Raw genomic sequence first — 89,621 nt, forward strand, 5'->3', positions numbered from 1 at the left:
CGCCCGGTTACATTCCGAACCCGGAAGCTAAGCCTTACAGCGCCGATGGTACTGCAGGGGGGACCCTGTGGGAGAGTAGGACGCCGCCGAACAATTATTGGAGAAAACCCCCGCACCTTCCGGTGCGGGGGTTTTCTGCGTTGTTCGGCAGATGTGATTGAAGGGGCCCTCGTGGCCCCTTTTTCGTTATGGCTAGAGACGCCCTGCGGATTTGAGGGCGAGGTAGGCGTCGGCGAGGGCCGGTGCGAGTTCTTCAGGGGTGGCGTCGACGATCGTGACGCCGTGGCGGCGGAGCTGGTCCGCGGTGCGATGGCGTTCGGCCTGGGACTGGGCGGCGGCTGCGGCCTCATAAACGGAATCCGTGGTGCCACGTGACGTGGCCATTCGGGCTACGTGCGGGTCTGCCACCGAGGCGAGCAGGACCGTATGGCGCTGGGTGAGCTGTGGGAGTACGGGGAGGAGGCCCTCCTCGATGGGGGCCGCGTCCAGGGTGGTGAGCAGGACGACCAGGGACCGGCGGGGAGCCGTGCGGAGGACGGTGGCGGCGAGGCCGCGGGCATCGGTCTCGACCAGTTCGGATTCCAGCGTCGCCATGGCGCTGACCAGCGACGGCAGGACGTCGCCCGCGGTGCGGCCCTGAACCAGGGCGCGTACACGGCGGTCGTAGGCGAGGAGATCCACGCGGTCCCCGGCGCGGGTGGCCAGGGCGGCCAGGAGCAGCGCCGCGTCCATGGAGGAGTCCAGGCGCGGAGCGTCGTCCACACGGCCGGCGGAGGTTCGGCCGGTGTCGAGGACGATGAGTACGTGGCGATCGCGTTCGGGGCGCCAGGTACGTACGGCGACCGTGGTCTGGCGGGCTGTGGCACGCCAGTCGATGGACCGGGTGTCGTCACCGGGGACGTACTCGCGCAGGCTGTCGAACTCCGTGCCCTCGCCTCGGGTGAGGACGCTGGTGCGGCCGTCGAGTCCGCGCAGACGCGCCAGCTTGGAGGGAAGGTGCCTGCGGCTGGTGAACGGCGGGAGGACCCGTACCGTCCAGGGGACCTTGTGGGTGGCCTGGCGGGTGAAGAGACCCAGGGGACCGTAGGAACGGATCGTCACGCGGTCGGCCTGGTGGTCGCCGCGACGGGTCGGCCGGAGGCGCGTGGTGGTGCGCCGGCGTTCGCCCGGTGGGACGGTCAGCTCCTGGCGGGAGGCGGTGGATTCGGTGCCCGGTCGCCGGCAGCTGGGGGGCCAGGCGTCACGAAGGCGGGCGCGGAGCGGCCGGTTGGAAGGGTTGGTGACCGTGAGGCTGATGTCGGCGCTCTCCCCCAGGCGCACGGAGGTGTCGCCGGAGCGGGAGAGGCGCAGACGGCGCACGGGGGCGGCCAGGGCGTAGTCGCAGGCGCAGGCCAGGGCTAGAGGGCCGTTGACCGCGAGGATGCCCGTCCAGCCGGGTTCCCAGATGCCGACGGGGAGGGAGCACAGAGCCGCGAGGAGCGCGGCGCGACCGGTGGGTGCCATCAGCGGGGAACGGGGACGTTGGCGAGGATCGCGTGGATGACGGAGTCGGCGGTCACGCCCTCCATCTCGGCCTCCGGGCGGAGCCGTACGCGGTGACGGAGTGTGGGCGGGGCCAGGGCCTTCACGTCGTCCGGGGTGACGTAGTCGCGGCCGGTCAGCCAGGCCCAGGCGCGGGCGGTGGCGAGGAGGGCCGTGGCACCGCGCGGGGAGACGCCGAGGGAGAGGGACGGGGACTCGCGGGTCGCGCGGCAGATGTCGACGACGTAGGCCGTGATCTCGGAGGAGACGGTGGTCTTGGCGACCTCGGCGCGGGCGGATTCCAGGTCGGCGGCGCTCGCCACGGGGCGTACTCCGGCGGCGCGCAGGTCGTGCGGGTTGAAGCCCGAGGCGTGGCGGGTGAGGACGTCGATCTCGTTCTGGCGGGAGGGGAGGGGGATCGTGAGTTTGAGGAGGAAGCGGTCCAGCTGGGCTTCGGGGAGGGGGTAGGTGCCCTCGTACTCGACCGGGTTCTGGGTGGCCGCGACCAGGAACGGGTCGGGGAGGGGGCGGGGGGTGCCGTCGACGGTGACCTGGCGTTCCTCCATCGCTTCGAGGAGGGAGGACTGGGTCTTCGGCGGGGTGCGGTTGATCTCGTCGGCGAGGAACAGGTTGGTGAAGACCGGGCCGGGCTGGAAGGAGAACTCGGCCGTGCGGGCGTCGTAGACGAGTGAGCCGGTGACGTCGCTCGGCATCAGGTCCGGGGTGAACTGCACGCGCTTCGTCTCCAGGCGGAGGGAGGCGGCGAGGGCGCGGACCAGGAGGGTCTTGGCGACGCCGGGGACGCCTTCGAGGAGGACGTGGCCGCGGCAGAGCAGTGCCACGACGAGGCCGGTCACGGCGGCGTCCTGGCCGACCACGGCCTTGGCGATCTCCGCGCGCAGGGCCTCGAGGGACGCGCGGGGGTCGCCCGGGTTCCCGGCCGGCCCGGCGTTGTCAGTGGTCGGGTCCATCATGGACGGCGTACCTGCCTTTCGAGTTCGTCGAGCTGTCCGGCGAGGGAGACGAGGGCCGCGTCGTCGCCGGGCGGCGGGCCGAAGAGGAGGGTGTGCGGGGACGGCCCGGTCTCCTGGGCGCCGTGGAGGTGGGCGGACAGGGCCGGGAGCAGGACCTCGGGCGTGTGCGCCTGGGGCACGGGGATGCCTACCAGGGGGGCGAGGCGTGTGCGGGTGGTGGAGCGAAGAGCGGCGGCGGCGCGGTCGCGGGCGTTCACCTTGCGGTAGAGGCGGGCGCGGCCTTCGACGGTTTCGGAGGCGCGGACGGCCACGGGGAGTTTTTCGGGGACGAGGGGGCCGAGGCGGCGTGCCCGCCACAGGGCGGCGACGGCCGCGGCGACGAAGAGTTGCAGGGTGCCCCAGAGCCAGCCGGAGGGGAGCAGGTCGAAGAGGCCGCGTTCCCCGTCGTCCGCGGCGGTGGTGTCGGAGAGGGAGGGGAGGTACCAGACCAGATGCGGGCGGGAACCCAGGAGTTGGAGGGCGAGCGAGGCGTTGCCGTGCTCGGCGAGGCGGTCGTTGAGGAGGATGTCGGGGGCGCCGAGGACGATCGTGTCGCCCGCGGAGGTGTCCGCGGACTCGTTTCCGGGGGCTTCTCCGGAAGAGTCCTGGGACGGCTGCTCGGCGGCCGGTTCCGGGAGGCGCAGGAGGGTGGCCAGACGCTGGCTGCGGTAGCACGTGTCGGCGTCGGGGCGGGTGGTGGTGTAGCGGTGACCGCCGGTGTCGGCGGTGCCCGCGCGCCGGGCGGCGGGGAGGTCGCAGCCGGTGCCCGGGGACAGCGTCGGGTCGAGGCTGAGCGCGGGGTCGGCGGTGACGCCGGGGGCGAGGCGCTCGACGGACGCGCTGCCGGGGGCCACCAGGACGGTGCGTCCGCCGGAGCCGGCGGCGGCCGAGCGCAGCCGGGTCTGCTGGGATTGGGTCAGGAGGTCGGGGGCGGCGACCAGGAGGGTGGTGTCCGGGCCGGTGGTGGCGCGCGCCTCGGCCAGGGTGGTGACCACGCGGGTGGTCACGCCCCGGTCGGCGAGGAGTTCGGCGACGGCCCGGCTGCCGTAGGGGTCGGCCGAGCGCGGGTCGAGTTCGCCGTGCCGGGCGTCGGAGCGGACGACGGCGATCGCGACGGCCCCCGCGAGGAGCAGGACGAGGGCGAGTGCGATGCCGCGCGTGCGGGTCCACAGGTGGCGGGCGGTGGGCGAGGCCGAGGTGGACGGGAGCGTGGCCTCGGTGGTCATCCGGCGGCTCCCCGGCGGGTGTGGTGGTCCGTGCCGCGGGCGGTGGTGCTGCTCGCCGTCTGGGGCCGGGTGCGTTCCAGGTCGTGGTCGAGTACGGCGACGCGCCGGTACGCCTGCTCGGTCGCCGTCCGGCCGCCGTACGTGACGTCGTCGAAGGAGCGGGCCGCGGCGCGGAGCCGGTCGCCGTGGACGGGCAGGGCCCGGCCGGCCTCGGCGGCCGCCTCGTCGGCGGTGCGGCCGGGACGCGGGTCGAGGAGGGCGCGTTCCTCCAGGGACCGGACGATGGCCCGCATGCGTTCCTGGACGGCCTGGTTCCAGTGGCCCTGGGCGGCGTGTGCCTCGGCCGCGGAGCGGTGTTCGGCGGCGCTGCGGGGGCGGTCGTCGAAGAGGGAGGCGCTGGTGCCGGGCTCCCGGCGGGGGGTGCCCAGCCGCCACCAGAGGGCGGCGGCGACCAGTGCGACGGCGGCGATGACGACGACCAGCCCGAGTGTTCCTCCGGGAGTCGCGGCGGAGACGGCGCTGAACAGGTCGTCGAGCCATTCCCAGAAGGCGTTGAGGGCGCGGTGGAACCAGCTGGGGTCGTTCTCGTGGTACACGCGCTTGGCCAGCTCGCGCCGGGCCGCCTCCCGGGCGGGGTCGCGTGGTGTCGTCAGCGGTGGTCCGTCGTCGGAGCGCGACAGCGCCGGCGCCAGACCGCGGCCGGAGTTCAGCAGGGCCCGTACGGCGGTGTGCGGCAGCACCTCGGTGAGGACTCCCCCCGTCCTGCTCACCGCATCAGCTCCCCGGGGTCGTGCCGGGAGCGCCGTATCCCTGGACGCCGGCGGCGCGGGCCAGTTCGAGGTCGAGGGCCTCGCGGCGGATGCGCTGGTCGATGTAGAGGAGCACGGTGACCCCTGCCGTGATCGGGAAAGTGATCATGGAGCCGATCACCGAGCCGATCCCGCTGATCACGAGGAAGGTCCAGCCGAGGCCGCCGCTGCCGTTGACCAGACCGCCGATCCCGTCGCCGCTGAAGGCCGCGGCGAGGAAGGTGAAGGGGATGACGACGATCGACGCGACGACGTTGGCGATGATCGTGGCCAGCAGCTGGATGCCGAAGGTCCGCCACCAGGAGCCCTGTACGAGCTTGGTGGAGCGGCTCATCGCCTTCACGATGCCCTGCTTCTCCAGCATCAGCGCGGGCGAGGCCAGGGAGAAACGGATCATGAGCCATCCGGCGACGACCATGGCGGCGAGGACGCCGAGGACGCCGAGTGCGATGGCGGCTCCCCCGCCCGCTGTGACGCCGACGACGATTCCGGGCAGGGCGCCGACCGCGACGATCCCGGCGGTGATGACCAGCAGCAGGAGGACCAGGCCGAACAGCCTCAGTACCTGAGGACGGGCGTCGCGCCAGGCTTCGCCGGTGGTCACCGACCTGCCGAGGACGGCGCGGCTGGTGACGGTCGTCAGCAAGGCGGTCGCCACGACCGTGCCGACCAGGGAGACCACGAAGAGGACGACCGAGCTGATCATGGTGCCGGCCATCGCGTCGCCCAGTTCGCTGAGGGTCGCGTCGGGGTCGTTCAGGGCGTCGGTGCTCGCGCTGTCCAGGAACAGGCCCTGGAGCAGGACGACGATGACCTGCGTGACGACCGCGACGGTCAGCGAGATGCCGAGGACCGTGCGCCAGTAGGCGCGCATGGTGGAGACCGCGCCGTCGAGGATCTCACCGACGCCGAGCGGGCGCAGCGGGATGACCCCGGGCTTGGCCGCGGGCGGCGGGCCGCCCCAGCCCGCCCCCCAGCCGCCGTACCCGCCGCCCCAGCCGCCGCCGGGGCCCGCGGGACCGCCGGGGCCGTACGGGCTCTGGGGACCCTGGGGGCCGTGGCCCGGGGGCGGGGTGCCCCAGCCGGGGCCGGGAGGCGGCGGAGGCGGTGGGGTCTGGCCGGTGCCCGTGGAACCCGCGGGCGCGGACCACTGGCCGGGTGGCGGCTGCTCCGAGGACCACTTCGTGCCGGGGCCCGCCGGGTCCGCGCCGGGCTGGCCCGCCGGCTGGTCGGGGCGGCCGGCGGGGCCGGACGCGCCGGGCTGCCGCCCGTCGGACGGGGCGGATCCGGGCGAGGTCCAGCCCGGAGTGTCGTTCATCGTCGCTCCTTCACGGTGCCCGTCCGCGGTCGCGGCGGCAGGTTGGCAGCCATCGTGCCATGGGGTGGCCGGACGGTGACCGGCCGCGGTAGGTGCTGCGCACCTTCAATTGTCCGCCGGATAGGGGGAAGACTGACCGCATGGCTGATCAGTGCGCGCAGACCGGCGAGGACAAGCGGCCGACCGACATACCGGCCCTCCGCTGGGAGGAACCACCCGAGGGACCGGTCCTGGTCCTGCTGGACCAGACCAGGCTGCCGGCCGAGGAGGTCGAACTGGTCTGTACGGACGCGCCCGCGCTGGTGGAGGCGATCCGTTCGCTCGCCGTGCGCGGGGCGCCGCTGCTCGGTATCGCCGGTGCGTACGGTGTCGCGCTCGCCGCCGCGCGGGGCTACGACGTGGACGACGCCGCGCACGCGCTGGCGGGGGCCCGTCCCACCGCGGTGAATCTGGCCGTCGGCGTGCGCCGGGCGCACGCCGCCCACCGGGCCGTGCTCGCCCGGGGCGGCGGTGCCCCGCAGGCCGCCGAGGCGGCGCTGGCCGCGGCGCGGGCGCTGCACCGGGAGGACGCCGAGGCCAGCGCCCGCATGGCCGCGCACGGGCTGGCGCTGCTGGACGAGCTGCTGCCCGGGGGCGGGCACCGCGTCCTCACCCACTGCAACACCGGGTCGCTGGTGTCCGGCGGCGAGGGCACGGCGTTCGCGGTGGCGCTCGCGGCGCACCGGGCGGGACGCCTGCGGCGGCTGTGGGTGGACGAGACGCGGCCGTTGCTGCAGGGCGCCCGGCTCACGGCGTACGAGGCGGCCCGCAACGGCATGGCGTACACGTTGCTCACCGACAACGCGGCGGGTTCGCTGTTCGCGGCCGGTGAGGTGGACGCGGTGCTGATCGGGGCGGACCGGATCGCGGCGGACGGGTCGGTGGCGAACAAGGTGGGGAGTTATCCGCTGGCGGTGCTGGCCCGGTACCACCACGTGCCGTTCATCGTGGTGGCGCCGTTGACGACGGTGGACCCGGACACGGCGGACGGGGCGGCCATCGAGGTGGAGCAGCGGCCCGCGTACGAGGTGACGGAGGTGTCGGTGCCTCAGGTGCCGGTGCCCGGGGCGGGCAGCGGCGTTCCGGTCGCCCCCTTGGGGACGCAGGCGTACAACCCGGCGTTCGACGTGACCCCGCCCGAGCTGGTGACGGCGGTCGTCACGGAGGAGGGCGTGGTCTCGCCGGTGACGGCGGAGGCCCTGGCCGGGCTGTGCGCCGCGCGGGCGCGTCGGGTGACGGAGGCCTGACGGGGCCGACGGGGTGACATCAAGCGGCTTCGGAAGCCGTGTGGGCAGCCTCCAGTTCGCGCAGTCGGGCCGGCTGCCGAAGGAGCCGGTCGAGCTGTCCCACGGCCTGGATCACGTCGGGGTCGAGGGATTCGGCGTAGATGTCCATCGTCGTTGAGATCCTGCTGTGCCGAAGGATCGTCTTGACGATGCGCGGGTGCACCCGGAGGTGCACCAGGAGCGTGCCGCAGGACTTGCGAAGCCCCTTCGGGTTCATGTGTCCGAGCCGCTCCTTCTCGATGACGCGTTGCATGACGATGTACAGGTGCGCCGCCTGGAGGGGCCGGCCGGTGCGGGTGACGAAGACGTGCGCTTCCGGGTCCTCGAACCAGGGGAGCCCGCGGGCGGCTGCTCGTTCCCGGAGCCAGGCCGCGCGCATCCGGGACCAGCGCAGCGGAGCGATGCACTGAGCGGGCAGCGGCAACGGGGCCTTGGACGTGTCCGTCTTCAGGTCCGCGTCGATGGTGCCGGCGCTGCTCCGCTGCCGTTGCTGCTCCACCCAGATCACCCGGTTGTCGAGGTCGATGTTCTCCCACCGCAGGCCGCACACCTCAGCCCGGCGCAGACCGAGGAGGCAGAGCAGCAAGAACGCCGGGTAGTACGGCGTGAGCCGGCGAGCGGCGGCGAGGAAGCGGAGGACCGTCACGGCGTCCCAGCTCTTGCCGCTGTTCGTCGTCGCGCGTACGTGGACGAGCTTGGCCACGTTGCGGGTGAGCCCGATGTCCTCGACCATCGCGGCCGTGAGCGCCGCTGAGAGGACCCGCAGCGCCCGCTTAGCAGTCTTGGCCCCTTCGTCCTCTGCGAGTTGCTGTACGGCCCCGCGTAGCTCCTTGACGCCCAACTTCAGCATGACCTTTGAGCCCAGGCGGGGGCGCAGGTGATGCCGCACGGCTGTCTCGTACGTCCGGTAGCTGTTGTGCGCCAAGTTGGGCTTGACCACGATCTCTAGCCAGTAGTCGAACCACTGCCCCAAGGTCATGTCGCGCGTCGGGGTCGGGATGCCACCGCTTGCCCGGTCGATCAGCTCGCGACGCTTCCTGTCACACTCGTCGAAGCTGCGGCCATAGGCGTACTTCCGCTTCACCGTGCCGTCCGGCTGGAGGACGTACACAGCGGCCTGGTAGCGACCGTCAGCACGTTTCGTGACCGTCCCGGAGCCGTTGGGGTTCCGCTTGCGACGCGGCATCAGTCGGTCTCCTCCAGCCGCGTACGGATGTACTCCGCAACTGCGCTCTCAGGTATGCGTCGGCAACGGCCTTCAGTGAAGGAGTGGAGCCGCTTCGTGCGGATGAGGTCGTAGACCTTGGAACGGCCGTACTTGAGCCGCGCCATGACCTCAGGGACAGTCAGCAGCGCGGGCGGCGGTGCGGTGGTCATGCGGCGGCTCCTTCCAGGGCGAGCAAGGCGGGTAGTTCCTCGCGCGAGATCTCCCGGTTGTGCTGGATCTCCCGGCGGATGTTGGCGGCGAGCCAGGATTCGCCGGGGGTGTGTCCGTGGCCGGCGTAGGTCCAGTGGGCGAGGGTCAGGGTGGTTGCCTCCGTGTCGTCGGGGTCGGGCAGGCCGAGCGCCTGGCGCTGCTGGGCGGCGCGGTAGTCGGCACGGACTTGGCGCAGGGCGCCGAGGGTGGTCGAGTAGCGGCGGGACTTCGTGGAGAAGTGGCCGCGGAAGCCGAGCATGTGGGCCCAGTCGCGGAGCTTGCGGTCCGGGTAGAGCGGGTGGAGGTCGAGGCAGGCGGCGATGAGCCGGGCCGGGTGGTCGGGCACGCCGAGCAGGGCGAGGGCCTCTTTGTTGCCGATGCGGCGGTCCACGGTGCCGGTGGTCTCGGCGGCCTTGGTGGCGTACTTGGCGACGTAGGAGGCCACGGCCTGTTCGCTGATCTCCTCGCCGTCCCCGAAGGCCCGGATGGGGCGTACGTCGAGCTGCTCGCCCCAGCGCAGGGTGCGGGCAGGTTCCGTGCGGGCGGGCTGGTCGGGGTCCGGCTGGTAGGAAGCCGGGGGCACGTCGACCTCGACGCGGGCGGCGGCGGCGCGGATGGCGTCGGTGAGCAGGTCGAGGGTGGCCCAGGCCGGCGGCGGGGAGTCGGGGCCGTCCGGGCCGTCGAGGCGGATCACGGCATGGAAGTGCACGGCGCCGCGCTTCTGGTACTCCGCGACCTTGCCGAAGGCGACGCAGGACTGTGCGTGTGCTTCCTTCTGGGTGAGTCCGGCCCGTCGGGCGATCTCTCGGCGGAGGTAGATCGTGAAGTAGCGCCACAGGTCGGATGCGTGGTTGTTCCACAGCACCGCGCCCGCGTAGTCGTACCGGTCGGGGTCGAGCGGGGTGCCGAGTTCGGGGGCGTCCTCCTGGTGGTGGGTGCCGCAGCGGCAGGGCCGGGTGCCGGGGCGGTTGTGGACGGGGCCGAAGGAGGGGGCGGTGAGGGTGGCGAAGACGCGGGGGTGATCGCGGATCGTGTCGGGGGTGCCCTTGGCCGGGTCGCCGACGAGGCCGGCCCGGATGAGGTGGTAGGTGTCGCCGGCGTAGGTCCAGGCGCAGGACGGGCAGCGCGAGGCGCGCCGGTTGCCGCAGGCGACGCGGAGGCGTCCGCCGGGTTCGGTGTCGGTGGAGTAGGCGTGCAGCACCGTGCCGGTGGTGGCGTCGCGGGTGACGGTGGAGCCGTGCAGGTGGATCGGGTCGGAGCAGCCGCCGGTACGGCGGATCTGGTCTTGGATACGGTCGAAGCCGGTGGACCCGGCCAGCCTCAGCACGTCGGCGAGGGTGGCCGGGTCCAGGCCCGCCATGGTGGCGGTGTCGTTCACGCGGTCACCCCTTGTTGTGGGCGGAGCCGTGGTGGGTGTTCCAGCCGTCGACCATGGCCTTCACCTGGTCGTCGCCGGTGGCGGTGGCGCGGGCGCCGCAGTGGCACACGGCGAAGCCGGTGGCGGGGGCGTTGGGGGACGGCTTGGCGACGTGGAGGCCGGGCCGGTCCTGGGTCGGGGTCAGGTCGGTCATGGCGGTCACCTCGCGGCCGGCGCGCGGAACAGGCGACGCGGCATGCGGGGGTAGACGCCCCAGCCCCAGCAGGCGGGGCAGTCGATGCGGACCGTGTTGCGCTGCCCGTCGCGGTCGCGGGTCCCGCGGTCGATGGCCACGGTGGCGAAGCCGTCGCAGTGCGGGCAGATACGGGCGGCGAACGGGTCGTGGTGATGCATGATGAGGACAGCCCTTTCGGATCGGAAGATCGGGAAGCGGTGGACCGTCCGGGGCGGCGGATGTTTGGCGACGGATGCCGCCCCGGACGGGCGTTACTTGGGCTTGTGCTTGGTGGCGCGGTTGATCGTGTAGGTGAGTCCGCCGGTGGCCGACAGGACCGCGACGGCAGCGCCGGCGACGACCTGGACGACGAAGGCGATGACCAGCAGCAGCGCGACCGATCCGGCGACGACGACGAGCGTCATGCAGATGGGTCCCTTGTAGGAGCGCGGGGCCTGCTGGACGATCACGACGCGGCGCAGGTCGGTGCCGGGCGGGATCTGCCGGTAGAGGTCGGCGGGGATGTGTCCGGCGCGGATCTGGTCTTCGGGCAACTGCACGGCTGTCGCCTCCTTTCAGGTGCAGCGGTGGGTGCGGGCGGCGAGTTCGGCGGCGGAGCGGTCGCGGTGTTCGGTGGAGAAGCCGCAGTTCGGTGCGGTGCACGCGGCGGTGTGCCGGGTCTGGCCACGGCCGTTGTTGTAGGTGCCGACCTGGACGGGACCGACACGGATCACGTCGTAGAAGCGGTTCGGGCGCACGGGATCACCTCCTGTTAGGTGAGTTGGGCGACGATCGCGCCGGCGAGTTCTTCCGGGACGCCTAGGCGGGCGCGCAGAGTGGCGGTGTCGATGTCCGTGCCGGTGCGGGCGCGGTGGTCGGTCGCGACCTTGCGGGCGTGGTCGACCAGGGCCGGGGGCACCGGCGGGCGGGCAGTTTTCGGCAGTGCCGGGACCGGTTCCGGGGCCGGGTCCGGGAACGGCTCGGGATCCGGGGCGGGCGGCTCGGGGCGGTCGACGACCGACACCGGCCGGGGCGCGGGCGCCGGGGCGGGATCGGTCGGGGCGTGGGCGAGCAGGGTGCCGCCGAGGAAGGCGAGCGCGGGCCAGCCGGCGACGAGGATGCGCAGCCAGGCCGGGACCTGCTTCAGGTCGAGGAGTCCGGCGGTCGCGATGTTCGCACCGAGGGAGGCCACCAGGGCGACCAGGAACCAGAACCAGGCCAGCTTCGAGCGCTCGGTACGCAGGCGTCGCCACACGGCGACCAGCAGCAGGTCGACGCTGACCGGGTAGGCCCATGCTTTCCAGCCGGTCTGTCCGGCGGCCTCAGCCAGGTCGTGCAGGTGGGCGAAGGACAGCGCACCGGCGATCACGGCCTGGATCAGTACGGCGTCGACGCGGGGACGCAGCGAACGGAACACTGGGTGTTCACCTCCTTTCCGGGAGTCAGTTCTCGGCGGGGAGTTCGCCGGCGCCGAGGCAGCTCAGGCAGATGCCGGTCTGGCGGCCGACCGTGCGGCGCTTGCGGCCGACCTGGACCGGTCGGGAGACCTCACCGATGCCCTTGCAGGCCGGGCACGGCACGGTCGGGGGCGTCCGAGGGGCGGTCGGCTTACGTCCGGCCATGTCGTTCACCAGGCCCAAGGCGAGTCGGTGGCGTCCTCGGGCGGTTCGTCCTGGTAGTCGTCCATGACGTCCGGCGAGTTGTTCAGCGCGGACAGCAGGGCCGATTCCAGCGGGTCCACCGGACGCGGGTCAGGCTCCGGGAACGGGATCACACTCATCACGATCTCCCTTCACGTCAGGGCTGTGGCGGCACCAGCGGCGGGACGGTCGGCTTCGGGGGCACGGGCCGCGCGGGCGGCACGACCGGGGTGGCCGGCCGGAACGGGGCGAGGAACGGCAGGTCCGGGGTGAGGTGGGCGAAGTCGCGGCAGATGGCCGCCGCCTGAGCCGGGGAGGTCTCCGGGGTGCGGATACGCGACCAGCCACCGGAGGTGTCACCGGCCACCGCGACGCCGGGCCGGTCCGCCCGGATCGAGGTAGCGGCCATTACCGCATCCGGGGCGATGTCGCCCAGGCCCATTTCCGCCGTCTGCTTGTCGTTCACGCGGTGGACCACCCGGCCGGTGAGCTGCGCCCGCAACGCGGTGGCGCCCCTGCCGAGGTCGGAGCCGAAGCGCTGCCCGCACACCTCCAGATAGATGCCGACCGCGCGGGCCATCTGCGCCAGGCGCACGAGCTGCATCACCGTGTGGTCGCGGGCCGCTTCCTCCTTCTTGGAGGTGACGAGGAACAGTTCTGCCACCTCGTCGATCAGGACGACCAGCGGCACCGGCCGCAGATGCTCAGGCAGGTCCCACATGTCCGAGACGCCGTACAGGGCGAGGAGATCGAACCGCTCGCCCATCTCCAGCACCAGGGCGTCTACCAGGCGCCCGGCCATGTCCGGATCCGTGGCCAGCGCCGACAGACGAGGCGCGTACCGGCTGTGCTCCACACCCCGCTTGCAGTCGATCCCGACCAGACCCACCGGGAGTTTGGCCAAGCCCATGACCAGGTTGCGCTGGTAGACGGACTTGCCCGACAGCGTGGCGCCCACGGTCAGCGCCATCGGCACCTTGCGGTAATCCCGCTCAAAGACCGTGCCGTCCTCGCGCAGCGCCACCGGCACCACCAGGTCACGAGGCTGAGCCCGACGCGGCAGACGGACCCGGCGCAGCACGTCGTAGCCGGTCATCCGCAGTTCCACGAAGCCGGGCTTGGTCTCCGCGACGGTGACCGACTGGACACCGAAGGCGTGCCGCAGCCGCTCACACGAAGCGGCCACGTCGGCGGGCTCCAGACCGGCCGGCAGCCGCAGGGTGACCCGCAGCCCGGTCGACACCGGACGGAAACGGCGAACCTTCGGCGGCACCGGCCGCACCTCACGGCGAGCCAGGTTCCGGGTCATGAAAGCGCGGAAGCCGGACGGCTGCACCGTCAGCCCGCACACCTCCATCGTGGAGCGGTAGGACCAGGTGAACCGGCCCCACGTCACCGGCAGACCCACCAGCGACCAGTACACGCGCGGCGCACGGTGCTTGGCGTAGCCGACACCGCCGGCGCCCGCCAACGCTCCCGTGGCTTCCAGCCACAGCGACAGGTCGGTCATGGTCAGGCCCCCAGCGGGGTGACCGCGACCGCGCGGAACGCGATGCCGTGGCGCTTCTGGCCGTTGAACTCGTTCTCCCAGTCCCGCGCCTTCAGCCCGGTCACCGCCACCGGCGTACCCGGCACGAGGTCCTGCGGGACACCCGTCTCGGGCACGGTCACCTGGTAGAGGTTGCCCTCCCCCTCGTCCGAGATCAGCAGACCCACGGTCGACAGGCCGGCGCCGGTGTCCCGGTCCACGGCCCGCTCACCGGTCTTCTTGTTGGCCATCTTCGGTTCCGGCGCGGTCGCCACGAACACGATGGCGGTCGAAAGGTCGATCTTGAACGACGGCATAACTGTCCTCTCATCCCTGAGGCGCCCCTTGTGAGCAACCTCTCTAGAGATGCCTCCATGGAACGCCGGATCTCTAGAGATGTCAACACGTCTCTAGAGATGTCTCCGTGTGGTGGTAGAGGGCCAGCCGCAGGTATGTCGAGCGACGCAACTCCGCCTAAGGTGTCTAGAGAGGAAAGGAGGGATCACATGGCCACCCAGGGCAGCGGGCGCCAGCCGAAGTACCAGCGCATTGCCGACGAGCTGAGGGAAGCGATCCAGGCCGGCGAGTACGGCCCAGGCGAGCGGCTACCAGGGGAGAACGACCTCATGGCCACCTACGAGGTGGCTCGCATGACCGCACGGCAGGCTCTTGGAGTGCTTCAGAACGAGGGTCTGGTCGAGTCCCGGAAGGGCGCCGGCGTGTTCGTGCGCGATTTCAAACCGCTGAGGCGCCGGGGCATACAACGACTGTCCCGTGAGCAGTGGGGTTCCGGGCGTTCGATCTGGTCGGCAGACATCGAGAACCGCAACCTGGTCGTGGACCAGCTTCAGGTGTCCGAGTCTCCCGCGCCGGAACGCATCAGCCAGGTATTCGACATGCCCACCGAGGCGGCGGTGTGCGTGCGAAGCCGCCGCTTCGTACTGGACGACAAGCCCGTCCTTCTGGCCACGTCCTACCTTCCTGCGGATCTGGTGGCAGGTTCAGCGATCACACAGGAGGACACCGGCCCCGGTGGCACGTACGCGCGGCTGGCTGAGCTCGGTTACAAGCCAGTGCACTTCCGCGAGGAGATCCGTTGCCGGATGCCGTCGCAGCAAGAGGCACAGCGCCTACAACTCGCTATGGGCACACCGGTAATCATGATTTGTCGTACCGCCTTCGCGGAGGAAGGACGCCCCGTCGAGGTGAACGAGATGATCCTCGACTCTGCTGCGTACGTCCTTGAGTACGACTTCGACGCCTGATCAACCAACCCAGGTGTCAGGTTTCCGCGCCACACCGTAGATCCGGGCAACCTGATCGGCGGACAGCGTTGGCGACAGCCCGGACAAGACCCGCACGAGATCATCAACGGCCAGCACCAGGACGGGCGGGTTCGCGCGCTTGACGGTGACTTTCGCCGCATGCACGACAGAAATCACGGGACGGACGGGTACGTCGACACCGCAGCGTCGGGACAAGGTACGAGATATGCGGCGTGCCTCCGATTGGCTGATGGCGATGTGGCGAGTGGGAGCACCGTTCACGGTCATGGCCGCGTCGCCGTACCAGATGGACTTGCCGCGATGCCGTTTGGAGTTGATCGCGAAGACGCCGGCGGGACCAATGGCAAGGTGATCGATGTCGGCGCCGCTCGCCCACTGGATGGCGTGAAGGGTGGACCAACCCCGGCTGCGGAGCCGGCGCAGTCGCCGGGCCGTCAGCAACTCGCCGGTGAGGCCATCCGACCAACTACGGATCTCCGAGCCGGGCCGCCAACGGTCGATCAGCCGCAGCACTGGATTCGGTTGCAGTTCGAGGATCTTTCGACGCACCGCGTCGCCTGGTCTGTTCAGTGCCAGATCACCAGCTAACGGCTGCACCGCACCTCCTTGGCCATGGCCCACTCCCCAAGACCATCACGGAGGCATGACCAGTTCCAAGACCCGTCTTGGCCAGGATCTGTTACAGATTTCTCTACCTCATCAAGCCCCGGCTGCGCTCCGCTCCGCCGGGCGCGCTCCCGGCTCCGCTCCGGGCGCCGCTCCTGCCTTCGGCCCGCTCCGCCCGCGCTGCGCCGACGCGCGCCCACTGCTGCAAGCGCCGGTGTACATGAGTCGATCACCGTAGAGCGCCTACAGGTCAAGGCGATGCCTCCGGCGGGGGATCGGCCGGCACCGGGATGGAGGGGGCGCCGTTCCCGGCCGCAGGTCCGTAGGTGGCGTGCGCGGGGAGCTTCCATCCCGTCCACCGTCGACCCAGGCAGAGCCGAGCAGACGCGGCCCAGGGCGTCCAGGTCGTTCGTACAGTGGCGCGCTCCACCTGGACGCCCTGAACCACGCCCGCTCCACGGTGTGTGGGTCGACGGCGGACGGGATGGAAGCTGGGGTGAGTGGTGGGTGAGGCCGGTAGGGCGGGTGTGAGCTGCTAAAAAGGCCAATTCGCGCCCTACCGACATCATGGTGCATTCGCTCACTATCGGGCGCATGGCGGTCGCAAGCGGTCGAAGCCCATGTCAGCTCTGTTTGAGGCGCGAACCCACAGTCACCAGTCGCGGCCACATCGATCTCATGGCCGAGATGTGCGAAGAGTGCTGGAACCGACTGGCAAACGACCTTGCGGCGGTCGAAGGGGCGACAGCGCCACCGTGCCCGACGCCGGATGACGACGACCTGGAACTGAGCGGACCGTCGACGTGCCGCAGGTGTCACGCGGTGGTTCGCAGGTACCCGACCTGCTATGACCGCTGGGTCGACCTGGCGACCGTCGAGCTGCCGGCCAAGCGAGTCCCCGAGCGCTACCGGTGGCGCCTCATGAAGGCCCCCACCTCGTACGCGCCGATCGTGATCGCTGTCCGAGTCCGAGCCATCGATCCGTTGCCCAGTGATCCCATCGTCCCGGCTCACGCGTTCCTCTGCCCTGCTGAGCATGCAGAAACGCCTGACATCCTTCCCTGACATCAACGTCGGCGGACCGGGGCAGACAGTGACGGTCCCCTACGACTATCGTCACAGGCCAGTGACCTGCCTCACCTGCGCGTCTGTGTCCGTTATGAGAATGGGATGATGTCGTTTATGAAGGGACGAGTCCTTGTCGTCGACGACGACACCGCACTGGCCGAGATGCTCGGCATCGTGCTGCGTGGTGAGGGTTTTGAGCCGTCTTTCGTAGCCGACGGCGACAAGGCGCTGGCCGCCTTCCGGGAGAGCAAGCCCGATCTGGTGCTGCTGGATCTGATGCTGCCGGGCCGGGACGGGATCGAGGTGTGCCGTCTGATCAGGGCGGAGTCCGGGGTGCCGATCGTGATGCTGACGGCCAAGAGCGACACCGTCGATGTGGTCGTGGGCCTGGAGTCGGGCGCGGACGACTACATCGTGAAGCCGTTCAAGCCGAAGGAGCTGGTGGCCCGGATCAGGGCCAGGCTGCGGAGGTCGGAGGAACCGGCGCCGGAGCAGCTCGCCATAGGCGACCTGGTCATCGACGTGGCCGGGCACTCCGTGAAGCGGGACGGGCAGTCGATCGCGCTGACGCCGCTGGAGTTCGATCTGCTGGTGGCGCTGGCCCGTAAGCCGTGGCAGGTCTTCACGCGTGAGGTGCTCCTGGAGCAGGTGTGGGGTTACCGGCACGCGGCGGACACGCGGCTGGTCAACGTGCATGTGCAGCGGCTGCGCAGCAAGGTCGAGAAGGACCCCGAGAAGCCGGAGATCGTGGTGACCGTCCGGGGCGTCGGTTACAAGGCGGGGCCGAGCTGACGTGTCCGGGGACAGTGCCGCTTCGGCGCCCGGAACGTCCGGGGCCCGCGCCGGGCGGCCTGTCGGCCGCAAGCCGGCCGGCTCCCGCTGGGGACGCCTGCTGGAGGGCGGGCTGTTGAACGGCGGCGTGCAGGGCAGCCCCGTGCTCCGCCTCGTCATGCGCTGGGTGCGGCGGCCGTTGCTGCCCGTGATGCGGTTGTGGCGGCGCAACATCCAGCTCAAGGTCGTCGTCACCACCCTGCTGATGTCGCTGGGTGTCGTCCTGCTGCTCGGTTTCGTGGTCATCGGGCAGGTCCGCAACGGGCTGCTGGACGCCAAGGTGAAGGCCTCGCAGTCGCAGGCCACCGGCGGGTTCGCGGTGGCCAAGCAGAAGGCCGAGGAGTCGGCGGCCGTGACGGGCGACGACGCCACCTCGGTGGACGGCCGTCCCGCGCAGAACGTCATCCAGTGGATGAGTGACCTGGTGAAGTCGCTCTCCAGTGGTGGCCAGGGCGCCTTCGACGTGGTCACGCTGCCCGTCGGCGGCGAGAGCGGCGGCGGGCGCGGGCCGCGTGCCTCCGGTCTGGTCGACCCGTCGTCCAGCGTGCCGGAGGAACTGCGGGAGCGGGTCGACAGCAGCACGGTCGCGGCGCAGAGCTACACCCGCATCGTCTACAACTCCGCCCAGGACTCCCAGCCGGCACTGGTGATCGGCAAGCGGGTCAACGACCCGAACGGCCAGCCGTACCAGCTGTACTACCTCTTCCCGCTCACCCAGGAGGAGAAGTCGCTGAGTCTGGTGAAGGGCACCTTGGCGACGGCGGGGCTGTTCGTCGTCGTGCTGCTCGGGGCGATCGCCTGGCTGGTCGTGCGGCAGGTCGTGACGCCCGTACGGATGGCGGCGAGCATCGCCGAGCGGCTGTCCACCGGGAAGCTGCAGGAACGGATGAAGGTCACCGGCGAGGACGACATCGCACGGCTCGGCGAGGCCTTCAACAAGATGGCGCAGAACCTCCAGTTGAAGATCAACCAGCTGGAGGACCTGTCGCGGATGCAGCGGCGGTTCGTGTCGGACGTGTCGCACGAACTGCGGACGCCGCTGACGACCGTGCGGATGGCGGCCGATGTCATCCATGACGCGCGCGCGGACTTCGATCCGGTGACCGCGCGGTCGGCGGAGCTGCTCGCCGACCAGCTGGACCGGTTCGAGACGCTGCTCGCGGACCTGTTGGAGATCAGCCGGTTCGACGCGGGCGCGGCGGCGCTGGAGGCGGAGCCGATCGACCTCAGGGAGGTCGTGCGGCGGGTGGTCAGCGGAGCCGAGCCGCTCGCGGAGCGCAAGGGGACGCGCCTGCGGGTGGTCGGTGACCAGCAGCCCGTCGTCGCCGAGGCCGACAGCCGGCGGGTGGAGCGGGTGCTGCGCAACCTCGTGGTCAACGCTGTCGAACACGGTGACGGCAAGGACGTCGTCGTCAAGCTCGCCGCGGCGGGCGGGGCCGTGGCGGTGGCGGTGCGCGACTACGGCGTGGGGCTCAAGCCCGGTGAGGCGACCCGGGTCTTCAGCCGCTTCTGGCGGGCCGACCCGGCACGCGCGCGTACCACCGGCGGTACGGGACTGGGGCTGTCCATCGCCCTGGAGGACGCGCGGCTGCACGGCGGCTGGCTCCAGGCGTGGGGCGAGCCGGGCGGCGGGTCGCAGTTCCGGCTGACCCTGCCCAGGACCGCCGACGAGCCGCTGCGGGGCTCGCCGATCCCGCTGGAGCCCAGCGACTCCCGGCGCAACCGGGGACCCGACGACGCGGGACCGCCGTCCGCCGCGGACCGGGTGGTCACCGGGCCGGTCCAGGCGGTGGCCCCGTGCCGGGACGCGATCCCGCCCCGGCCGGGCGCGGCGGTTCCCACGGCCGATCCGACGGCGCTGCCCGGCAGCGGCGCGCGGGTGGTGCCCCGGCACGTGCCGGAGGCCCGGAACCAGGAGGGCCGCGCCGGTCTGCCGGAGGTGAGCCGTACGGTCACCGGGTCCGAGGACTCGAACAGGCAAGGGGAGGGGACTCGTGGGCGCTGACCGTGAGGCGGCCCGGCGGACGGCGCCGGCCCGCGCGGCGGTGTACGCCGCCTGTGGCGCCGTACTGCTGGCGGGGTGCGCGTCGATGCCCGACAGCGGAGACCTGCGGGACGTGGCGTCGACGCCGCGGCAGGACACCCAGGTGCGGGTCTTCGCGATGCCGCCGGCGAAGGACGCCTCGGCCACGGACATCGTGCAGGGTTTCCTGGAGGCGCTGACCAGTGACGACCCGGACTACGAGACGGCGCGGAAGTACCTGACCGGCAAGGCCGCCAAGAGCTGGCGGCCGAAGCGGTCCACGACGGTGCTCGCGGACGGGCCGGGCACCGTGGTCGACCCCGCGGGGAGCCGCGAGGAGGGCAACGACTACTCGGTCACCCTCACCGGCACCAGGGTCGCCACCGTGGACGCGCAGCAGTCGTACGCTCCCGCCGAGGGCGACTACCGGCAGCCGGTGCACCTCACGCGGGACACCGGGACGGGGCAGTGGCGCATCGACGCGCCGCCTTCCGGTGTCGTCATGGGCAAGTCGGACTTCCAGCGCAACTACATGTCCGTCAACAAGTACTACTTCGCCTCGGACGGCGGGGCGGAGGACGCCGCCGCAGGCGCGGCGCGGGCCACGGCCGTCGCCGATCCCGTCTACGTGCGGCGGCGCGTGGAACCCCTGGCGCAGGCCGTGCGTTCTCTCCTCGACGGGCCGACGAGTTCGCTCGGATCCGCCGTCCGGTCGAGCTTCCCCGACGATTCGGACCTGGCGAAGGACGTCACCGCGCTGACCCCCGACGAACACAGCAAGCTGACGGTGCCGCTGAACGGCAAGGCCGCCCGGGCCGGTGCCGAGGAGTGCGCCGAGATGGCCACGCAGCTGCTGTTCACGCTGCAGGGCCTGACACCGGCGGTGGACGAGGTCGAACTGCGCTCCGGCGAGAAGAAGTTGTGCTCGCTCACCGATGACCGGGCCGAAGCGGTCGCGGCCCGCGGTTCGGCCGAGCACCCGGACTACCTGTACTTCGTCGACGACGAGCAGCGTCTGGTACGGCTGCCGTCCGGGGGCAACGCCACGGTGGCCGAGCCCGTCCCGGGGGCGCTGGGCGAGGGCGGTACGGCCCTGCGGTCGGTGGCGGTGTCGCGCGACGAGCACACGGCGGCCGGGGTCGGGGCCGACGCCAGGTCGCTGTATGTCGGATCGCTGGTGCCGGGCGGTTCGCTCGGGGAGCCCGTGCTGGTCAGCCAGGGGGCGGCGGAGGACGAGCGGCTGGCGCCGCCGAGCTGGGACGCGCGGGGCGACCTGTGGGTCGCCGACCGGAACCCGGACGATCCGCGGCTCCTGGTGCTGGAGAAGGGCTCGGAGGAGCCGGCGGAGGTACGCGTCTCGGGACTGGACGGGCGGGTCCAGGCGGTGCGGGTGGCCGCCGACGGGGTGCGGATCGCGCTGGTCGTGGAGAAGGACGGCGACCGGTCGCTGTTCATCGGGCGGATCGAGCGGGGGGCGGAGGCCGGCGACCCGCCGACGGTACGGGAACTGCGGTCGGCGACCCCCGAGTTGGAGGAGGTCACGGCCATGTCCTGGGCCGGCGACAGCCGCCTCGTGGTGGTCGGGCGTGAACGTGGGGGCGTCCAGCAGATCGGGTACGTCCAGGTCGACGGCTCCGCGCCGGAGACATCGGCGCCGGCCGCGCTCACCGGGGTGGAGGACATCGCCGCGTCCGAGGACGACCGGGTTCCGCTGGTCGCGTACTCGGAGGACGGGATCGTCCGGCTGCCGTCCGGGATGCAGTGGCAGAAGGTCACGAAGGGGACGGCGCCGGTCTATCCGGGGTGAGTCCGGGGAGTCCGGAGGGTTTGGAGGGTCCGGGGAGTCCGGGGTGAGCCCGGGTGAAGGCGGTCGGCGGTCGGTGGGCGGTCGGTCGGCGGTCGGTGGGCGGTTGTTCGGGGGCGGGGGAGCCGGCCTGCGGTGTTGTCGCTGGTGGCTGGAGTCGTCCACAGGCCGGCAGACGCGGCGGCCGCGGTTTTCCACAGGGCTGGCAGGGCTGTGCGGCGGGCGGCACAGTGGGGGACATGCGGGGCTGGTGGCAGGACCTCACCGACCTGGTACTGCCGACCGAGTGCGCAGGGTGCGGCAGGCCGCGCACGGTGCTGTGCGGCGAGTGCCGTGCCGTGCTCGGCGGGGGCGCGCCGCGCCGGGTGCGGCCGGTGCCGGAGCCGCCCGGACTGCCGGTGGTGCACGCGGTGGCGGCGTACGCCGACGAGGTGCGGGCGGTGCTGCTGGCTCACAAGGAGAGAGGAGCGCTGGCCCTGGCGGGGCCGCTCGGCGCGGCCCTGGCGGGCGCGGTGCGGGCGGGACTGTGCCGGGCGCGGGAGGACGGCCCCGCCCCGCGGGGCGGGGCCGACCGGGCGGCCCGGCCGGCCCCGCCGGGCTGCTCGGACCGGTTGTCCCGGCCGGCCCCGCGGGTGCGGGCTGACGCGAGCGTGAGCGCGCAGTGGCCGAGGACGGAGGCGTCGCGGACGTGGGACGCCCGGGGCGGGACACGGCCGGTGCTGCTGGTCCCCGTGCCGTCCGCGCGCCGGGCGGTGCGGGCGCGGGGGCACGATCCGACGCGGCGCATCGCGCTGGCGGCGGCGGGTGAGCTGCGCCGGACGGGAACACCGGCCCGGGTGGCGGCCGTACTGCGGCAGCGGCGTGCCGTGGCCGACCAGTCGGGGCTCGGCTCCCGGCAGCGGGCGGACAACCTCGCCGGGGCGCTGGCCGTGGTTCCCGGTGCCGCCCGGCTGCTGTGCGACGGCGGGCCGGTCGTGCTCGTCGACGACCTGGTGACCACGGGGGCGTCCCTCGCCGAGGCGGCACGTGCCGTGCGGTCGGCGGCAGGGGTGGCTGAGCGGGAAGCGGGGACCCGTCCGTACAGAACGGTGACGCCGTCCGTGTATCCCGGAGCGGTGCGGGAAGGCAGAGGGGAACGGAGAAGCGGAGTGACGGAAGTGAGGGCGGACGCGGTGCCCGCGGGGCCGGGAACGACGGGCGGAAAGCGAGACGGTGACACCGTCCGTGGCGTGATCCAAGCGGCTGTGATCGCGGCTCCGCCGGAGTCCTTTGAAATAAACCGGAACTGACTGAGGACGTTCGTCGTTGCAGGTGATAAGGGAATGAATTCGCTTGAACGGAGGTAGGGAGCTGTAGAGGGTGACGGCATCCGTCCGGGCGAGATATGTTCGGTCGTGAGGGAAAGCCGCAGGCCACACCTCTCTTGCCCGAATACCGAGTCGCGGGCCCATTCGGAAATCACCCGCATCGGTGGAGTGGAGATCTCGCCCTTGGGGGAGGAGGTGGGCGTCACCGAAGTCCGAGGTTCCGGGCCCACCGGAATCTGGTGCGAAAAGGAGAGCTCCGCGAGCTGAGCGGAGTGATCCGGGAACGGAGTTCTGCGTGGACATCGTCGTCAAGGGCCGCAAGACCGAGGTGCCCGAGCGGTTCCGGAAGCACGTGGCCGACAAGCTGAACCTGGAGAAGATCCAGAAGCTCGATGGCAAGGTGATCAGCCTCGACGTCGAGGTGTCCAAGGAGCCCAACCCCCGACAGGCCGACCGCTGCGACCGAGTGGAGATCACGCTCCGCTCCCGCGGTCCGGTGATCCGGGCGGAGGCAGCGGCGAGCGATCCGTACGCGGCGCTCGACCTGGCGGCGGAGAAGCTCGGGGCCCGGCTGCGCAAGCAGCACGACAAGCGTTTCTCGCGGCGCGGCCCGCGCCGTATCTCGGCCGCCGAGGTCCCCGACCACATCCCGGGCGTGGCGACGCTCAACGGAAACGGCGGCGTCGACGAACAGGACCAGGACGGCGTACCCACCAAGAAGATCGGTTCGCTGGAGGTCCAGGGCGACGGGCCGCTCGTCGTGCGCGAGAAGACCCACGTGGCCGCCCCGATGAGCCTTGACCAGGCGCTCTACGAGATGGAGCTGGTCGGGCACGACTTCTATCTCTTCGTCGACTCCGAGACCAAGGAGCCCAGTGTCGTCTACCGGCGGCACGCGTACGACTACGGCGTGATCCACCTGAGGACCGACACGATGGTCACCCAGACGCCCTCGCCCGAGGCGGGCGGGGCGCTCGGCGGCTGACCTCATCGGCGCGCGGCACGGCCGGTGCCCCCGGAGCGCGTGTGCGCCCCCAGGGGCACCGGTGTGCGACCCCGTTCGCGCCCTGCGCCGTCGTCTCGAAGTCGGCCGGGCATGAAATCATGGCCGCAACGGCCCAACCGGTGGGCCGTTGCCTTGGGTTGGCGCTGGCCCGGGTTTCATGGCCACAGCCTTCAGGGGGAGGAACGATGGCGGACAGCTTCGGACCGATGCGGGACGGGGATGCCGGCGACGGCGTCGTCGGCATGGGCCCGGAGGCGGGCACTCCACGCAAGGAGCCGATCAGGGTCCTGGTCGTGGACGATCACGCCCTGTTCCGCCGCGGTCTGGAGATCGTGCTCGCCGCCGAGGAGGACATCCAGGTCGTCGGGGAGGCGGGTGACGGCGCCGAGGCCGTCGAGAAGGCCGCCGACCTGCTTCCGGACATCGTGCTGATGGACGTGCGGATGCCCAGGCGGGGCGGTATCGAGGCGTGTACCTCCATCAAGGAGGTGGCCCCCAGTGCGAAGATCATCATGCTGACGATCAGCGACGAGGAGGCCGACCTCTACGACGCGATCAAGGCGGGCGCCACCGGTTACCTCCTCAAGGAGATCTCGACCGACGAGGTGGCCACCGCCATCCGCGCGGTCGCCGACGGGCAGTCGCAGATCAGCCCCTCCATGGCGTCGAAACTGCTCACCGAGTTCAAATCGATGATCCAGCGCACCGACGAACGCCGGCTGGTGCCCGCGCCGCGGCTCACCGACCGGGAACTGGAAGTCCTCAAGCTCGTCGCCACCGGGATGAACAACCGTGACATCGCCAAGGAGCTGTTCATCTCCGAGAACACCGTGAAGAACCATGTGCGCAACATCCTGGAGAAGCTGCAACTGCACTCCCGGATGGAAGCGGTGGTCTACGCGATGCGGGAGAAGATCCTCGAGATCCGCTGACCGGCGGTCCTTTTTTGACGGGGTCCGACGGACCCGACGGGGCCCGGCGGAGCCCGACGGGTGTCCGGCGGGCGCTTCCGGTGGGGCCGGCGGCCTCGGTTCAGGCCAGGAGACGGGCCAGTTCCCCGGTGAGCGGCTCGCGCAGTTCCGGCGCGGCCACCCTTTCCACCCGCACGTCCGTGCAGTCCACCCAGCCCGCCGCCTCCACCAGGGCCTGAGCCACCGCCGGGACCGCCTTGCGGCCGTCCAGCGTGACCTGCTTGGCCACCAGCGTGCGGCCCTCGCGGGCCGGGTCCACCCGGCCGACCAGCCGGCCGCCGGCCAGGACGGGCATCGCGTAGTAGCCGTGCACCCGCTTCTGCCGGGGGACGTACGCCTCCAGGCGGTGGGTGAAGCCGAAGATCCGCTCGGTGCGGGCCCGCTCCCAGACCAGGGAGTCGAAGGGGGACAGCAGTGTCGTGCGGTGACGGCCGCGCGGCGGTGTCCGAAGGGCCTCGGGGTCGGCCCAGGCCGGCCTGGACCAGCCCGCCACCGTGACCGGCACCAGACCCGAGTCGGCGATCACCGCGTCGACCTGCTCGGCCTTGAGACGGTGGTAGTCCGCGAGGTCCGCGCGGGTGCCGACGCCCAGGGACCGCCCGGCCAGGCGGACCAGGCGGCGCAGGCACTCGGTGTCGTCCAGCCGGTCGTGCAGCAGTTCCTCCGGGACGGCGCGCTCGGCCAGGTCGTAGACCCGCTTCCAGCCGCGGCGCTCGACGCAGACCACTTCGCCGTACATCAGCGCGCGTTCGACGGCGACCTTCTCGCCCGACCAGTCCCACCACTCGCTGGTCCGCTTGGCGCCGCCCAGCTCCGTGGCGGTCAGCGGGCCCTCGGCGCGGAGCTGCTTGATCACCTGGTCGTAGGCGCCGGCGGGCAGGTCGTGGTTCCAGTGCGGGCGGGCCCGGTAGGCGCGGCGGCGGAACGCGAAGTGCGGCCACTCCTCGATGGGCAGCACACAGGCGGCGTGCGACCAGTACTCGAAGGCGTGGGCGCCCGTCCAGTAGGCGTCCTCGACCGCCTGGCGGCCCACCGCGCCCAGGCGGGCGTACGGCACGAGCTCGTGGGAGCGGGCGAGGACCGAGATGGTGTCGAGCTGGATCGCGCCCAGATGACGGAGGACACCGCGGACACCGGCACGGCGGTCGGGGGCGCCGAGGAAGCCCTGGGCCCGCAGGGCGATGCGGCGGGCCTCGTCCGCCGACAGGTCCGTGACAGCGCGCGGGAAGGTCGTCATACGTCCGCACGATAAGGGGTGGCACTGACAGCGGGGGCGGCCCCGCGCGACAGGTCCTACGGCCGGGCGGGTATGTAGGGGGCCGTCGACGGCAGGCCCAGGTCGGACGGGAGCAGGGAGCCGATCCAGCAGTCACGGCGCACGCCCTTGTTGTCGATCGCCGAGCGCAGCGTGCCCTCCATGGTGAACCCGGCGCGCGCGGCCACCGCGCGGGAGCCCGCGTTGCCCACCTCGGCCCGCCACTCCACGCGGTCGACCGAGCGCCGGGTGAAGGCCCAGCGGGAGACGGCGCGGACGGCCTCGGTGACGTAGCCGTTGCCCCGGTGTTCCTCGGCGCCCCAGAAACCGATCTCGGCCGCGCCCGGGGAGAGCGCGGTGAGGCCGACCACGGCGGCCAGGTCCCCGGCGGGCAGGAAGGCGCCGAAGGTGAACATCGTGGCGTTCGCCCAGCCGGCCGGGACCAGCCGCTCGGTGAAGACACGCGCGTGTTCCCGCAGATAAGGGGAGGGGACCGCGGTCCAGCGCTGGATGTCGGGGTCCTGACAGGCGGCGAGGACGGCGTCGGTGTCCCGGGGGCCGACCGTGCGCAGCAGGAGCCGTTCGGTGGTGAGCGTATGGGGTTCCATCGGCCGATTCTGCGCGCGGTGCGCGCGGGGCGCCATCACTTCGCCGTGCGTGCGCGGACGGTCACGTTTCGCGCAAATCGTCGGCGTCGCGCGGCACCATCGGCCGGGCCCGCACGTTGTCATGGGTGAGAGCGGATCGGAGCGGGACCGGAGCGGGGCCGAGGCGGTGCGCGGCGGCGGGCGGTAGTCGTCGTGGCAGGCCTCCCGGCGTGACGGTGTCCTCGCTTACGATGGCCGTTGCTCACTCACGCCCAATGGAAAACGACCGTCCCAGGCCCGACCGGCAAGGAGACCAACCCCCGTGTCCGTCCTCTCGAAGATCATGCGTGCAGGCGAAGGCAAGATCCTGCGCAAGCTGCACCGCATCGCGGACCAGGTCAACTCCATCGAAGAGGACTTCGTCGACCTCTCCGACGCCGAGCTGCGGGCCCTCACCGATGAGTACAAGCAGCGCTACGCCGACGGTGAGAGCCTGGACGACCTGCTGCCCGAGGCCTTCGCCACCGTCCGCGAGGCCGCCAAGCGCGTCCTCGGCCAGCGCCACTACGACGTGCAGCTGATGGGCGGCGCCGCCCTGCACATGGGCTACGTCGCCGAGATGAAGACCGGTGAGGGCAAGACCCTCGTCGGCACCCTGCCCGCGTACCTGAACGCGCTGTCCGGCGACGGCGTCCACATCGTCACGGTCAACGACTACCTGGCCGAGCGCGACTCCGAGATGATGGGCCGCGTCCACAAGTTCCTCGGCCTCGAGGTCGGCTGCATCCTCGCCAACATGACGCCGGCCCAGCGCCGCGAGATGTACGGCTGCGACATCACGTACGGCACGAACAACGAGTTCGGCTTCGACTACCTGCGCGACAACATGGCGTGGTCCAAGGACGAGCTCGTCCAGCGCGGCCACAACTTCGCCATCGTCGACGAGGTCGACTCCATCCTCGTCGACGAGGCCCGCACGCCGCTGATCATCTCCGGCCCGGCCGACCAGGCCACCAAGTGGTACGGAGACTTCGCCAAGCTGGTCACCCGCCTCAAGCGCGGTGAGGCCGGCAACCCGCTCAAGGGCATCGAGGAGACCGGCGACTACGAGGTCGACGAGAAGAAGCGCACGGTCGCCATCCACGAGTCCGGCGTCTCCAAGGTCGAGGACTGGCTGGGCATCGACAACCTCTACGAGTCGGTCAACACCCCGCTCGTCGGCTATCTGAACAACGCCATCAAGGCGAAGGAACTGTTCAAGAAGGACAAGGACTACGTCGTCATCGACGGCGAGGTCATGATCGTCGACGAGCACACCGGCCGTATCCTCGCCGGCCGCCGCTACAACGAGGGCATGCACCAGGCGATCGAGGCGAAGGAGGGGGTGGACATCAAGGACGAGAACCAGACCCTCGCCACGATCACCCTGCAGAACTTCTTCCGCCTCTACGACAAGCTCTCCGGCATGACCGGTACGGCGATGACCGAGGCCGCCGAGTTCCACCAGATCTACAAGCTCGGCGTGGTCCCGATCCCGACCAACAAGCCGATGATCCGCAAGGACCAGTCCGACCTGATCTACCGCACCGAGGTCGCCAAGTTCGAGGCGGTCGTCGACGACATCGCCGAGAAGCACGAGAAGGGCCAGCCGATCCTGGTCGGCACCACCTCGGTCGAGAAGTCCGAGTACCTCTCGCAGCAGCTCTCCAAGCGCGGCATCCAGCACGAGGTGCTCAACGCCAAGCAGCACGACCGGGAGGCGACGATCGTCGCCCAGGCCGGCCGCAAGGGTGCCGTGACGGTCGCCACCAACATGGCCGGCCGCGGTACGGACATCAAGCTCGGCGGCAACCCCGAGGACCTCGCCGAGGCGGAGCTGCGCCAGCGCGGCCTCGACCCCGAGGAGCACATCGAGGAGTGGGCCGCGGCCCTGCCCGCCGCCCTGGAGCGCGCCGAGCAGGCCGTCAAGGCCGAGAAGGAAGAGGTCGAGCGGCTCGGCGGACTGTACGTGCTCGGTACCGAGCGGCACGAGTCGCGGCGTATCGACAACCAGCTGCGCGGTCGCTCCGGCCGCCAGGGCGACCCCGGCGAGTCCCGGTTCTACCTCTCCCTCGGCGACGACCTGATGCGCCTGTTCAAGGCCCAGATGGTCGAGCGCGTGATGTCCATGGCGAACGTGCCGGACGACGTGCCGATCGAGAACAAGATGGTCACGCGCGCGATCGCGTCCGCCCAGTCGCAGGTCGAGCAGCAGAACTTCGAGACCCGCAAGAACGTCCTGAAGTACGACGAGGTCCTCAACCGGCAGCGCGAGGTCATCTACGGCGAGCGGCGCCGCGTCCTGGAGGGCGAGGACCTCCGGGAGCAGATCCAGCACTTCATGCACGACACGATCGAGGCCTACGTGCGGGCCGAGACCGCCGAGGGCTTCCCGGAGGACTGGGACCTGGACCGGCTGTGGGGCGCCTTCAAGCAGCTCTACCCGGTGAAGGTCACCATCGAGGAGCTGGAGGAGGCGGCCGGCGACCGGGCCGGGCTGACCGCCGAGTACATCGAGGAGTCCATCAAGGACGACATCAGCGAGCAGTACGAGGCGCGGGAGAAGCAGCTCGGCTCCGAGATCATGCGGGAGCTGGAGCGCCGGGTCGTGCTGTCGGTCCTGGACCGCAAGTGGCGTGAGCACCTCTACGAGATGGACTACCTCCAGGAGGGCATCGGCCTGCGCGCCATGGCGCAGAAGGACCCGCTGGTCGAGTACCAGCGCGAGGGCTTCGACATGTTCACCGCGATGATGGACGGCATCAAGGAGGAGTCCGTCGGCTACCTGTTCAACCTGGAGGTCCAGGTCGAGCAGCAGGTCGAGGAGGTCCCCGTCGAGGACGAGAAGCCGTCCCTGGAGAAGGGTCCGCAGGACACGGTGCCGGCCCAGGCGGGTGCCTCGCGGCCCGAGATCCGCGCCAAGGGGCTCGACGCCCCGCAGCGGCGCAACCTCCACCTGTCCGCGCCGACCGTGGACGGCGAGGGCGGTGTCGTCGAGCGGGAGGAGCGCGCCGACGAGGAGCCGGCCCGCTCCGAGAGCGACGGCCTCACCCGCGCGGAGCGCCGCAAGCAGGCGAAGGGCGGGCGGCGCCGCAAGAAGTGACGGCGGTGTCCGCGGCGGTCCGGCCGCCGCGGGCCGCCGCGGGGCGGAGGGCCGGGTCACCCGAGGGCGCCCGGCCCTCCGGGCGTTCACCCCGGTCAGCCTGTTCGCCTCGGTCAGCCCGGTCAGTCCGGTCAGTCCGGTCAGTCCGGTCACCCCGGTCAGCGGAGGGCCTCGCGGGGCGGGCGGGGGCCGCCCAGTTCCACGGCGGTGCAGCGCCAGCGCAGGTCCGGTCCGCGCTCCAGGCGGAAGGCCATCGCCCGGAGCTGGTCGCCCGCGCCGATGCGGGCGAAGACCTCCACGGCCCCGGGACGCGGTTCGAACCAGCCGATGTCCCGTACGACGGGCCGGGTGCCACGGGTGCGCAGGGGGCCGCGCTCGGCGAGCCGGGCCAGCTCGTCGTAGGCCTGGCCGACGGTGTGCCGGAGCATGGAGTGGACCGGGCTGCGCCCGCTGAGCACCGCGAGGAGCCGCTCCGCGAAGAGATCGGCGGGGCGGGGCTGCGGGACGCCCGCCACGGCCCTCGTCCCCGCCCGGCCTGCCGGGGCGGCTGCCGGGGCGGGGAGGCTCTCCTGACGGCCGCCGGCGGCCCGCCGGTCCAAGGTGGCCGGGCGTACGGGCCGTTTCCGGACCGGGGCGGTCACGCGGCCGGTGGCCGGGGAGTCGCCGGGGGAGCCCGGCGGACGGGTGTCCTGGGGGCGGGTGCGGTGCTGGACGGGCCTCGGGGAGGAGCCCGGTGGCCACTCCTCGGGCACGGCGGTCCGGGCGGCGGCCGTTCCGGGGCCGCGGGGCGGAGCGCCGGCGGGGCGGCGGGAGTCGCGGCGGCCGGGCGGGCGGGAGCCGGGACGGCCGGGCGGGCGGGAGCCGGGGTGGTGGTGCTGCGCCCTGTTCGTGGCCCTGCTCATGACCTTGTTCATGGGATCCCCGTTCGGCGGCCCGTGACATACCGGGCGGTAACTTGCTGTCGCGGATCTTGTACGGGGTGCGGCGGCCCGCTGGCAAGGGGGTGCGGACGCGGCGGAGAGGGGCGTGGAGTTCACCTATCAGGGTGACCGAGCCGGCGTCGGTCCCGGAACGGCAAGGGCGTACCGGGTGAATCCCCGGCCCCAAGTGGACGCCTCCGGCGACTCGGCGGGGAACTCGATGGGGGACCCCCGGCGCGTATCCTGATGACTCCTCCGCCCCGGACCGATCCCCGAACCGACCCCACACCGCCCCTCGCACCACCCCCGCACCCGCCCCCCCCGCACCGACTCGAACCGGTCCCCGATCCGGACCGTCCCCGACCCGACCCGATCCGACCCACACGAAAGCGGCCAGCCATGCGCGTCTACGTCCCCCTGACCCTCCCCGGTCTCGCCGAGGCGCACCGGTCGGGGCACCTGGGGAGCGGGCCGTTCACCGCCTACGCCGTCACGCCCGCGCTGCGCGAGTGGTACCTCTCGGACGACATCGAGGAACTGGAGTACGCCGCCCTCAACCGGGCCGCCCTGGCCTCCCTGCGGCTGCTGGCCGGGGACGCCGCGGCCCCCCGGCGCCGGGTCGTGGTCGCCGTCGACGTGCCCGACGGCACCGCGGCGGCCGACCCCGGCCGGGGACCGGACCCGGCCGCGCTCGGCGAGGTCCGGGTCGCCGGGAGCGTGCCGCTCGGCAAGGCGGCGGCGGTGCACGTCGACTCCGCCGACGCGGAGGCGGACGTGAGCGCCGCGGCCGACGCGCTCGCGGCGGCGGACGGCGGGGACGACGACGCCCAGTTCGTGGTGGACGGGGCCGAGGACCACGAACTGCTGTGGTACGCGACGCAGGAGATCCCGAACCTCGTGGGGCTCGCCGGCTGACCGCCCGCGGCTCCACCGCCGGGGCGACCGGGGTGGTCACGCACGGTGACCCCTGATTGTCAGTGGCGGCGGGTACGTTTGCGGGCATGGGGATGCGAACGCGGACAGGGGCGCACATCGTCTGGGACTGGAACGGCACGCTGTTCCACGACAACGACGCGATCATCGGGGCGACGAACGCGGCCTTCGCCGAGCTGGGCCTGGAGCCCATCACGCTGGAGCGGTACCGGGCGTTGTACTGCGTACCGGTGCCCAAGTTCTACGAGCGGCTGATGGGGAGGCTGCCCACCGACGCCGAGTGGCGGGTCATGGACGAGGCCTTCCACCGCCACTACACCGCGCACCGGGTGCGGTGCGGGCTCGCCGACGGGGCGACGGAGCTGCTCGCGCAGTGGCGGTCGGCGGGGCACAGCCAGTCGATCCTCAGCCTGTACGGCCATGAGGAACTGGTCCCGATGGTGCGCGGATTCGGGATCGAGACGCACTTCATACGGGTCGACGGACGGACCGGCCCCTCCGGCGGCGGCAAGGCCGAGCACATGGTGCGGCACCTGGCGGCGCTGGCCGGGGTGGAGCCCGCCCGGACGGTCGTCATCGGGGACGCCGTCGACGACGCGACCGCCGCGCGCCACGCGGGGGCGCGGGCGGTGCTGTACACCGGCGGCTCGCACAGCCGGGCGAGCCTGGAGCAGGCCGGTGTGCCCGTGGTGGACACGCTGGCGGAGGCGGTCGAGGAGGCCGGGCGGCTGGCGGCGTGAGCGGCGCGGGGGACCCGCACAGCCCCCGCGCGCCCGCCACTGTGCGGACCGGTGAAGTTCCGCCCCCGTTTTTGTACACCTGCGGCTCATGACGGGTTCCAGGGAAGGAGCGATAGCCTTATGGCGTGATCAGCGCGATAGCTCGCGGGGGCCTCTGTGTCCCTGCCCTGCGCCCGGAGAGCACGGACCACATCCGTGACCGGGTGGCGGTCGCTGGTCCTCGCGGGCGGGACGGGGCGTCGAGGAGCCCCGAGGCGCCGTGTGTTCCCCGGACGGTGCCACCGGCGAGAGCGGTGTCACACCCGGCGGACGCGTCGGACATGGCTGATATGCCCCCGCTCCTCTCACCTTGCGGCATAGCGTCGGAACAGAACGGACACCCCGCGTCTGGGCGTTGCGTCGGGAGGCGGGAGACCGTACTTCCTTCTACGTCACGCAACGGCGCGCGACAGGAGCCAGAGGACAATGCAGACCAAGCTGGACGAAGCAAAGACCGAGTTGCTCGACAGGGCCGCACGGGTAGCTGAGAACAGCCCGGTCGGGGGATACCTACCGACCGGGCCGACGGACAAGGGCTCCCCGGACACCCTGGACCGTGAATCCGTGTTCGCGTTCCTCCAGCGCTACTACCGGCACACCGCCCCGGAGGACCTGGGCGACCGGGAACCGGTCGACGTCTTCGGAGCGGCCGTCTCGCACCACCGGCTGGCCGAGAACCGTCCGCAGGGCACGGCCAACGTCCGGGTGCACACCCCGACGGTCGAGGAGAACCGCTGGACGTGCAGTCACACCGTGGTCGAGGTGGTCACGGACGACATGCCCTTCCTGGTGGACTCCGTCACCAACGAACTGACGCGGCAGGGACGCGGCATCCACGTCGTCGTCCACCCGCAGTTCGTGGTGCGGCGCGACGTCACCGGCAAGCTCGTCGAGGTGCTCACCACCCCGCCCGGCAAGGACCTGCCGCACGACGCGCACGTCGAGTCCTGGATCCACGTCGAGATCGACCGCGAGACCGACCGCGCCGACCTGAAGCAGATCACCGCCGATCTGCTGCGGGTCCTGTCCGACGTCCGCGAGGCCGTCGAGGACTGGGGCAAGATGCGCGAGGCGGCCGTCCGCCTCGCCGAGGACCTGCCCGCCGAGCCCGCCCCCGACGACCTCGACCCGCAGGAGCTGGAGGAGGCCCGCGAGCTGCTGCGCTGGCTGGCCGACGACCACTTCACCTTCCTCGGCTACCGCGAGTACCAGCTGCGCGGCGACGACTCCCTCGCCGCCGTCCCCGGCTCCGGCCTCGGCATCCTGCGCGCCGACCCGCACCACGAGTCGGGCGAGGACCACCCGGTCAGCCCGTCCTTCGAGCGGCTGCCCGCCGACGCCCGGGCCAAGGCCCGCGAGCACAGGCTGCTGGTGCTGACCAAGGCCAACAGCCGGGCCACCGTGCACCGGCCCTCCTACCTGGACTACGTCGGGGTCAAGAAGTTCGACGCCGAGGGCAATGTCGTCGGGGAGCGCCGCTTCCTCGGCCTGTTCTCCTCCGCCGCCTACACCGAGTCCGTCCGCCGGGTGCCGGTCATCCGGCGCAAGGTGCGGGAGGTGCTGGAGCGGGCCGGGTTCTCGTCCAACAGCCACGACGGCCGCGACCTGCTCCAGATCCTGGAGACGTACCCGCGCGACGAGCTGTTCCAGACGCCGGTGGGCGAACTGCAGGCCATCGCGACCTCCGTGCTCTACCTCCAGGAGCGCCGCCGGCTGCGGCTCTACCTCCGCCAGGACGAGTACGGGCGCTACTACTCCGCCCTCGTCTACCTCCCCCGCGACCGCTACACCACCGGCGTCCGGCTGCGGATCATCGACATCCTCAAGGAGGAACTCGGCGGCACCAGCGTCGACTTCACCGCCTGGAACACCGAGTCGATCCTCTCCCGGCTGCACTTCGTCGTCCGCGTCCCGCAGGGCACCGAGCTGCCCCAGCTGTCCGACGCCGACAAGGACCGCATCGAGGCCCGCCTGGTGGAGGCCGCCCGCTCCTGGGCGGACGGGTTCGCCGAGGCGCTCACCGCGGAGTTCGGCGAGGAGCGCTCCGCCGAGCTGCTGCGCCGCTACGGCAGCGCCTTCCCCGAGGGCTACAAGGCCGACCACGGCCCGCGCTCGGCCGTCGCCGACCTCGCCCACCTCGAAGCGCTGGACGAGGAGCGCACCTTCGCGCTGAGCCTGTACGAGCCGGTCGGCGCCGCGCCCGAGGAACGCCGGTTCAAGATCTACCAGAAGGGCGGCTCGGTCTCCCTCTCCGCCGTCCTGCCGGTGCTCAGCCGGCTCGGCGTCGAGGTCACCGACGAACGCCCCTACGAGCTGCGCTGCGCCGACCGCACCACCACCGCCTGGATCTACGACTTCGGGCTGCGCATGCCGAAGGCGGTGGCCGGCGGCGCCGACTACCTCGGCGACGACGCCCGTGAGCGCTTCCAGGACGCGTTCGCCGCGGCCTGGAACGGCAAGGCGGAGAACGACGGCTTCAACGCCCTGGTACTCAGTGCCGGGCTGACCTGGCGGCAGGCGATGGTGCTGCGCGCGTACGCCAAGTACCTGCGCCAGGCCGGTTCGACGTTCAGCCAGGACTACATGGAGGACACCCTCCGCAACAACGTCCACACCACCCGGCTGCTCGTCTCGCTGTTCGAGGCGCGGATGTCGCCCGACCGGCAGCGCGCCGGGCACGAGATCGTCGACGCCCTCCTCGAAGAGCTGGAGGCCGCCCTCGACCAGGTGGCCAGCCTCGACGAGGACCGCATCCTGCGGGCCTTCCTCACCGTCATCAAGGCGACGCTGCGCACCAACTTCTTCCAGCGCACGCAAGCGGGCCTGCCGCACGACTACGTCTCCATGAAGTTCGACCCGCAGGCCATCCCCGACCTCCCCGCGCCCCGGCCGGCGTTCGAGATCTGGGTGTACTCGCCGCGCGTCGAGGGCGTGCACCTGCGGTTCGGCAAGGTCGCCCGCGGCGGCCTGCGCTGGTCGGACCGCAGGGAGGACTTCCGCACCGAGATCCTCGGCCTGGTCAAGGCGCAGATGGTGAAGAACACCGTCATCGTGCCGGTCGGCGCCAAGGGCGGCTTCGTCGCCAAGCAGCTGCCCGACCCCGGCGTGGACCGGGACGCGTGGATGGCGGAAGGCATCGCCAGCTACAAGTGCTTCATCTCCGCCCTGCTGGACATCACCGACAACATGGTGGCCGGCGAGGTCGTCCCGCCCGCCGACGTGGTCCGGCACGACGGGGACGACACCTACCTGGTCGTCGCCGCCGACAAGGGCACCGCCACCTTCTCCGACATCGCCAACGAGGTCGCCGAGTCCTACGACTTCTGGCTCGGCGACGCCTTCGCCTCCGGCGGCTCGGCCGGCTACGACCACAAGGGCATGGGCATCACCGCCCGGGGTGCCTGGGAGTCCGTGAAGCGGCACTTCCGGGAGCTGGGCACCGACACCCAGAGCGAGGACTTCACGGTCGTCGGCATCGGCGACATGTCCGGCGACGTGTTCGGCAACGGCATGCTGCTCAGCGAGCACATCCGCCTGGTCGCCGCCTTCGACCACCGGCACATCTTCATCGACCCCGAGCCCGACGCGGCCGTCTCCTACGCCGAGCGCCGCCGCCTCTTCGAGCTGCCGCGCTCCTCCTGGGCGGACTACGACAAGGAGCTGCTGTCGGCGGGCGGTGGGATCTTCCCGCGTACGGCCAAGTCGATCCCGGTCAACGCGCACATCCGGCAGGCCCTGGGCATCGAGGGCAAGGTCTCCAAGATGACCCCGGCCGACCTGATGAAGGCGATCCTCCAGGCACCGGTCGACCTGCTGTGGAACGGCGGCATCGGTACGTACGTCAAGGCGTCCACCGAGTCCAACGCCGACGTCGGCGACAAGGCCAACGACGCCATCCGCGTCGACGGCAGGGACCTGCGCGTCCAGGTCGTCGGCGAGGGCGGCAACCTGGGCCTGACCCAGCTGGGCCGGATCGAGTTCGCCGCCAAGGGCGGCCGGGTCAACACCGACGCCATCGACAACAGCGCGGGCGTGGACACCTCCGACCACGAGGTGAACATCAAGATCCTGCTCAACGGTCTGGTCGCGGACGGCGACATGACGGTGAAGCAGCGCAACAAGGTGCTCGCCGGGATGACCGACGAGGTCGGCCGGCTGGTGCTGCGCAACAACTACGCCCAGAACACGGCGATCGCCAACGCGCTGGCCCAGTCCAAGGACATGCTCCACGCGCAGCAGCGGTTCATGAAGCACCTGGTGCGCGCGGGCCACCTGGACCGGGCGCTGGAGTTCCTGCCCACCGACCGCCAGATCCGCGAGCGGCTCAGCAACGGGCGCGGGCTGACCGGCCCGGAGACGGCCGTGCTGCTGGCGTACACGAAGATCACGGTCGCCGAGGAGCTGCTGCACACCTCGCTGCCCGACGACCCGTACCTGAGGACGCTGCTGCACGCGTACTTCCCGACCGCGCTGCGCGAGCAGTTCGCCGACCGGATCGACCGCCACCCGCTGCGCCGCGAGATCACCACGACCGTGCTGGTCAACGACACGGTCAACACGGGCGGTACGACGTATCTGCACCGGCTGCGCGAGGAGACGGGCGCCTCGCTGGAGGAGATCGTGCGGGCGCAGACCGCGGCCCGCGCCATCTTCCGCTCGTACTCGGTGTGGGACGCGGTGGAGGGCCTGGACAACACGGTCGACGCCGGCGTCCTGACCCGGATGCGGCTGCACTCGCGCCGCCTGGTCGAGCGCGGCACGCGCTGGCTGCTGAACAACCGGCCGCAGCCGCTCCAGCTCGCCGAGACGGTCGACTTCTTCGCCGAGCGGGTCGAGCAGGTCTGGGCGCAGCTGCCGAAGCTGCTGCGCGGCGCGGACGCCGAGTGGTATCAGCGCATCCACGACGAGCTGACCGGCGCGGGCGTCCCGGAGGAGGTGGCGACCCGGGTGGCCGGGTTCTCCTCGGCCTTCCCGACGCTGGACATCGTCTCGGTGGCCGACCGCACCGGCAAGGAACCGCTGGACGTCGCCGAGGTGTACTACGACCTCGCCGACCGGCTGGGCATCGCCCAGCTGATGGACCGCATCAGCGAGCTGCCGCGCGCGGACCGCTGGCAGTCCATGGCCCGTGCGTCGATCCGCGAGGACCTGTACGCGGCGCACGCCGCGCTCACCGCCGACGTGCTGGCGGCGGGCAACGGCACGTCGACGCCGGAGCAGCGGTTCGAGGTGTGGGAGCGGAAGAACGCGGCGATCCTCGGGCGGGCGCGGGCCACGCTGGAGGAGATCCGGAGTTCGGACGCGTTCGATCTGGCCAATCTGTCGGTGGCGATGCGGACGATGCGGACGCTGCTGCGCACGCATTCGTGACCGGCGACCCTCAGCTGACCGGACATTCGGAACATCCCGGATAAAGTGGCCGGATGGCTGGGCGGTCCGGGTCCGCGTCGGGTTCCAGGCCGAGCACGGTGGCCGTCCCCTGGGCGGTCGCCGTGCTCGTGCTTTTTCTGCTGCTGCTGGTCGTGGTCCGGCTGCCGTGGGCCGGTGACCTCGGGCTGCACGCCGCCACCGTCGAACGGCTGCGGCACAGCCTGACCGACCCCGGCAATCCGCTGGTCGACGCGGACACGCCGAGCCCGTACTACTCGCCGTGGACGGTCGTCCTCGGGGCCGTCGCCAAGGTCAGCGGGGCCTCGGTCTTCGTGGTGCTGCGGCTGGGCGCGCTGGCCGGGCTGGGGCTGCTGGTGACGGGCGTGTGGCGGTACGTGCGGACGCTCAGCGGGAACCGGGCGGCGCCGGCGCTGGCATGGCTGTGTCTGCTGCTGCTGTGGGGGACCGAGGTGTTCGCCTGGAGCGGGTTCCTCGGGCTGAACTCGCTCGCGCTGACCGTGGCGTACCCGAGTGTGCTCGCCCTGGGGCTCGCCTTCCACCTGTGGGCCGGGCTGGCGTCGGCGGTCGGCGGCGGGGGCGGGTGGGGGCAGTGGCTGGGGCTCGGGGTGCTGTGGGCGGTGGTGCTGCTGTGCCATCAGTTCACGGGGGTGGTGGCCTCATTGGGGGCCGTCGCCGTGCTGGTCGCGGGGCGGCGGGCGTGGCCCGCGGCCGGGGCGCGGATCGTGGGCGGGGTGGTGCTCGGGGCGGGGGTGCTGTGGGCGTGGCCGTACTACGACTTCTTCGCGCTGTTCGGGGCGGGGGGCGGGCTGGAGGCGGTGCACCGGCCGTTGTACGAGGACGTGGCCGGGCGGTACTGGCTGGTGCTGGTGGGAGTCGTCGCGCTGGGGGTGCGGTGGGGACGGGACCGGTGGGACGTGCTGGTGCTGTTCTTCGTGCTGGGGGCGGTCGTGGTCGGGGCGGGGGCGGCCGGCGGGCACTGGTCGTGGGGGCGGGCGCTGCCGGCGGTGGTCATCCCGGCGCAGATCGCGGCGGCGGTGGAGGGTGCGGGGGCGGTGGCGGCGGGCCGGCGGGGCGTGCGGGCCGGGGCCGCGTGCGTACTGGCCGGGGCGCTGGCGGTGGGGGCCTGGGCGCAGGCGGGGACGGTCGGATACGTGACCGGGCGCGGGGGGCTGCCGGGGGTGCTGGCGGCCAAGTACCGGGAGCCCTGGCAGGGGTACCACTGGATCACGCCGTGGGTGCGGTACGGGGACGTGGTCATGGCGCGGACCGGGGCGGCGCGGCGGATTCCGGCGTACGGGGCGTACACGGTGGCGCCCGGGTATCCCGACTTCTTCCTGCCGGACGAGGCGCGGCGGGGGAGGGCGGTGCGCAGGTACTTCGGGGAGGGGGTGCCGGCGGGGGAGCGGTGGCGGATCCTGCGGGCCTACCGGGTGCGGTGGGTGGTGGACCGGGAGGGGGGCGCGGACGAGGGGCTGCGGGCGGTGGCCCGGGGGCCGGGTGGGCAGGTGCTGTACGAGGTCGTGGGCCGGGGTCGCGGCCGGGGCGTGCCCGCCCCTGCCGCCCCTGCCGCCCGGCCTGACGGGGCGGCGTCCTGATTTCCCCCGGACCGCTCTCCGCACGCGCCCGCGCCCGCGGCGGCGTTGGCGTCCGCCGCCGGGCGGGGAGGAACGAGGCAGGGCTGTGGCGGGCGGCGGCTCGGACGGGAGATGACTCGGACGGAGGGGCGCCGGCTCGGGCGGCTCAGGCGGGCGGCGGCTCGGACGGGCGGTGACTCAGGCGGCGGCTCGGACGGGCGGGCGGCTCAGGCGGACGGCGGCTCGATCTCGCCCGCGAAGACGATGACCTGGTCGATGAGGTTGCGCCGCAGGTGGACGACGTCCGTGCCCGTCAGGCGGGGGCCCGCGTCCGGTGTGGTGAAGACCCATCGGTAGCGGGCCCACTCGTCCGGCATGTCCACCGCCGAGCAGCGCACCATCGTGCCGGCCCCCGCCGGGTGGCGCCGGATGTCCAGCACGAACCGTTCGACCGCCTCGATCCCCTCGCTGCGTCCCAGCGGTCCCCAGAAGACCACGTCCGGGGTCAGGGCCTGGGAGAGCAGTCCCGTCACATAGCTGTCGTCGGAGGCGTTGAACGCGGAGATGAACGTGTCGATCGCGGACTGCGCGGCCTCTTCATGCATGCACCAGTAATACCAGCCCCTTCGCGCAGGCGGCCGTCGCGCGAGCGCCTCCCGGACGCGGCACGCCCGCCCGGTCAGCGCAGGCGGCGGACGAGTGGGCGCAGCACCGTCGCCGTCGCGCCCACCGGCTGCCAGCGGAACTGGAGGCGGCCCGGCGCGTGGCCCTCCGGCTCGACGGTGAGCCGGTGGGGCGTGGCGCCGGAGCGGTAGGGGACGCGGGCCGTGAAAGAGGGGAAGGCGGGCGGGGCCAGGAGGAGGCCCGTGTGGGTACGGCCCTCGTGGCGCAGGCGGAGCACCGGGTGCCGTACGCCGTCGAAGCCCCACAGGGGCAGGCGGGCCGCCGCCAGGTCCAGGCGGACGCGGCCCTCGAAGACGCCGGGGCGGACGGGGGAGAGACGGAAGGGGACCGTCATCCGGTGTCTGCCCGGGGTGAGGAGGAGGGCGGCGCGCCGGGGGCCGACCGGGAGGCGCAGGGCCGGGTCGTAGGTGCGGACGGCCAGGTCGACCGAGGCGCCGGGGCCCCGGCCGACGTCCGTGATCTCGTGCCGGAACAGGGCGTCGAAGAACGGCCGGGTGTCCGGTTCCAGGTCGGTGAGGTCCAGCTCGCGGCGGGCCGCGGCACCCTCCGGAACCCGCTCCCCCCAGTACGTCCGGCCGTCGGGGCCGGTGGTGATCCGCCGGGGTGCCACGTCGTGCCCCAGGCCCCGCGCGGCCTGCCGGGCGTCGGCGAACCGCCGGTCGCGGACGAGCTGGACGACGACCCGTTCGGCGCGCGGCAGCCGGGCGTACGCCCCCGGCGCGAGGGTGTCCAGGTAGGGGACGACGAGGTCCGCGAAGGAGGCGAGCCACGCCTCGTCGCGGTAGGGCAGGTCACCGGCGTACATCCGGAAGTCGTGCTTGAGGAACTTGTGGTCCTTGTCCTCCCGCAGCGACTCGTGCCCGCTCTCGGCGAGGAACGCGTCGATCAGGCGTTGTACGCGGATCCGGTCGGCGACGTTGGCCAGCCGGTCGCGCTGGTTGGAGAGGGAGGCGGCGGCGGGGGCGGCGTACGGGGCGACGTACCAGAGGTAGACCGGCTCCGGGACGATCGTGAACGTCTTGGCCAGGCAGTACGCCTGGGCAGTGAAGAGCTGGTCCTCGTAGTGGACGCCCTCGGGGAAGCGGAGGTGGTGCCGGTCGAGGAAGGCACGGGCGTACATCTTGCTGGTGGCGAGGTGCTCGAAGAAGAGCCGGGGGTCGGCCTCGATGCCGTCGAGGGTGCGGTCTTCGGCGACCAGGTGCGGCATCCAGGTGGAGCGGCGGCCGTTGTCGACACGGATGCGGTGCACCGCGCCCATCGCGAAGTCGAGGTCGCGGGCGCGGTGGGCGGCGAGCAGGGTCTCGACGGCCCGTTCGGGCAGTTCGTCGTCGCTGTCCAGGAACATCAGGTACGGGGCGCGGGAAAGCTCGATGCCGCGGTTGCGCGGGGCGCCGCAGCCGCCGCTGTTCTCGGGCAGGCGGACGTAGCGGATCCGGTGGTCCTCGGCGGCCAGGGCGCGGGCGACGGCCGGGGTGCCGTCCGTGGAGTGGTCGTCGCTGATGACGATCTCCAGGTCGGCGTGGGTCTGGTGGCGGACGGAGGCGACGGCCCTGGGGAGGCGTCCGGCGTCGTTGTGGACGATGACGACGACGGTGACGGTGTCGTCGGGGCGGGTCACGCGGCCTCCTCGGGGGTCGGCGCCGGGGCGCGCTCCGCCAGGGGCACCACCGGGGGCAGCGCGTCCTCGTCCTGGCCGAGGAAGACCCGGCGTACGACGCGTTCGGCGGCGCGTCCGTCGTCGTACTCGCAGAAGCGGCGGCGGAAGGCGGCCCGCGCCTGCGCCGCGCCCGCGTCGCGCCAGGCGTCCGTGGTGAGGATCTCCGTCAGGTCGGCCTGGGTGCGGGCGACCGGGCCGGGCGGCTCGGCCAGCAGGTCGAAGTAGACGCCGCGGGTCTGCCGGTAGACCTCCCAGTCGTCGGCGTGGACGACGATCGGGCGATCGAGGTTGGCGTAGTCGAACATGATCGACGAGTAGTCGGTGACCAGGGCGTCGGCGGCCAGGCAGAGGTCCTCCACGGGCTCGTAGGGGGAGACGTCGATGACGCGGCCGGTGCGGCGCGGACCGGTGAGGGGGGAGGGGGCGGAGCCGTAGAAGTAGTGGGCGCGGACCAGGAGAACCGTTTCCTCGCCGAGCCGGCCGGCGAGGGCGGCGAGGTCGAGGCGGGGGGTCCAGCCGGCCTCGTAGTCGCGGTGGGTGGGGGCGTAGAGGACGGCGCGGCGGCCGGGGGCGATGCCCAGGCGGGCGCGGATCGCGCGGATGTCGGCGGCGCGGGCGGTGTAGTAGACGTCGTTGCGCGGATAGCCGTGGTCCAGGGAGACCCAGCGCGCCGGGTACGCCCGCCGCCACATGCGGGTGGAGTGACTGTTGGCGCTGACGCTGAAGTCCCATCTGTCGACGCGTTCCAGGAGGGCCTGGAAGTCGAGGCCGCGGGCGGCGGCCGGGTAGGGGAGCTGGTCCAGGCCCATGCGCTTGAGCGGTGTGCCGTGGTGGGTCTGGAGGTGGACCGCGTCCGGGCGTTTGACCACGGAGTCGGGGAAGTTGACGTTGTTGACCAGGTACGTGGCGCTAGCCAGCGCCTGCGCGCAGCGCCGGGTGCCGGGTACGACGTGGTCGGTGCCGGGCGGCAGCAGGGCGGCGTCGGCGGCGTTGACCACCCACACCGGGCGGATCCACGGGGCGAGTTCGCCGAGCTTGGCGGCGATCGCGGCCGGGTTGCAGGCCACGCCGCGGTTCCAGTACGCCGAGAACACCGCGAGGCCGGGGTCGGCCGGGGCGGTGAGCGCGCGGCGGTACTGGTGGTCGCGGAGCAGGGCGGCGGTCCGACGGCGGCGGGCGCGGACGGTCCCGCGCACGGCGCGGCGGGCCTTGTTGGCGGCCTGGAGGGCGCGGTACTCGGTGTAGGCGCCCTCTTCGAGGAGCGAGCGGCGCAGGCCCTCCGTGCCGGGCGGGCGCCGGTACCCCTGGGGGCGGCGGCGCAGGGCGGCCAGCGAGGCGCGGCGGAAGAACTGGCGGGCGACGGGCTCGGGCAGCCCGGCGCGGACGAAGGTGCGCAGGCAGTCGCGGACCATCAGGTCGTAGAGCACGGCGTACGGGGCCGGACGGCCGCGCGCGAGATCGAGCAGTGCCTCGTAGCGGTCGACCAGGGCGTGGTGCTGCTCGGCGGGGACCGGCGGGAGGCTCTCGGGGCGCGGCGGGCGGTGCTCGTAGGCGGGGTGCGGCAGGGTGGCGACCCGGTGGGCGAGGAGCAGCGCGGCGCGGGCGGCGAACGGCTCGTCGCGGCCCGACGTCAGGAACCGTTCGTGGGCCCGCCAGAACGCGGCCCGGACCACCCGGGTGCCGAGCAGCGGAGCCGTCCTCAGCAGGGGCGCGTGGTCGTCGAGGGCGAGCGGGGCGCGGCCCGCGCGGGCCAGCGGGGGGCCGTCGGGGGAGGGGCGGCCGGAGGTTTGCCAGGTGGAGCGGACGTGGTCGAGGAGCAGGACCTCGGCTTGGTCGGGCAGGGCGGCGGCGCGCTCGGCGACGGTGCGCGGGGCGCCGGCGGGGAGCCCGTCCCCGGCGTGGACGAAGTGCAGCCAGCGGCCCGTCGCCCGGGCCGCCCCCGCCGCCCGGGAGGCGGCCCCGTCCGTCCCGTCCGGCAGCGGCACCACCTGGAAGGCCGGGGCGTGCCGCTCGGCCGCCTCCCGCGCCCAGTCGCCCACGGCGGCGACGACGACCTCGACGTCCGGGTGCGGGCGGGCGGCCAGGGAGGCGAGGAGCCCGGTCAGGTGGTCCTGGGTGTCGGGCCCGTGGACGACGACACTGAGTTCGGGCATCTCGGTGGTCTCCTTCGTCCGCGGCGCTCCCCGGCATGCCTGTTCGGACATGGTGGCACCGAAGGGACGGAAGGGTTAAGCGGAACTGCGCCTCACGAGGGAACGGCGGTGGGCTCCGGGCCGGGTGCCGGGTCGGTCTTCGGGTCCGGTTTGGGGTCGGGCTTGGGCTCCGGGGCGGGCTTGGGGTCCGGCTTGGGTTTCGGGTCGGGCTTCGGCTTCGGCTTGGGCCGGGCCTTGTCCGGGCCGCCGGTGAACGCCTCGTACTCCTTGAGCACCTCGTCCGTCGGGCCGTCCATGCGCAGCTCGCCACGCTCCAGCCACAGCACCCGGTCGCAGGTGTCGCGGATGGACTTGTTGCTGTGGCTCACCAGGAACACCGTGCCCGCGTGCTTGCGCAGCTCGCGGATGCGGGCCTCGGAGCGCTTCTGGAAGGAGCGGTCACCGGTGGCGAGGGCCTCGTCGATGAGGAGGACGTCGTGGTCCTTGGCGGCGGCGATGGAGAAGCGCAGGCGGGCGGCCATGCCGGAGGAGTACGTGCGCATCGGGAGGGTGATGAAGTCGCCCTTCTCGTTGATGCCGGAGAAGTCGACGATCTCCTGGTAGCGCTCCTTGATCTGCTCCCGCGACATGCCCATCGCGAGGCCGCCGAGGTACACGTTGCGCTCGCCGGTCAGGTCGTTCATCAGGGCGGCGTTGACGCCCAGCAGGGACGGCTGGCCGTCGGTGTAGATCTTGCCGTTCTCCACCGGCAGCAGGCCGGCGACGGCCTTGAGCAGCGTCGACTTGCCGGAGCCGTTGGTGCCGATCAGGCCGATGGCCTCGCCCCGGTACGCCGCGAAGGACACGTTGCGCACGGCGTGCACCCGGCGGACGCCGGCCGCCTTCTCGGTCTGCTTGCGGCGGATGATCCGGTTGAGGGCGGCGGTGGCGCTGCCCCGTCCCGCGCCGGTGCCGTTGACCCGGTAGACGATGTCGACGCCGTCGGCGACGACGGTGGGAACGCGTTCGTCAGTGTGCTCAGCCACGGCCGTAGGTCTCCTCAGCCTTCCAGAAGTAGATGAAGCCGCCGATCCCGGCGAGCAGGGCCCAGCCCAGGGCGAGCAGCCACACGTGGGCGGGGAGCTGGCTCGCGTGGAAGGTGTCGATCAGGGCGAAGCGCATCAGGTCGATGTAGACGGCGGCGGGGTTGGCCTGGAGGAGCGGGCCGACCCAGGACGGCAGGTCGCCGTGTTTGTCGATGAGCTGGTCGATGCTCCACATCACGCCGGAGACGTACATCCAGGTGCGCAGCGCGAACGGCATCAGCTGGGCGATGTCGGGGATCTTGGAGCCCAGCCGCGCCATGATCATCGCCACGCCCGCGTTGAAGGTGAACTGGAGCACCAGGGCCGGGACCGCCAGCACCCAGGAGGGGGCCGGCGGCACACCGAAGGCCAGCAGGATGACGACCAGGGCGGCCATCGAGTACAGCAGCTGCTTGAGCTGCTGGAGGCAGAAGGAGACCGGCAGCGCGGCGCGCGGGAAGTGCAGGGCCCGCACCAGGCCGAGGTTGCCGGAGATCGCCTTGGTGCCCGACATGATCGAACTCTGCGTGAAGGTCCAGATGAACACGCCCGTGACCAGGAACGGGACGTAGTCCGGCACGCCCTTCTTGGTCTGCAGCAGCACGCCGAAGATGAGGAAGTACACCGCCGCGTTCAGCAGCGGCGTCATGACCTGCCAGACCTGGCCCAGTTTGGCCTGGCTGTACTGGGCGGTGAGCTTGGCGGTGGAGAAGGCGCCGATGAAGTGCCGGCGGGCCCACAGCTGACGCACGTAGTCGGGCAGGGAGGGGCGGGCTCCGCTGACCGTGAGGCCGTGCCGGGCGGCGAGGGCCGCGAGGTCTTCGGCGCCGGCCGGGGACGGGGCGGTCGGCGGGGGCGGTGTGTGGAGGACCTGGCTCACATCCGCTGCTTTCGCTCGGGGGGAGGGCTCGGGAGGGGCTCGGGGGCTCAGGGGACTCGGGGAGGGGGCGGGCCGTCGCGGTGCTACGTCGGGACGGGGCCGTATCGTCGCAACGGGAGACTAGGCCGAATTGACGTCGGAACGCAACCGTTTCGTCCTCACGCCCCTATGCTTGGGGCGTATGACGACCAACGCCGACGAGCCTCAGCCACGTCCGCGCCGCAGGCCCCCCGCCGGGGCCGCCGTACTGCGGGCGGACGTGACGGAGGCCATCCGGGCGGCCGTCTTCGAGGAACTGGCGGCCGTCGGGTACGCGCGGATGTCCATCGAGGGGATCGCGCGCCGCGCCGGGGTCGGCAAGACGGCGGTGTACCGGCGCTGGCGCTCCAAGCTGCACCTGGTGCTCGACATCGTCTCGGCCCTGGCCGTGCAGGGGCTGCCCGCGCCGGACACGGGCACGCTGGAGGGCGATCTGCGGCTGCTCTACGAGGTGACGTCCAGGGCGCTGCGGCACCCCGTCGCCTCCCAGGTCATCCCCGACCTCCAGGCGGAGGCGGCCCGCAACCCGGACATCGCCGAGGCCATGCGCAAGGCGCTGCGGGAGGGGCAGGACGGGGTCGCCAGCTCGATCCTGGCGGCGGCGCGGCGGCGCGGCGAGATCCGCGCGGGCTTCGACCACGACCTGGCGCTCGACCTGATCTCGGGGCCGCTGTACTGGCGGTCGGTGGTGATCAGGGGGCCGAAGCCGCCGAAGGGGTACCTGGCGGCACTGACCCGGGCCACGGCGGCGGCGCTGAGGGCGCTGTGACCGGGGTGCGGGCGGCGTGCGCAGGGGCCGGCCGCCGGACTCTCAGGTCCCGGTCACTCCGGTCACTCCGGTCACTCCGGTCACTTCGGTCACTTCGGTCGTCCCCGTAGCCCCGGTCACCCCGTCACCCCCGTCGTCCCGGCCACCCCGGCCGTCCCCGTAACCCCCGTCATCCCGGTCGTCCCGGTCGCCCCGTCCCTCCGGGCCGTCTCCGGGTGCCGTGCCACCCAGCCGGCCCACGCCGAGGTGATCATGTCCTGGACGTCGTGCTTGGCCTTCCAGCCCAGTTCGGCGGCGGCGCGGTCGGCCGAGGCGACGACGCTCGCCGGGTCGCCGGGGCGGCGCGGCCCGACCGTCGGGGGGAGGCCGTAGCCGGTGACCGCGTTGATCCGGTCGATCATCTCGCGGACGGAGACGCCCTCGCCCCGGCCGATGTTCAGGGTGAGGTCGCGGCCGGGGGACGCCTGGAGCGCGCGGGCCGCGGCCACGTGCGCCTCCGCCACGTCCGCCACGTGGATGTAGTCCCGTACGCAGGTGCCGTCCGGGGTGGCGTAGTCGGCGCCGAAGATGCGCGGGGGCGCGTGCTCCGTCAGCCGCTCGAAGACCATCGGGACGAGGTTGTGCACGCCGGTGTCCGCCAGTTCGGGGGCGCGGGCGCCCGCGACGTTGAAGTAGCGCAGCGACGCCGTCGACAGCCCCGTCGCGCGACCGGTCGCCCGGACCAGCCACTCGCCCGCGAGTTTGGTCTCGCCGTACGGCGACATGGGGACGCAGGGGGTCTGTTCGGTGACCAGGTCCACGTCGGGCGTCCCGTACACCGCCGCCGAGGAGGAGAAGACGAACGCGGACACGCCCGCCTCCGTCACCGCCTCCAGCAGGACGCGCAGCCCCTCGACGTTCTCCCGGTAGTAGTGCAGCGGACGCTCCACCGACTCGCCGACCTGCTTCTTCGCCGCCAGGTGGACCACGCCGGTGACCCGGTGGTCGGCCAAGGTGCGGCGGACCCGGCCGGCGTCCAGGACCGAGCCCTCGATCAGGGGCACGTCGGAGGGCAGCCGGGCGGCGACACCGGTCGACAGGTCGTCGTACACCACGGTCCGCTCGCCCGTCTCGGTCATCGCCCGCACGACGTGCGCCCCGATGTAGCCGGCGCCGCCGGTGATCAGCCAGGTCATGGTGGCCGTCTCCTCGTCAGTTGCCTGAATGGCAGTGGTCGCCTCTCCAGTGCTCGCCTCTCAGTGAAGCAGGCGCCGGAGCCTGCTGTGCACCACCGCCGCCACTCCCCGCGCTCCGGGCGCCACCCGCAGTGCCAGCGCGCCGGAGCGGGTGGCGTACGGCTGCACGAGCACGACGCCGTGCCGGGCGCTGGGCAGGGCGCGGCGGCGCAGGTGGCCACGCGGGTCCGCGCGGGCGTGCGCCGTCATCTCGCGGCTCGTGCCGTCCCGGAAGCGCACGCGCAGACGGAGGTCCCAGGTGCCGGGGCCGAGAGCGGTGCGGCCGGTGAGGTCGACGGTGGTCTCGGCCGGCCACACCGGGCCGTCGGCGGACGGCGCGCGGGCCCCGAACAGCACGGTCCTGCGTCCGCTCACCCGCCCGTCCTCCCGCCTGCGCCACTTCGTCTCGACGGTCTCCGGACCGGCCCGCGCGACCTGGCCGTACAGCTCGTGCAGACGGAGCCGCAGGACCGTGCGCGGGCGCAGTTCCGCGTCCACCGCCAGCGGCAGCAGCCGCACCGGGCGGGCGAGGAGGGGGTCCAGCGTGACCTGGGGGAGTTCCTCCGACCAGACGGGGAGGCCGTCGGCCCCCGTCGCGTACGGCGGGAGCAGCCGGGCCGGGCGGGCCGCCAGTTCCCGCAGGCGGGGCAGGTCGCGCGGCTCGGGGGAGGCGAGGATCACCCGGCCGATCAGGCGGCCCGGCGCGGTCGGCGAGCGGGTCCAGTCGGCGGCGTCGTACTCCGCGAGGTACGCCCGCGTGTGCGTCCACCACGCGCGCCGGTAGTGCGCGTCCCGCACCTCCAGCTCGCGGACGTACATCCGCAGCTCGTGGTCGAGGAACTTGGCGCGGGCCGCCCGCGCCAGCCGCTTCTGCCCGGCGGCGAGCAGGACGGCGTACGCCGCCCGGCACGCGTGCGTGCGGGCCCGCCAGTTGCTCACGTCGGCGCGGTCCAGGGAGATCGACAGCCGCTCGGCGGACCGGCGCACGTGCCAGACGTAGACCGGGTCGGGGACGAGCACGACGCGGGGGCCGGCGGCGAGGACGCGCGCGGTGAAGACGAAGTCCTCGTAGGGGAAGCGTCCGTCGGGGAAGCGGATGCCGTGCCGGCGGAGGAAGGCGGTGCGGTAGAGCTTGTTGACGCAGAGGGTGTCGTGGACCAGACGGGGGCGCCGGGCGGGGTGCGCGACCACGGTGCGCGTCGCGTACAGCGGCGCCTGCCACGGCACCTCGCGCCCCGAGGGCAGCTCCCGGCGCACGCACAGCCCGCCCGCCACCTCCGCGCGCTCCTCGACGGCCGCCGTCAGCAGCGCGTCCACCGCGCCCGGCGGCAGCACGTCGTCGCTGTCCAGGAACATCACGTACGGCGCGGTCACCGCGGCCAGTCCGGTGTTGCGCGGGGTGCCGCAGCCGCCGCTGTTGGCCGGGAGCCGGATCACCCGCAGCCGGGGTTCCGTCGCGGCGAGCCGGGCGAGCAGCTCCGCGCTGCCGTCGGCCGAGCAGTCGTCCACCGCGACGACCTCGCCGACCGCGGCGCCCTGCGCCAGCGCGGAGCGCACGGCGTCGGTCACATGGGCCGCGTCCTGGTACCCGATGACGACGACGCCGACCCGGTGGGCCGGGGGAGGGGGCGGGGGAGAGGGGCGTACGGGCATGTTCCAGTAAAACGCCCGTGGTGCCCCTCCGCCCGTCCGGCCGTCACGCGTCCCGCTCGTCCGGCTGTCCCACGTCTCGCTCGTCCCGCCGTCCGGCCGTCACGCGTCTCGCTCGTCCCGCCGTCCCGCGCCGTCGGCCGTGGCCCGGTCCAGGGCGGCCGTGAGGCGGTCCAGACGGGACCGCAGGTCCTGGATCTCGTCCAGGTCGAAGCCGGTGGCCGCGGCGATCCGGCGGGGCACCTCCAGGGCCCGCTCGCGCAGCGCCAGGCCCTCGCCGGTGGGGCGCACCCGCACCGAGCGCTCGTCCTGGGCGCTGCGCTCGCGCCGGACCAGGCCGGCCGCCTCCAGCCGCTTGAGCAGCGGCGACAGGGTGCCCGAGTCGAGTCTCAGGTGCTCGCCCAGCCGCTTCACCGGCAGCTCGCCGTGCTCCCAGAGCACCAGCATCACCAGGTACTGCGGATAGGTGAGCCCGAGGTCCTTGAGGATCGCCCGGTAGACGCCGCCGAAGGCGCGCGAGGCGGCGTTCAGCGAGAAGCAGATCTGCTGGTCGAGGCGGAGCCAGTCGGCGGGGGGCGCGGGCGTGGTCATGTCTCCAGGGTAACCGCGCGGCCCGATTTGGTTGTGCCCAATTTAATTGTGTGATTCACTGTTCGTCGCAAGGTTCGCCGGTTCGCAAGGATCACAAGGACACAAGCCCCGGACTTCCCTGGAGGGACGGTTCTCCATGAACCCGCTCTACACCGCCGTAGCCACCGCCACCCACGGCCGTGACGGCCGCGCCGTCAGCTCCGACGGCAAGCTGGACCTCGCGCTCGGCTTCCCGGTCGAGTTGGGCGGTGACGGCAAGGGCACCAACCCCGAGCAGCTCTTCGCCGCCGGCTACGCCGCCTGTTTCGGCAGCGCCCTCGGTACCGTGGGCCGCGCCGCCAAGGTCGACGTCACCGACGCCGCGGTGACCGCCGAGGTCGGCATCGGCAAGGAGGGCGAGGGCTTCGCGCTGGCCGTCACCCTGCGCGTGGAACTGCCCGACACCGTCGACGAGGAGACCGGCCGCAAGCTGGTCGAGCAGGCCCACCAGGTCTGCCCCTACTCCAACGCCACCCGCGGCAACATCCCGGTCGAGCTGGTCATCGAGTAACGCCTACCGGGTTCCCGGCCCCGGGGAGCCGACCCGCGCCAGCACCTCCCCCGTCCGCTCGCTCCACGCCACCACCACCGCCTCCTCGGGCACCGGCCGCCAGCGGGTCAGCAGCAGCCAGCGCACGCGGTAGCGGCGGACGACGGCGGCGCGCTCGGCGCGGGTCGAGTCCCGGTCCAGGTACCTCGCCACGTCCGCCTCGCGCCGCTCGCGCTCCCGTTCGTCCAGGGAGGGGTCCGGCCAGGCGGGCGCGGCGAGGTTCGGCCCGTACCCGGCGATGGCGTGTCCGGCGTAGTACCCGTCGGTGATCACCACCTCGCCGGGGCCGATGTGCCGGGCCGCCCAGCCGTACGCCGGCCAGCTCGGCGGCTGCGGGAAGCCGACCGGGACCAGCGCCCCCGCGTGGACGGTGAGGAAGCCGAGGGCGGTGCCGGCCGCCGCCGCCCACCCCAGGGCGCGGCGCGCGGCGCTCCACGGCCGGGGCGCCGCCAGCTCCACGGCGAGCGCGAACTGGAGCGGCACCAGGGTGAGGCCCAGGACGCGGCCGTAGGTGTAGTGGCCGCTGAACCAGCCGTACGCCACCACCAGGCAGTCCAGGGCGAACATCAGCACCAGCGGGTCCCGGGGCGAGCGGCGCCCGCGCCGCCACAGCGCGGGCAGCCCCACCGCCACGGCCAGCCAGAACTCCCCGGCGAGCTGCCCGTACAGCGTGCGGTGCACCGCGTCCACGCTGCCGTCACCGGCCAGCGCGAACACGTCGAAGTACGGCCACGCCGCGCCGGTCAGCGCGGCCGTCGCGCCGGTCAGCGCCCAACGGCCCAGCACCGGCCCCGCCCGGCGGCCCGGCTCCGGCCGGCGCCGCTGCCACCCCGCGACCAGGGCGACCGCGCCCAGCACCGCCGCCACCGACGTGATCGGGTGGACCAGCAGGACCAGTCCGTACAGCACGCCGAGGGCGGCGTACCCGGGCAGGCCGCGCAGGCCGGCGGGGCCGACCCAGCGCACCCGGCGGGTGTCCCGGGCCCGCGCCCCGGTCAGGGCCCAGGCCCAGAAGGTGAGCCCGATGGCGAAGGTGGAGGGGTAGCCGAGGTTGCCGGTCATGGACATCAGCCCGAGGTAGCCGCTCCACCAGGCGCGTTCGGTGCCCCACAGCAGCGTCATCGCCGACAGGGCCAGCACCGGCGCCCAGGGGCGGGGGGTCAGCGTCCGGACGAAGCGGTTGACGCCGGTCAGCAGCACCAGCAGGTTCAGCGGGCCGGCCAGCCGCACCACCTCCCAGCCGCCGAGCCCCGTGAGCCGGGCGAACGCGCCCTGCGCCAGCGCGTACGGCGAGTAGTACGCGCTGCCCGCGCCGGGCAGGTCGGCCATCGGGTGACGGGGACGGAGGAGGTCGGCCTGCAGGCGTTCCACCACCGCCGCGTGCTGACCGGCGTCGCAGCACAGCGGCACCCGCCAGTACGCCAGCGACACCACCAGCCAGAACAGGAGACCGGCCGCCTGACAGGGGGTGGGGCGCCAGACACGGCCGCCGCGCAGCGCCGTGGCGCCGTGCACGGCCCGCCGGACGTGGACTCCGGCGCTCACCGGAGGGACGGGGTGGGGAGCGTCTGGGGCATTTGCCGTATGTTCCCGTCCGGGTCAACGGCGTGAACCGACGTCACCGTATCGGGTGACGGTCGGTTGGTCGCGTGTGCCGCCCGTACCGGGTGACGGTCAGCCGGCCGTGCGTGCCGTCCGTATCGGGTGACGGTCGGCCGGCCGTGCGTGCCGTCCGTATCGGGTGACGGTCAGCCGGCCGCGTGCGCCGCCCGGTCGGCCTGGCCCTGCGCGGGGACCTGCGCCCGGCCGCGCACCACCGGCTCCAGCAGCAGCGGCAGCCCCACCACCGGCAGCAGCCAGGCCAGTACGATCAGCCGGCCGCCCCAGATGCCGATGTCCGGGTGCCCGGCCTGGGTGAGGACGCCGGTGGCCGCCGCCGCGATCAGGAACGGGCCGGACGCGGGCCGCCGCAGCGCGCCCCACGCACCCGCCGCCAGGGCGGTGACGAACAACGGCTCCCGCAGTTGCCGGCGCGACCACTCGGTCCAGAAGTTGCCCTGCAACTGGAGGAACTCCGGCCACGGGCGCTCCCGGTCGGGCCGGGTGAAGTGGTCGGCCAGCAGGTCCTGGAGGCTCTCCGACTCCGAGGGGTAGTGCAGGAGGCGGGCCAGCACGACGGTGGTGAGGGCGGCGTACAGGCCCAGGGCCGTCAGCCGTAGTACGCCCCGCCCCGGCGCCTCGCCCCGGCGCACCCGCCGGAGCGCGACCACCGCGCCCGCCACCGCCAGGCACCCGCCGAGGAACAGCGCCTGCGAGTGCTTCACGGTGAACAGCAGCGCCAGCGCCCCGGCGACCAGCCAGTACCCCCGCCGCTCCGGCCGCGCCCGCGTCACCAGCGCGCACCCCCACACCGCCGTCAGCGTCAGTGCCATCAGCAGCCCCTCCGTCATCGGCCGCATCGCCACCGCCCCGCACGGCAGCACGTAGTACAGCGCCTGGCCGGTCAGCGCGAGCGGCACCGGGAGGGCGAGGGCGCGCAGGACGAGGAAGACCAGCACCCCACCCGCCGCCGCGGCCAGCACGCTCGCCGTCCACACGCCCCAGGTCACGCCCAGCACGGTCACGAACGGCACCAGGAACGCCGGATAGCCGGGCCGCGCCTCGAAGATCCGCATGAAGCGCTCCGGCATGAACGGCGCCGTGCGCCCGCCGGTCTGCCCGGCCCGCAGCCGCCGCTCCACGTTCCGCCACTCCCGCTCCCGGCACTGGGCCGTCACCCGGGCGGTGGGGTCGGCCCGGTGGAAGCGGACCATGTGCACGCTCTGCGCCCGCTTCGCGCTCGACGCCCGGCTGGCGCAGTAGTGCTCGATGGCGCCCGCCGCCGCGCCCCGCTTGTCCGCGCCGGACAGGCTCAGGGCGTAGGAGAGGTAGTTCTTGGTGTCGGGGGTGTCCCGGCCGGTGACGTTGGCGAGCTGGAGGAGGGCGAAGACCGCCGCCAGCAGCAGCACCCGCGTACGTACCCCGGTACGCCGCCTCACGAGGGGGTCAGCAGGTCGCGGCCGGACGGCACCGCGCGGGCCCCGGGCACGGCGGCCGGCCCCGGCCCCGGCTCCGGCTCCGGCTCGCCCAGCATCAGCGTGCGCACCACCCGCTCGGCGGCCCGCCCGTCGTCGAACGCGCAGAACCGCGCCCGGAACGCCGCCCTCAGCCGCGCCGCCTCCTCGTCCCGCCAGGTCCCCGACGCCAGCAGCCACGCCAGCTCCCGGTAGGAGCGGGAGACGTGGCCCGGCGGCTCGGCGGTGATGTCGAAGTACAGGCCGCGGCTGGCCGCGTACGCGGCCAGGTCGTCGGCGTGGACCACGACCGGCCGGTCCAGGTTGACGTAGTCGAACATCAGGGCGGAGTAGTCGGTGACCAGGAGGTCGGCGGCGAGCAGGACGTCCTCGACGTGCGGTTCGTCGGTGGCGTCGACCAGCACGCCCCGCCGGTGCAGGTCGGCCAGGCCCAGGCCGCGCGCGGGGCCGGTGGCCAGGGACGGGTGCAGCCGGACCACCAGGGTGTGTCCCGGGCCGAGGTCGGCGGCGAGCCGGGCCGGGTCGATCCGGTCCACGTGCCCGCCGCGCCGGTAGTCGCGGCGGGTCGGCGCGTACAGCACGACCGTGTGCCCGGCGGGGATGCCGTGCCGCAGCCGGAACCCGGCCCCGGCCGCCTCGTCGCCGCGCGCCCGCACCAGCACGTCGTTGCGGGGGCTGCCGGTGCGCGCCGAGGCGAAGTGGCAGGGGTAGGCCCGCTCCCAGACCAGCTCCGAGTGCAGGTTGGCGACCAGGCTGTGGTCCCAGCGGTCGGCGCGGCGCAGCATCTGCGGCACGTCGAGCCCGTGCCGGGCGCCGGGCTTGCCGAGCAGGTCGGCGCCCATGTACTTCAGCGGAGTGCCCTGGTGGGTGTGGATGTGGACGGTGCCGGGACGCTTGGGCACGGCGCCCGGCCAGTTGACGTTGTTGACGAAGAACGTGGCCCGTCCGGTCACCCGGCGCCAGGCCGCGCTGCCGAGGATCACGTGCTCGGTGCCGGGCGGCAGCGACGGCACCAGCTCCTCGTCCCGCAGCACCCACACCCCGCGCAGGTGCGGGGCGACGCGGCGGGCCTCGTGGTAGATCGCCGCGGGGTCGCCGAGGACGCCCCGGTGCGAGAAGGCCGAGTACACGACGAGGTCCGGGTCGAGGGGGAGCCGGGTGCGCAGCGCGGACCCGGCCCGGTGCAGACGCGCCGTCGCCGCCGTACGGGCCCGCCCGGCCCGTCGCGCCAGCGCCCGCCCGGCCCGCGCGCCCTGGGTGCGCGCCGCGTACGCCGCGTAGCCGCCCTCCAGGACCCGCAGCTCCGCCGGGACGCGCCCCCCCTCGGGCCGGTGGGCGCGGAACAGCGCGGCCGTGCGGCGGAAGAACTCGGCCCGGTCACACGGGGGCAGCCGGTCCGGCTTGGCCAGGATGTCCAGACAGTGCTCACCCATCTTGGCGTGCAGGAACGACCGCCAGCGGGCCAGTTCCGGGCGGGCGTCGACGAACGCGAACACCCGCTCGTACTGGGCGTGGACGTCGAAGTGCTTGCGGCTGGTGGTGGACAGGATGCTGCCCCGGCGGCGCTGCCGGTAGTACAGGCAGATCCGGTCCAGCGTCGCGATCCGCCCGGCGCTCAGCAGCACCGGGAAGGTCCAGGGCGTGTCCTCGTAGTAGCCGGGCGGGAAGGCGAAGCCCCCCTGTTCGACGAAGGAGCGCCGGTAGGCCTTGTTCCACACCACCATCAGCAGGTCGAGGATCTCCGGGCGTTCGGCGGCGGTGAAGACGCCGTCGGCGGCCTCCGTCAGGACGTGGGCGAGGACGTTGCGGCGCGTGCCGCCCCACCAGTACGCGCGGGCGTAGTCGAAGACCAGCACGTCCGGGTCGCCGGTCTCGGCCAGCCGGTCGGCCAGCGCGCGCAGCGCGCCCGGGGTGAGGGTGTCGTCGCTGTCGAGGAAGAGGAGGTAGTCGCCGGTGGCGTGCGGCAGCCCGGCGTTGCGGGCCGGGCCCAGGCCCACGTTCTCCGGCAGGTGCAGCACCCGCACCCGGTCGTCGCGGGCCGCGTACGCGTCCAGGATCGCGCCGCAGCCGTCCGGGGAGCGGTCGTCCACGGCGATCACCTCGATGTCCCGGTACGACTGCTCCAGGACCGAGTCGAGACACTCGCGCAGGAAGCCCTGCACCTTGAAGCAGGGGATGATGACGCTGAAGCGGGGCACGTCGGCTCCTTACGAGAGGGGCGTGAGGGAGGCCGCGGTGGAGGCCGCAGGGGCGGGGGCGGGCGTGGCGGCGGGCGCCGGCGTACGCGCCGCGAGCGGGGTGACCGGCGGGAGCGCCTCCGGCGGCTCGCCCAGGAACACCCGGCGCACCACCCGCTCGGCGGCCCGGCCGTCGTCGAACTCGCAGAACCGCTCCCGGAAGGCGGCCCGCAGCGCGGCCGACCCGGCGTCCGCCCAGGTGCCGTCGCGGAAGATCCGGGCCAGTTCCTCCGGGGTCCGGGCGACCGGCCCGGGCGGCTCGGCCAGCAGGTCGAAGTAGACGCCGCGGGTCTCTTGGTAGACCTCCCAGTCGTCGGCGTGGATGACGATCGGGCGGTCGAGGTTGGCGTAGTCGAACATGATCGACGAGTAGTCGGTGACCAGCGCGTCGGCGGCCAGGCAGACGTCCTCGGCGCTGCGGTGCGCGGTGACGTCGATGATCCGGCCGCCGCCGCCGAGCGCCCCGCCCCGGTCGTAGAAGTAGTGGGCGCGCAGCAGCACCACCACGTCCTCGCCGGCCGCCTCGCAGAACGCCGCCAGGTCCAGGCCGCCGGCGCCGAACCCGGTCTCCCAGTCGCGGTGGGTGGGGGCGTACAGCACGGCCGTCGCCCCTTGGGGGACGCCCAGCTCCGCGCGGACGCGCGCCACGTCGTCGGCGGTCGCCGCGTAGAAGACGTCGTTGCGCGGATAGCCGTACTCCAACTGCTCGTAGGAGCCGGGGAAGGCGCGCTCCCACGTCTGGGTGGAGTGGCGGTTGGCGCAGAGGTTGTAGTCCCAGCGGTCCACCCGGCCCAGCAGCTTGCCGAAGCTGCCGGTGGCCGCGGCCACCACCGGGTACGTCGACTGGTCGACGCCCATCTTCTTCAACGGGGTGCCGTGCTGGGTCTGGAGGTGGACGCTGCCGGGGCGCTTGACCACGCCCTCCGCGAAGTTGGCGTTGTTGACCAGGTACTTCGCCCGCGCCAGCACCTCCCAGCAGCGCCGGCTGCCGATCACCGCGTGCTCGACGTCCGGCGGCAGGGTGTGCTCCTGGCCGGCCTCCACCAGGAACACCGAGCGGATGTGCGGGGCGAGTTCGCGGGCCTTGGCGTGGATCGCGGCCGGGTTGCAGGTGTAGCCGCGGCCCCAGTACGCGCAGTAGACGGCGAGGTTCGCGTCGAGCGGGCGGAGCAGGTGGGCGCGGTACAGCAGGCGGGTGCGCAGACCACGCGGGCGGGGGAGCGCGCCCCGCGCCGCCGCCAGCGCCCGGTTGGCGCCGCGCAGCGCGCGGAACACCGTGTACGCCCCTCGGGCCAGCAGCCGGTGCTGCACCCCGAGGCTGCCGCCGGGCGCCCGGAAACCGGCCGGGCGGTGGACGGCGTACAGCGCGCTCGCCCGGCGGAAGAAGGCGGCCCGCCCGGCCGGCAGCCGGCGCGGGTGGGCGGCCGTCTTCAGGACCGCCGCGAACAACTGCTCGAACAGCGCGGTCCGCCGTACGTCGGACAGGCCCAGCCCGGCGGCCCGGAGGAGCACCCGTTCCACCTGGTCGAGCAGTTCGGCGTGGTGCTCGCCGGGCCGGTTGAGCCGACTGCCCTGGCGCCGCACCAGGTGCCGTACGAGGACAGAGCGCAGGACCGCCATCCGCTCGGCCTCCGCGGCCACCCGGCCGCCGAAGCCCACGTCGGTGAAGTACCCGTCGGGGAAGGTGATCCGGTGCTCGGTGAGGAAGGCGCGGCGGTAGGCGGCGCTCCACGCCGGGAGCTGGACGCCGGTCAGCCGGGGCGCGGCGTCGGGGGCGAAGGCGCCGTCGGGCGCGGTGGCCAGCAGCGGGGCGGCCGGGTTGGACGGTTCGCCCTCCCACCAGGGGGTGCGCTCGTGCTCGAAGTAGAGGACGTCGACGTCGCCGGTCACGGCCAGCCGGGCGTCGAGCGCCGCGAGCGCACCGGGTACGAGGGCGTCGTCGCCGTCGAGGAACAGCAGGTACGCGCCGGTCGCCGCCCGCGCGCCGGTGTTGCGCGCCCCGGCCAGGCCGTCCGCCGGCGGGGAGTGCACGGGCGCCACCCGGGAGTCCCGCCCGGCGAGGGCGGCGGCCACGTCGGCCGCGGAGCAGTCCGGTGTGCGGCACACCGGGATCAGCTCGAAGTCGCCGAAGGACTGGGCGAGCACCGAGTCCAGGGCCTGGGACAGCCGTCCCGCGACCCCGTGGGACGGGACGATGATGCTGAAGCGCGGCATGCTGCTCTCTCCGTCGTCTCGCAGTGCTGCTGCGTGCTGCGTGCTGCTGCTGCGTGCTGCTGGTGCGTTGCTGTGTCGTTGTGCGCTGCTGGTGCGTTGCTGCGCTGCTGCGTGCTGTGCGCCGCTGATGCGTCGCTGTGCTGCTGTGCTGTCTTCGCTGTCTTCGCTCTCTTCGCTGTTTCGTGCCGCTCTCCGGTGTGCCGCCGCTCCGGTGCCGCCGCCGGGCCCGGCTGCCGCCACCGCCGCCGCGGTGACCGGGCCGCCCCGTCGGCCGCCGCACGGGCGGCCGGGGCGGAGCGGGCCGGGACGGACTGCGGGGCATACGGACTCCCGGGGGAGGGGCGGTCGGCGGCGGTCACCGGCGTGCGAGGGCGTGCGGTGGCGGTCAGAGGCGCTCGGAGAGGGGCGGGCGCGGCCGGAGCGCGCCGGAGGCGGCGGCGTCACCGGGACCGGCCGGACCCGGCAGGGCGACCAGGGGCGTGCGCGGGGACGCGGCGGGCGCGGGGCGCCGGACGCCGAGCGGCGCCACCGGCAGCGGCGTGCGCTCCCCGAGCACGATCCGGCGTACGGCGCGTTCGGCGGCGTGGCCGTCGTCCCAGGGGCAGAACCGCTCGCGGAACGCCGACCGCAGCCGGGCGGCGCGCGCTCCGCACCAGTGCCCGGTGGCGAAGACGTCGATCAGCTCGTCCTCGTCGCGGGCGGTCACGCCCGGCGGGACGGCGTGGAGGTCGAGGTAGAGGCCGCGGGCCGCCTCGTACGCCTGGAGGTCCTCGGTGTGCAGCACGATCGGCCGGTCCAGGACCGCGTAGTCGACCATCAGCGGCGCGTAGTCGGTGACCAGGACGTCCGAGGCCAGGCAGAGCGAGGGCAGCCGGGGGTGGGCGGTGACGTCGATGACCCCGGGGACGCGCGGGACCGGGGGCGGGGCGTCCCCGGCGCCCGGCCCGGCCTCGCCCCGGGCCAGCACCACGAAGCGCGGGCCGAGGCGGCGTACCAGGCGCTCCAGGTCGAGGGGGAGGCGCTGGGTGCGCCGGTGGTCGCGGCGGGCCGGCGCGTACAGGATCGCGACCGCGTCCTCGGGGACGCCGAGCACGTCCCGCAGCCGGGCCACGTCCGCGGCCGTCGCCCGGTGGAAGACGTCGGTACGGGGCTGGCCGCACTCCACGACCGTGTAGGTGCCGGGGTGGACGCGCTGCCAGGTCAGGGTGGAGTGGCGGTTGGCGGACAGCACGTGGTCCCAGCGGTCGACGTCACGCAGCAGTGCCGCGAAGTCGGTGCCGTGGGCGGCGGCCGGGCGCTCTTGGCGGTCCAGCCCCTCGTGGCCCAGCGGGGTGCCGGCCTGCGTCTGGACCAGGACCTGACCCCGGCGCTTGACCAGCCGGGGGTCGAAGGGGGCGTTGTGCACCAGGTACTTGGCGCGGGCCAGCTGGGTGAGGTGGCGGGCGGTGCCGGGGGAGACGCGGCGCGGTCCGGGCGGCACCGTGTGGTGGAGCGCGGGGGCGGCCACCCAGGCCGTGCGGATGTGCGGCACGACGGACCGGAAGGCCTCCTCCAGCGCCCCCGGGTTGCAGCCGTAACCGCCGTAGCCGCCGTGTGCCTGCCCGGCGTGCCCGGCGTGCGCGGCGAAGAGCGCGCGGTCGGCGCGCAGCGGGAGCAGGCGCTGGGTCCGGTAGTGCAGGCGCAGGGCGCCGGAGCGCGCGGCGCGCAGGGCCCCGACGGCGAACCGGAGGACGCGGCGGCATCCGGCCGAGGCCCGCCGCAACGCCCGGTAGGTGCGGTGCAGACCCAGCCGCAGCAGACCGTGCCGCAGCCGGGCGGACAGCGGGGCGGGGGCGCCCCGGACGTGGTAGCGGCGCAGATGGGCGCGGGCCCGGCGCAGGAACTCGGCGCGCGCGCCCCGTGGCAGGCGGTCGCGCCGGGAGAACACCACCACCAGGTGGTCGGCCATCCGGCGGAACAGCACCGGCCGCCAGCGCGCCAGCTCCGGGTCGCTCTCCAGGAGCGCGAAGACCCGGTCGTACTGGGCGAAGACGTCGAGGTGGCGTTCGCTGGGCGTGGTCAGGATGGAGCCCCGGCGGCGCTGGCGGTAGTGCACGCAGACCAGGTCCAGGGTCGCGATCGACTCCGCCCGCATCAGCACCGGGTACGTCCACGGGGTGTCCTCGTACAGGCCCGGCGGGAAGGAGAGGCCGGCGCGTTCGACGAACTCCCGGCGGCAGGTCTTGTTCCACGCCACCATCAGCAGGTTCAGCAGGCCGGGGCGGTCGGTCAGCCGGAACGGGGCCGGGCCGTCCTCGGCGAGTCGGGCGGCGCCCTGGTTGCGGACGGTCTCGCCGGTCCAGTACGCGCGCGCGTAGTCGTAGACGAGGACGTCCGGGTCGCCGGTCTCCTCCAGCCGGTTCGCGATCGCCCGCAGGGCGCCCGGGACGAGGGTGTCGTCGCCGTCGAGGAAGACCAGGTAGTCGCCGGTGGCCCGGGCCATCCCGGCGTTGCGGGCCGGGCCCAGGCCCTGGTTGCCGGGCAGGTGGACGGGTCTGACCCGCGGGTCGCGGGCGGCGAACTCGTCGATGATGTCGCCGCAGGCGTCCGGTGAGGCGTCGTCGACCGCGATCAGTTCGAGGTCCGGGAAGGACTGGGAGAGCACCGACTCCAGACATGCGTGCAGATACGCCTGCACCTGGTGTGCGGGGACGATGACACTGAACCTGGGCACGGGACATCCATGGGTCGGCGCGGGCGTTCGGCCCGGGAACGGCCGGTGGCGTGGCCTGGTTACGCCGCCTGCGGCATTCGGGGGACCCCGGACGCGCACACGACCGGGGGCGGACCGCGACCGGCCCGCCCCCGACGACCGCCGCCGGCCGGCTACTTGACCGCCCCGGCCATCACCCCGGACACGAACTGCCGCTGGAACGCGAAGAACACGACCAACGGGACCACCATCGAGATGAACGCGCCGGGCGCCAGCACGTCGACGTTGTTGCCGAACTGCCGTACCTGCGTCTGCAGCGCGACCGTGATCGGCTGGTTCCCCGAGTCGGTGAAGATCAGCGCGACCAGCATGTCGTTCCACACCCACAGGAACTGGAAGATGCCCAGGCTCGCGATCGCGGGCCCGCCCAGCGGCATCACCACCCGGGTGAACAGCCGCAGTTCACCCGCCCCGTCGAGCCGGGCCGCCTCCAGCAGCTCCCGGGGGATCTCGGCGAAGAAGTTCCGCAGCAGGAACACCGCGAACGGCAGCCCGAAGCCGACGTGGAACAGGACGACACCGAGCAGCGAGCCGAACAGCCCGACACTGCCGAAGAGTTCGGCGATCGGGATCAGCGCCACCTGCACCGGCACCACCAGCAGCCCGACCACGCCGAGGAACCACCAGTCGCGCCCCGGGAACTCCATCCACGCGAACGCGTACCCCGCCAGCGAACCGATGACGACGACCAGGACCGTCGCCGGCACCGTGATCAGCACGGTGTTGACCAGCGAGTCGGTGATGTCGCCGTTGGCCAGCAGGTCGGAGTAGGCGGAGAAGGTGAGCCGCGACGGCTCGCCGAGCACCTTCCACCAGCCCTCGGCCGCCATGTCCTCGGGACTGCGCAGCGAGGACAGCAGCAGCCCGATCGTCGGCACCAGCCAGAACAGGCCCACGACGATCAGGGCCACCCGCACCAGACCGCCGCTGACGCCCCCGGCGAGCCGGGAACCCAGCGACCGCCGGGGTTTCGCGAAGGACTCCGCGCTCATCGCCGCACCTCCCGCCGCAGCCGCCGCACGTTGAACCACATCACCGGGATGACGAGCAGCAGCAGGAAGACCGAGATCGCGCTCGCGATGCCCGGCTGGTCCTCGGAGAAGCCCTTGCGGTACAGCTCCAGCGCGAGGACGTTGGCGTCGTCCTGCGACGATCCGGGCGCGATGATGAAGACCAGGTCGAAGATCTTCAGCACGTTGATCATCAGGGTGACGGTGACGACGGCGAGGACCGGCGCCAGCATCGGCACCGTGATCCGGCGGAACACCTGCCACTCGTTGGCCCCGTCCACCCGCGCCGCCTCCAGCAGCTCCCGCGGCACCCCCGCCAGTCCCGCCGCGATCAGCACCATCGCGAACCCGGCCCACATCCACACGTACGAGCCGATGACGGCCGGGGTGACCAGGGACGGGCCGAGCCAGTCCAGGCCGTTGTACGGCTCCTTGAAGTTGTCGGCGGGCAGCCGCAGCAGCGCCCCGTCGGCGGCGGCGGGCAGGGTGAAGGTGCCGTCGTCGGCGGCGGTCGTGGACGCCACGACCTCGCCGTCCTTCACCGCCTCGATCCTCATCCCGGCGTAGCCCAGTTCGCCGCCGTCGACGCCGCCCAGGGTGCCGACGCCCTTGCCGCGGGTGAAGTCCTGCCAGGTGGTGCCGGTGACCTTCCCCGGCTCGGCCTTCGGCGGCGCCGCCTTCCCGGCGTCGTCCGGCAGCTGGTCGGGGGCGACCCCGACCAGCGGCAGCGCGACCGGCGTACCGGCCCGGACGGCCTCCTTGGTGACGAACGCGCCGCCGCCCGCCGCCTTGAGCGGCGACTCGCGGCCCGGGTGCGCCTTCGGGAACGCCGACGCCTGCGCGAAGGTGTCGTGCACCCCGACCCACACCGCGTTGGCGACGCCCTTCTCCGGGTCCTGGTCGTACACCAGCCGGAAGATGATGCCCGCGGCGAGCATCGAGATGGCCATCGGCATGAAGACGACCAGCTTGAAAGCCGTGCCCCAGCGCACCCGTTCGGTCAGGACGGCGAAGACCAGCCCGAGCGCGGTGGCCACGGTGGGCGCGAACACCACCCAGATGACGTTGTTCTTCAGCGCGGTCCGGATGCCGTCGTCGGTGAACAGCGCCCGGTAGTTGTCGAATCCGGCGAAGCCGTCCCCGGACTGGTCGTAGAAGGAACGGATGACCGAGTACCCGATCGGGTAGACCACGAGCGCGCCGAGCAGCACCAGGGCGGGCAGCAGGAACAGCACCGCCACGGCCCTGCGCGTACCGGTCACGCTCTTGCGCGAGGTGGGGGCGGCGGGGCCCGGCGGGGCCCCCGCCGCCGCGGTCGACGCCATCGCGTCAGTCCCCGTAGGCGGCCGCCGCGTCCGCCTCCAGCTTCCGCTGGGTGCCGGCGACGTCCTTCGGGTCGCTCAGGAAGTCCTGGAGCGCCTTCCACTCGCCCTTGCCGGGCGTGCCGCCGAACGCCTGCGGGGCCTGGTCGGACATGTCGAAGCGGAAGTCGTCACCGGCCGCGATCAGCGCCTCGGCCATCTTGCGCTGCACGTCGTTGGGGTAGGCCGCCGCCTCCACGTTCTTGTTCGGCGAGAGGTAACCGCCCAGCTTCGCCTGGACCGTCGCCGCGTCCGGCGATGCCAGGAAGGTGGCCAGGGCCTGCGCCGCCTTCGAGTCCTCCAGGATCACGGCCGCGTCGCCGCCGGAGACCACGGGCGCGCTGTCGCCCACGGCCGGGAACGGGAACACCTTGGCGTCGGTGCCGACCTCCGCCTTGGTCTGCACGATGTTGACCTGCGCGAAGTCGCCCTCGTAGACCATGCCGGCCTTGGGCTGGTCCCCGCCGGTGAAGGTCTGGGTCACGGAGGCGGGGAAGTCCGTCTGGAGCGCGCCGCCCGCGACGTAGTCCTTCTTCCCCCAGATTTCGGCGAGGGTGGTCAGCGCCTCCTTCACCGACGGGTCCGTCCACTTGATCTCGTGCCGCGCGAGCTGGTCGTACTTCTCCGGTCCGGCCTGCGAGAGGTAGACGTTCTCGAACCAGTCGGTGAGCGTCCAGCCCTCGGCGCCGCCGACGGAGAACGGGGTGACCCCGGAGTCGTAGACCGTCTGCGCGGTGGTGAGCAGTTCGTCCCAGGTCTTGGGCTCGGCCGCGCCCGCGTTCTCGAAGACCTGCGCGTTGTACCAGATCAGGGACTTGTTGGCGGCCTTGTAGTAGACGCCGTACTGCTTGCCGTCGACCTTGCCGATGTCCTGCCAGCCCTGGGAGTAGTTCTCCGCCAGCTCCTTGCCCGCCTCGGCGCCCAGCGGTTTGGCCCAGCCCTTGTCGACGGCCTGCTCGATGGCTCCGGGCTGCGGCAGCATCGCGATGTCCGGCGGGGCGCCGCCCGCGATCTTCGACCCGAGGAAGTTGATGATCGGGTCCTGGGCGGGCACGAAGGTCACCTTGGCGCCGGTGCGTTTCTCGAACTCCGCCAGGACCTGCTTGAAGTTCTTCTGCTCGTCCCCGGTCCAGACCGCGGCGACCTCCAGGGTCTCGCCGTCCAGCTCGGGGAGGGTGACGGTGGCCGCCGTCTCCTCGGGGTTCTTGTCCGCGCCGCCCCCGTCCTCGTCGTCGTCGCCCCCGCACGCGGTGAGCGAGAAGGCGAGGGCTCCCGCGACGACGGCCGCGGCGGCTCGTGCGGTTCTGCGGGTCCGTGTCCGTGTCCCGATGGTGCTGGTGGTGCTGCTCGTGCGCATCACTGCCCCGTTCTTCGTTCCTCGTCGAACGCCGTGCGCTGTCCCGTGCGCTCTGGTGTACGCCAGGGGGGTGAGGGCGGCAAGAGCGCGTCCCGCGCCGGGCGGGAGATCGTGACCGCGTCGTGACGGTCCGGCCCGCTCCCGCGCGGACAGGCCGGCCCCGGGGCCGGCGGGGGCCGCGGCGGGAGCGGGCCGTCCGGGGCCGGTCGGGGCTACGGCGGGAGCGGGCCGTCCGGAGCCGGTCGGGGCGCGGCGGGAGTGGGCCGTCCGGGGCCGGTCGGGGCTACGGCGGGAGCGGGCCGTCCGGGGCCGGTCGGGGCGCGGCGGGAGTGGGCCGTCCGGGGCCGGTCGGGGCTACGGCGGGAGCGGGCCGTCCGGAGCCGGTCGGGGCGCGGCGGGAGCGGGCCGGCGGGAGCGCGGCGGGACCGGACCGTCCGGGGCGCGGCGGGACCGGGCCGGCGGGAGCGCGGCGGGACCGGACCGTCCGGGGCGCGGCGGGACCGGGCCGGCGGGGCTACAGCAACGACGGCACCTGCGCCGCCGACACCTCCCGGGCCGCCCGTTCCAGCGCGCTGGCCAGGAGGGCCAGGTCGGTCGGGCCGTTGCCCAGTTCGCGGACGGGGCGGCGGGCCGGGGGGTCGCCCATGCGGTGCCAGTCCAGGGGGACGACCGTGGGGCGCAGGGTCGCCGTGCGGGGGATGCGGCCGGTGACCCGGCCGCCCTGGAAGGCGACGGTAGGGCCGTCCGGGCACGTCAGAAGGCCGCGTCCGGGGGCCGGTTCGTCCGGGCCGGGGACGGGGGCGTCGAGGGTCACCCGGAGCGTGGCCCGCAGGGCCGGTTCCGTCTGGGCCGTACGGCCGCCGGGGCCGGTCGCGGTCACCAGGTGGACGCCGAGCCGCTCACCCTCCCGCGCGACCGCCTCCAGCGCCCGCATCACCGACCCCGCCGCGGGCCGGCCGGGCGACCCCAGCGCCGGGGTGACCAGCGCGTCCAGGTCGTCGACGACCACGACCAGGCGGGGCAGCGGCGGCGCGGGCTCCGCCTGCTGGCGGGGCGCGGCCGGACGCAGCCGGATCGTCGTGCTGGGCGGGGTGTCGAGGTCGGCGGCGCCCGCGCCGGCCGTGCCCGTGCTCCGGGACACGGCCGTCCGCTGGGCGACCATCCGGCCCGGCGTCCCGCGGCCGGTGTGCCACTCCGTGAAGTGGGACCGGCCGAGCAGCTCCGCGCGCCGCTTCAGCTCCGCGCTCAGGGACTGGGCGAACTCCCGCATGCGTATGGGGTCGTTGGCCGTGAGGTGGGTGGTCACGTGGGGGACGTCCGTGCACACCCGCAGGCCCTCGCCGGGCCGGCCGCCGGGGCCGCCGTCACCGCCCCCGCCCGTGCCGTCCCGGCCGTCCATCAGCACGATGCCGAGGCGGTCGGGGCGCTCGGCGGAGGCCAGCGAGGCCACCAGCGCCCGCAGCAGCTCCGTACGGCCGCTGCCGGGCGGGCCCTCGATCAGCAGGTGCGGTCCGTCGGCCGCGAGGTCCACGCCGACCGGGCCGCGCGGTCCGGCGCCCAGCACGCCGTGCGCCCGGCCGCCCAGGGCCCGGGGGTCGTCGGCCGCGTCCGCCCAGCGGGCCATCAGGGACGCCGGGGTGGCGCGGGCGAGACCCAGCTCGTCGAGGAGGCGGGCGGCCCGGGGGAGCGGCGCCGACACGCGCGCGTGCCGCTCGCCGGAGCAGCTCTCGGGACGGAGCGGGGCCAGGGCGCGTGCGAACCGCTCCGCCCACGGCAGGGAGACCGCGTCCACGGTGGCGAGGGTGCCGTGGCCCACCGGACCGGCCGGGGCCGCGCCCTCGGGCGCGACGCGCAGCAGCCGCAGGGTCGTCGCGACGTCCCCGCTGAGCAGCGCGACGGCCCCGCAGCGCCGGAACACCGGCGACACCGCGCAGGCCGCCTCGTAGGTCTCCGCCACCGGGGAGGAGGGGGAGGCGGCGGGCGTCTCCGCCAGGCACACCACATGGATGCCGGCCCGCGGTCCCTCCAGGGCGAGCCGCGCCACCGCCTCGTGCACGTCCGCGCTGGGGAGGCCGCCGTCCACGACGACCACGGTGAACGGGCCGGGGACACCGGTGGCCGGGGCCTCGCCGTCGTCCGGGTGGGCCCAGGCGGGGCGCCGGTCCGCGCCGGGCGCGGTGTGCGGGGCGTGGGCCGCCGGGCGGGCGCCGGTCCGGGGGCCCGTCAGGTGGTCCTCCAGGCGGCGCACCAGCTCCTGGGCGCGGGCCGCGGCCTGGTCGTGGTCGAGGGCGAGCAGGAGGCGGCAGTCCTGGCCGTGGCCCGGACGCAGGTGGGGCAGCCAGCCCAGCCAGGACCACTCCGCGGTGCGCCGGGGCAGCGGACGGGCGCGGTCCGCGCTGATCAGGACGATCTCCAGCGCGTCGGGGGAGTGCAGCGCGGCGAGCTGGGCCAGCACCGCGCGGGCGAGTCCGGCCAGCCGCTCGCGCGGCCCGGCCAGCCCGAGCGCCCCGGCCTCGCGCAGCCCGGCGGTCACCGGCACCGCGGGCAGCGGGGCCGCGCCGCCGGGGGCCACCCGGTCGGCGGTGCCGAGCCGCACGGTGAGCGCCTCCGGGTGCCCCGGCCCGCGCTCCCACAGCCGGGGGCCCGGTCCCAGCGCCGTCAGCAGCAGGGCGGCGGGGTCCGGCCAGGTCTCCGGGGCGGGGGCGGGGGCGGGTGACGGTACGGCGGTCAGGCCGGCCGGCGGTGCGTCGTACGGGCCGGTGCCGGCCGCCGCCGGCTCACCGCGTCCGCCGGTCAGCCGCCGCGCCCAGGCGGTGAGTCCGCCGCGCCGCCGCATGCCCGGCGGTACGTCGGTGCCGCGCAGCGGCGTCCCCTTGCGGCCGCCGCTGCCGGCCTCGCCCCCGGAAGGGGCGCTGCCAGGGGCTTCCCCGTGGGCGACGCCGGAGCCGCCGGACCGCGGCGCGGGCGGGGCCGGGGCATCGTCGGCGTGACCCCCGGCGCGGGGGGTGTCGTCGGCGTGGCTCCCGGCGCGGGGGGCGCCGCCGGGCTCCGGGAGCAGGGGCCCGGCGGCCCGGCGGTCCGGCCCCCGTTCCCGGTGTCCGGGTCCGTCGGCGCCCGTCGTGCCGCGCGTGTCACGCGTGTCACGCGTGCCGTGCGCGTACCCGGTGTCGTGGCCGGGGGCCGCCGTACCGCCGTCCCCGCGCGGGTCCACCGCGTCCGCCACGCGCGCGTGGGCCGCCGGCCGCTCACCGGCCACGGGGCCACGGGTCACGGGGGCGTCGGTCGCGGAGCCACGGGCCGCGGTGCCGCGGGTCGCGCCGCTGTCGGTCACGGCGCCGCGGCTCGCCTCGCTGTCGGTCATGGTGCCGTCGGTCACGGTGCCGCGCGTCGCGCCGCCACCGGCCCCCGCGCCGCCGCCGGTCGCGGCCGTGCCGGTGACCGTCGCGTACCCGCCGCCGGGAGCCGGCCGGGTACTGCCGGAAGCGCCAGGAGCCGCGCCACCCCCGGCCGCCGCGCCGCCCCCGCCCGCCCGTCCGACCGGCACCCGCACGCACCCCTCCCCGTCGGGCGCCGTCTCCACCCGGGCCGCCGCCACCGGCGCGGGCGCCAGCCGCAGGGCCGACTCGCCGATCCGCAGCAGCGCGCCCGTCGGGAAGCGCACCGCGCGGTCGCCCACGCGCGTGCCGTCCAGGGTGGTGCCGTTGGTGGAGCCGAGGTCGGCGACCGCGACCCGGCCGTCGGCCGCGACGGTCACCGCGCAGTGGGTCCGGGAGACGTCCGGGTCGTCGAGCGCCACGTCGGCGTCGGCGGAGCGCCCGATGCGGATCTGCCCGCCGTGCAGCAGGTGGACGCCGCCCGCGTCGGGGCCCGCGACCACGTGGAGCTGGGCCGGGGCGTCGGCCGACTCGGGGTGCGGCTCGGGGTCGCCGGGGGCGCCGAGGAACAGCACCGCGCCGTCGACCAGGGGCGGCTCGCCCAGGGTGCAGCGCTGGGCGTCCAGGCGGCGCTCACCCGCGTACAGCGCCACGGGCCCGGAACCGGGGCCCGAGCCGGACGGACCGGTGCCGTCCCCGCCCGGGACCGCCGAGGCCAGCGCCGGCGCCACCGCGGCGAGGGCGGTGCCGGCGGGCGCCGTGACCAGCACGTCGCAGCGCGCGGGGAGGCCGGGCGCCGTGGGGGAGGACGGACCCAGCGGGTCTACGACGGTCAGCCGGATCTGCATCGCCGTCAGCGGTCCCTTCTGCGCGGGCGCCCGCGCGCCGGGGACGAAGCCGTCCCGCGGTCCCCCGTCACGGACTTCACCACGGACTTCCCCCACCGCCGCACGCGCACGTCGGCCAGTACTGCACGCATCCTCGCACCTGCCACTGACAACGCGCCCGCTCCCGGCTGCCAAATGATCTTGATTGGTCGGCTCTGCCCTCAAAAATGCCTGACCAGTGATCCCAAAGTGATCGTTTGAACACCGCTTGAGATCGGTCACGTTCGGATCCGGCAACCGGGGGAGCGGGTCCCGCGTCTTCCCCCCGAACACCTCCGGCGGGTTCCGGACGGTTCCGGGACCACCACAGCCGAACGACAGCCCGGTGCTGTACTCCTCGGCACTACAGTGGTCCGGACAGAGGGTCGGAACAGCCAGCAAGCAGCAGGGAGCGCATGACGTGCGGCCGGTAGGCAGCAAGTACCTCCTGGAGGAGCCGCTCGGACGCGGTGCCACCGGCACCGTCTGGCGAGCCCGCCAGCGGGAGACCGCGGGCGCCGAGGCGGCCGTGCCCGGACAGCCCGGCGAGACCGTCGCGATCAAGGTCCTCAAGGAGGAGCTCGCGAACGACGCCGACGTCGTGATGCGCTTCCTGCGGGAGCGCTCCGTCCTGCTCCGGCTCACCCACCCCAACATCGTCCGGGTCCGCGACCTGGTCGTCGAGGGCGATCTCCTCGCCCTGGTCATGGACCTCGTCGACGGCCCCGACCTGCACCGCTACCTGCGTGAGAACGGCCCCTTCAGCCCCGTCGCCGCGGCCCTGCTCACCGCCCAGATCGCCGACGCGCTCGCCGCCAGCCACGCCGACGGCGTGGTCCACCGCGACCTGAAACCGGCCAACGTGCTGCTCAGGCAGGACGGCGGTCAGATGCACCCGATGCTGACCGACTTCGGCATCGCCCGCCTCGCGGACTCGCCCGGCCTCACCCGCACCCACGAGTTCGTCGGCACGCCCGCGTACGTCGCGCCGGAGTCCGCCGAGGGCCGCCCGCAGACCTCCGCCGTCGACATCTACGGCGCCGGCATCCTGCTGTACGAGCTGGTCACCGGCCGGCCGCCGTTCTCCGGCGGTTCCGCGCTCGAAGTGCTGCACCAGCACCTGAGCGCCGAGCCGCGCCGCCCGTCCACCGTCCCCGACCCGCTGTGGACGGTCATCGAGCGCTGCCTGCGCAAGAACCCCGACGAACGCCCCAGCGCCGAGAACCTCGCGCGCGGCCTGCGCGTCGTCGCCGAGGGCATCGGCGTGCACGCGAACTCCGCGCAGATCGGGGCCGCCGAGAACGTCGGCGCGCTCCTCGTCCCCGACCCGGCGCCCGCGCCTGTCCCGGACACCCCCGGTGCCGCCGACCCGACGCAGGTGCTCCCGCGGAACCCGGGCGGCGCCTACGACCCCGACGGCGCCACCAGCGTCCTGCCGCACACCGGCCCGGCCGGCGCCGCCGACCCCACCGCCGTGCTCCCGCACACCGGCGGCCCCGCCGGGGCGGCCGACCCGACGGCCGTCATGCCGCCCGTACCGCCGGGCCGGCCCGACCAGTCCCCCCAGGGACAGGGCTCCGACGACCCGCACCCCTGGCAGAACCAGCTGCGCGCCGCCCGCGACCGCAACGAGCAGACGCAGGTGCAGTACCTCGACCCGGACGAGGACCCGCTGCGCCGCCGTCCCCAGCGCCAGGTCGCCCGCCCCCAGCAGGAGCCCCGCCGGCAGCCCCAGCAGCCCCAGCGGCCCCCGCAGGGCTACGACCGCCAGCAGCAGCCGCAGCGGCGGTACGCCACTCCCCAGCCGCAGCAGCCCGCGCCGCCCCCGCGGCCCGCGCCGCAGCGGTACGCCCCGCCGCCCGCGCCCGAGCCCCAGCGCCCCCGGCGCGAGCCCCGGCCGCCCCGGCAGCGCAGCGCCAACCCGGTGCGCATCCCCGGCCTGGGCTGCCTCAAGGGCTGCCTGGTCACGCTCGTGGTGCTGTTCGTGGCCGGCTGGCTGATCTGGGAGCTGAGCCCGCTCCAGGAGTGGATCGGCACGGGCAAGGGCTACTGGGACCAGCTCACCGACTGGGTCGGCACCGCCACCGACTGGATCGGGAACCTGGGCAGCGACTCCGGCGGCTCCGGCGGCACCGGCTGACCACCGACCCGCCCGCTGAAGGGCGAGTCGGGCGATTTGTCGACATCGCACGGGTGTTTTCCGCCTCGGAGGTGAAGGCCGGCTCCGCGGACGCGTAGCTTTGTCGGCAACACGCGTCGGTAGGAGCAGTCTTGGCACGGAAGATCGGCAGCCGGTACACCGCCCACCAGATCCTCGGCCGGGGCAGCGCCGGCACGGTGTGGCTGGGCGAGGGCCCCGAGGGGCCCGTCGCGATCAAGCTGCTGCGCGAGGACCTCGCGTCCGACCAGGAGCTGGTCGGCCGCTTCGTGCAGGAGCGCACCGCCCTGCTCGGCCTGGAGCACCCGCACGTCGTCTCCGTGCGCGACCTGGTCGTCGACGGCAACGACCTCGCCCTCGTCATGGACCTGGTCCGCGGCACCGACCTGCGCACCCGGCTCGACCGCGAGCGCCGCCTGCCCCCCGAGGCCGCGGTGGCGATCACTGCCGACGTCGCCGACGGACTGGCCGCCGCGCACGCCGCCGGGGTCGTGCACCGCGACGTGAAACCGGAGAACATCCTCCTCGACATGCAGGGTCCGCTCGGCCCCGGCGGCTCGCACCGCGCGCTGCTCACCGACTTCGGTGTGGCCAAGCTCATCGACACCCCGCGCCGCACCCGCGCCACGAAGATCATCGGCACCCCCGACTACCTCGCCCCGGAGATCGTCGAGGGCCTGCCGCCGCGCGCCTCGGTCGACATCTACGCCCTGGCCACCGTCCTGTACGAGCTGCTGGCCGGGTTCACGCCGTTCGGCGGCGGCCACCCCGGCGCCGTACTGCGCCGCCACGTCACCGAGACCGTCGTCCCGCTGCCCGGCATCCCGGACGAGCTGTGGCAGCTGCTGGTGCAGTGCCTGGCCAAGGCGCCGGCCTCCCGGCTGCGCGCCTCCGAGCTGGGCGCCCGGCTGCGCGAGCTGCTGCCGATGCTGGCCGGCATGCCCCCGCTCGACGTGGACGAGACCGGCGGGGACCAGCCGGAGGACGCCGCCGACACCGGCCGGGAGCCGTCCGCCGGGGCCGGGGCGGGGCGGGGCGGCGGCGAGGTCCGGCGGCGCGGCGCGGTCCCGCTGGTGCCCGGGGCCAAGCCCGCCGACTCCAGCCGGGACACGCACACCTCCATGCGGGTCCCCGCCCCCGACGAGCTGGCCGGCCCCGCCCACGGCACCGCCCGCGCCCCGCGCGCGCCGGGCGCCCGCCGCCCCGGCTCGGCGCGCAACCGGGCCGCCGCCCGCCGGCGCAGGGCCGCGGCCGGCGCGGGCGCCGTGGCGCTGCTGGCGGCCGTCGGCGTCGGCGCCTGGCTGGCCACGAGCGGTGACGACTCCGGCGCGGGCCCCCAGGACACGCGGAACTCGGCCCCGCAGACCCCCTAGCGACGGCGCCCGCACGGCCCGGCGTGGGCCGCCCGGCGGAGCCGTTACGCTGGAGGCGTGGCAGTCGTCGATGTATCCGAAGAGCTGAAGTCCCTCTCCTCGACCATGGAGTCGATCGAGGCCGTCCTGGACCTCGACAGGATGAGGGCAGACATCGCCGTGCTCGAGGAGCAGGCGGCCGCGCCGTCCCTGTGGGACAACCCGGACGAGGCGCAGAAGATCACCAGCAAGCTCTCCCACCTCCAGGCCGAGGTCAGGAAGGCGGAGGCGCTGCGCGGCCGGATCGACGACCTCGCGGTCCTCTTCGAGATGGCCGAGGAGGAGGACGACCCGGACACCCGCGCCGAGGCCGAGACGGAGCTGGCCTCCGTCCGCAAGGCCCTCGACGAGATGGAGGTCCGCACCCTGCTCTCCGGCGAGTACGACTCCCGTGAGGCGCTGGTCAACATCCGCGCCGAGGCGGGCGGCGTGGACGCCGCGGACTTCGCCGAGAAGCTCCAGCGGATGTACCTGCGCTGGGCCGAGCAGCACGGCTACAAGACCGAGATCTACGAGACGTCGTACGCGGAGGAGGCCGGCATCAAGTCGACCACCTTCGCCGTGCAGGTGCCGTACGCCTACGGGACGCTCTCCGTGGAGCAGGGCACGCACCGGCTGGTGCGGATCTCGCCCTTCGACAACCAGGGCCGCCGCCAGACCTCCTTCGCGGGCGTCGAGATCCTGCCCGTGGTCGAGCAGACCGACCACATCGAGATCGACGAGTCCGAACTGCGGGTGGACGTCTACCGCTCCTCCGGCCCCGGCGGCCAGGGCGTCAACACCACCGACTCGGCGGTGCGCCTCACCCACCTGCCCACCGGCATCGTGGTCTCCTGCCAGAACGAGCGGTCGCAGATCCAGAACAAGGCGACCGCGATGAACGTCCTCCAGGCCAAGCTGCTGGAGCGGCGCCGCCAGGAGGAGCAGGCCAAGATGGACGCCCTCAAGGGTGACGGCGGCAACTCCTGGGGCAACCAGATGCGTTCGTACGTGCTGCACCCCTACCAGATGGTCAAGGACCTGCGCACCGAGTACGAGGTGGGCAATCCCGAGTCCGTCTTCAACGGGGAGATCGACGGCTTCCTGGAGGCCGGGATCCGCTGGCGCAAGCAGCAGGAGAAGTAACGGCGTCGCGGGTACACCGCTTTGTCGACAAGGCAACTGCCGCCCCCGTGGCGGCAGTTGCCTTTTCCTTGTGGTCGATGTCCGGGTTTTACATCACGCTCACAGTCTTTGTATCCGGCATACGCCCCGTACCCGGACATCGTGTGCGCAACGACCTTGACGTTTCCTTTGAAAATGGGAAAGGTGATGCGCGGCATGCGTGTTTCTGGGGCGCATGTGAACCGGGGGGCTTCGCAGAGCTGCTACTCCCGTCGATCACGGCCCCGAGACGCCGCCACACTGACGATTCAGCTACTGGGGGTAGCAACCATATGACCAAGAAGACACGGGTCCGTGTCGCGCGGCTCGCGGCCGGCGCCATCATCGCCGCCGGCGCTTCGCTGACCGCGGCGGGTGCCGCCTCGGCGACCGGTATCGGTGTCGAGGTCGGCCTGGGTGTCACGGAAGAGACGCCGGATCCGACTCCGACCCCGAGCGACACGCCTCCGACCGAGATCCCCAGCGAGGAGCCCACGACGGAGCAGCCGCCCACGTCGGAGCCTCCGACTCAGGAGCAGCCCACCGAGGACCCCACTGAGGACCCGACCGAGGACCCGACCGACAACCCGGTCGAGCCCAGCGACGACCCGAGCGAGGACACGGGCAGCGGGAACGGTGGCGGCAACGCCGGCAACGACAACAACGGCAACGCCGGCAACGGCGACACCGGCAACGACAACACCACCACCGACGGCGGCAGCAACGACAACGCCGCCCAGGGCGCCGGCACCTCCTCCCTGACCGACACGGGCGCGGACGCCGCCGCCCAGACCTCGGCCCAGGGCGACGGCGAGGAGCTCGCCGAGACCGGTGCCGCCGAGACCACCTTCCTCATCGTCGGCGCCGCCACGATGATCGCCGGAGGCGTCGGCTTCCGCCTCCTGCCGCGCCTGATGGCCGGCCGGGGCGCCGCTGCCTGAGAGTGACCGTCCGCGTACGGGACGCCGTACGCGACACACCGCGGCCGAGGGGCCCGGAGCGTACGTACGGCGCTCCGGGCCCCTCGGCCGTCGCTCGGGCTCCCGCCGGTGTCAGGCGGTCTGGTGGGCCAGCAGGGCCACCGCCGCCACCAGCACCGCGAGCAGGGCGATCAGCGCCGCCGGGCTCAGGCCGTTCAGCCCGCCGAAGAAGCTCTGCTGCTGCAGCCGCTCACGGTTGGCCCGGCACACCGGGCAGCGGCCCTCGCTCACGGGCGCCGCGCAGTTCGCGCACACCAGCCGGTCGTACGTCATGCGCTCGCCCTCCTCGCACCGGTCTCCACCCACACACAACGCCCGCGCCGCCGCGAACGTTCCCCTCCACTGTGCCAGGTTCCGCGCGCCGCTGCGCGCGGTCCCGCCGGGGACGGCGCACGGGCGCGCAGCGGCGCCCGTGCGCTCCCCGGCCGCGTCCCGCGCGGGTGACGCGGACATAACGCGCAAGCGCGACGCAACCCCGACCGGTGACTGCGGTCCCCTACCCACTTCGCGTATGGTCACGCTCATCTACCCCCGGCGACCCGTGGTGCATCCGTGATCCGATTCGACAACGTCTCCAAGGCCTACCCCAAACAGAACCGCCCCGCCCTCAGGGACGTCACCCTGGAAGTGGAGAAGGGCGAGTTCGTCTTCCTGGTGGGGTCCTCCGGCTCCGGTAAGTCCACCTTCCTGCGGCTGGTCCTGCGCGAGGAGCGGGCGAGCCACGGCCAGGTACACGTCCTGGGCAAGGACCTGGCCCGCCTGTCCAACTGGAAGGTGCCGCACATGCGGCGCCAGCTGGGGACGGTCTTCCAGGACTTCCGCCTGCTGCCCAACAAGACGGTCGGCGAGAACGTGGCCTTCGCCCAGGAGGTCATCGGCAAGTCCCGCGGCGAGATCCGCAAGTCCGTGCCCCAGGTGCTCGACCTCGTCGGGCTCGGCGGCAAGGAGGACCGCATGCCGGGCGAGCTGTCCGGTGGTGAACAGCAGCGCGTGGCCATCGCGCGGGCGTTCGTCAACCGGCCCAAGCTGCTCATCGCCGACGAGCCCACCGGCAACCTCGACCCGCAGACCTCCGTCGGCATCATGAAGCTGCTCGACCGCATCAACCGGACGGGCACCACCGTGATCATGGCGACGCACGACCAGAACATCGTGGACCAGATGCGCAAGCGCGTCATCGAGCTGGAGAAGGGGCGCCTCGTCCGCGACCAGGCGCGCGGTGTCTACGGCTACCAGCACTAGGGCCGGTCGTTCGGACCACGCCGCGGACGCGGGGCCTGGTGCGCGCGTCTGCGGCGTTGTCGTCACTCGCCGACGCTCCGCGTCGACTCCCTCCTCCGCCTCGCAGCTGCGCGCACCAGGCCCCGCTCACCGGCATGGGCAAGTCCCGCCGATGCCCTGCGTCCTGATCCGAACGACAGGCCCCAGCACGCGGACACGCAGCACGCCCGGCATCCACGGAAAGGCTTAACCAGACGCCATGCGCGCCCAGTTCGTCCTCTCGGAGATCGGTGTAGGTCTCCGCCGCAATCTGACGATGACCTTCGCGGTCATCGTCTCCGTCGCCCTCTCCCTGGCCCTGTTCGGCGGTTCGCTGCTGATGAGCGACCAGGTCAACACCATGAAGGGCTACTGGTACGACAAGGTCAACGTCTCCGTCTTCCTCTGCAACAAGAGCGACGCCGAGTCCGACCCCAACTGCGCCAAGGGCGCGGTGACCGAGGACCAGAAGAAGCAGATCCTCGCCGACCTCAAGGACATGTCGGTCGTCCAGAGCGTGACGTACGAGTCGCAGGACGAGGCGTACAAGCACTACAAGGAGCAGTTCGGCGACTCCCCGCTGGCCAGCTCCCTGACGCCGGACCAGATGCAGGAGTCGTACCGCATCAAGCTGAAGGACCCGGAGAAGTACCAGGTGATCGCCACCGCCTTCGACGGGCGGGACGGCGTGCAGTCCGTGCAGGACCAGAAGGGCATCCTGGACAACCTCTTCGAGCTGCTGAACCTGATGAACCGGGCGGCGCTCGGCGTCATGGTGCTCATGCTGGTCGTGGCCCTGCTGCTGATCGTCAACACGGTGCGCGTCTCCGCCTTCAGCCGCCGCCGCGAGACCGGCATCATGCGGCTGGTCGGCGCCTCCGGCTTCTACATCCAGGCGCCGTTCATCATGGAGGCCGCCGTCGCCGGCGCCATCGGCGGCGCCCTGGCGTGCGTGTTCCTCGTCGTGGGCCGGTACTTCACGATCGACCACGGCATGGCCCTGTCCGACAAGCTGACCCTCATCAACTTCGTGGGCTGGGACGCCGTACTGACCAAGCTGCCGCTCATCATCGCCGCCAGTGTGCTGATGCCCGCGTTGGCCGCGTTCTTCGCGCTGCGCAAGTACTTGAAGGTGTGACACATGTCAAGAGGGCCGTACGGGCAAGCTCCCGTGCGGCCCTCTCGCCGTGTCCTACACTCACCGGCATGTCAGGTCGTGACCCATTACGCCCGCCCCGCCGCATCCGCCACGGGGCCGCCCTGACGCTGGTGTTCGCCGGTGTCCTGGCGGCCGGCGCGGCCACCGGCTCGCTCCCCGAGGCCGGCCCGGACGCGGCGGCCGGGACGGCCCGGACGTCCGCGGGGTCCGGCGCGGCCGCCGGTTCCGCCGCTTCCCGCCGGGAGGTGGCCCGCGCGGCGGCCGAGGCGATGGCCGACGGCGAGTCCCCCGTGGAGGCCGCCGAGCGCGCGGTCAGCCGCAGCGGCGACCGCTGGGGCGCGGTCTACTCCCGCAGCGAGTACGAGGAGCTGGAAGAGGCCCTGGACGGCCGGTACACCGGCGTCGGGCTCTCCGCGCGGCGCGTGCGCGACGGTGGCATCGAGATCACGAAGGTGCGGTCCGGCTCGCCCGCGGCCGGCGCCGGCATCCGCGCGGGCGACCGGCTGCGCAGCGTCGACGGCGAGGAGGTCGACGGGCGTCCGGTCGCCGAGGTCGTCTCCCTGCTGCGCGGCGACGCCACCGACGCGCCCGCCGGCACCACCGTGCGGCTCGGCCTGCGGCGCGGCACGCGCGCGTGGACCGAGACGCTGCGCCGGGCCAGCCTGAGCACCCAGCCGGTGACCGTGCGGCGGCTCGCGAGCGGCGCCGGCGTCGTGCGCATCGCCTCCTTCACCAAGGGCGTCGGCGACCAGGTCCGCCGTGCCGTCCGCGACATCCCGGCCGGCGCCGGCGTCGTCCTCGACCTGCGCGGCAACTCCGGCGGTCTGGTCGCCGAGGCGGTCACCGCGGCCTCCGCCTTCCTCGACGGCGGCCTGGTCGCCACGTACGACGTCGACGGCGACCAGCACGCCCTGTACGCCGAGGACGGCGGCGACACCTCCAGACCCCTGGTCGCGCTCGTCGACGGCGGCACGATGAGCGCGGCCGAACTCCTCACCGGGGCCCTCCAGGACCGCGGCCGGGCGGTCGTCGTGGGCTCCCGCACCTTCGGCAAGGGCTCGGTCCAGATGCCGAGCCGGCTCCCCGACGGCTCGGTGGCCGAACTGACCGTCGGCCACTACCGCACCCCCTCCGGCCGCGGCGTCGACAGCACCGGCATCACCCCGGACCTGGACATCGACCCGGCCCGGACCGCCGCCGTGGACCGGGCGGCGACGGTGCTGGACGGACTGGGGCGCTGACCGCGCGGGCCGCGCGACGGGCTTCCCCCGGCCCCCCTCCGTAGTGCGAAAATGGGCCCACTATGAGCAAGGGAATGTACGTACCGAAGGAGTCCCAGCCCAAGCAGGGCGGCGGGGGCGGCAAGGCCCGGGACGGCGAGAAGGGCGGCAAGCGCAAGATCGTCGCCCAGAACAAGAAGGCCCGGCACGACTACGCGATCATCGACACCTACGAGGCCGGGATGGTGCTCACCGGCACCGAGGTCAAGTCGCTGCGCGAGGGGCGGACCTCGCTGGCCGACGGGTTCGTCCAGATCGACGGGGGCGAGGCGTGGCTGCACAACGCCCACATCCCCGAATACCACCAGGGCAGCTGGACCAACCACTCCGCGCGCCGCAAGCGCAAGCTGCTGCTGCACCGGGAGGAGATCGACAAGCTGGAGTCGAAGTCCCAGGAGACCGGGCACACGATCGTCCCCCTCGCCCTGTACTTCAAGGACGGCCGGGCCAAGGCCGAGATCGCGCTCGCGCGCGGCAAGAAGGAGTACGACAAGCGCCAGACGCTGCGCGAGAAGCAGGACCGGCGGGAGGCGGAGCGGACGATCTCGGCGATCAAGCGCCGGGAACGGGGCTGAGCCCTCCGGGACGCAGGAATAAGCTGGCACGGTCGTGCGTTGGTCACGTACGATGGCACTCGCATCGCTCGCCGGTGCGGTGGATTGAAAACTCAACATGGGGATGATCGGTTTCGACAGCGGCTGTCGAAGCAGGGGAAGCGTGTCGAGGAAGCGGCCATGATCTCGTAAACCACAGGCCGAAAAAAATAATCGCCAACACCAAGCGCGATTCCTCCCAGCAGGCCTTCGCCCTCGCTGCCTGATCTCAGGTAGCGGAGCGAGCCTCCTACTAAGGGAGTGTCAGCCCGGGGCTGTTCCCGACCCGGATCCTGGCATCAGCTAGGGGACTAAACCTCGATCCCGGTCACGGGGTGAAGAGGGAAACCACACAGTGACTGAGCCCGTCGGAGACTTGTCCGCGTGATCTCCGGGGCCGAGAAAATCGAAGCGGACTGCACACGGAGAAGCCCTGGTTCCGCACCGTTGGACGCGGGTTCGATTCCCGCCATCTCCACAGTTCCCATGTGGGCGAAGGCCCCGTCGCAGACAGCGACGGGGCCTTCGTCATGCGCTCATGCCGGGAGCGCTCATGCCGGGGGCGCCGTGCTCGCGCGGTCGGTCAGCCGGGGCGGCAGCAGGTGTACGCCGGGCGCGGCGGGGCCGGTGAGGGCCTGGACCGCCAGTTCCACGGCCCGGGTGCCCAGCTCGGCGGCCGGGACGGTGACCGAGGTGACCGGGGGCCGGGCCGCGAGGGCCACGTCGTCCGGGCAGATCGCCACCACGGACAGGTCGCCGGGGACCCGGCGGCCGAGGCGTGCGAAGGCGTCGATCAGGGGGGCCAGCAGCGCGTCGTGGTGGACGACGACGGCGGTGGGCGCCGGGCGCAGCCGCAGCAGCCGTTCGGCCGTGTCCCGGGCGGCCTCCGGCGCGGCGGCGCTCGGACACACCGACGGGACCAGCCCGGCGCGGCCGGCGGCGGCCGTGAAGCCCCGCACCACCCGGTGGGCGGCGGCGCTGTGCCGGGCGTACCCCTGCGGCGCCGCGCCGACCAGCGCCACCACCCGGTGCCCCAGCTCCGCCAGCCGTGCGGCGCACCGTTCACCGGCTGCCCGGAAGTCGAGGTCGACGCAGGTCAGCCCCTCGGGCTCGGCGGGCACCCCGATCAGTACGGCGGGCCGGCCGCGCAGCGACGGCAGGCGGGGGTCGCGCAGCCCCACCTCCATCACGATCAGCGCGTCCACCGGATGGTGCGGCGACCGCTCCCCCTCCTCCCGGGTGATCAGCAGGACGTCGTGACCGTGGGCGCGGGCGGCGGTGACCACCGCCGTCGCGCAGCCCGTCGCCGCCGGCGGCCACGTCCCGGTGGGCAGCGGGAGCAGCAGCCCCAGCACACCGGTCGGGGAACCGGAGCGCGGACGGTAGCCCAGCTCGCGGACGGCCGCCTCGACGCGCCGCCGGGTCTGAGCGGAGATCGGGCGCTTGCCGCTGAGGGCGTAGGAGACGGTGCTGGGGGAGACCCCCGCGCGCCGGGCCACGTCGGTGATCCGGGCCATCAGCCGGTGCCCGGTGCGGTCGGTGAGATCGGTGCGGTCGGCGAGATCAGCGTGGTCGGTGCGGTCGGTGTGGCTGGTGCGGTCGGTGCGGTCGGCGTGGTCGGCATGGTCGGTTCCTCCGGAGGCGGTCGGACGGAGGAAGGTAGGCGCGGTGGGCGAAGACGTCAATGGGCGGTGCGCGGCCCGTGGGGCGTGCCGCCGGGGGTGGGGTGTGCCGCCTGGGCGGGGTGCTGGGCGTGGGGTGTGCGGGGTCGGGGTGCGTGGGGTCGGGGTGCGTGGGGTCGGGGTGTCGGGCGTGGGGTCCGTGGGGGTCGGGGGCTGTGGGATGCGGAGTGGGGTCCGTGAGGTTGGGGTGTGCGGGGTCGGGTGTGCGGGCGGGGCGCGTGGGGTCGGGATGACGGATGTGCAGGGTCGGGTTCACGGGGCCGGGGTGCTGGGTGCGGGGCGCGTGGGGTGGGTTCACGGGGCCGGGGTGCTGGGTGCGGGGCGCGTGGGGTGGGTTCACGGGGCCGGGGTGCCGGGCGCGGGGCGCGTGGGGTCGGTTTCACGGGGCCGGGGTGCCGGGCCGGGGTGAGCGGGAGCGGTTCGACGCCGTCAGCGCCAGCAGCAGTGCCACCGCCGCCGCGGTGACCGGGACGCCGTACCCGGCCGTGGCCGAGACGTGCTCCACCGTCCAGCCGCCGGCCGCGCTGCCGCAGGCGACGCCGCCGAGCAGGCCGGTCACCGCCAGGGTCATGCCCTCGTTGAGGCGGCCCTCGGGGGTGCGTCGCTGGACCAGCGTCATCGTCGTGACCATCGTCGGGGCGGTCGCCATGCCGGCCAGCAGCAGGGCAGCGGCCAGCAGCGGCAGCGAACCGGTGCCGGCCGCCGCGAGCAGGGGCAGCGTCATCAGGGCGGTCATCGCCGCGACGCACCGGACCAGCCGGGACGCGGCGGGACCGGCCGGCCGCAGCGCCCCGAACAGCAGTCCGGCCACGCACGACCCGCCCGCCTGGAGCGCCAGCACCGCACCGGCCGCCGCACGGTGCCCCCGCGCGTCCGCGAACGCGATCGTCACCACCTCCAGCGCGCCGAACACCGCGCCCGTCGCCAGGCACACGGCCAGCAGCGGGGGGATGCCGGGGGCGCGCAGCGGGGCCTTCCCGGCAGACGCGCCGGGCCGGGCGGGCGGCTCGGTGGCGCGCTGGGCGGTGAACAGCAGGACGCCGGTCATCAGCAGCGTCGCGGCGACGAGCGTGCCCGCCTCCGGGAAGAGCGCCGTGCACAGGAAGGCCGCCACCACCGGACCGAGCATGTAGCACAGCTCGTCGGCGGCCTGTTCGAAGGAGTTGGCGGTGTGCAGGGCGGCGGGGTCGCCGCGCAGCAGGTGGTTCCAGCGGGCGCGGGCCATGCCGCCGGTGTTGGGGGTGGCGGCGGTGGCGATCTGCGCGGCGAACAGGGTCCAGTCGGGGGCGCCCCGGCGGACGCAGAGCGCCAGGGCGAGGGCGCCGAGGACGGTGACCAGGGTGGCGGGCACGGCGACCCGGGCCTGGCCGTGCCGGTCGACGAGCCGCGCGAGCAGCGGGGCGACCACCGTGGTCACCGCCAGCCCGGTGGCGACGACCGCGCCGGCCAGGGCGTACGAACCCCGGGTGCCGGAGATCATGACGACCGCGCTCACGCTGAACATGCCCTGGGGCAGGCGGGCGACGAGGTTGCCGGCCGTGAAGGCCCGCGCGCCGGGCACGGACAGGAGCCGGCGGTAGGGGCCGGCCGGGCGGTCCCGGGTGGCCCGGCGCTGCCCGCGGGGACGGGCGCGGGGGCGGAAGTCGGCGGTGACCAGGCTGTCGGCGGTGACGGCCATGGTGACCGCGGGGCGGTCGCAGGGGCGGGGGCGGGGCGGGGTCCGGCGCGGCATGGGCCCCACCGTCGTCCGTGGCCGGGCGCGGGGTCCAACACCTCCTGGGTCCCGATTCACGCACTCCCGTTGTAGATTCTGCGGGTGCCCGCGCCCAGCCACCTCGAACCCCGCCTCCTGCGCGCCTTCGTCGCCGTCGCCGAGGAGCTGCACTTCACGCGCGCCGCGCACCGGCTGTACGTCGCCCAGCAGGCGCTCAGCCGGGACGTGCGGCGCCTCGAACGCGCACTGGGCGCGGAGCTGTTCGTCCGCTCCACCCGGCAGGTGACGCTGACGGCCGACGGAGAGCGGCTGCTGCCGTACGCGCGCCGCGCGCTCCAGGCGCAGGACGAGTTGCTGGCCGCCTTCGGACAGGCCCGACCGCTGCTGGTGGACCTCAACTCGCCGGGCCTGGGCACCGGACGCCGGGTGCTGCACCGGGCCCGGTCGCTCGTCCCCGAACTGGAGCTGATGGCCCGGTACGAGAGCGGGCTGACCTGGGCTGCCGCCGAGATCGCGGCGGGCCGCCTGGACGCCTCCTTCGGACGGTTCGCCGGTCTGGCACCGGCCCTGCGGGCGGGCCTCGAACAGCAGCCGGTGCGGTACGAGCCGATGGCCGTCATCCTGCCCGAGGACCACCCGCTGGCGCCGCTGTCCGAAGTGCCGCTGGCCGCGCTGGCGGGGGAGACCGTGTACGCCGGCGCGGGCAACGACCGTACGCCGGAGTGGACCGACCTCGCCCGCCGGCTCTTCGAGGGGCGCGGCATCGCGGTGGCGCCGCCGGCCCCCCTGGCGGTGGGGGAGGAGGAGTTCGAGCGGCTGATGGCGAAGACGCGGCATCCGGTCCTCGCCGTGACGGGTTTTCCGGCCATGCCCGCGACCGTGGTGCGGCCACTGGTCGATCCGGTGCCGCTGTCGCCCGTCTCCCTGGTGTGGCGAAAGGGGCTGGTCCACCCGGCGCTGCGGGCGCTGCGGCGGGCGGCGGAGCGGGTCGCGGCGGAGGAGGGGTGGCTGCGACGGCCCTTGGAGGGATGGATTCCAGCCGCTGACGCGGACGTGATGACACCTTGATGGGATGGTGATGTCGTCTTAATAAATGAGCACCTGGCCGACACGTTGTCGGCCGGTGCGCTACATTCGTCCCCGGAGAACTGTGTGGTAGTGGGGGCGCTTGAACCTGGTGGGGGCCGGTTAGCTCAGCGGGTGCTCGGAGTCGTGGCGCACCCGGTACCTGCTCGTAGGGGGAAGTGCGGCGCGTGGAAAATTGGCAGAAAGACGCCCAACCGGAGTGGCCCGAGACCGCGTCGGGGACACGGCGGTTCCCGAAGACGGGAGCGGGGGTGTCCGCGGGAAGTGAGATCTCCTGGTTCGGCGGAGGCGCCGCCGAGGCCGGTCCCGCCGGTGACGGCACCAGCGGCGGCGATGCCACGGGTGGTGCCGGGGCGGATGCCGGTGTCACGGACGTGCTGCCGTCGGTGAGTGGATCGGTCGGTGTCACGGACGTGCTGCCGGCCGTGGGTGGATCGGTCGGTGTCACGGACGTGCTGCCGGCCGTGGGTGGCCCCGTCGACGCCACCGCGGTCCTGCCGCTCGTGCACGCACCGGCCGACTCCACCGCCGTGCTGCCCGCGGCGTCCGGTTCCGGTGGCCCGGCGGACACGCCGCGCAAGGGTTCTGGCCCGGCCGCCGGCGCTCCCGGGGACGTACCGCCGTCCACGGCACCCGTACCCGCACCCCCCTCCCCGACCGGGACCGGCGTCGTGGACGGGCGGCCCGCCGCCCCCGCCGTCACGGCGAGCGGCTGGCCCAAGCTCCCCAGGCCCGCCACCGCCACCGCCTCCGTCCCCGCCCCCACCGCCGTCACGGACGTGCTGCCCAGCGCTCCCGCCCCCGTACGCGACCCCTGGCAGGAGGACGGCGGCGCCCTCGGCGGGGCAGCCACCGCTCCCGGCCCGGGCCGCGGCGCTCCCGGCCCGGGGGGCGGTGCCCTCGCCGCGGACGGGCGGGGGCAGCACGACCCGCACGAGGTGACCGTCCAGCTCGACGCCGTCCAGCTCGGTGACGGGGTGCTGCGGCGGGCGGCGGGCGGACCGGTGTCCGCCGACGCGGCCGACCGGCCGGTCTTCGTCGACGAGTCGGGCCGCCGCATCCGCCTCTACCGCCGGATAGGCATAGCCGTCGGCCTCGCCTGCGCCGTCTACGCCGTCGTCATGGTCGTGACCCTCCTGTCGGGCACCTCCGACGCGCCCTGGCTGCCCGTACCGGGCCAGGAGGACGGCAAGCCGGCCGGCAAGGTCGACACCACCCCGCTGCCCACCGGATCGGCGGACCCCTCCGCCACCGGCAGCCCCTCACCGCGGACCACGCCCTCCGCCACCGGCGTGGAGGAGCAGCTCCCGGCCACCGGCGCCGCCGTGACCGGCACCGCGCCCGCGACCGGACAGACGGAGACCGAGGCCGACCCCGGGCCGACCGCCACCGAGACCACGCCCTCCCAGGGCGGCGGCGCGACCGAGCCCGACCCGACCGGCACGGCCACGGAACCGGCCGCCGGTTCGCCCGACCCGACCGCGACGGACGACGACGGCACCACCCCCGACCCGACCGAGTCCACCGGCGGCATCGCGGGCATCGGCGACGACCCCGGCACCCTCGCCCAGGCCCCGGCCGACACCTCTTCCCCCCGCTCACCGCTCGTGGAGTACACCTACTGATGGCCGCCCCCACCCGTCGCCACGGCGCCGCCCCCCGAGCCCGTGGCGGCTCCCGGCGACGCCGTCTGCCGCTGCGCCTGCTGCTGCCGGTGCTCGTCCTCGTCGCCCTGATGGCGATGCTCATGCTGCGCGGCTACGTGCACAGCGAGATCCTCGCCGACCACCGCGTCCAGCCGCCCGCCGCCACCGACCGGGTGCCGGAGAAGATCCTGGAGGGCGGCCCGGTCATCGACACCCGGGCCGGCCGGACCGACTCGCTGAGCGTGCCCGACCACAAGCTGGTCCTCACCTTCGACGACGGCCCCGACCCGACCTGGACCCCGAAGGTCCTGGACGTGCTGAAGAAGCACCACGCGCACGCCGTGTTCTTCGTCACCGGCACCATGGCCTCCCGCTACCCGGACCTGGTCCAGCGGATGGTCGACGAGGGCCACGAGGTGGGCCTGCACACCTTCAACCACCCCGACCTCTCCTACCAGTCGCAGTCCCGCATCGACTGGGAGCTGTCGCAGAACCAGCTCGCCCTCACCGGCGCGGCCGGCATCCGCACCTCCCTCTTCCGCCCGCCGTACTCCTCCTTCGCCGACGCCATGGACAACAAGTCCTGGCCGGTGACGGAGTACATCGGCTCCCGCGGCTACCTCACCGTCGTCAACAACACCGACAGCGAGGACTGGAAGAAGCCCGGCGTCGACGAGATCATCCGCCGCGCCACCCCGCACGGCGGCAAGGGCGCCATCGTCCTGATGCACGACTCCGGCGGCGACCGCCACCAGACCGTGCAGGCGCTGGACCGGTTCCTGCCCGGCCTCCAGGAGGAGGGGTACGAGTTCGCCAACCTCTCCGAGGCCCTGGACCTGCCCAGCGCGCACTCCCCGGTCACCGGCGCCGGCCTGTGGAAGGCCAAGGCGTGGATCTTCCTGGTCCAGGCGTCGGAGAAGGTCACGGACGGCCTGGTCGCCGGCCTCGCGGTCGTCGGCACGCTGGTCATCGGCCGGTTCGGCCTGATGCTGCTGCTCTCCTTCGCGCACGCCCGCAAGGTGCGCCGCCGGAACTTCGCCTGGGGACCGCCGGTCACCGAACCGGTGTCGGTGCTGGTCCCGGCCTACAACGAGGCCAAGTGCATCGAGAACACCGTCCGTTCCCTGATGTCGAGCGACCACCCCATCGAGATCGTCGTCGTCGACGACGGCTCCACGGACGGCACCGCCCGCATCGTCGAGGCGATGGGCCTGCCCAACGTACGGGTCGTCCGCCAGCTCAACGCGGGCAAGCCGGCGGCCCTCAACCGGGGCCTGGCCAACGCCTCCCACGACATCGTCGTGATGATGGACGGCGACACGGTCTTCGAACCCTCCACCGTCCGCGAACTCGTCCAGCCCTTCGGCGACCCGAAGGTCGGCGCGGTGGCCGGCAACGCCAAGGTCGGCAACAAGGACAGCCTCATCGGCGCCTGGCAGCACATCGAGTACGTGATGGGCTTCAACCTGGACCGCCGTATGTACGACGTCCTGGGCTGCATGCCGACCATCCCCGGCGCGGTCGGCGCGTTCCGCCGCTCCGCCCTGGAGCGGATCGGCGGCATGAGCGACGACACCCTCGCCGAGGACACCGACGTCACGATGGCGCTGCACCGCGACGGCTGGAAGGTCGTCTACGCGGAGAACGCCCGCGCCTGGACCGAGGCCCCCGAGACCGTCCAGCAGCTCTGGTCCCAGCGCTACCGCTGGTCGTACGGCACGATGCAGGCCATCTGGAAGCACCGCCGCGCGGTCGTCGACAAGGGCCCCTCGGGCCGCTTCGGCCGCGTGGGCCTGCCCTTCGTGTCCCTGTTCATGGTCGTGGCCCCCCTCCTGGCCCCCCTGATCGACATCTTCCTCCTCTACGGCATCATCTTCGGCCCGACCGAGAAGACGATCGGCGCCTGGCTGGGCGTCCTGGCGCTCCAGGCGGTCTGCGCGGCGTACGCCTTCCGCCTGGACCGCGAACGCATGACCCACCTGATCTCGCTGCCCCTCCAGCAGATCCTCTACCGCCAGCTCATGTACGTCGTGCTGCTCCAGTCCTGGATCACCGCGCTGACCGGCGGCCGGCTGCGCTGGCAGAAGCTGCGGCGGACGGGGGTCGTCGAGGCGCCCGGCGGGATACCGGCGCAGCGCCGCAGCGATGATCGGAGGCCCGTGGCATGACCCACGGCTACACGACCGGCACCCCGGGAACGCCCGAGGCGTCGTACGACTTCCCGCGGCAGCGCACGGCGGACGCCGCGCCTCCGCCGCAGACCGAGTCCGCCGCCCCCGCCAAGCCGGGCCGCGACCGCTACCTCGACCTGCTGCGTTCCCTCGCCCTGGTCCGCGTCGTCGTCTACCACCTGTTCGGCTGGGCGTGGCTGTCGGTGGTGTTCCCGTCGATGGGCGTGATGTTCGCGCTGGCGGGCTCACTGATGGCCCGGTCGCTCAAGCGGCCCGCGCTGAGCGTGATCCGCGGCCGGATCCGCCGCCTGCTGCCGCCGCTGTGGGTGTTCAGCGCGGTGGTGCTGGGGCTGCTGTTCGCAGGAGGCTGGAACCCCGCGGAGGACCCGGACCACGGCGGCACCTGGGGCTTGGTCGAGCTGTTCAACTACATCGTCCCGATCGGTGCCCCGCCCTATCCCTGGGAGTCCGGCTTCCCAGGGGGGCTGATCGAGGACACCTGGGCTGACTCGGCCGCGGGCGTGCTCTGGTATCTACGGGCCTACCTGTGGTTCGTCCTGGCCTCCCCGCTGCTGCTGTGGGCGTTCCGCCGGGCACCGTGGCCGACGCTGCTCGCGCCGCTGGGCCTGACCGCGATCGTCGGCACCGGCCTGGTGACCATTCCGGGTGAGACCGGCAACGCGGTCAGCGACTTCGCGGTCTACGGGGGATGCTGGGTGCTGGGTTTCGCCCACCAGGAGGGAATGCTGAAGCAGGTCCCGCGCTATGTCTCCGTCTCCTGCTCGGCGCTGGTCATGGCCTTCGGCCTGTGGTGGGCCTCGCACCACCAGGGTTCCGACGGCTGGGACCTCAACGACATCCCGCTCGCCCAGGCCACCTGGTCCTTCGGGTTCGTGGCGATCCTGCTCCAGTACTCCCCGTCCTGGCAGGAACTCCCCGGCGCCCTGAGGAAGTGGGACCGGCTGGTGACGCTCTCGAACAACCGGGCCGTCACTATCTACCTCTGGCACAACCTGCTGCTCATGTTCACGTTCCCGCTCATCGACCTCGCCTACGAACTGCCCTTCCTGCAGAGCGAACGCGGCATGCAGGCCCTGGACGCCACCTACATGCTCTGGTCGTTCTTCCTCATCTGGCCCCTGATCGGCCTGGTGATCCTCGCGGTGGGCTGGGTCGAGGACATCGCGGCCAAGCGGAAGCCGCGACTGTGGCCGAACGGGGCGAAGCGGATGCGACGCCGACCTGCCGCGGGGGCGCGGCACGCCTGACGCAGCAGGCGGTGGCGCCGGCCTATTGGTCATGTACGGCTCGGCGTACGTCCGCGGGGTGGGTCATCGCCGAACCGCCAACACTTCGGACCGAAGTGTTGGCGCGTGAGCCGGGGCGGGTGTGGAGCCCCGCCCGTTTTCAACCACCATCCCCGTCGCCGGGCGAAGCCCCGGTGATGGCCTGCGTCTCCCGCTCGGTGATCTCCTGCAGCGGCATGCCGTCGCAGTTGCCGAGGACTACGCCGACCCAGCCGGTGTACGGGTAGATGTTCCAGTTGGCGCTGACACCGGGGTTGCCACCGCCGCGCCCGAACACCCACTGGCCGTTGACGATACGGACCGGCATGCCGTAGGCCCCGAACGACGAACCGCTGTGGGGGATCTTGGCCCCGGTGAGCAACTCTGCCCAGGGCCGGTCCAGCACCGTGCCGTCGCCCAACGCGTGCGCGAACCGGACCAGATCCGGCGCGGTGGCGAAGCCCCCGTCCCCGGGAGCATCGATGAAGCTGCGGCCCGGGTTCTTGCCCAGTACGTCCGGGGACTGGCTGCCCTGGTCCAGATTGCGGAGCGCGTCCACCTGGCTGCCGTCGGCCAGCGTCATGTACGGGTGCGCGATGTGCTCGTCGGTGAGCCACTGCGGCCTGGTGTAGAACGCCGTGCCGGTCATGCCACAGCGCCCGAAGATGTTCTCCTGCACGTATTCCCAGTACGTCCTGCCGCTCACGGCCTCCACGATCAACGCGGGGATGCCGACATCGGCGCCGGAGTGGCTGGTGACAGTGCCGGGGGCAGCCACCAGCTTGGACCGCCGGACCCACTGCTCGTAGTACTCGTGCACTTCCTCCCGGCTCTGGAAGATGCGTTGCACGTCCTCATCCGGGGTGCTCAGCCCGGAGGTGCCGGAGAGCAGGTGGTGGATGGTCACTTGCTCGGCGACGTCCTTGACGAAGCCCTTCAGGTGGGTGCCCACCGTGTCCGACAGGCTCAGCTCGCCCTGCTGTGCCAGCCGCAGGATGGCCACCGCGCCGAACGGCTTGCCCGCCGAGCTGAGGCTGAACGCGACGCCCTCGCTGTTGCGGATCTCCTCCTCCTTGTCGGCCACGCCGTAGCTGCGGGACAGCACCGTCCGGCCCCGGTGCGACAACAGCACCACGCCGGAGAACTTCCCCTCGGCGGCCAGCTTCGCCACGTACTGGTCGTAGGCTCCGCCGGGACGGGTGTCCGGCGGGGTGTCGGAGTCGGTGGGGGCCGGGTCGGCGTGACCCGGTTGGGCGCCCACCAGCGGCGTTCCGGCCGCCACCACGCCGGCAGCCGCCAACCCGCCTCCGAGCAGCCGCCGCCGATCGATACCACGTACGAAATCCGAGTTCATGATCACGGTCCTTTCCTGATCGACGGACCGACCGTTGCGGGCCTGACGGCGACCGCTGTCGGCAGCCGATCACCCGCCCATGTGGTCCGTGCCTCCACTGAAGACGGAGGACTGATGCGGTGGCGTATGCGATTTTCGATACGCTCGCGACACACCGAATGCCCGGCATCAAGGAACCGGCGCTAGGGGGCGTCTTCAATTGATCTTGCATGGTGGATCATGGTCGGGTGATACGTCGTCATGAACTGTCCGATGCGGAGTGGGAGTTCGTCCGGCCGTTGCTGCCTGTG

General features: G+C 73.3%; 70 protein-coding genes, 1 rRNA gene and 1 other RNA gene. 30 read left to right on the forward strand and 42 right to left on the reverse strand.

Annotated features, from left to right (window positions below; translation table 11 throughout):
* Nucleotides 1-92 (forward strand): 5S ribosomal RNA (gene rrf, locus ACY1JF_RS22865); the annotation flags it as partial.
* A gap of 100 nt (nt 93-192) precedes the next feature.
* Here the strand turns inward: rrf and ACY1JF_RS22870 are convergent.
* From ACY1JF_RS22870 to ACY1JF_RS22890, 5 genes are read right to left on the reverse strand one after another with little or no spacing between them, the layout of a single operon-like run.
* Nucleotides 193-1,503, reverse strand: a complete 1,311-nt coding sequence (locus tag ACY1JF_RS22870; RefSeq protein ID WP_462707073.1) for a DUF58 domain-containing protein — start codon at nt 1,501-1,503, stop codon at nt 193-195.
* Nucleotides 1,503-2,492 (reverse strand): AAA family ATPase, encoded by a 990-nt coding sequence (locus ACY1JF_RS22875; RefSeq protein WP_462707074.1) that lies wholly within the window; start codon nt 2,490-2,492, stop codon nt 1,503-1,505. The genes ACY1JF_RS22870 and ACY1JF_RS22875 overlap by 1 nt, the downstream gene beginning before the upstream one ends.
* The gene (locus ACY1JF_RS22880) at nt 2,492-3,760 is read right to left on the reverse strand and encodes a DUF4350 domain-containing protein (RefSeq protein ID WP_462707075.1); all 1,269 of its coding nucleotides are present in this window, start codon (nt 3,758-3,760) and stop codon (nt 2,492-2,494) included. The genes ACY1JF_RS22875 and ACY1JF_RS22880 overlap by 1 nt, the downstream gene beginning before the upstream one ends.
* Nucleotides 3,757-4,530 carry a DUF4129 domain-containing protein gene (locus tag ACY1JF_RS22885; RefSeq protein ID WP_462707076.1) on the reverse strand — a complete coding sequence of 258 codons (774 nt, stop codon included), beginning with the start codon at nt 4,528-4,530 and terminating at the stop codon, nt 3,757-3,759. Before ACY1JF_RS22885 ends, ACY1JF_RS22880 begins: the two co-directional genes overlap by 4 nt.
* A gap of 4 nt (nt 4,531-4,534) precedes the next feature.
* Complete coding sequence (locus tag ACY1JF_RS22890; RefSeq protein WP_462707077.1) at nt 4,535-5,887, reverse strand: glycerophosphoryl diester phosphodiesterase membrane domain-containing protein; 1,353 nt, start codon at nt 5,885-5,887, stop codon at nt 4,535-4,537.
* A 140-nt stretch (nt 5,888-6,027) separates the two neighbouring features.
* Between ACY1JF_RS22890 and mtnA the strand changes: the two genes are divergently transcribed.
* Nucleotides 6,028-7,173 (forward strand): S-methyl-5-thioribose-1-phosphate isomerase, encoded by a 1,146-nt coding sequence (gene mtnA / locus ACY1JF_RS22895; protein ID WP_462707078.1) that lies wholly within the window; start codon nt 6,028-6,030, stop codon nt 7,171-7,173.
* A gap of 19 nt (nt 7,174-7,192) precedes the next feature.
* Here mtnA and ACY1JF_RS22900 read toward each other — a convergent pair whose 3' ends face one another.
* The 12 genes from ACY1JF_RS22900 to ACY1JF_RS22955 form a co-directional block, all read right to left on the reverse strand.
* Entirely contained in the window at nt 7,193-8,398 is a 1,206-nt protein-coding gene (locus ACY1JF_RS22900) for a tyrosine-type recombinase/integrase (protein WP_462707079.1), read from the reverse strand.
* Entirely contained in the window at nt 8,398-8,589 is a 192-nt protein-coding gene (locus ACY1JF_RS22905; RefSeq protein WP_462707080.1) for a helix-turn-helix domain-containing protein, read from the reverse strand. Before ACY1JF_RS22905 ends, ACY1JF_RS22900 begins: the two co-directional genes overlap by 1 nt.
* Entirely contained in the window at nt 8,586-10,007 is a 1,422-nt protein-coding gene (gene repSA / locus ACY1JF_RS22910) for a replication initiator protein RepSA (RefSeq protein ID WP_462707081.1), read from the reverse strand. The genes ACY1JF_RS22905 and repSA overlap by 4 nt, the downstream gene beginning before the upstream one ends.
* A gap of 4 nt (nt 10,008-10,011) precedes the next feature.
* Entirely contained in the window at nt 10,012-10,200 is a 189-nt protein-coding gene (locus ACY1JF_RS22915; RefSeq protein WP_462707082.1) for a hypothetical protein, read from the reverse strand.
* 5 nt (nt 10,201-10,205) lie between these two features.
* On the reverse strand, nt 10,206-10,400 hold the full coding sequence (locus tag ACY1JF_RS22920; protein ID WP_462707083.1) for a hypothetical protein: 195 nt from the start codon (nt 10,398-10,400) through the stop codon (nt 10,206-10,208).
* A 93-nt stretch (nt 10,401-10,493) separates the two neighbouring features.
* The gene (locus tag ACY1JF_RS22925) at nt 10,494-10,781 is read right to left on the reverse strand and encodes a hypothetical protein (protein ID WP_462707084.1); all 288 of its coding nucleotides are present in this window, start codon (nt 10,779-10,781) and stop codon (nt 10,494-10,496) included.
* A gap of 15 nt (nt 10,782-10,796) precedes the next feature.
* On the reverse strand, nt 10,797-10,979 hold the full coding sequence (locus ACY1JF_RS22930; protein ID WP_462707085.1) for a mobile element transfer protein: 183 nt from the start codon (nt 10,977-10,979) through the stop codon (nt 10,797-10,799).
* A gap of 14 nt (nt 10,980-10,993) precedes the next feature.
* Complete coding sequence (locus ACY1JF_RS22935; RefSeq protein ID WP_462707086.1) at nt 10,994-11,638, reverse strand: DUF2637 domain-containing protein; 645 nt, start codon at nt 11,636-11,638, stop codon at nt 10,994-10,996.
* 25 nt (nt 11,639-11,663) lie between these two features.
* Entirely contained in the window at nt 11,664-11,843 is a 180-nt protein-coding gene (locus ACY1JF_RS22940; RefSeq protein ID WP_462707087.1) for a hypothetical protein, read from the reverse strand.
* A gap of 5 nt (nt 11,844-11,848) precedes the next feature.
* Entirely contained in the window at nt 11,849-12,001 is a 153-nt protein-coding gene (locus ACY1JF_RS22945) for a hypothetical protein (RefSeq protein ID WP_462707088.1), read from the reverse strand.
* A 17-nt stretch (nt 12,002-12,018) separates the two neighbouring features.
* Nucleotides 12,019-13,371 carry an FtsK/SpoIIIE domain-containing protein gene (locus ACY1JF_RS22950; protein WP_462707089.1) on the reverse strand — a complete coding sequence of 451 codons (1,353 nt, stop codon included), beginning with the start codon at nt 13,369-13,371 and terminating at the stop codon, nt 12,019-12,021.
* A 2-nt stretch (nt 13,372-13,373) separates the two neighbouring features.
* A complete protein-coding gene (locus ACY1JF_RS22955; protein ID WP_462707090.1) occupies nt 13,374-13,706 on the reverse strand; it encodes an SCO3933 family regulatory protein in 333 nt (110 codons plus the stop codon).
* A 189-nt stretch (nt 13,707-13,895) separates the two neighbouring features.
* Between ACY1JF_RS22955 and ACY1JF_RS22960 the strand changes: the two genes are divergently transcribed.
* A complete protein-coding gene (locus tag ACY1JF_RS22960) occupies nt 13,896-14,654 on the forward strand; it encodes a GntR family transcriptional regulator (protein ID WP_462707091.1) in 759 nt (252 codons plus the stop codon).
* Here the strand turns inward: ACY1JF_RS22960 and ACY1JF_RS22965 are convergent, their stop codons facing one another.
* Nucleotides 14,655-15,272, reverse strand: a complete 618-nt coding sequence (locus tag ACY1JF_RS22965) for a nuclease-related domain-containing protein (RefSeq protein WP_462707092.1) — start codon at nt 15,270-15,272, stop codon at nt 14,655-14,657. It abuts the gene before it with no gap.
* 696 nt (nt 15,273-15,968) lie between these two features.
* Between ACY1JF_RS22965 and ACY1JF_RS22970 the strand changes: the two genes are divergently transcribed.
* The 7 genes from ACY1JF_RS22970 (at nt 15,969) to ACY1JF_RS23000 (ending at nt 24,252) form a co-directional block, all read left to right on the forward strand.
* Nucleotides 15,969-16,346, forward strand: a complete 378-nt coding sequence (locus ACY1JF_RS22970) for a DUF6083 domain-containing protein (protein ID WP_462707137.1) — start codon at nt 15,969-15,971, stop codon at nt 16,344-16,346.
* A 105-nt stretch (nt 16,347-16,451) separates the two neighbouring features.
* Complete coding sequence (mtrA, locus tag ACY1JF_RS22975) at nt 16,452-17,141, forward strand: two-component system response regulator MtrA (RefSeq protein ID WP_003990656.1); 690 nt, start codon at nt 16,452-16,454, stop codon at nt 17,139-17,141.
* 1 nt (nt 17,142) lies between these two features.
* Complete coding sequence (gene mtrB, locus ACY1JF_RS22980) at nt 17,143-19,185, forward strand: MtrAB system histidine kinase MtrB (protein ID WP_462707093.1); 2,043 nt, start codon at nt 17,143-17,145, stop codon at nt 19,183-19,185.
* Complete coding sequence (locus ACY1JF_RS22985) at nt 19,175-21,010, forward strand: LpqB family beta-propeller domain-containing protein (RefSeq protein WP_462707094.1); 1,836 nt, start codon at nt 19,175-19,177, stop codon at nt 21,008-21,010. Before mtrB ends, ACY1JF_RS22985 begins: the two co-directional genes overlap by 11 nt.
* A gap of 236 nt (nt 21,011-21,246) precedes the next feature.
* Entirely contained in the window at nt 21,247-22,296 is a 1,050-nt protein-coding gene (locus ACY1JF_RS22990) for a ComF family protein (protein ID WP_462707095.1), read from the forward strand.
* A 313-nt stretch (nt 22,297-22,609) separates the two neighbouring features.
* Entirely contained in the window at nt 22,610-23,299 is a 690-nt protein-coding gene (gene hpf / locus ACY1JF_RS22995; RefSeq protein WP_462707096.1) for a ribosome hibernation-promoting factor, HPF/YfiA family, read from the forward strand.
* Nucleotides 23,300-23,505: 206 nt separating this feature from the next.
* Nucleotides 23,506-24,252: a response regulator gene (locus tag ACY1JF_RS23000; protein ID WP_462707097.1), complete on the forward strand. Its 747-nt coding sequence runs from the start codon at nt 23,506-23,508 to the stop codon at nt 24,250-24,252.
* 100 nt (nt 24,253-24,352) lie between these two features.
* On the opposite strand, the gene ACY1JF_RS23005 is transcribed toward ACY1JF_RS23000, so the two are convergent.
* Nucleotides 24,353-25,528 carry a winged helix-turn-helix domain-containing protein gene (locus ACY1JF_RS23005; protein WP_462707098.1) on the reverse strand — a complete coding sequence of 392 codons (1,176 nt, stop codon included), beginning with the start codon at nt 25,526-25,528 and terminating at the stop codon, nt 24,353-24,355.
* 56 nt (nt 25,529-25,584) lie between these two features.
* Nucleotides 25,585-26,154 carry a GNAT family N-acetyltransferase gene (locus ACY1JF_RS23010; protein WP_462707099.1) on the reverse strand — a complete coding sequence of 190 codons (570 nt, stop codon included), beginning with the start codon at nt 26,152-26,154 and terminating at the stop codon, nt 25,585-25,587.
* 301 nt (nt 26,155-26,455) lie between these two features.
* On the opposite strand from ACY1JF_RS23010, the gene secA reads away from it, so the two are divergent.
* Nucleotides 26,456-29,275 carry a preprotein translocase subunit SecA gene (secA, locus tag ACY1JF_RS23015; protein WP_462707100.1) on the forward strand — a complete coding sequence of 940 codons (2,820 nt, stop codon included), beginning with the start codon at nt 26,456-26,458 and terminating at the stop codon, nt 29,273-29,275.
* A 158-nt stretch (nt 29,276-29,433) separates the two neighbouring features.
* Here secA and ACY1JF_RS23020 read toward each other — a convergent pair whose 3' ends face one another.
* Nucleotides 29,434-30,189, reverse strand: coding sequence for an Rv3235 family protein (locus ACY1JF_RS23020; protein WP_462707101.1), 756 nt, complete (start codon nt 30,187-30,189; stop codon nt 29,434-29,436).
* A 405-nt stretch (nt 30,190-30,594) separates the two neighbouring features.
* Between ACY1JF_RS23020 and ACY1JF_RS23025 the strand changes: the two genes are divergently transcribed.
* The 4 genes from ACY1JF_RS23025 to ACY1JF_RS23040 all read left to right on the forward strand — a co-directional run bounded on the left by ACY1JF_RS23025 (nt 30,595) and on the right by ACY1JF_RS23040 (nt 38,893).
* Entirely contained in the window at nt 30,595-31,110 is a 516-nt protein-coding gene (locus ACY1JF_RS23025; RefSeq protein WP_215172386.1) for a DUF6912 family protein, read from the forward strand.
* 92 nt (nt 31,111-31,202) lie between these two features.
* Nucleotides 31,203-31,868, forward strand: coding sequence for an HAD family hydrolase (locus ACY1JF_RS23030; protein ID WP_462707138.1), 666 nt, complete (start codon nt 31,203-31,205; stop codon nt 31,866-31,868).
* Nucleotides 31,869-32,333: 465 nt separating this feature from the next.
* The gene (locus ACY1JF_RS23035; protein ID WP_462707102.1) at nt 32,334-37,277 is read left to right on the forward strand and encodes an NAD-glutamate dehydrogenase; all 4,944 of its coding nucleotides are present in this window, start codon (nt 32,334-32,336) and stop codon (nt 37,275-37,277) included.
* A gap of 53 nt (nt 37,278-37,330) precedes the next feature.
* Nucleotides 37,331-38,893, forward strand: a complete 1,563-nt coding sequence (locus ACY1JF_RS23040) for a hypothetical protein (protein WP_462707103.1) — start codon at nt 37,331-37,333, stop codon at nt 38,891-38,893.
* 206 nt (nt 38,894-39,099) lie between these two features.
* Here the strand turns inward: ACY1JF_RS23040 and ACY1JF_RS23045 are convergent, their stop codons facing one another.
* From ACY1JF_RS23045 to ACY1JF_RS23065, 5 genes are all read right to left on the reverse strand, one after another.
* Entirely contained in the window at nt 39,100-39,477 is a 378-nt protein-coding gene (locus ACY1JF_RS23045; RefSeq protein ID WP_462707104.1) for a nuclear transport factor 2 family protein, read from the reverse strand.
* A 74-nt stretch (nt 39,478-39,551) separates the two neighbouring features.
* Entirely contained in the window at nt 39,552-41,174 is a 1,623-nt protein-coding gene (locus tag ACY1JF_RS23050) for a glycosyltransferase family 2 protein (protein WP_462707105.1), read from the reverse strand.
* The gene (locus ACY1JF_RS23055) at nt 41,171-43,366 is read right to left on the reverse strand and encodes a CDP-glycerol glycerophosphotransferase family protein (protein WP_462707106.1); all 2,196 of its coding nucleotides are present in this window, start codon (nt 43,364-43,366) and stop codon (nt 41,171-41,173) included. Before ACY1JF_RS23055 ends, ACY1JF_RS23050 begins: the two co-directional genes overlap by 4 nt.
* A 92-nt stretch (nt 43,367-43,458) precedes the next feature.
* The gene (locus tag ACY1JF_RS23060) at nt 43,459-44,391 is read right to left on the reverse strand and encodes an ABC transporter ATP-binding protein (RefSeq protein ID WP_462707107.1); all 933 of its coding nucleotides are present in this window, start codon (nt 44,389-44,391) and stop codon (nt 43,459-43,461) included.
* Entirely contained in the window at nt 44,384-45,310 is a 927-nt protein-coding gene (locus tag ACY1JF_RS23065) for an ABC transporter permease (protein ID WP_462707108.1), read from the reverse strand. Before ACY1JF_RS23065 ends, ACY1JF_RS23060 begins: the two co-directional genes overlap by 8 nt.
* Nucleotides 45,311-45,491: 181 nt before the next feature.
* On the opposite strand from ACY1JF_RS23065, the gene ACY1JF_RS23070 reads away from it, so the two are divergent.
* Nucleotides 45,492-46,118 (forward strand): TetR/AcrR family transcriptional regulator, encoded by a 627-nt coding sequence (locus ACY1JF_RS23070; RefSeq protein ID WP_462707109.1) that lies wholly within the window; start codon nt 45,492-45,494, stop codon nt 46,116-46,118.
* A gap of 116 nt (nt 46,119-46,234) precedes the next feature.
* Here ACY1JF_RS23070 and galE read toward each other — a convergent pair whose 3' ends face one another.
* The 3 genes from galE to ACY1JF_RS23085 all read right to left on the reverse strand — a co-directional run bounded on the left by galE (nt 46,235) and on the right by ACY1JF_RS23085 (nt 49,573).
* A complete protein-coding gene (gene galE / locus ACY1JF_RS23075) occupies nt 46,235-47,293 on the reverse strand; it encodes a UDP-glucose 4-epimerase GalE (RefSeq protein WP_462707110.1) in 1,059 nt (352 codons plus the stop codon).
* Nucleotides 47,294-47,353: 60 nt separating this feature from the next.
* Nucleotides 47,354-48,985, reverse strand: coding sequence for a glycosyltransferase family 2 protein (locus ACY1JF_RS23080; RefSeq protein ID WP_462707111.1), 1,632 nt, complete (start codon nt 48,983-48,985; stop codon nt 47,354-47,356).
* A 99-nt stretch (nt 48,986-49,084) separates the two neighbouring features.
* Nucleotides 49,085-49,573, reverse strand: a complete 489-nt coding sequence (locus ACY1JF_RS23085) for a MarR family winged helix-turn-helix transcriptional regulator (protein ID WP_462707112.1) — start codon at nt 49,571-49,573, stop codon at nt 49,085-49,087.
* 136 nt (nt 49,574-49,709) lie between these two features.
* Between ACY1JF_RS23085 and ACY1JF_RS23090 the strand changes: the two genes are divergently transcribed.
* Nucleotides 49,710-50,123, forward strand: a complete 414-nt coding sequence (locus ACY1JF_RS23090; protein WP_462707113.1) for an organic hydroperoxide resistance protein — start codon at nt 49,710-49,712, stop codon at nt 50,121-50,123.
* Nucleotides 50,124-50,126: 3 nt separating this feature from the next.
* Here the strand turns inward: ACY1JF_RS23090 and ACY1JF_RS23095 are convergent, their stop codons facing one another.
* The 9 genes from ACY1JF_RS23095 to ACY1JF_RS23135 form a co-directional block, all read right to left on the reverse strand.
* On the reverse strand, nt 50,127-51,707 hold the full coding sequence (locus ACY1JF_RS23095; protein WP_462707114.1) for a hypothetical protein: 1,581 nt from the start codon (nt 51,705-51,707) through the stop codon (nt 50,127-50,129).
* 203 nt (nt 51,708-51,910) lie between these two features.
* Entirely contained in the window at nt 51,911-53,170 is a 1,260-nt protein-coding gene (locus ACY1JF_RS23100; RefSeq protein WP_462707139.1) for a hypothetical protein, read from the reverse strand.
* A 26-nt stretch (nt 53,171-53,196) separates the two neighbouring features.
* Nucleotides 53,197-55,434, reverse strand: coding sequence for a bifunctional glycosyltransferase/CDP-glycerol:glycerophosphate glycerophosphotransferase (locus ACY1JF_RS23105; protein WP_462707115.1), 2,238 nt, complete (start codon nt 55,432-55,434; stop codon nt 53,197-53,199).
* 9 nt (nt 55,435-55,443) lie between these two features.
* Entirely contained in the window at nt 55,444-57,687 is a 2,244-nt protein-coding gene (locus ACY1JF_RS23110; protein ID WP_462707116.1) for a bifunctional glycosyltransferase/CDP-glycerol:glycerophosphate glycerophosphotransferase, read from the reverse strand.
* A 385-nt stretch (nt 57,688-58,072) separates the two neighbouring features.
* On the reverse strand, nt 58,073-60,400 hold the full coding sequence (locus ACY1JF_RS23115; RefSeq protein ID WP_462707117.1) for a bifunctional glycosyltransferase/CDP-glycerol:glycerophosphate glycerophosphotransferase: 2,328 nt from the start codon (nt 60,398-60,400) through the stop codon (nt 58,073-58,075).
* A gap of 152 nt (nt 60,401-60,552) precedes the next feature.
* The gene (locus tag ACY1JF_RS23120; RefSeq protein ID WP_462707118.1) at nt 60,553-61,431 is read right to left on the reverse strand and encodes a carbohydrate ABC transporter permease; all 879 of its coding nucleotides are present in this window, start codon (nt 61,429-61,431) and stop codon (nt 60,553-60,555) included.
* Entirely contained in the window at nt 61,428-62,774 is a 1,347-nt protein-coding gene (locus ACY1JF_RS23125) for a carbohydrate ABC transporter permease (RefSeq protein ID WP_462707119.1), read from the reverse strand. The genes ACY1JF_RS23120 and ACY1JF_RS23125 overlap by 4 nt, the downstream gene beginning before the upstream one ends.
* Before the next feature lie 4 nt (nt 62,775-62,778).
* Complete coding sequence (locus ACY1JF_RS23130) at nt 62,779-64,167, reverse strand: ABC transporter substrate-binding protein (RefSeq protein ID WP_462707120.1); 1,389 nt, start codon at nt 64,165-64,167, stop codon at nt 62,779-62,781.
* A 514-nt stretch (nt 64,168-64,681) separates the two neighbouring features.
* On the reverse strand, nt 64,682-68,389 hold the full coding sequence (locus ACY1JF_RS23135; protein ID WP_462707121.1) for an FHA domain-containing protein: 3,708 nt from the start codon (nt 68,387-68,389) through the stop codon (nt 64,682-64,684).
* 439 nt (nt 68,390-68,828) lie between these two features.
* On the opposite strand from ACY1JF_RS23135, the gene ACY1JF_RS23140 reads away from it, so the two are divergent.
* The 4 genes from ACY1JF_RS23140 to ACY1JF_RS23155 all read left to right on the forward strand — a co-directional run bounded on the left by ACY1JF_RS23140 (nt 68,829) and on the right by ACY1JF_RS23155 (nt 74,061).
* Nucleotides 68,829-70,547, forward strand: a complete 1,719-nt coding sequence (locus ACY1JF_RS23140; protein WP_462707122.1) for a serine/threonine-protein kinase — start codon at nt 68,829-68,831, stop codon at nt 70,545-70,547.
* 131 nt (nt 70,548-70,678) lie between these two features.
* A complete protein-coding gene (locus ACY1JF_RS23145; protein WP_462707123.1) occupies nt 70,679-71,938 on the forward strand; it encodes a serine/threonine-protein kinase in 1,260 nt (419 codons plus the stop codon).
* A gap of 57 nt (nt 71,939-71,995) precedes the next feature.
* The gene (prfB, locus tag ACY1JF_RS23150; RefSeq protein ID WP_462707124.1) at nt 71,996-73,102 is read left to right on the forward strand and encodes a peptide chain release factor 2; all 1,107 of its coding nucleotides are present in this window, start codon (nt 71,996-71,998) and stop codon (nt 73,100-73,102) included.
* A 311-nt stretch (nt 73,103-73,413) separates the two neighbouring features.
* Complete coding sequence (locus ACY1JF_RS23155) at nt 73,414-74,061, forward strand: hypothetical protein (RefSeq protein WP_462707125.1); 648 nt, start codon at nt 73,414-73,416, stop codon at nt 74,059-74,061.
* Nucleotides 74,062-74,172: 111 nt separating this feature from the next.
* On the opposite strand, the gene ACY1JF_RS23160 is transcribed toward ACY1JF_RS23155, so the two are convergent.
* Nucleotides 74,173-74,373: a hypothetical protein gene (locus ACY1JF_RS23160; RefSeq protein WP_462707126.1), complete on the reverse strand. Its 201-nt coding sequence runs from the start codon at nt 74,371-74,373 to the stop codon at nt 74,173-74,175.
* A gap of 279 nt (nt 74,374-74,652) precedes the next feature.
* On the opposite strand from ACY1JF_RS23160, the gene ftsE reads away from it, so the two are divergent.
* The 5 genes from ftsE (at nt 74,653) to ssrA (ending at nt 78,873) form a co-directional block, all read left to right on the forward strand.
* On the forward strand, nt 74,653-75,342 hold the full coding sequence (gene ftsE, locus ACY1JF_RS23165; RefSeq protein WP_462707127.1) for a cell division ATP-binding protein FtsE: 690 nt from the start codon (nt 74,653-74,655) through the stop codon (nt 75,340-75,342).
* Nucleotides 75,343-75,580: 238 nt separating this feature from the next.
* The gene (gene ftsX / locus ACY1JF_RS23170; RefSeq protein ID WP_462707128.1) at nt 75,581-76,498 is read left to right on the forward strand and encodes a permease-like cell division protein FtsX; all 918 of its coding nucleotides are present in this window, start codon (nt 75,581-75,583) and stop codon (nt 76,496-76,498) included.
* A 68-nt stretch (nt 76,499-76,566) separates the two neighbouring features.
* Nucleotides 76,567-77,760: a S41 family peptidase gene (locus ACY1JF_RS23175; RefSeq protein WP_462707129.1), complete on the forward strand. Its 1,194-nt coding sequence runs from the start codon at nt 76,567-76,569 to the stop codon at nt 77,758-77,760.
* A gap of 74 nt (nt 77,761-77,834) precedes the next feature.
* Nucleotides 77,835-78,374 carry an SsrA-binding protein SmpB gene (gene smpB, locus ACY1JF_RS23180; RefSeq protein WP_462707140.1) on the forward strand — a complete coding sequence of 180 codons (540 nt, stop codon included), beginning with the start codon at nt 77,835-77,837 and terminating at the stop codon, nt 78,372-78,374.
* Nucleotides 78,375-78,473: 99 nt separating this feature from the next.
* Nucleotides 78,474-78,873: a transfer-messenger RNA gene (gene ssrA / locus ACY1JF_RS23185) on the forward strand.
* Nucleotides 78,874-78,943: 70 nt separating this feature from the next.
* Here the strand turns inward: ssrA and ACY1JF_RS23190 are convergent.
* Both ACY1JF_RS23190 and ACY1JF_RS23195 read right to left on the reverse strand, forming a co-directional pair.
* Complete coding sequence (locus tag ACY1JF_RS23190; protein WP_462707141.1) at nt 78,944-79,909, reverse strand: LacI family DNA-binding transcriptional regulator; 966 nt, start codon at nt 79,907-79,909, stop codon at nt 78,944-78,946.
* A gap of 544 nt (nt 79,910-80,453) precedes the next feature.
* Nucleotides 80,454-81,806 (reverse strand): MFS transporter, encoded by a 1,353-nt coding sequence (locus tag ACY1JF_RS23195; RefSeq protein ID WP_462707130.1) that lies wholly within the window; start codon nt 81,804-81,806, stop codon nt 80,454-80,456.
* An 84-nt stretch (nt 81,807-81,890) separates the two neighbouring features.
* Here ACY1JF_RS23195 and ACY1JF_RS23200 point away from each other — a divergent pair, with 84 nt between their 5' ends.
* The 4 genes from ACY1JF_RS23200 to ACY1JF_RS23215 all read left to right on the forward strand — a co-directional run bounded on the left by ACY1JF_RS23200 (nt 81,891) and on the right by ACY1JF_RS23215 (nt 87,959).
* Nucleotides 81,891-82,856, forward strand: a complete 966-nt coding sequence (locus ACY1JF_RS23200; RefSeq protein WP_462707131.1) for a LysR family transcriptional regulator — start codon at nt 81,891-81,893, stop codon at nt 82,854-82,856.
* Nucleotides 82,857-83,125: 269 nt separating this feature from the next.
* Entirely contained in the window at nt 83,126-84,499 is a 1,374-nt protein-coding gene (locus ACY1JF_RS23205; RefSeq protein WP_462707132.1) for a DNA polymerase III subunit gamma/tau domain-containing protein, read from the forward strand.
* The gene (locus tag ACY1JF_RS23210; RefSeq protein WP_462707134.1) at nt 84,499-86,688 is read left to right on the forward strand and encodes a glycosyltransferase; all 2,190 of its coding nucleotides are present in this window, start codon (nt 84,499-84,501) and stop codon (nt 86,686-86,688) included. The genes ACY1JF_RS23205 and ACY1JF_RS23210 overlap by 1 nt, the downstream gene beginning before the upstream one ends.
* The gene (locus ACY1JF_RS23215) at nt 86,685-87,959 is read left to right on the forward strand and encodes an acyltransferase family protein (RefSeq protein WP_462707135.1); all 1,275 of its coding nucleotides are present in this window, start codon (nt 86,685-86,687) and stop codon (nt 87,957-87,959) included. The genes ACY1JF_RS23210 and ACY1JF_RS23215 overlap by 4 nt, the downstream gene beginning before the upstream one ends.
* Nucleotides 87,960-88,098: 139 nt before the next feature.
* On the opposite strand, the gene ACY1JF_RS23220 is transcribed toward ACY1JF_RS23215, so the two are convergent.
* On the reverse strand, nt 88,099-89,331 hold the full coding sequence (locus ACY1JF_RS23220) for a serine hydrolase domain-containing protein (RefSeq protein ID WP_462707136.1): 1,233 nt from the start codon (nt 89,329-89,331) through the stop codon (nt 88,099-88,101).
* Nucleotides 89,332-89,621 lie beyond the last annotated feature (290 nt).

This window comes from Streptomyces sp. SYSU D01066-1 (assembly GCF_054956795.1).

Coding starts and splice junctions, on each gene's coding strand:
- ACY1JF_RS23220 (WP_462707136.1), bottom strand. CDS start 89,331: ATGAACTCGGATTTCGTACGTGGTATCGATCGGCGGCGGCTGCTCGGA.
- ACY1JF_RS22875 (WP_462707074.1), bottom strand. CDS start 2,492: ATGGACCCGACCACTGACAACGCCGGGCCGGCCGGGAACCCGGGCGAC.
- ACY1JF_RS23045 (WP_462707104.1), bottom strand. CDS start 39,477: ATGCATGAAGAGGCCGCGCAGTCCGCGATCGACACGTTCATCTCCGCG.
- ACY1JF_RS22940 (WP_462707087.1), bottom strand. CDS start 11,843: ATGGCCGGACGTAAGCCGACCGCCCCTCGGACGCCCCCGACCGTGCCG.
- ACY1JF_RS23035 (WP_462707102.1), top strand. CDS start 32,334: ATGCAGACCAAGCTGGACGAAGCAAAGACCGAGTTGCTCGACAGGGCC.
- ACY1JF_RS23120 (WP_462707118.1), bottom strand. CDS start 61,431: ATGAGCGCGGAGTCCTTCGCGAAACCCCGGCGGTCGCTGGGTTCCCGG.
- ACY1JF_RS22890 (WP_462707077.1), bottom strand. CDS start 5,887: ATGAACGACACTCCGGGCTGGACCTCGCCCGGATCCGCCCCGTCCGAC.
- ACY1JF_RS22880 (WP_462707075.1), bottom strand. CDS start 3,760: ATGACCACCGAGGCCACGCTCCCGTCCACCTCGGCCTCGCCCACCGCC.
- mtnA (WP_462707078.1), top strand. CDS start 6,028: ATGGCTGATCAGTGCGCGCAGACCGGCGAGGACAAGCGGCCGACCGAC.
- ACY1JF_RS23080 (WP_462707111.1), bottom strand. CDS start 48,985: ATGCCCGTACGCCCCTCTCCCCCGCCCCCTCCCCCGGCCCACCGGGTC.
- ACY1JF_RS22920 (WP_462707083.1), bottom strand. CDS start 10,400: ATGCATCACCACGACCCGTTCGCCGCCCGTATCTGCCCGCACTGCGAC.
- ACY1JF_RS22915 (WP_462707082.1), bottom strand. CDS start 10,200: ATGACCGACCTGACCCCGACCCAGGACCGGCCCGGCCTCCACGTCGCC.
- galE (WP_462707110.1), bottom strand. CDS start 47,293: ATGACCTGGCTGATCACCGGCGGCGCCGGCTACATCGGGGCGCACGTC.
- ACY1JF_RS23055 (WP_462707106.1), bottom strand. CDS start 43,366: ATGCCCGAACTCAGTGTCGTCGTCCACGGGCCCGACACCCAGGACCAC.
- ACY1JF_RS23110 (WP_462707116.1), bottom strand. CDS start 57,687: ATGCCGCGCTTCAGCATCATCGTCCCGTCCCACGGGGTCGCGGGACGG.
- ACY1JF_RS22970 (WP_462707137.1), top strand. CDS start 15,969: ATGTGCGAAGAGTGCTGGAACCGACTGGCAAACGACCTTGCGGCGGTC.
- ACY1JF_RS23160 (WP_462707126.1), bottom strand. CDS start 74,373: ATGACGTACGACCGGCTGGTGTGCGCGAACTGCGCGGCGCCCGTGAGC.
- ACY1JF_RS23125 (WP_462707119.1), bottom strand. CDS start 62,774: ATGGCGTCGACCGCGGCGGCGGGGGCCCCGCCGGGCCCCGCCGCCCCC.
- ACY1JF_RS22950 (WP_462707089.1), bottom strand. CDS start 13,371: ATGACCGACCTGTCGCTGTGGCTGGAAGCCACGGGAGCGTTGGCGGGC.
- ACY1JF_RS22955 (WP_462707090.1), bottom strand. CDS start 13,706: ATGCCGTCGTTCAAGATCGACCTTTCGACCGCCATCGTGTTCGTGGCG.
- ACY1JF_RS22945 (WP_462707088.1), bottom strand. CDS start 12,001: ATGAGTGTGATCCCGTTCCCGGAGCCTGACCCGCGTCCGGTGGACCCG.
- ACY1JF_RS23030 (WP_462707138.1), top strand. CDS start 31,203: ATGCGAACGCGGACAGGGGCGCACATCGTCTGGGACTGGAACGGCACG.
- ACY1JF_RS22870 (WP_462707073.1), bottom strand. CDS start 1,503: ATGGCACCCACCGGTCGCGCCGCGCTCCTCGCGGCTCTGTGCTCCCTC.
- ACY1JF_RS22990 (WP_462707095.1), top strand. CDS start 21,247: ATGCGGGGCTGGTGGCAGGACCTCACCGACCTGGTACTGCCGACCGAG.
- ACY1JF_RS22960 (WP_462707091.1), top strand. CDS start 13,896: ATGGCCACCCAGGGCAGCGGGCGCCAGCCGAAGTACCAGCGCATTGCC.
- ACY1JF_RS23135 (WP_462707121.1), bottom strand. CDS start 68,389: ATGCAGATCCGGCTGACCGTCGTAGACCCGCTGGGTCCGTCCTCCCCC.
- ACY1JF_RS23195 (WP_462707130.1), bottom strand. CDS start 81,806: ATGCCGCGCCGGACCCCGCCCCGCCCCCGCCCCTGCGACCGCCCCGCG.
- smpB (WP_462707140.1), top strand. CDS start 77,835: ATGTACGTACCGAAGGAGTCCCAGCCCAAGCAGGGCGGCGGGGGCGGC.
- ACY1JF_RS23005 (WP_462707098.1), bottom strand. CDS start 25,528: ATGACGACCTTCCCGCGCGCTGTCACGGACCTGTCGGCGGACGAGGCC.
- ACY1JF_RS23190 (WP_462707141.1), bottom strand. CDS start 79,909: ATGGCCCGGATCACCGACGTGGCCCGGCGCGCGGGGGTCTCCCCCAGC.
- mtrA (WP_003990656.1), top strand. CDS start 16,452: ATGATGTCGTTTATGAAGGGACGAGTCCTTGTCGTCGACGACGACACC.
- ACY1JF_RS23025 (WP_215172386.1), top strand. CDS start 30,595: ATGCGCGTCTACGTCCCCCTGACCCTCCCCGGTCTCGCCGAGGCGCAC.
- ACY1JF_RS23040 (WP_462707103.1), top strand. CDS start 37,331: ATGGCTGGGCGGTCCGGGTCCGCGTCGGGTTCCAGGCCGAGCACGGTG.
- ACY1JF_RS23090 (WP_462707113.1), top strand. CDS start 49,710: ATGAACCCGCTCTACACCGCCGTAGCCACCGCCACCCACGGCCGTGAC.
- ACY1JF_RS23070 (WP_462707109.1), top strand. CDS start 45,492: ATGACGACCAACGCCGACGAGCCTCAGCCACGTCCGCGCCGCAGGCCC.
- ACY1JF_RS22905 (WP_462707080.1), bottom strand. CDS start 8,589: ATGACCACCGCACCGCCGCCCGCGCTGCTGACTGTCCCTGAGGTCATG.
- ACY1JF_RS23085 (WP_462707112.1), bottom strand. CDS start 49,573: ATGACCACGCCCGCGCCCCCCGCCGACTGGCTCCGCCTCGACCAGCAG.
- ftsX (WP_462707128.1), top strand. CDS start 75,581: ATGCGCGCCCAGTTCGTCCTCTCGGAGATCGGTGTAGGTCTCCGCCGC.
- ACY1JF_RS22900 (WP_462707079.1), bottom strand. CDS start 8,398: ATGCCGCGTCGCAAGCGGAACCCCAACGGCTCCGGGACGGTCACGAAA.
- ACY1JF_RS23175 (WP_462707129.1), top strand. CDS start 76,567: ATGTCAGGTCGTGACCCATTACGCCCGCCCCGCCGCATCCGCCACGGG.
- ACY1JF_RS23000 (WP_462707097.1), top strand. CDS start 23,506: ATGGCGGACAGCTTCGGACCGATGCGGGACGGGGATGCCGGCGACGGC.
- ACY1JF_RS23020 (WP_462707101.1), bottom strand. CDS start 30,189: ATGAACAAGGTCATGAGCAGGGCCACGAACAGGGCGCAGCACCACCAC.
- ACY1JF_RS23130 (WP_462707120.1), bottom strand. CDS start 64,167: ATGCGCACGAGCAGCACCACCAGCACCATCGGGACACGGACACGGACC.
- ACY1JF_RS23155 (WP_462707125.1), top strand. CDS start 73,414: ATGACCAAGAAGACACGGGTCCGTGTCGCGCGGCTCGCGGCCGGCGCC.
- ACY1JF_RS23215 (WP_462707135.1), top strand. CDS start 86,685: ATGACCCACGGCTACACGACCGGCACCCCGGGAACGCCCGAGGCGTCG.
- ACY1JF_RS23010 (WP_462707099.1), bottom strand. CDS start 26,154: ATGGAACCCCATACGCTCACCACCGAACGGCTCCTGCTGCGCACGGTC.
- ACY1JF_RS23210 (WP_462707134.1), top strand. CDS start 84,499: ATGGCCGCCCCCACCCGTCGCCACGGCGCCGCCCCCCGAGCCCGTGGC.